The organism is Streptomyces sp. NPDC052040 (assembly GCF_044548405.1).
Classification (GTDB): Bacteria; Actinomycetota; Actinomycetes; order Streptomycetales; family Streptomycetaceae; genus Streptomyces.
On sequence record NZ_JBIUBV010000006.1, the window covers coordinates 230,687 to 342,715 of the forward strand.

The following is a 112,029-nucleotide window of genomic DNA, read 5'->3' on the forward strand; positions in this document are numbered from 1 at the left end:
ATCGACAGCAGGCACACGGCGAGCGCGTAGTACGCAAGGCGCCGGGCCGGACCGGACGGGGGCTGAGGGGGCATGGGGGTCGGCTCCTGGAGGACGGACGGTGTGGTCGTACGGCCTCCAGTGTCCCCCATGCCCGAAAGGCGCTAGACGTCGGTCACCCGCAGCCCGGCGTGGGCCTTGTACCGCCGGTTGACGGAGATCAGGTTGGCCACCAGGGACTCGACCTGGTGGGCGTTGCGCAGCCGCCCCGCGAAGACACCGCGCATTCCGGGGATCCGGCCGGCCAGCGCCTGCACGGTCTCCACGTCGGCGCGCTCCTCGCCGAGCACCATGACGTCGGTGTCGATCCGTTCGATGTCCGGGTCCTCCAGGAGGACGGCGGACAGATGGTGGAAGGCGGCGGTGACGCGGGAGTCCGGCAGCAGCGCGGCGGCCTGCTCGGCGGCGCTGCCCTCCTCGGGCTTGAGCGCGTAGGCGCCCTTCTTGTCGAAGCCGAGCGGGTTGACGCAGTCGACGACGAGTTTGCCGGTCAGCTCCTCGCGCAGCGACGCGAGGAGGGGGCCGTGACCCTCCCACGGCACGGCGACGATCACCAGGTCGCTGCGGCGCGCGGTCTCGGCGTTGTCGGTGCCCTCGATGCCGTGGCCGAGCGCCTCGGCGGCGGCCCGGGCGCGTTCGGCGGCGCGGGAGCCGATGATCACCTTCTGGCCGGCCCGGGCGAGCCGGTAGGCGAGGCCCTTGCCCTGCGGCCCGGTGCCGCCGAGCACGCCGACGACGAGCCCGGAGACGTCGGGAAGGTCCCAGGGGTCCTTGGCGGGGGCCTTGGGTGCACTGTCGCTAGAGGTCATGGGCCGACTCTACGTGCGCCCCGGTGCGCTGCGCCGCTCAGGTGAGGGCCGCCACCGGGATCCGGCGGAAGGTGATCGTCTCGTAGGCGCCGAAGTCGCCCGTCTCGTAGAGCAGTCCGACGGTCGCGGGATCGACGCGGACCAGGTCGGAGTAGGCGGCGGGCAGTCCGTCGACGGGGTACGCGGAGCGCCAGGTGGTGCCCCCGTCGGCGGAGGCGCGCACGGTCATCAGGGCGCGGAAGGCGGGGTCCGCGGGGCCGGAGTAGAGCAGCAGGTCCGGGTCGCGCAGCTGGAGGACGCTGCCCTGGCAGACGGGTGCGGCCAGGCCCGCCTGCGGGCGGAAGGGCTTCACCAGGGTGCGGCCGCCGTCGGCGGAGTGGGCGTCGGCGCGGTTGCCGGGGGACGGGGAGTCGTTGCGGGTGTTGAAGTAGACGCGTCCGTCGGGGAGTTCGGCCGCGGTGGTCTCGTTGACGTTGACATAGCCGTTGGTGTTCTCGTCCAGGTAGCCGAGGTACCAGTGCTCGCCGCGGTCGTCGCTGAGCAGGCAGTGGCCGCTGTTGTACCTGGCCTCGGTGCCGTTGTCGGTTCCGGTGGGCGGCAGGGTGTGGTTGCCGGGGACGAGGACGCGTCCGGTGGTGAGCTGGAGGGCGTGCCCGGGGGTGGTGGCGTACCAGCGCCAGCCGGGTTTCTTCACCTGGGCGGTGATCTCGCGCGGGCCGGACCAGGTCAGCCCGTCGTCGTCGCTGTGCTGCACCCAGACGCGGCGTCCGTCGGCGGCCTTGACCCTGCCGCGCAGGATGGCGTCCTCGGTCGCGCCCGCCGCCGCGCGGACCTGGACGAGCAGGACGCGGCCGGTGTCCAGGACGACGGGCGCGGGGTTTCCGGCCAGTCCGGTCCCGTTGCGGGCGACGGCCTGGAGCGGGCCCCAGCTGCGGCCGCCGTCGGTGGACCGCTTGAGCACGATGTCGATGTGCCCGTGGTCGGCGGCGGAGGCCACCCGCCCCTCGCAGAAGGCGAGCAGGGTGCCGGACCGGGTCGCGACGACGGCGGGGATGCGGTGGCTCGCATAGCCCTCGCGGCCCGCCCGGAAGGGGACGGAGGTCCCGCTCCCGGCGGTCCCGGCGGTCCCGGCGGTCTCGTTGGTCATACGGCTCCTCGGGTACGTCCGCGGTGGGTGCGGCTGCGAGCGTGGCGCGACTCCCGTCGCCGTCCGTCGCCTTCCGGCGCCTCCCTCCGACTCCCGTCGCCGTCCGTCGACTCCGGAACGGCTCTGTGCCCGGATCGGGCGAATGCGGGGTGAACTCCGGGTCACGACTGGCTCGTTGGGGCAGGATCCCGTCCCATGGACGCCGTACGGGTCGCGCTGCTGAGGGATGTGCTCGACGGGACCGAGTGGCTGGACGCCACCCGCCGGTTCGGGGGGACCCTGCGGGGTTCGGTGGTGTCGCAGGGCGGCGGGCTGCTGCTGGTCGGCACGGAGGAGTACGAGCCCTGGCATCTGGCCGCGCATCTGGTCGACGAGGCGGCCTGGTCGGGTACGCCGGAGCTGGCCCCGACGCTGGTACGGCACGCGGCGCGCCCGTCCGACCCGGCTCATCTCGGGGTGGGCCTCGGGCGGCTGTCGGCGGCGCGGCGCGGGGAGACGCTGCTGGTGGTGTCGCCCGACGCGGCGGATGCCGGGCTGCTGGAGCGGGTCCATGACGCGCGCCGGGCCGGGGCGACGGTGCTGGCGCTGGACTCCGGGGACCGCGAGCTGGCGGCCCTGGCCCATGACGTGCTGACGGTGACCGCGGCCATGGACCTCGGCCTGGACACCGTGCAGCACCTGGTGAGCGCGGCGGCCGGGGAGAACGCACCGCTCGCCCCGCGGCGCCGCCGCTTCCGGGACCGGCTGTCCCGCCTGGCCGACCAGCTGACCTCGCCGCCGCCCGCCCGGTGGTGAGCCGGGGAAAATCCGGTTGCCCGGGGCGCACGGTCCGGCCGAGCATGGCCCGTTGTGACCGAAGACCCCTCCCCCACCCCACCCTCCGCACGGAGCACCGCCACCGCCCCACCCCTTGAGGACGCCCCCACCGCCCCCACCGCCCCCACCGCCTCCACCCCGGCCGCGGGGAACGCCTCCCGGCTGCGTGCCCTGCTCCCGGATCTCGCGCCCTGGCGGGCGTCGGCGGACTTCCGCAGGCTCTGGCTGGCGGGGCTGATCACCAACTTCGGCAGCTTTCTGACCTTTGTGGCGCTGCCGGTGCAGCTGAAGGAGCTGACCGGGTCCGCGGCGGCGGTCGGCGCGATCGGTGCCGTGGAGCTGGTGCCGCTGATCGCCTTCGGTCTGTACGGCGGTGCGCTCGCCGACGCCCTGGACAAGCGGAAGCTGATCCTCTACACGGAGGCGGGCCAGGGCCTGCTGGGTGCCGTGCTGCTGGTGAACGCGGTGCTGCCGCGGCCCGGGGTGTGGCCGCTGTATCTGGTCGCGGCCCTGACCTCGGCGCTCACCTCGGTCCAGCGCCCGGCCCTGGACTCCCTGGTGCCGCGCATCGTGGCGCACGAGCATCTGCCCGCCGCCGCCTCGCTGAACTCCCTGCGCTGGACGGTCGGCGGGGTCGCCGGTCCGGCGCTGGCCGGTGTGGTGGTGGCGTACGCGGGCCTGGCCTCGGCATACGCCGTCGACGTACTGACCTTCGCGGTGTCCGTGGCGCTGGTCGTGGGGCTCGCCGCCTCCCCGGCCGCGCATCTGGGGGCGCGGCCCTCGCTGCGGTCGATCGCGGAGGGCGCGCGCTACGCCTGGGGCCGCAAGGAGCTGCTGGGGACGTACGCCGTCGACATCGTGGCGACCTTCTTCGCGATGCCGCTGGCGGTGCTGCCGTTCCTCGCGGACGAGCTGGGCGCCGAGTGGTCGCTCGGGCTGATGTACGCGAGCATCCCGGCCGGTGCCCTGCTGGTGTCGCTCACCAGTGGCTGGACCTCCCGGGTCCACCGGCACGGCCGGATGGTGGTGCTCGCGGCGGCGGGCTGGGGGCTGGCGGTCGCCGTGGCGGGGGTCATGCGCAATGTCTGGCTGGTGCTGCTGCTTCTGATGCTGGCCGGCTGCTGCGACATGATCAGCGGAATCTTCCGGGCCGCGATGTGGAACCAGACGATCCCGGACGAGCTGCGGGGCCGCCTGGCCGGGATCGAACTGCTGTCGTACTCGACCGGCCCCCAGCTGGGCCAGGTCCGCTCGGGCGCGGTGGCGGCCTGGCGGGGCGTGCGGGTGTCGGTCTGGTCGGGCGGTCTGCTGTGCACGGGCGCGGTGGCCCTGCTCGCCCTGTTCCTCCCGGCGCTGCTGGCCTACGACGCCCGCACCGACCCGCACGCGGTACGGCTGCGGGAGCGGCGGGCGGGGGCGGTGGCCTGAGGCCGGGCCGAGGGCGCACCCGGCGCCCCCGCCCACCCGGCCCGCCCGCCCCGGCCGCTCAGTCGCGGTCCGGCTCCCCCGTCGCGGAGGCGTCGTGCCACCGGGGGTCCGTGTCCCACTCCTCGTTGCGCTCGTGCGCGGTCGCCATCGCGTGCTCCGCCTCCCCGCGGGAGGCATACGGCCCGAAACGGTCCTTGGCCGGGCACTCCGGACCTTCCTCCACCTTGTGATGCTCCAGGCAGTAGTACCACTCGCCGGGTTTCCCGGCCGTCCGCTTCTTGAACAGCGCCATTGCCAAGGCTCCTTTCACCAGGGCCCATGTTCCCGCACAGCCGCTGGATAGACTCGCTGGCATGTCTGGCCAGTCGCTGCTCGTACCAGGAGAGCTGTCTCCCACCCGTTCCGTACCCGGAAACATCCGGCGCCCCGAATATGTCGGCAAGCCCGCGCCGACCCCGTACACCGGGCCCGAGGTGCAGACCCCCGAGACCGTCGAGGCGATGCGCACCGCCGGGCGGATCGCGGCGCGGGCGATGGCGGAGGCCGCGAAGCTGATCGCGCCCGGGGTCACCACGGACGAGCTGGACCGGGTCGCGCACACGTATATGTGCGACCACGGCGCCTATCCCTCGACCCTGGGCTACCGGGGCTTCCCCAAGTCTCTGTGCACCTCGGTCAACGAGGTCATCTGCCACGGCATCCCGGACTCCACGGTGCTGCGCGACGGCGACATCGTCAATCTGGACGTGACGGCGTACATCGGCGGCGTCCACGGCGACAACAACGCCACCTATCTCGTCGGTGACGTCGACGAGGAGTCCCGGCTGCTGGTGGAGCGCACCCGGGAGTCGCTCGACCGCGCGATCAAGGCCGTCCGCCCGGGCCGCCAGATCAACGTGATCGGGCGGGTCATCGAGTCGTACGCCAAGCGCTTCGGCTACGGCGTGGTGCGGGACTTCACCGGGCACGGCATCAACTCGTCGTTCCACTCCGGGCTGATCGTCCCGCACTACGACAGCCCGCACGCCACCACCGTGATCCAGCCCGGCATGACCTTCACCATCGAGCCCATGCTCACCCTCGGCACCCATGAGTACGACATGTGGGAGGACGGCTGGACGGTGGTGACGAAGGACCGCAGGCGCACGGCGCAGTTCGAGCACACCCTGGTGGTCACGGACACGGGCGCGGAGATCCTGACCCTGCCCTGAGCCCCGGCCCGCACCGCCCTCGCCGCAACGGGAGCCCGTTCCGCACAGGAACGGGCTCCCGCCGTGTGGAGGGGTCCCGGCTCCGTGGGTACGGTCTTACCGACAGCACGTCGGTAAACGAGGGAGGCCCCATGAACGCGCCGGACCCGTCCCGCACGGCGTTCTCGACGCTCCTGCGCTCCGCGTCGAAGGACCACCACCGCGAGGCCAGCACCTCGGGCTTCATCAGCGGTCTGCTCGGCGGCGCCCTCGGCGTCGAGGCGTACGCCCGGTACACCGAGCAGCTGTGGTTCCTCTACGAGGCGCTGGAGGCCGGGGCCGGGCGGCTGGCCGGGGACCCGGTGGCGGGCCCCTTCGTCCGGCCGGAGCTGTTCCGGCTGGCCGAGCTGGAGCGGGACCTCGCCCATCTGCGCGGACCCGGCTGGCGGTCCGGCCTCGACCCGCTGCCCGAGACCGGGGCGTACGCGGCCCGGGTGCGGGAGTGCGCCGAGCGCTGGCCCGGCGGATATGTGGCCCACCACTACACCCGCTACCTGGGCGATCTGTCCGGCGGCCGGATCATCCGCGACACGGCGGAGCGGACCTGGGGCTTCACCCGGATGGGCGACGGGGTGCGTTTCTATGTGTTCGAGGGGATCCCCAACCCGGTGGCGTTCAAGCGGACGTACCGGACACTGCTGGACGGGATCCGGGCGGACGAGATGGAGAAGCAGCGGGTCGTCGCCGAGTGCCGGCGGGCGTACGCGCTCAACACGGCGGTGCTGGGGGCGCTGGGCGAGGAGTTCCCGCAGAGCGCCTGAGCCCCGGGGCCGGGTCCCTCGACACCCGGCCCCTCAGCACCCGGCCGCTCGGCGCCGGGCACCCGGTGCTCGGCGCTCGGCGCTCGGCGCCGAGCCTCAGCGCTCCAGGGAGACCCGGCCCCCGATCTCCACCCAGTCCTCCGGCTGCGGTGCGGTGAGGATCTGGGAGCCCGCGCCCTGGCGGATGTTCAGGGCGCGGCCGAGCCGGGCGGTGAGCAGCAGGGCCGCGGCGCCCGTCGCCTCGTCCTCGTCGATGCCGTCGTCCCGGCCGGGGAAGGCGCGGGCCCGCACCCGGCCGCCCGCCTCGTCCTCCCAGGCCCAGGCGTAGACCCACTCCCCGGGCGGCGGGACGTCGAGGGCGTCCACCGCGGCGGCCGTCGGGAACTGCCGCAGGGTGCGCGGCGGTGCCCACCGGGGCCGGGCCTCGATCCAGCTGAACTCGCCGTCCAGCCGCACCCCCACCACCCCGGCCGGGGTGGCGAGTTCGGGCACGTCGAGCAGCCAGCCCGTGCCCACACAGGGGTGCCCGGCGAAGGGCAGCCGCAGGGTGGGGGTGTAGATGTCGATCAGGCCGCGCTCGGGGTCGTCGACGAACACGGTCTCGCTGAAGCCGAGCTTCGCGGCGAACGCCTGCCGTTCGGCGCGCCCGGGGACGGCCGAACCGTCGCGGACGACGCCCAGTTCATTGCCGTAGCCGCCGTCCGGGCCGCAGAAGACACGCAGCACGTCGTAGTCAGTCACCCGGGCATTCAAACACCGCCCGGGCGGCGGGGACCGTCCGGGCACGGCCGCCCGCCGCGCGCTCCGGGGAGAGACGGTCCGGCTGCCCCCGCGGCCGCCTGACCCCCTCTTTACCATTCCTTGGGATCCGGATTGAGACGCCGTAATCAAGCCGTATCTGTGATCTTCCGATGGGATCCGAATCACGCACCGGGTGGGTACCGGTGAGGTGAGGCTCAGGTAACTTAGGCAAGCCTCACCCACTCCGCCCGGACTCCTTCCGGCGCGGCTTGTCCTCGTTCGCCCCTTGGAGCATGCATGCGAGCCGTCCGACTCTCCGTTGTCACCGCAGCCGCCGCCGCGGCCGCCCTGACCTCCGTCACGGCCTGCACCGCCAAGAGCGACGCCAAGGGCGGCGACGCGATCCAGGTGACGGCCGCCGACTCCAAGTGCGACACCTCGGCCAAGACCGCACCGGCCGGCCAGGTCACGCTGAACATCGAGAACAAGGGCTCCCGGGCCACCGAGGTCGAGATCCTCTTCCCGGACGACCGGATCGTCTCCGAGAAGGAGAACATCGGCCCGGGCACCAAGTACACGCTGACCGCCGAGATCAAGGCCGGTTCGTACGAGATCGCCTGCCGTCCGGGCATGAAGGGCCTCGGCGTCCGGCAGAAGCTGACCGTCACCGGCGGCGGCTCGGCCGCCGAGCGGAACCCGCAGCTGGACCAGGCGGTCGCCCAGTACCGCGAGTACGCCCAGGAGCAGGCGGACGCCACCGTGCCGCTCGCCGAGACCTTCGCCAAGGCGATCAAGGCCGGGGACCTCGCGGCCGCGCAGAAGGCCTACGCGCCCTCGCGTGTCGGCTGGGAGCGCACCGAGCCGGTCGCCGAGTCCTTCGGTGACATCGACCCCAAGACGGACACCCGCGCCGACGGCCTGGAGAAGGGCCAGAAGTGGACCGGCTGGCACCGGCTGGAGAAGTCCCTCTGGCAGGACAAGAAGATCGGCCCCGCCGAGAAGACCCTCGCGGACCAGCTCGTCAGCGACCTGAAGAACTGGCAGACCCGGGTCGGCAAGGCCGAGATCACCCCCACCTCCATGGCCAACGGCGCCAAGGAGCTGCTGGACGAGGTCGCCACCGGCAAGGTCACCGGTGAGGAGGACCGCTACTCGCACACCGACCTGGTCGACTTCCAGGCCAACGTCGACGGTGCGCAGAAGGCCTACGAGCTGCTGAAGCCGGTCGCCGCCAAGAACGACCAGGCGCTGACCGCCGAACTCGACAAGCAGTTCGCGGCCCTGGACACCCTGCTCGGCAAGTACCGCACGGGCAAGGGCGACGCCGACTTCGTCTCGTACGAGAAGGTCACGGGGGACCAGCGCAAGGGGCTGTCCGACGCGGTGAACGCGCTCGCGGAGCCGCTGTCGAAGCTCGCCGCCGCAGTGGTGAAGTAAAGGACCCGACGCATGACGAACACGGACACGACCCGGGAGACGGCCGACGCGGAGTCCGCCGCCGCCTCCCCCGCCCCCTCCCGCCGCGCCCTGCTCGGCTGGGGCGGGGCGGGCCTCGCGCTCGGCGCCGCCGCGGCCGGGGGCGCGGTGGCCATGACGCGCACCGGTGACGACATGGACCCGACGGCCGCGGACACCGGTGCCGCCGTCGCCTTCCACGGCACCCACCAGGCGGGCATCGCCACGCCCGTCCAGGACCGGCTGCACTTCGCCGCGTTCGACGTGAAGACCGACGACCGTGACGAGTTCGTCCAGATGCTGAAGGACTGGACGGCGGCCGCGCGGCGGATGACCGCGGGCCGGGCGATCGGCGACGGCGCCTACGGCGGTCTGGCCGAGGCCCCGCCGGACGACACCGGTGAGGCCCTGGGCCTCAAGCCGTCCCGGCTGACGCTGACGATCGGCTTCGGCCCGTCGTTCTTCGAGAAGTTCGGGCTGGACAAGCGGCGCCCCGACGCCCTGGTCGACCTGCCCGCGTTCGCGGGCGACGACCTCGAAGCCTCCCGCACCGGCGGCGACCTGTGCATCCAGGCGTGCGCGGACGACCCGCAGGTCGCGGTGCACGCGATCCGCAACCTGGCCCGCATCGGCTTCGGCAAGGTCGCCATCCGGTGGTCCCAGCTCGGCTTCGGCAAGACCTCGTCGACCACCCCGGGTGCCCAGACCCCCCGCAATCTCATGGGATTCAAGGACGGCACCCGCAACATCGCGGGCACCGAGACGGACCGGCTGAAGAAGTTCGTCTGGGTCGGCGACGGCGACGGCGGGCACGACGCGGCCTGGATGACGGGCGGTTCGTATCTCGTCGCCCGGCGCATCCGGATGCACATCGAGCCCTGGGACCGCACCTCGCTCCAGGAGCAGGAGGACGTCTTCGGCCGCGACAAGGGCGAGGGCGCACCCGTGGGCAAGGCGAAGGAGCACGACGCCCCGTTCCTGAAGGCGATGAAGCCCGACGCCCATGTGCGTCTCGCCCACCCCGACTCCAACGGCGGGATCACCATCCTGCGCCGCGGCTACTCCTTCACCGACGGCACGGACGGACTGGGCCGCCTGGACGCGGGCCTGTTCTTCCTCGCCTACCAGCGCGACCCGCGCAAGGGTTTCATCCCGCTCCAGCGCAGGCTGTCGGCGTCGGACGCGCTCAACGAGTACATCCAGCACGTGGGTTCGGCCGTCTTCGCGGTCCCGCCGGGCGTCCGCGACCAGAACGACTGGTGGGGCCGGACCCTGCTGACCGAGGAGGCCTAGCCCGTGTTCTCCAACTACCTGATCGGTCTGCGCGAGGGGCTGGAAGCCAGCCTCGTCGTCTGCATCCTGATCGCCTATCTGGTCAAGACCGGCCGCAGGGACGCCCTGAAGCCCATCTGGACCGGCATCGCGATCGCGGTGACCCTCGCGCTGGGCTTCGGCAGCGTCCTCGAATTCGGCTCCGAGGAGATGACGTTCCAGGCGCAGGAGGCGCTCGGCGGCTCCCTGTCGATCGTCGCGGTCGGCCTGGTGACCTGGATGGTCTTCTGGATGCGGCGCACCGCCCGGCATCTGAAGAAGGAGCTGCACGGCAAGCTGGACGTGGCGCTGCAGCTGGGCACGGGCGCGCTGGTCGCCACCGCGTTCCTGGCCGTGGGCCGGGAGGGCCTGGAGACCGCGCTGTTCGTGTGGGCGTCGGTGCACGCGGCCGGCGACGGCACTCCGCGCCCCCTGATCGGGGTGGCGCTCGGCCTGGCCACGGCGGTCCTGCTGGGCTGGCTGTTCTACCGTGGCGCCCTGAAGATCAACCTCGCCAAGTTCTTCACCTGGACCGGCGGCATGCTGGTCGTCGTCGCCGCGGGCGTGCTCGCCTACGGCTTCCACGACCTCCAGGAGGCCGACTGGCTCCCGGGCCTGACGCACCTCGCCTTCGACATCAGCGATGTCATCCCGCCGGACAGCTGGTACGGCACCCTGCTGAAGGGCGTCTTCAACTTCCAGCCCGACCCGACGGTCCTCCAGCTCACGGTGTGGCTGCTGTATCTGGTGCCCACGCTCGTGATCTTCCTCTCCCCGGCCGGTCTCCCCCTGGGCAGGAGCAGGCAGAGCGCCACTCCTCCCCCGGTGCGCGACCAGGTCTGACGGGACGTCGGCCCGCCCTGGGCGCGGCCGCGGTGCGGGCGGTGGGGGAACCCGCCGCCCGCCGCCCGTCCCGTCCCGGTAGGGTTCGCCTCCGGGAAGGGGAAGGTGAAGGTCACTGATGAGCAGGGATCGCGGGGAGCGCAGCCCTCGAACGTTCCGTAGCCGGGGCCCTCGGCCGGGCCGAACACCCGGCCTCCGTACGCTCCGTGGTCACCGCCGCCTGGCCCTGGCGACGGTCCTGGCCGCCGCCGTCGCCCTGACGGCGAGCGGCTGTGTCGTCGTCCACGGCGAGCGCGTGGTCGTGCCGAACGCGGCCAGGTCCGAGGCCTCCCGGGCGCTGACGGACTTCCTCGATGCCTACAACAAGGCGGACAAGACCTACGACCGCTCCCAGGACGCCGACCGGGTCGCGGGCGCCCTCGCGGACATCGACGCGGGCAAGCTGGCGGCCGGGCACCGCAACAGCCCGGACGGCAATGCCGCCCATGTCCCGCTGACGCTGACCGGCGCCACGTTCACCATCCCGAAGAAGGCGGGCTGGCCCCGCTGGTTCGTCGCCGACGCCCACGCCAACAAGGGCAGCGGAAGCGCCCATTGGCTGCTGGTCTTCACCCGCTCCGGCCCCGACCGGGTGTGGGCGGTGTCGTATCTGACGATTCTCGCGGCGGGCGATGTGCCGGTCTTCGCCAAGGACAAGGACGGCTGGGCCGAGCCCGTGCCCGCGGACGACCCGGCGCTCGCGGTGCCGCCGAACGGGCTGGGGGCGGCGTACGCGTCGTATCTGAAGAGCGGCGGGAACACGTTCGCCCCCGGGCCGCACACCTCCCAGTGGCGGGCCACCCGGCAGGCGGACGCCGCGAAGCCCGGTCTGGCCCGGCAGTATCTCGACCAGCCGCTGACGGGCGGCGCCTACGCCCCGCTGGGGCTGCGCACGGCCGACGGCGGCGCCCTGGTGTTCTTCGCGACGCACCACTTCGAGAAGCAGACCACCGCGCCGGGCGTGAACATCAATATCGGCGATCCGAACGTCAAGGCCCTGCTGACCGGCGAGGTCAAGCAGTCCCTGACCGAGGAGTTCGTCTCCAACCAGGCGGTGCTGGACCCGGCGCGGGGTCAGGTGAAGTTCCTGAGCCGGGTGCAGGGGCTGACGGGCGCGAAGGGCGAGTGAGGGCCTGAGGCGTCCGGGGGCTTGAGCATCCGGGGGCCTGAGCGCCAGGGGGCCCTGCGTCCGTGGCCCTGTGTCCGGGGGCCTGTGTCCGGGGGCTCAGCGTCCGTGCGGTCGGCCCGCGAGCCGGTCCTCGGCGGTGTCCCCGGCGTGGCGGGCGCAGGCGTCCGTCAGATGCTCCAGCAGGCTCAGCGGGTCCGGCAGCGCGTGCTCCGGGCCCCGCACCCACTCGACGGCCAGGGAGCCGGGCAGTTGCGCGGGCGGGAGGAGCACATAGGAGCCCCGGCAGTGCCAGCGCAGGCCGGGGTGCTCGTCCATGGTCTCCGGGCGGCAGTCCAGCGCGCACGGCCACCACTCGTCCTCGTCCTCGGGGGTGCCGCGGGTCAGGGTGAAGAACAGCATGCGCCCGTCGCCGGTCACGGCGACCGGACCGACCTCGGTACCGGAGGCGAGCAGTCCGGCGAGCGCCTCCGCACCGGCCTCCCGGGGGACGTCCAGGACGTCGTGGACCATTCCGGTGGCGGTGATGAAGTTGGCCTGCGGCTCGTTCCGGATCCAGCGCTCGATCTGCGCGCGGTCCGTCGTGGACTGGGTCTGCCAGGCGAAGGAGACGGGGTGCCGGGCGGGCGTGGGACAGCCGATGCGGTCGCAGGAACAGCGGTAGCCCACGGGGTGCGCGGCGGGCGCGAGGGGCAGCCCGGCGGCGGCAGCGGCCAGCAGCATCGGCTCACGGCCGGCGTCTGCGGCGTCCTCCCCGGGGCGGGCGGGACGGCGTCCGCGCAGCCACTGGGAGATCCTGCCCTGCCCGCCCGTGCGGCGGCCGAACCCTGCGCTCATGTATGCCCTCGCCTCACTGCCGTGGTCGGGACGCATGCCCCATGCTCCCACCATCCTGCGCCCCGGGTGACCCGAGCCCGCGTCCGGGGTGGACGGGGGGCGGCCGAGGGCGGGCCGGTTTCAGCGGTCGTCGGCTGATTTATCCCCATGTATCCGGCAGAGGGGGAGACCGACGCGAGTGTCCAGTCGTACAGACATACCTACGACGGGATTCCGGCCCCACGGCGGGGCTCCGGGCGCGCGGCGCGGCTCCGGGCGCGGGCTGCCGCGGGCTACTCCCCCTGCGGCGGGGGCCACGGGGAGCCCCAGTCGGCGTCGCGGGCCGCGCGATAGAGGGCGCCGTGGCGTTTGGTGACCGTGTCGCGGTGCAGGGACTCGTCCGGGCCGCACAGGTCGAGCAGCACCTGGCCCTTGCGGATCTGCGGGCGGCGCACGACCCGGGAGGCGGCCGGGTGCAGCGGGAGGCGGGTCGCCGCGACATAGCTGAACTTCTCGTCCTCGTACGCCAGCGAGCCGCCCTTGACCTGCCGGTGCAGCGAGGAGCGGCTGACCCGGGCCGAGAAGTGGCACCAGTCCTCGCCGGGCACGATGGGGCAGGCGGCGCTGTGCGGGCAGGGCGCGGCGACACGGAATCCCGCGGCGATCAGCCGGTCGCGGGCCTCGATGACCCGGGCGTAGCCGTCCGGGGTGCCGGGTTCCACCACCACGACCGCCTGCGCGGCGGCCGCGGCCGCGTCGACGACCGCCGTCCGGTCGGCCCCGGTCAGCTCCCCGAGGACGTAGGAGACGGTGACGAGATCGGTGCTCTCCAGGGTGAGCGCCGATCCGATACGGGAGCGCTGCCACTCGGCGGCCTTCAGCGCGGGGTTCGCGGCGGCGATCTCCCGGCCCAGGGCGAGCGCGGGCTCCGCCCAGTCGAGCACGGTGACCGGGCGCTCCCCGTCCCAGGTGGCGCTGACGGCCCAGGTGGCCGCTCCGGTGCCGCCGCCGATGTCCGCATGGCTCCCCGGCGTCCAGCCGGGCACGGCCTCGGCGAACTCCGCCAGCGCCGAGGACACCGCCTCGAAGGTCGCGGGCATCCGGTACGCGGCGTACGCGACCACGTCCGAACGGTCCCGCAGCACGGGCGCGTCCGTCGGGGTGCGCCCCCGGTAGTTGGCGATCAGCCGCTCCACGGCCTGCGTGGCCTGTTTGGCGGGCAGACCGTCGAGCAGCCCGGCGAGGGCGGTGCGCAGGGTGTCGGCGGGGAAGACGGGGGCGTTCACCCGCCGATTCTCTCAGGTGCCCCGGACCGCCCCGGCCAGCCGATCCCCCAGTGCCACCCGCACCCGGTGGTCGGGGTCCCGGCGGCGCGGATGGACCGCGTTCGCGAGGAGGACCAGGAAGGTGTCCGTCGCCGGGTCCAGGACCAGGGACGTTCCCGTGAAGCCGGTGTGACCGGCGGCGCCCCGGCCCGCCAGCGCCCCCATGAACCACGGCTGGTCGACCGCGAAGCCCAGGCCCGGCGGGGTCAGCATCAGCTCCACGAGGTCGGGGCCCAGGATCCGCGCGGTCCCGTAGGCGCCGCCGGACAGCAGGGTCCGGCAGAGGACGGCCAGGTCCCGTGCCGTCGAGAACAGGCCCGCGTGCCCGGCCACCCCGCCGAGCGCCCAGGCGTTCTCGTCGTGCACCACCCCGCGCAGCATGCCCCGGTCCGCCTTGGCCCAGGGCCGCCGCTGGTCCTCCGTGGCCGCCGCCTCCGGGCACGGCCCGAAGGCGGTGGCCGTCATCCCGAGCGGACGGGTGATGCCGTCGCGGACCAGCACGTCGAGGGTGCGCCCGGTGACGCGTTCCAGGACGTACTGGAGGAGCAGCAGATTCAGGTCCGAGTAGCGGTGGGTGCCGGGCGCGCCGACCGGTGCCTCCGCGCGCAGCAGGGCGAGCCGGGCCTCGGCGGAGGGGCAGTCGTACAGCGGGAGTTCGGGCCGCAGCCCGGAGGTGTGGGTGAGCAGCTGCCGTACGGTGACGCCGTGCTTCGCCGCCGCGTGGAAGTCCGGCAGATACGCGCCCACCCGCGCGTCGATGCCGAGGGTGCCGCGCTCCAGCTGCTGCATCGCGGCGACCGCGGTGAACAGCTTGGTGAGCGAGGCCAGGTCGAAGGGGGTGTCCACGGTCGCCGGGACCCGCGCCCCGGGCGGCAGCTCGACGCCCCGGTCGCTCTCCTCGTCGTAGGCCGAGTGGCGGACCGCCCAGCCCGCCGCCTCCGCCAGGGCGATGACCGGGCCGCGCCCGGCGACCACCACGGCGCCGGACGCCCAGGGGCGGTCCCCGGCGACGGCGTCGTGGAGGTCCCGTACGGCATGGCGCAGTTCCGCCGGATCGAGCCCTGCCCGCTCCGGGGTGTCGACGCGCAGTCTCGGTGCGCTCAGCTCTCCTCCCCGAGGAGTTCCGCGCCCGCGCGGCTGCGGGCGGTCCAGGGACGGCACAGTGCCATGAAGCAGCCGAGGGCCACCAGCGCGGCCGCCAGTTGGACGACGGCCATCGGGACGGCGGTGTGCTCTCCGGCGATGCCGACGAGCGGCGAGGCCACCGCGCCGACCAGGAAGGAGGTGGAGCCGAGCAGCGCGGAGGCGGAACCGGCGTGGTGCCGGGTGCGCATCAGGGCCAGCGCCTGGGTGTTGGGCAGGGTGAAGCCCATCGCCGACATCAGCACGAAGAGGGCGGCCGCGACCGGCGCCAGCCCGACCTGACCGAGGGCGCCCGTCGCCATCAGCAGCAGGGCCGCCGCGGCGAGGGCGACGACGGTGAGGCCCGCCGCCAGCACCTTGTCGAGGGCGACCCGGCCGACCAGGACCTTGCCGTTGATCTGCCCGGCGACCACCAGACCGACGGAGTTGAGGCCGAACAGCAGGCTGAAGACCTGCGGGGAGGCACCGTAGATCTCCTGGATCACGAACGGGGAGGCGCTGATATAGGCGAAGAGCGCGGCGAAGGCGAAGCCGCCCGCGAGGGTGTAGCCGGTGAAGGCCCGGTCGGCGATCAGGGCCCGCAGGGAGCGCAGGGTCGCGCCCGCTCCCCCGCCGTGCCGTCCGGACGGCGGGAGCGTCTCGGGGAGCCTTGCCCAGACGAGCCCACCGAGCGCGGCCCCGACGACGGTGAGGACGACGAAGACGCCCCGCCAGTCGGTGAAGCGCAGCAGCTGGCCGCCGATCAGCGGCGCCACGATCGGTGCGACTCCGGAGATCAGCATGAGGGTGGAGAAGAACCGGGCCATGGCCGCGCCGTCGTAGAGATCGCGTACGACGGCCCGCGCGATCACGATCCCGGCCGCGCCCGCGAGCCCCTGCACCAGCCGGAACGCCACCAGCGCCGTCACCGAGGGGGCGAGCGCGCAGAGCGCGGTGGCGACGACGTAGACGGCCAGCCCCGCCAGCAGCGGGCGCCGCCGTCCCCACCTGTCGCTCAGGGGGCCGACCACCAGCTGGCCGAGGGCCATGCCCGCGAGGCAGCCGGTGAGGGTGAGCTGCACGGTCGCGGCGGGCGCGTGCAGGGATGTGGTGACCTCCGGCAGGGACGGCAGGTACATGTCCATGGCCAGCGGGGGTGTGGCGGTGAGGCCGCCGAGGAGGAAGGTGACCAGAACGCCGGTGCGGCGGAGCGCGGCCCCGTCCCCGGTGGGGGCCGCTGCGGGGGGTACGGCGGGGGCGGCGGACGGGGGTGTGCCGGGGGCCGTCGCCTCCGCCGCGGGTATGTGACCGGTGTCCGTGCTCTCCGCTCGGTCTGCGGTGCGGTCCTCCGGCTCGTTCCGGTGGTGCGCGGTGCGGCCGCCCTCGGGCATGGGCCCCTCCCTCTTGTCGCGGTCCGCCCCATGGTCTCAGCTCCCGGGGACCGGCAGGAGTGAGCGGAGGGGCTCCGGCGGCGCTTCGGGCCCGGTGGGCACGGCCGAGGAAGGCAACCGTTCAACCTGCACATACGGAGTGAGGACCTCCGCACTCTCCGTGGTCATGGCGGGCTTATGCTCAACACTCCTCCACCAGAGCTTCACAGTTGGAGCAGTGGGGTTCCGGACCACATCCAGGGGGGCGGCAGCCGTTCCGCGGCCGGCAGGGGGTGGACCTCGCGGGGAATCGCGGGGTGCGCACCGGCCACGGAACGGCTGCCCAGTACCGGAGCCCGGGGGCGGATTCGGAGCCGGGGTCCGCGCCCGGAGCGGGGATCCGATCCGGAGCCGGGGTCCGCGCTCCGAGCCGGAGCCGGCCCGCGCCCGGAGCCGGAGCCCGGGTCCGCGCCCGGTGTCAGCGCCGGTGGCGCCCCTCCTCCGCCACGGTCCGCCGACGGCGCCCGCGCAGCGCGTACGCGCCGCCCGCCAGCAGCGCCAGCACGCCCGTGGCCCCGCCGGCCAGCGCCCAGGTCGAGCCGTGGTGCGCCGGGGAGGCGCCCGTCCGCTCCTTCCCCGCCGGGGCGGGGGTCGCCTTGGAGCCGCCCTCGCTGAGCGGTTCCACCAGGGTGCCGACGGGCCGGGCGGCGCGGGCCTGCCCGAAGCCCCAGTCGAGCAGGGCGGCGGTCTCCTCGTAGACGCCGTTGCCGCCCGGCTCGGGGTGCATCACGGTGACCAGCAGGGTGCGGCCCCCGCGGGTGGCGGCTCCCGTGAAGGTGTTGCCCGCGTTGCTGGTGTAGCCGTTCTTGACGCCGATGATCCCCTTGTAGGCGCCCAGCCCCCAGGCGCCGGTCAGCAGCCGGTCGGTGTTCTGGATCTGGAAGGTCTTGCTGCCGCCCGCCGGGAAGTCGGCGGTCCGGGTGGCGCAGTACCCCCGGAAGTCGGGGTTCCGCAGCCCGTGGCGGGCGAACAGCGTGAGGTCGTACGCGGAGGACAGCTGCCCCTTGTGGTCGAAGCCGTCCGGGCTGACCACATGGGTGTCCAGGGCCTGGAGGTCCTCGGCCCTGGCCTGCATCTCCGCGACGGTCCTGGCCAGGCCTCCGTTGAGATGGCTCAGCACATGCACCGCGTCGTTGCCGGAGCGCAGGAAGACGCCCAGCCACAACTGCTGGACCGTGTAGGTGATTCCGGGCTTGATGCCGACCAGGCTGGACCCGGCGGGGACGTCCGCGAGGTCGGCGTCGGTGACCTTGTGGGTGAGGCCGTGGTCGAACTTCCCGAGCACGGTGTCCGCGAACAGCATCTTCAGTGTGGAGGCGGGGGCGAGCCGCTGGTGCGCGTTGTACGAGGCCAGCACCTCCCCGCTCTCGTGGTCGGCGACGATCCAGGAGCGGGCGCTGAGTCTCTTCGGCAGGGCGGCGGCCCCCTGCACCTGGACACCGGGGCCTCTGAGGCGGGCGCCGCCGATGGCCGCGGTATGGCCAGGGCTCGCGGCGGCGGGGGCGGCGGTCAGCGGCGCGGCGGCGGCGAGGCCGAGCACGGCACGTCGGGACAGTCGCGGTGAGAGCGAAGAGGAATCACGCACCCCGGGACCGTACAAAACAGTCGGCGCCGCGGCACAGCGGGGTAACAAAGGGGTGGCAAAGGACGGGTCATGACGGCGTAGAACACCCGGACGGCGGCCCGGACAGCCACTCCCGGAGGCCGCCCGCCACCCGAACGGCACGGTGGACGGGCCCCGGTGGCCGGGGCGGTGGGACGGTGGAACCGCGGACCGTTCCCGCCGACTGGCCCTGGAGTGATCGTGGACTGTATCGACCGACGTGATGTGGGACTGCTGCTGCTCCGGCTGGGCACCGGCGGGCTGCTGGCGGCGCACGGCACCCAGAAGCTGTTCGGCTGGTTCGGCGGCGGCGGCCTCGAGGGCACCGGGCGGTTCATGGAGTCGATCGGCTACTCCCCCGGCAAGGCCAGCGCGGCGGCGGCCGGGCTCACCGAGACGGGCGGGGGCGCCCTGCTGGCACTCGGTCTCGCGACACCGGCGGCGGGCGCGGCGGCGGCCGGTGCGATGGCGGGGGCGGCGGCGGTGCACGTACCGAACGGTTTCTTCGCCCAGGGCGGCGGCTACGAGTACGCGGCCTCCCTCGCCCTCACGGCGGCGGGCCTGGCGGTCGCGGGCCCCGGACGGCTCTCCGCGGACGCGCTGTTCGGCCAGGCCGTGAACCGCGACTGGATGGTCCCGGCGGCGTTCGCGGTGACGGCGGCGGCCACGGCCCTGGTGGTCGGCGCGCGCAGCAGGAGGCTGCGCAGGAGGGCACAGGGCGAACAGGAAGCCCTGTTCGACGCGTAGCCGCCGGACACGCCGCCTGCTCCGCGCCGCCGCCCGTCCGCCACCTGTCCGCCGGTTGTCCGCCGATCGTCCGCCGACGCGCTACGAGCCGAGGGCCGCACCCCCGGCCGCCCCTGACCCGGCGTCCGCCGACCCCGCACCGCCTGACCCGACGTCCGCCGACCCCGCACCGCCGGACCCGGCGGCCACCCCGGCCTCCCGGCGGCCCTCCGCCCCCAGCGAGCGTGCGGTGACCCGTTCCAGATGGGCCGTGAAGACCTCGCGCGCGTCCGGGGTCATCGTGCGCAGCGCCACCAGGGCCGTGATCACGACGTCGCACAGCTCCGCCTGTACGTCGTCCCAGCTGTGCGTCACACCCTTGCGGGGATTGCGGCCCATCGCGCCGATCACCGCCTGCGCGACCTCGCCGACCTCCTCCGACAGTTTCAGCACCCGCAGCAGCAGGCTGTCCGCGCCGTCGGGCGGGCGGCGCGCGTCCAGCCAGGCGTGCAGCAGACCGATCGACTCCCAGGGGCCCGTGGAGATGTTGTGCACGTCCCTGCCCGGCTCGTCCATACCCGCAGCGTGCCATGCGGCGCCCGGGAAAGGGGGCCGAGCCCCTGAAGGATCGTTTCCGCGGAACTTCTCCCCGGCGAACCGGGCGAGGAACGATCGTGAACAGTTGTCAATGCGTCCAAGTGAGCCGTCCCGAGCGGCTGTTGGCAGTCGCTGACTGATAAGATCATTGGACTTTCAGAAGGCTGGTATCGCGTCATGTGCGCGTCACGGGGGACAGTCTCAGGCCCCATCGCGAAGGAGTAGCCGTTGATCCGCCGATAAGGCCCGCGGCCCGCGATACGGGCCGTGGTCGTACGGCCGACAGCTGCTTCCGCGAGGCGACTTGAAGAGAGTCTCATGACGTCACTGATCAAGGATCCACTCCTGTGGCTCCTGTTGGTAGTACTGATCGCTGCGGCCCTCGCAGTGAATCGGGCCCGGAGAACCAACATGGCTCTCCGGAAACAGAACACCGACCTGGGCTCCGTCCGGGACGGCCTCCATCTGGAGACCCAGCGGCTGCACGCCGAGTACGCGGCACTGCGGGCCGACCAGGAGCGCGCCCTCGCGGAGGTGCGCGGCGACGCGGAGGCGGAGACCAAGGACGTACTCAAGTCCTGGATGCGCAGCCTCCAGGTGCTGGCCGACCAGCAGCAGCGCTCCATCAGCGATCTGGCCAGGCTGAAGTACGGCGACGACGCCCAGGTCCTGGCCGACCTGATGACCATCGACCACACCAACAGCCAGTTCGGGCGGCGTGCGCAGGGCATCGCCGCGCTGTGCGGCGGCTGGCTGGGGCGCCGCGAGACCGCCGCGGCGGTGTACGACGTGGCGCGCAGTGCCACCGGGCGCATCAAGCACTTCGACCGGGTGAAGATCCACAGCCGGGTCAGCGTGCATGTCGCGGCCACCGCCGTGGAACCCGTGGCCGTCGTCCTCGCCGAACTGCTCGACAACGCGACCAACTACAGCGCGCCGGGCACCCCCGTCGAGATCAACATCCAGGCCGTTCCCACCGGTATCTGCCTGATCGTCGACGACGCCGGTCTGGGCATCAGCCAGGAGGAGAAGGACCGCGCCGCCGCTCTGCTGAACCCGGGGGCGCCCGTCTCCATCACCAGCCTCGGCAACCCGCCCCGGGTCGGCTTCGCCGTCGCCGGTGTGCTCTCCGAACGGTACGGCTTCAAGGTGTCGGTCGATTCCGTGTCGCCGTACGGCGGTGTGCGCGCGGTCATCCTTCTGCCGGAGAGCCTCTTGACCAACGAAGCCCCCGAACCCGTGGCCGAGACCGGCCTGACCGCCGACGCGGGCCCGGTGGCGGACACCGCGCGGGTGTCCCGGATCCCGGCCGCGGTGCCGATCATCGGAACGACGGCGGGCGGGCTGCCCAAGCGCCGCAGGACCGTCGCGGTGGTCCCCCAGCCGACCGCCGCGGAGCACGAGCCGATGCCGATGCCGATGCCGATGCCGGAGCAGAACAGCGAGGTGACCGCGTCACGCATCGGGGCCTTCGCACGCGGCACACTGCGCGGGCGCGACACGACCACCACGGAAGGAACTCAAGACCAGTGAAGCCCGATCTGTCGTGGGTGCTCGACGACGTGTTGACGGTGAGCGGCGCCCGCCATGCGATTCTTGTCTCCGCCGACGGCCTGCTCCTGGAACGCTCCAGCGGCATCTCCCGGGACGATGCCGAGAAGAACGCCGCCGCGATGAGCTCGATGCAGTCCCTCAGCCGGGCGGTCGCCCCCTTCGTGGCGAGCGGCAAGGGGGTCTGGAAGCAGACGCTGATGGAGTACGACGGCGGCTGGATCTTCCTGATCGCGGCGGGCAGCGGCTCCTACATGGCGGTCTCCGCCGCTCTGGACGTCGACATGGAGCTGATGTCGATCCGGATGCAGCAGCAGGTGAAGGCGCTGGGTGTCGCTCTGAGTACACCGGAGCGCCAGAACGCCGGTGCTGAGGCATGACCATGCCCGGCGAGGAAGCTCCGGTCTCCAGCGAACTCGTCCGCTCCTACGTCATCACCGGCGGCCGTCGGCTGCCCTCCGCCGACGACCTTTCGCTGCACACCCTGGTCACCCTGGCCCCCGACCGCGAGATGCCCCTGGGAGCCGGCCCGGAGGTACGGGCCATCTGGGAGCTGTGCGGCGGAGGCTATCTGGCCGTCGCCGAAGTGGCCGCGCACCTGGGCCTGCCGGTGGGGGTCGCCCGTCTGCTGCTGAGCGACTTAGCCGAACAAGGACACCTGCTGCGCCGCGCCGCGCCGCCCCCCGCCCAGGCCGTCGACAGAGACCTGATCGAGAAGGTGCTGTATGGACTCCAAACCCGTTTCGCCTGAGACCCGTTACGTCTCGGGCGCGGTGACCACCACCGCGAAGATTCTTGTGGTGGGTCACTTCGCCGTGGGCAAGACAACGTTCATCGGCTCGCTGTCCGAGATCGCCCCCCTGCGCACCGAGGAGAAGATGACGCAGGCGTCCACCCATGTGGACGATCTGCGCGGCGCACCCGACAAGCTGACGACCACCGTGGCCCTGGACTTCGGCCGTCTCACCCTCAGCGACGAGGTGGTGCTGTATCTCTTCGGCACGCCCGGTCAGCAGCGGTTCATGCAGCTGTGGGAGGACATGGCCCGGGGGGCCATGGGGGCGCTGATCCTCGTCGACCCGGTCCGGCTGGCCGACTCGTTCCCGGTGATCGAACTGGTCGAGAAGTACGGCCTCGAGTACTCCATCGCGGTCAACAGCTTCACCCCGGCCGACCAGTACCCGGAGGAGGAGATCCGCGAGGCACTCGATCTCCTGCCCGACACCCCCGTGTCGTACTGCGACGCCCGGCGGCGGGACTCGTCCGCCATGGCGCTGATCACCCTCGTCCGGCATCTCCTCACCCGGTCGGTCTGAGCCGCCCCCTCTCGCCCCCACGCCCGGATCACCCCCGCTCCGGGAACTCAAAGGAACACCTCATGGACTTTCAGCCAGCGGCCGCCCGGTCGGACGCGCCCGCGAGATGCCCCATGCACGGCCAGGACTTCGCCGACGACCCCCATGGCGTCTACGACCGGATGCGCGCGGCCGGTCCCGCCGCTCCGGTGGAGCTGGTCCCGGGCGTGGACGCCACCCTGGTCACCGACTACCAGGCGGCACGGACCGTCCTGCAGAACACCACGGACTTCAGCCGGGACCCCCGTCGCTGGAAGGCTCTCAACGAGGGCCGGATAGCCCTGGACAACCCGGTCCTGCCGATGATGGCGTACCGCCCCAACTGCCTGTTCACCGACGGCGCCGTGCACCTGCGGCTGCGCAAGGCCGTCACCGACAGCCTCGACCAGCTGAACATCAACCGGATCCGCCGGGACGTCGAGCCCATCGCGGCCTTCCTGATCGACCAGTTCAGCGAGCGCGGGCGGGCGGACCTCCTCAACGACTACGCCAAGCTCCTTCCGCTGCTGCTGTTCAACCGGCTCTTCGGCTGCCCCGCGGGCATCGGCGACCGGCTCACCAGCGCGATGTCGGCGATCTTCGAAGGCAAGGACGCCCTCAAGGCCAACGAGGAGCTGACCGCCTGCCTGATGGAGCTGATCACGCTCAAGCGGCGGGAGCCCGGTGAGGACGTCACCTCCTGGCTCATCCAGCACCCCGCCGGGCTGAACGACGAGGAACTCAAGGACCAGTTGGTCATGCTGATGGGCGCGGGCGTCGAGCCCGAGCGCAACCTCATCGGCAGCGCCCTGCTCCTGCTGCTGTCGAGCGGTTCCTCGGCCCGCGACGCCGGGATGCTCACCGAGGAGGCGCTCGACCACGTCCTGTGGAACAACCCGCCCATCGCCAACTACGCCACCCACTACCCCGTCCACGACGTGGACCTGGGCGGTGTGCACGTCGAGGCCAACACCCCCCTGATGATCAGCTTCGGGGCGGCCAACAACGATCCCGCGCTGCGCGAGGCCCGCCAGTCCCTGAGCAGGGGGGCGCATCTGGCCTGGGGCGCGGGCCCGCACGCCTGCCCGGCGAAGTCGCCCGCGACCGTGATCGCCCTGACCGCGATCGAGGCGATCCTCAACGCCCTGCCGGACCTCGCCCTGGAGGTCCCGGCGGAGCAACTGCGGTGGCGCCCGGGACCGTTCCACCGCGCCCTGGCCGCCCTGCCGGTCCGGTTCACCCCGACCCCCGGCACCCGGGTGGCCGCCCTGCACGCCCCCACCGGGGCGTCCCACCCGGCGGCGGAGCAGCCCCGGGCGCATGTCCCGGCACCCCGGCAGGAGACCCGGCCGACCCGAAAGGGATTCTGGAGCACATTCCTCGACGTGTTCCGCGTATGACACTCCGTATGTGACAGGGGCAACACTCGGCGGGGCATGGCCGGAGGTCGAGGAGGGGTAGGTACCGCCGGTACCTCATCGGTAACGCCCTGCCAAAGGAGTCCCGCGTGACCGCTGTTGGCGACATAGGTGGCCCCACCCCCGACCGTCGCGCCGTCATCTCCGTCCTCCGGCGTCTCCGCTCCCCAGAGGGGCAGCGCGCCCCGCTCCCCCTCTGGGCGGAGCTGCGCGCGATGGGGGATGTCGTACCCGCCCCCTGGGGCGGGTACTTCGTCACCGGTTTCGAGGCATGCAGCCAGGTCCTGCGCGGCAGGAACTGGCTGGTGCCGGACATCGCCTGGCAGGAGCGGGGGCCCGACCCGGAGCGCTGGGAGTCCCTCGCCACCCGGGAGATGAGCCACGTTCTGTCCCGGCTCAACGCCCCGGCCCACACCTGCCAGCGCCGCGCCCTCGGCAACCTCTTCGACCGCCGGATCCTGGAGCGGATGCAACCCGAGGTCGAGGAGCACGTCCGCCATCTCCTCGACGACCTCGACACCACCCTGCGCGTCCACGGCGAGGCCGACTTCGTCACCATCGTCGGCGAGCAGCTTCCGGTCCGCACCGTCGGCCACTGGCTCGGCATCCCCACCGAGGACCACGCGCACATCCTGGACATCACCCACCGGCAGGTCCACGCCCAGGAACTCCTGCCCACCGGGAGCGAACTGGCCGTCTCCGCCGAGGCGACCCGCCTGCTCCGGACCTACTTCACGGACCTCGTCCGGCAGCGCCGGGCCCGTCCCGGCAACGATGTCGTCTCCGGCTGGATCCGGCACTGGGACGCCGAACTGCCCGGCGACCGGGAGGCCGCGGACCGCCTTCTGTACTACCTCACGATGTTCCTCACCATCGCCTCCCTGGAGACCTCCGCGACCCTGCTCTCCGTCGCCGTCTGGCTCCTCCTGGAGGACCCGGCCCGCTGGGACTGGCTGCGCCGCCACCCGGAGCACATCGACGCCGCCGTGGACGAGGCCCTGCGCTACGACCCGCCCATCCATCTCAACACCCGGATCGCCGCCGACGACACCGTGCTGGCGGGGGTGCCCATCGCCCGGGACTCGATGGTCCACGTCCTGTACGGCGCGGCCAACCACGACCCCCGCCGCAATGAGAACCCCCACGCCTTCGACATCCTCCGCCCGGGCGCCCATCTCACCTTCGGCGGCGGGGCCCACTACTGCCTCGGCGCGGCACTGGCCCGGCTGGAGGCCCGCACCCTGCTCACCCAGATGCTGGACCGGTTCCCCGGCCTGAAGTCCGCGGCCGCCCCCACCTACGCCCCCCGCATGGTCTTCCGGCGGCTGACCTCCCTGAAAGTGACGACATGAGCGCCCTGCCCCCTTCCACAGGCCAGACCCTCACCACACTGCGGACCGAGCGGCGGGGAGCCGTTCTGACCATCGAGCTGAACGGCCCCGGCCAGGGCAACCCGGTCACCGAGACCCTGCTCGACGAACTGCTCGCCGTGCTCGACGCCCAGGACTCCGGCACCCGGGTCATCGTCCTCGCCGCCGCGGGCCCCGACTTCAGCCTCGGCGGCGACCGCGCCGAGTTCGCCGAGCACCTGTCCCAGGACCCGGCGGGCAGCGGCATCCGCGCCTCCGGCGCCAAGGCGCGCCGGGTCTGCGAGGCCCTCACCGCCAACCCGGCCGTCACGATCGCCCGCATCCAGGGCAGGGCCATCGGCGCGGGCCTCGCCCTGGCGCTCGCCTGCGACCTCAGGGTCGGCGCCGACACCGCGACCTTCCGCCTCCCCGAACTCGCCCTCGGCCTCCCCGCCGCCTGGGGCGGCCTGCTGCCGCGCCTGCTGAGCGAGGCGGGCGCGGCCCGCGTCCGCGAACTGGTCCTCACCGCACGCGCGTTCACCGCGGCCGAGGCCCAGTCCCTCTCCATCCTCCAGCAGGTCGTCCCCGAGTCCGGCCTCGACGCCGCGGTGACGGCCTGGTCCAAACCCGTCCTCCGCCGCTCCCCCTCGGCCCTGCGGGTCACCAAACTCCTCCTCAACGCCCACGCCGCCACCACCCGCCTCGCCGACGCCTCGACCCTGGACTCCGAACTGATGGCCGCGGTCCTGGCAGAGGCCGAATACACCCGCACCACGGGCCAACCGGCCTGAACCTCCGCAAGGCCCGGGGCCCGCGACCCCGGCATGATCCAAACGAGAGCCCCTAACCGCGTTCCGCTCCCCCGCCACCCGCCGGTGCGAGCGCGCGGGCGGGACGGGTCTGCTCGTAGGCGTGTCCGGCGCGCAGCAGGGTCCGCTCGCGCAGGGGCCCGGCGAGCAGTTGCATACCGATCGGCAGGCCCGCCGTGTCGTGGCCCACGGGGACGGACAGGGCGGGCGCGCCGGTGATGTTGGCCGGTGCGGAGAGTCGTACGAAGGCGTCGGAGACACTCTCCACCGTGCCGTCGGGCCAGGTGACCGTCTCCTGACCGGCCTTGACGGCGGTCAGGGGAACCGCCGGGGCGGCGATCACGTCGACCTCCTCCCACAGACGGCTCCACTCCTGCCGCATCAGGGTCCGGGCCCGCTGTGCGCGCAGATAGTCCCCGGCGGACATCAGCTCACCGGCCTCCAGGAGGACACGGACGTCCGCCTGGTACAGCTCGGGGACGGTGCGCAGCGAACGCTCGTGGTAGGCGGTCGCCTCCGGCACCATCAGCCCCCACTGGGTGGCCTGGATGTAGCGGGTCATCGGGATGTCGATCTCGACGAGGTGCGCGCCGAGTGCCTCCAGATGTGCGATGGCGTCCCGCACACCCGCTTCCACCTCGGGGTGGACGTGTTCGAAGTAGTAGCCGCGCGGGACGCCGACGCGCAGTCCGGCCAGGCCTGTTGCCTCGGCCCCCGGCCAGTAGTTCTCGGCGTCATGGGTCAGCGAGGCGGGATCGCGCGGGTCGTGTCCGGCCAGGGCGGTGAGCACCAGGGCAGCGTCCTCGACGGTACGGGTGATCGGGCCGACGTGGTCGAGCGACCAGGACAGCGAGGTGACGCCGTGGCGCGGGACAAGACCGTAGGTGGGCTTGAGCCCGACAACTCCGTTGAGTGCGGCGGGCACCCGGATGGATCCGCCGGTGTCGGTGCCCAGGGTGAAGGTCGCGGCACCGGAGGCGACGGCGACGGCGGAGCCCCCGCTGGAGCCGCCCGCGACCCGTCCGCCGTCCCAGGCGTTGCGGGTCTGCGGGGTGGTCAGGCCGTAGGCGAACTCATGGGTGTGCGTCTTGCCGACCAGGATCGCCCCGGCCTCTGAGAGGCGTTGGGCAACCGTGCTGTCAGCCGCGGCGAGGTGCCCGCCGCGGACCCGGGAGCTGGCCGTGGTGGCCATCCCGGCCACGTCGATCAGGTCCTTCAGCCCCATGGGGATGCCGAACAGGGGGCCGGGCCGCAGCCCGGCCTCGAGCCGGGTCCCGGCCTGCCGCGCCGCCCGGCGCGCCTGCTCGGCGGTGAGGGAGGCATAGGCGTGCACCTGCGGATCCACCTGCTCGATGCGCGCGAGCACGGAGTCCACCAGCTCAAGGGGGGACAGCTCCCGGGCCCGAATCGCCCGGGCGGCTTCGGTGAGGGTGAGCTCAAACGGCTGCATCGCGCTTCTCCCCTCCGGTGCGGTAGGCGGAGGCGGGCGGCGTGTCCCCGAAGTCGAGTTCCCGCAGCGTCGCCACGACGGTGTGGATGTGCTGGGCTACGGCGGCGATCTCGGCGTGCCGGTCGGCGTGCAGCGGCAGCCCGGCACGACCGGACCAGCGGCCCGCCTCGGCCGGGGTGAGTGGAGCGATGGACATGGACGGCCCTTTCCTGGTGGTCGGCTGCCTGCCGTCGACACGGGCACGACGGAGTGAGCCCACCAAAAGCAAACGGTTTGCTTTAGGTGACCGTAGACCCCCAGGGGCACCTAAAGCAAACAGGTAGCTTTAAGCGAAGGTGGGACGTACCCCCAGCCCGGCAGTCCAGCCGAGCAACACAGTCCAGCCGAGCAACACAGTCCAGCCGGACCGGACACAGTCCAGTCAGGCGACAAAGGCGGCAAGGAGCTTGTCGGCGAGGCGGTCGAGGTAGTCGGGGCCGGTCGGGGTGCGGACGACCGCGAGCCGCCAGTAGAGCGGGCCCGCGAGGAGGTCGAGGGCGAGTTCGCGGTCCACGTCGGAAGGCAGTTCACCGCGCTCGACCGCCCGCTCCAGCAGACGGGTGGCCTTGCCGCGGCGGGTGTCGCGGACAGCGGCGAAGAGCGCCTGTTGCAGCTCGGGGTTGCGAGCACTCTCGGCGAGCAGGTCGGGGACGATCCGCGAGGGCAGCCGATGGCGCAGCGCGCCATCGAGGTCGGCGAGGAGAGCGAACACATCGCCGCGCAGGGTGCCGCTGTCGACATCCTCGGGCGCGTCCACCGCGGCGGCGGAGACGAGGGCGACGGCCATCTCCAGCTTGGACGGCCAGCGCCGGTAGATGGCGGCCTTGCCCGCCCCGGCCCGCTTGGCGACCGCCTCCAGGGAGAGGCGCGCATAGCCGACCGACGCCAACTCCTCGAAGAAGGCGGCCGAGATCGCCTCGGTCACCGAGTCCTGAAGCACGGGCCCTCCGGGCAACCGACGCTCGGGGGCGGGAGCGGGATTCTGGGGTGCGGACGACTGAGGCATACCCCGAACTTACCACTAGACGGAACGCTGGCGTTCCGCCTAGACGGGGGCGCGTACGTCCGGCCTGGCTGCGCGGGTGAGAGGGGGCCGCCGAGCGCGGTCGGCGCCATCGCCGACCGCGCTCCTACGGACGGGCACCGGGCCGGCGCCCGAGAGACCCTGCTGCGCGCCCCTCCCTGCGCCGGGAGCACCGGATCACCTGACCCACTACGCTCCGGACATGGACGACGAATCGCTCTCCCGGTGGGCCGAGCGCCGCGACGCGCGGATCGGACAACTCCGCGCCGTACCCCTCGTGCCAGGCGACGGCCCGAGGGCATCGCATCTCAACCCCGATGCGCCCCGCGTGATCCAGCGGTGGAACGGCCATGCGTGGGAGCGGCACGGCTTCGCGGCGAACCTCGCGGAAGCAAAAAGCGTCCTGTTTCCGCAGGCCGAGGCTGCCTCCACTCCTGAGGCAGCACCGAAGCTCGGCCCCGGGACCGGCAGGCATCGGAAGCCTCCGGCAGCCTGACAATCAGGGAAGGGTAGGGGCAGACGAGTCGGGCTGTACGCCGGATTTTGTCGCCCGGTTGCCTCGCGGCGGCCGGGGAGACGGCCATCCATCTAGGACCAGCGTTGCCGCTGGCCTCGTGCGGTCTACCCGCGGACTCGGGCGGGCAGCCCTCGAACGTCCGCGCAGAAACACCGGAGTGTTTCCTTTTGACCTTGCTCCGGGTGGGGTTTACCTAGCTGCCCAGGTCACCCTGGGCACTGGTGGTCTCTTACACCACCGTTTCACCCTTACCGAGGACCGAGATCCCCGGCGGTCTGCTTTCTGTGGCACTGTCCCGCGGGTCACCCCGGGTGGCCGTTAGCCACCACCCTGCCCTGTGGAGTCCGGACGTTCCTCGGGAAGGTCCACAAGAACCTCCACGCGGCCGTCCGCCCGGCTCGTCTGCCGTAACGACCATGGTACCGGGCGCCCGCGTCCTCCTGGTGCAGAGGTCCGGAGGTCAGAGGAAGTCCGCCGTCTCGAGGTCGAAGGCGAAGGGCTCCGGGAGGGGAAGCGGTTTGCCGAAGGGGATCGCGCAGTGCTGGCGGTAGTCGCCGTGCTCCGGCTCGCTGAACAGCGTGACCGACGAGGTCTCGCGGTCGACCAGGAGGTAGAGCGGGACGCCGCCGCGGGCGTAGCAGCGTCGCTTGCCCTCGCGGTCGATGCCGGGCTTGGTGGAGGTCACCTCGAGGACCATGGCCACGCCCTCACAGGGCATCCAGGAGTCGGCTCCGCGGAAGATGCGCAGATCCCGGGGAGCGAAGGTGCCGTCGGGGATCACATGGTCCTTGGGGCAGCCACCACCGCCACGCAGTTTCAGGCCCTTGTTCCCGGAGAAGTCCATGTCCGTCCGGGAGCGGCGGACCACCTGCTTCATGATCAGGCTGATGCAGTCCTCGTGGTCCCCGTCCGGCGGCGGGGTCGCAACGATCTCCCCTTCGATCAGTTCGGCCCGGAAGCCCTCCGGGGTGTCGAGGGTCTGGAAGATCTCCAGCAGGCCCTCCGCCGGCGTGAGCGGCTCAGACTGGGACATCGGGGGATCACCTGTCCAAGGGGTCGGGAACCGTTCCCTCGATCGTGGCACAGGGGCGGGGTCAGCGGGTGGTGTCGGGGGCAGGGCGATGGCGGCGGAGGGGCGGGGTGATCGCGGCGGAGTGGAGGTGTCGTACGTCGTAATCTGGCGCGAGGTCTGTTGGTCGTTGTGTTGAGGAGTATTCGTGCTGGTCCTGCTGCCGCCCTCCGAAGGCAAGGCTCCCTCTGGCGGCGGTGCGCCGCTGGAGCTGGGGGCGCTGGCGCTGGGCGGGCTGACCGCCGCGCGGGAGGCCGTGCTCGGGGAGCTGGTGGAGCTGTGCTCGGGGGACGAGGACAAGGCGCGCGAGGTGCTGGGGATCGGCGAGGGGCTGCGCGGGGAGATCGCCAAGAACGCGGGGCTGCGGACGGCGGGGGCGCGGCCCGCCGGGGAGATCTACACCGGGGTGCTCTACGACGCGCTCGACCTCGGCTCGCTGGATGCGGCGGCCGCCCGGCGCGCGGCCAAAGCCCTGCTGGTGTTCTCCGGGCTGTGGGGCGCGGTGCGCGTCACGGACCGCATTCCCTCGTACCGCTGCTCGATGGGGGTGAAGCTGCCCGGCCTGGGTGCGCTCGGCGCGTACTGGCGGGCGCCGATGGCGGACGCCCTGCCGGAGGCGGCGGGTGGCGGGCTGGTCCTGGATCTGCGGTCCTCCGCCTATGCGGCCGCATGGCGGCCGAAGGGCGAGGTGGCCGGGCGGACGGCGACCGTGCGGGTGCTGCACTCCCGGGTGGTGGACGGGGTGGAGAAGCGGTCGGTGGTCAGCCACTTCAACAAGGCGACGAAGGGGCGCATCGTCCGCAGTCTGCTGACGGCGGGTGCCGCCCCGCGGAATCCGGCGAAGCTGGTGGAGGCGCTGCGGGATCTCGGGTACGTGGTGGAGGCGGAGGCTCCGGGCCGGGCGGGGAAGGCCTGGGCGCTGGATGTGGTGGTGAGCGAGATCCACTGAGGGCCGCCCGAGGGGCGGGAGGGGCGTTGCAGGGGGTGCAACGTTCGTTGCGATGGGTGTGGGGGGTGGGCAGGATGAGCGGCATGGTCTCGCTTCCGCCCACGTCGTCACCTGTGCCGTCGTCCGGGGCGTGGTCGCTGCTCGATGTCGCGCCGGTGGTGCCGGTGGTCGTGGTGGAGGACGCCGGGGACGCCGTACCGCTGGTGCGGGCGCTGGTGGCGGGCGGGCTTCCGGCGGTCGAGATCACGCTCAGGACCCCGGCCGCGCGGGCGGCGATCCGGGCGGCGTCGGCCGAGGTGCCGGACGCGGTGGTGGGGGCGGGCACGGTGCTCACCCCGGCGCAGGTCGACGACTGTCTGACGGCCGGGGCGCGCTTTCTGGTCAGCCCGGGGTGGACGGACGCGCTGCTGGCAGCGATGCAGGGATCGGGGCTGCCGTTCCTGCCGGGTGTCTCGACGGCGTCGGAGGTGGTGGCGCTCCTGGAGCAGGGCGTCACGGAGATGAAGTTCTTCCCGGCCCGGGCCGCGGGCGGCACCGCGTATCTGAAGTCGCTGGCCGGGCCGCTCCCCCGGGCGCGTTTCTGTCCTACGGGCGGGATCGGCCCGCTGGACGCCCCGGAGTATCTGGCCCTGCCCAACGTGGGCTGTGTGGGCGGGACATGGATGGTTCCGCCGGACGCGATCGCGGCGCGGGACTGGGCGAGGATCGAGGGGCTGGCGCGGGAGGCGGCGGCGTTGGGGGGCCGGGGTCCGACGGGAGCCCGGCGGTCTCCGGGGCCGTTCAGCGCAGGTGGGACGTGTCGTTGAGGAGGCGGACGGTCGCGTTGCCGTCCGTGTAGTACGCCACCGCGGACAGGGAGGCCGCCGAGAGTTCCATGCGGAACAGCGACTGCGGGGGCGCCCCGAGGGCAAGCCGGACCAGCGTCTTGATCGGGGTGACATGCGAGACGAGCAGGACCGTGCGGCCCGCGTACGCGGTGAGGAGCCGGTCCCGTGCGTCGGCGACCCGGCGGGCTACGGCCGCGAAGCTCTCCCCGCCGCCGGTGGGTTCGGCCTCCGGGTCGTGCAGCCAGGCCTCCATGTCGTCCGGGTACCGCTCCCGGACTTCGCCGAAGGTAAGGCCCTCCCAGGCGCCGAAGTCGGTCTCCCGCAGTCCCTCCTCGACGGCCGTCTCCAGCCCCAGCCGGGCAGCGACAACACCGGCGGTCTCCCGGCAGCGGGCGAGGGGTGACGAGACGACGGCCTGGATCGTCCCGCGCGCGGCCAGCGCGGCGGCGGTCAGTTCCGCCTGGCGGCGGCCGATGCCGGAGAGCGAGGGGTCGCTGCCGCCGCGACCGCCGCTGCCGCTGCCGCTGCCGCTGCCGCTGCCGGAGAACCGCTTGAGCGGGGTGAGGGGTGTCTCGCCGTGCCGCAGCAGGACGAAGGTGGCCGGGGCTCCGAGGTCGGGCGGCGCGGAGGCGACGTTACGGGCGGCCCGTACGTCGTCCGCGGCGGACGCCCCCTTGCCTTCGGGGAGTGCCTTGCCGCCCGGCAGCGCCTCGCCCGCGGGCACCGCCGTACTGCCGGGCACCGCCGTACTGCCGGGCACCGCCGTACTGCCGGGCACCGCCGTACTGCCGGGCGCCGCCGCACCGCCGGGCTCCGTCTCGGCGCCCGACGCTGCCTCGCGGCCCGACGCGGGTGCGGACGCGGGCGGGGTGACCGGGGTCGCCGGGGCGGGCGGAGTGCCCGGAGCGGATGGGACGGCCGGAGCGGCCGGGTCCACGGGTGCCGTCGGAGCAGGCGGGACGGCCGGAGCAGGCGGGACGGCCGGAGCGGACGGGACGGTCGTGGTGTCCGGGGCGGCCGAGGTGTCCGGGGCGGCCGCAGCGGGCCCAGCCGTCGTCCTCGCCTCGGCGGTCGCTTCGGCCAGGGCCGCGCGGGCGCGGGCTGCGCCTGCGGTCGCGTCGCCCGGGGGGCCGTCCGGCTTCGGGGGCCGGGCGGCGGTCGGGGCCCGCTCGGCGGTGGAGCGGCCCGGCTCCCACTGCTCTCCCCGGCTCCCCGCGTCCATCGCCTCGTTGGCGAGCCGGTCGGCGTGCTTGTTCTGCTCGCGCGGGATCCACTCGTAGGTGACCTGCCCGGCCGGGAAGAGCGCGGCGGCCTGCATCGCCAGCGGTTTCATCGCCGGGTGCTTGATCTTCCAGCGGCCCGACATCTGCTCCACGACCAGCTTGGAGTCCATGCGGACGTGCACCCGGGCGTCCGGGTCGAGTTCCCGGGCCGCACGCAGGCCCGCCAGCAGTCCCCGGTACTCGGCGACGTTGTTGGTGGCGGTTCCGATGAACTCGGCGCGCTCCAGGAGGGTTTCACCGGTCACCGCGTCCAGCACCACACTGCCGTAGCCCGCGGGCCCCGGGTTGCCCCGGGAACCGCCGTCGGCCTCGACGATGAACTCCCGCACGCGCAAAGCCCCTTACATGCTGTACAGCCCTTGCAGCCCTTACAGGCCGGACTCGGAGGTGCGCACCAGGATGCGGCGGCAGTTCTCGCAGCGGACCACCGTGTCGGGGGCGGCCGAGCGGATCTCGCTCAGCTCGGTGATCGCCAGCTCCTGGCGGCAGCCCTGGCAGGTGCGCTGGTACAGCTTGGCCGCGCCGATGCCGCCCTGCTGCTCGCGCAGCTTGTCGTAGAGCTTCAACAGGTCCGCGGGCACCGAGCCCGCGACGATCCCGCGCTCCTTCGTCACGGAGGCGGCCTCGCCGTCGATCTCCCCGCAGACCGTGTCCCGGCGCGCGCCCGCCTCGTCGATCTTCGCCTGCACGGACGCGACGCGCCCGGTGAGCTCGGCGACCCGCTCCTGCGCGGACTCCCGGCGCTCCATGACCTCCAGGACCACGTCCTCCAGGTCGCCCTGGCGCTTGGCGAGCGAGACGATCTCGTGCTGGAGGTTCGCCAGGTCCTTGGGGGAGGTGACCGCGCCCGAGTCCAGGCGCTGCTGGTCGCGGGTGGCGCGCTGGCGCACCTGGTCGACGTCCTGCTCCGCCTTGGTCTGCTCCCGGGCGGTGTCGCTCTCCTCGGTCTGCGCGGCCACCAGCAGGTCGCGCAGCTGCGTCAGGTCCTTGGTCAGCGACTCGATCTCGGCGTGCTCGGGCAGGGACTTCCGCTTGTGCGCGAGCTGCTGGAGTCGTACGTCCAGGGCCTGTACGTCGAGAAGTCGGATCTGGTCGGCGGGCGCGGCGTTCAGTTGGGGGCTCCAGGGGTCTTCGTCGGGTTGGTCGCCGCGTGGGCGGTCCAGGGGTCGGTGACCGTCTTGGAGACATGGACGCGCAGGTCCCATCCATGACGGTCGGAGATCTCGTCGAGCTGGGCGGCGGCCAGCTCGCACCAGGGCCACTCGGTGGCCCAGTGCGCCGCGTCGAGCAGCGCGAGAGGACTGTGGGTGCCCGCCGCCATGAACTCCGAGGCCGGGTGGTGGCGCAGGTCGGCGGTGAGGAAGGCGTCGACGCCGGCCGCGCGGACCTCGTCGAAGAGGCTGTCGCCGGAGCCGCCGCTGACGGCGACCGTGCGGACGAGTGCCTCGGGGTCGCCGGCCACCCGGATGCCCTGCGCGGTGGCGGGCAGCCGCTCGGCGGCGCGGGCGGCCAGCTCGCGCAAGGGCACCGGACGGTCCAGCTCGCACACCCGGCCCAGGCCGCGGCGGCCCTCCGGGTCGGTGGGGTCCGGGACCAGGGGGCGGACGACCCTCAGGTCGAGCGCACCGGCGAGGGCGTCGCTGACGCCGGGGTCGGCCTGGTCGGCGTTGGTGTGGGCGACGTGCAGCGCGATGTCGTTCTTGATGAGGGTGTGCACCACACGGCCCTTGAAGGTGGAGGCCGCCACCGTCGTCGTACCGCGCAGATAGAGCGGGTGGTGGGTGACCAGCAGGTCGGCACCCAGCTCCACCGCCTCGTCGGCGATCTCCTGGACGGGGTCGACGGCGAAGAGGACGCGGGACACCTCCTGGCCGGGGTCGCCGACGACGGTGCCGACCGCGTCCCAGGACTCGGCCCGCTCGGCGGGCCACAGGGTCTCCAGCGCGGCGATGACTTCAGACAGACGGGGCACGGGGAAAGGCTACCTGCCCCAGGTCCGTGCCCCGCCGGTCGCGGGTGATTCCCGGCGTCCGGGAGGCCCACGTTCCCGGCATCCAGGAGGCCCGCGGGTGAGGGGGCGGGCGAGGGGACGCGGGGCGGGGGTTGTGCGGGGGCGGGGCGCGCGCCGTCCTGTGCAGCACATCCGCCCCGTTTCCTCCAGCGATTGGCCCCACGGACACCCTTATGTGTGAAGCGCCCGAATTCACAGGTCGCGCCCGTGCGTACGAAAACTAGTTTCGTGGCTGGAGGTGACCGAACGATGACGGCCTGTGCCTTCGAGTCCGCCACGGCGGACGGAAGCGAGTGGGCGACCCGGCCCGGATGCGTGATCACCGCGGACGGGTCCTACGCGGCACGCCTCGCCCACAGGGGCGGGTCCTGGTATCCGGAGCGCTGGACGCTGGACGGCCCCGAGCCGTACGCCGTGCCGCTGCCCGGCAACCAGCCCGAGGAGCCCGGCACCGAGGTGCAGCCGCTGACCGACGGGCGGGTGCTGATCCACCGCCCGGTGGGCGGGCGCCACCTGTTCTCGCTGCTGTATCCGACCGGCCCCGGCACCGGCGAACTGCCGCTGGGCGCGGTGGACGGCTCCCTCGGGGGCGTCCGGCTGCGGCTGCTGCCGCCCGCGCCGACGGGCGACCGCGCCTGTGCGCTCGCGGTCGGCCCCCGGTCCACCACGGTGTGGCTGGTGGCGGGCGGGACCAACGGCCCCGAGCGGCTGGCGGAGCTGCCCGGCCGCTGCTCGGGCGGGGTCTGGCTGGACCGTTCCGGCCGGATGCTGGCCCTGGACCGGGCGCTCGACGACGGCCCCACCAAGACGGTGGTGGTGGATCTGGGGCGGGGCGGTGCGGTGTCGCCGCTGCTCCAGATCACGGACGGGAGCACCGACCGGCTGCTGCTCGCGGATCCGGACAGCGGGCTGCTGCTGATCCGCTCCGACGCGCCCTCGCCGGGCCGGGAGCGGCTGGGCTGGGGCGTGCTGGGAAGCACCCTTCCGGTGCGCTTCCCGGGCTGCCTGGACCTGGACAGCCCGATGACGCCGTTCGCGATCCAGCCGGGGCAGTTGCTCGCTCCGGAGAGCTGTGCGGTGGCGTTCCGGGTCGACGGACCGGCGGGCAGCTGGCTTGCGGTCTGGCGCCCGGCACACCGCCGGGCCCGGCACCTGCCCGCGCCCCAGGGATGGTTGGCGGGGGCGGGGCTGTGGACGCGGGAGGGCGTGCTGCGGCTGCCGTTCGCGACGGGCGCGGTGCGTTGCGGGGTGGCGCGGCTGGAACCGGCCGTCACGGCGTCCGGACCCCCGGCCCGGCAACCGGCCCGGCAACCGGAGCAGGAGCGGGAGCGGGAGCCGGAGCACGGGCAGTGCCGGGAGATGGAGGCGGAGGGGAAGACGGAGAGCGAGGGGGACGCGGAGACGGAGGGGAAGGCCGCGCAGGAGTCGGTCCGCCCGGTGCCCCTGCAACAGGCCCCGCTGCAACAGCCGCCCCCGGTGTCCCCCCGCCCCCGCAAGGTCCCCGCGTCCAGCGGAATCACGCTGCGCCGCACCCTCACCTGGCCCCGCCCAGACACCGCGGCCGCCCCACACCCCGGCATGCCCACCCCACACCACGGCGTGTCCATCCCACAGCCCGGCACGCCCGTCACACACCCCGGCGCACCCGTCACAACGACTCAGCTCCCCCTCACCAGCCCCACGGCCCCCGCACCGGCGGGCACACTCCCCTCACCCCCGGCGCCCTCCGACACGGCGAACATCGCAACCCCCGCCCCTGCTGTCACTGCCGCCCGTTAGACTCGCCCGGCTGTACGAAGGATCATGTTGACGGGGTGAACACTGCTCATGAGCGACACCAGCACCGCATCGCCGCTGTCGGCCGAGGCCCAGGACGACCTGGGGCATGGCAGGCACCGTGGCCCGGTCTCCGCCGAGGACCACGACGCGGCCCCGCACGGTCGGCACCGTAGGCCGTCCGAGCAGTCGGAAGAGACCGGCACCGCCGCCTGAGCGGCACAGGGAGCGCGCACCGGCGGCGCCCACAACGGTGAGTGCGCCGCTACGACGGTGAGCGCGCCGGTCGTCGTACCGGACCCGGCCCCGTTCGTCACCTGACGGACGGGGCTGTTCCGTACCGGCCCCCGGCTCGGGACCTCAGACCCCCCGAGCCGACGGACGAGCCGCGGCGTCCTCCCCCGCGTGGTCCCCGTCGGGCGCCGGGCCGGATTCGAACCGGTCCGCCGCCCTCGTGTGCGCGAGCCCCAGCACCTCGGCGGCCGCGAAGGTCTCGCCCGGGGGCCGCCCGGCGTAGTGCGGGGTGAGCAGCGCGTCGAGTTCGTCGTAGGTGAAGACGTCCTGCCGGGTGTCGAACCGGGCGTGGACCCGGGGGCGTTCGACGATCGCGACCATGCCGCCGTGGACGACGAGGAGCTGGCCGTTGACCGCCGCGGCGGCCGGGGCGGCGAGATAGCCGACAAGCGGGGCGACATGCTCGGGGGCAAGCGGGTCGGGGCCCTCGTCGGGCCGCCCGAGTCCGGCGAAGACGTCCTCGGTCATCCGGGTGCGGGCACGCGGGCAGATCGCGTTCACCGTCACCCCGTACCGGGCGAGGGCGAGGGCGCTGGAGGTGGTCAGCCCGACGATCCCGCCCTTGGCCGCCGCGTAGTTGGGCTGTCCGGCCGAACCCGCGAGGAACGCCTCGGAGGAGGTGTTCACGATCCGCCCGTAGACCGGCCCCCCAGCCGCCTTCGCCCGGGCCCGCCAGTGGGCGGCGGCGAAACGGGTGGTGTTGAAGTGGCCCTTGAGGTGGACCCGGATCACGGAGTCCCACTCCTCCTCGGACATCGAGAAGACCATGCGGTCGCGCAGGATGCCCGCGTTGTTGACCAGGATGTCCAGCGGGCCGAACTGCTCGACCGCGAACTCCACCAACGCTTGGGCCTGTTCATGGTCCGCCACGTCCCCGCAGTGGGCGGCGGCCCGGCCGCCCGCCGCGCGGATCTCGGCGACGACCTCACCGGCGGGCCCGGCGGAGGCCGCGCCGGAACCGTCGCGTCCGGGCTGCCCGTAGTCGTTGACCACGACCGACGCGCCGAGCCGGGCCAGTTCCAGGGCCTCGGCCCGGCCGAGGCCCCGCCCGGCGCCCGTGACGATCGCGGTCCGTCCCTCCAGTGGCCGTGCCATCGCGTCCGTTTCCCTTCGCCGGAGTTCAGATGTCGCCGGGTTCAGATGTCGCCGGAGTAGATTTCGCCGTGGTTCAGACTTCGCCGGGGTTCAGATCTCGATACAGGTGCGCAGGGCCGTGCCGGTCCGCATGTGGTCGAGCGCCTCGTTGATCCCGCTCAGCGGCACCCGGTGGGTGATCAGGCCCTCCAGGTCGATCCGGCCCGCCCGCCAGAGGGCGATGGTCCGCTCGTAGGAGCGCAGGACGTCTCCGCCGCCGTACAGGGAGGGCAGGATCCGCTTCTCGTCGAAGAACAGCTCGAACATGTTGAGCCGCAGGAAGTCGTCGAGCGCGCCCGCGCCGACGACGACCAGGGTGCCGCCGCGCCGGGTGTTCTCGTATGCGGTCCGGGCGGTGGCCGACGTGCCGACGACCTCGAAGACATGGTCGAAGCCCTCGCCCGCGGTCACCTGCTGCCGGGCGTCGGCCAGCCCGTCGGGGGCCACGGCCCGGGTGGCGCCGAACCTCAGGGCGGCCTCGCGGCGGGACGCCACCGGGTCCACGGCCACGATCTCGGCGGCTCCCCTGAGCCGGGCGCCCTGGATCACGGAGATCCCGACGCCTCCGCAGCCGATGACGGCGACCGATGAACCGGCCGCCAGATCGGCGGTGTTGAGGGCGGCGCCGAGGCCGGTGGTCACCCCGCAGCCGATCAGGGCCGCGATGTCGTAGGGGACGTCGTCGGGGATGGGCACCGCGCAGCCCGCGTCGACGACGACCTCCTCGGCGAAGGTGCCGGTACCTGCGAAGCCGAAGACCTCGGGGGAAGCCGAGCCCGCACGGCGGAAGTTGGGGGTGCCCGCGTTCAGGAAACCGGCCAGGCACAGTTCGGTCTGGCCCCGCTTGCAGGCGGGGCAGGCGCCGCAGGAGGGCAGCCAGCACACCAGCACCCGGTCGCCCGGCCGCACATGGGCCACCCCCTCCCCGGCTTCGAGGACCTCACCCGCGCCCTCGTGTCCCGGTACGAAGGGGGCGGGCTGCGGGAGTACGCCGTTCATCGCGGACAGGTCCGAGTGGCACAGCCCGGTGGCGCGCACCCGGATCCTCACCTTGCCGGGACCGAACCCCGCCGCCTCGATGTCGTCGAGCACCTCCAGCTTGTCCCGGCCGATCTCGTGCTGTACGGCTGCGCGCATGGTGCGGCTCCCCTCTCGGTTCGGGTCACGGAAAGACGGATCGGGTAAGGGAAAGGCGGGCCTGGACGGACGCACCGCTCACCCGCACTGGACGACGGTGTCCGCGAGGACGGGCGCGTCGTCCCGTTCGACGGCGCTCACGGCCGCCCGTATCGCGCCGTCCTGCCGCCACATGCGGATGCGCAGGGTCTCGCCGGGATAGGCCACCCCGGCGAAGCGCGTGGCGTAGGACCGCACCCGGGTCACATCGCCGCCGAGCAGGGTGTCGACGACCGCCTTGAGCGTGACGCCGTAGGTGCACAGGCCGTGCAGGATGGGTCGTTCGAATCCGGCGAGCCGGGCGAATTCGGGGTCGGCGTGCAGCGGGTTCCAGTCGCCGGAGAGGCGGTAGAGGAGGGCCTGGTCCTCGCGCAGCGGCCGTTCGACGGTGCTGTCCGGTTCGCCGTGCGGCGGGGCGAGGCGGGCGGAGGGGCCCCGGTCGCCGCCGAAGCCCCCCTCTCCGCGCAGAAAGATCTGGGCGTCGTTGGTCCACAGGGGGCCGTCGGCGTCGGTGACCTCGGTGCGCATCACCAGCACGGCGGCCGTGCCCTTGTCGTAGATCGCGGCGATGCGGCCGGTGGCGGTCGCGGTGCCCGTGGCGGGGACCGGGCGGTGCAGGGTGAGGCTCTGGCCGCCGTGCAGGACGCGTGCGAGGTCGACCTCGATGCCCGGCAGGGACAGTCCGGCGATCACCCCGGGCGCGCCCGCCCCGGCCACGGTTGCGAAGCTCGGCAGGACGTGCAGCCGGGACTCCAGGGTGTAGCGCAGTTCGTCCGGGTCGGTGGCGGGGCTGTGCTTGTCGGGGCGGGCGCCCGCGCCGATGCCGAGGTGGTACAGCTGGACGTCCTTGCGGTCCCAGGTGATCTCACCCGAACGGGGTTCCGCGGCGAGGGCCTTGGCTGCGTCGATGGGCATGGGGCTCCTGACAGAGGCGGAGGGGACCCCGGCGCGGCCGTCCGCACCGTCGGCCGCACCGGGGTCGTCGCGGGGCCGCCCGGAACCCGCCCGTTCTAGAACGCGTTCCAGTACGGCGACCCCCTGTATAGCCCAGGGCTCCGGGCTTGTGAAGACACCTGACACCACGTCAGCTTCGCGGGGTCGCGGTGACATTTGTCCTGCCCGAGTCCGTACAAGCGCATCTGCCGGGAGGGCCCCGGCCGTTCGTAGTGTCGGGGGCATGACGAAGACGACCGGGACACCGCCCGCCGTGTCCTTCACGGGGGCGGTCAGGACCTACGGCGCGCTGCGCGCCGTCGACGGCATCGATCTGGAGATCGGGACCGGCGAGACCGTCGCCCTGCTCGGCCGCAACGGCGCCGGCAAGTCGACGACGATCTCCCTGCTGCTCGGCCTCGGCACACCCGACGCGGGGCGCGTGGAGCTGTTCGGCACCTCGCCCGAACAGGCCGTGCGCGCGGGCCGGGTGGGCGCCATGCTCCAGGAGGGCCGGGCGGTGCCCCGGGTCACCGTCCGCGAGCTGGTGACCTTCGTGGCCGGGCGCTACCCCGACCCGCTGCCCGTCGCGCGGGCGCTGGAGCTGGCCGGGATCACCGAGCTGGCGGGGCGGCGCGTGGACCGGCTCTCGGGGGGCCAGACCCAGCGGGTCCGCTTCGCGGTCGCCCTCGCCGGGAACCCCTCGCTGCTGGTACTGGACGAGCCGACGGCGGCCCTGGACGTGGAGGCCCGGCACGCCTTCTGGGACTCGATGCGCGCCTACGCCCGCGGCGGCCGCACCGTCCTGTTCTCGACGCACTACCTGGAGGAGGCGGACGCCTACGCCGACCGGATCCTGGTGATCGACCGGGGCCGGATCGTGGCGGACGGCACCGGCGAGGAACTGCGGCGGTCCGCGGGCGGCAGCCTGGTCTCGGTCGACCTGGCGGGCCGCGGCTCCGACGGTCTCGACCTGCTGCCCGGGGTGCGGTCGCTGGAGGTCCGCGGGGACCGGGCGCTGCTGCGCACCGACGACTCCGACGCCACCGTCGTCGCCCTGGCCGGCCTGGGCGCGATACGCGGCCTGGAGGTCGCCCCGGCGTCACTGGACGACGCCTTCCTGGCCCTGACGGCACACAGGGACGAACGCGAGCACGGGAACGGGCGCGAGCGCGAGCGCGGACATGGGCGCGGACACGAGGGCGAACACGGGCGCGAGCACAAGCACGAGCACGGCCACAAGGACGAGGACAAGGACGAGAGGGAGACGGTGTGATGGGGGACTATCTGCGGCTGGAGGTGCGCCGGACCCTGCGCGACGTCGGCTTTGTGATCGGCGGGGTCGCGATGCCGGTGATGATGTACCTGCTGTTCACCAACATCGGCGGCGGCAACGGCGACGGCGCCTGGCGCACGGCGTCGATGGTGGGCATGGCGGCCTACGGCGCGGTCGGCTCGGCGCTGAACACCGGCGGCGGGGTGGCGGAGGACCGGGCCGTCGGCTGGCTGCGGCAGCTGAGGGTGACCCCGATGACCCCGCGCCAGGTCGTACTGGGCCGGGCCCTGACCGGCGCGGTGACCGTGCTGCCCGCGATCGTCGCGGTGCTGGCGGCGGGCGGCCTGCTCAACGGGGTGCGGCTGGCCGCCTGGCAGTGGGCCGCGATCGCGCTGCTGCTGTGGCTCGGCTCGGTGCCCTTCACCCTGCTCGGGCTCGGCAACGGCTACCGGATGACCGCGCAGACCACGGGCGTGACGAACATGATCTGCAATCTGGGGCTCGCCGTGCTGGGCGGCCTGTGGTTCCCGGTCTCCCTGTTCCCCGGCTGGCTGCGCACCCTGTCCGCGTACACCCCGACCCACCGCTTCGCCCAGCTCGGCACGGCGGTCGCCGACGGGCACGCCCCGGCGCCCGCGGCGGTCCTGGTGCTGGCCCTCTGGCTGCTGGTGTTCGGTTCGTACGCTGTCCTGTCGTACCGCCGGAGCGCGGCGACCGGCTGAACGGGGAGAGAGATGTCCTGGATGTCCACGATGTCATCAGGGTGGAGCGCCTGGCGCTCGGCGGTGCGGGAGGCGCGGGAGCAGCAGCGGTACTACAAGGAGAACAAGGTGCGCCTGAAGTCCGAGTACCGGGCGGCGCGCGCGTGCGGGAGGATCCCGGACAGCCCGGGCCCCCCGCCCAGCGGCTTCACCCTGCTGCCCTGGCTGCTGCTGGGGATGGGTGCCTTCTCGAACATCTTCCAGAGCAAGACCCCGAACCCGTGGATCGGCGGTCTCGGCCTGCTCGCCTTCAACTCCCTCTATATCTACGTGGCGTTCCGCGCCTTCGTGAAGCAGACCCGCGAGGCCCGCTCCACCCGCCTGGCCCTGGGCCTGATGGCCGTGCTGACCTGCGGGCTCTCCATCGGCTACGGCGGCAGCTGGCTGCTGTTCTTCCCGCTGCTCGGGCTGGCGACGGGCGCGGTGGTGCGCGGCCCCCAGCTGCGCCTCGCGGGCACGGCGGTCGCGGTGCTGGCGGGAGCGGTCAGCGGTGCCCGGGACGGCTGGAACGGACTGAACATCGCCTACGCCACCTGGATCTCGACCATGGTGACGGCCGCGATCCTGTCCCTGTCCGAGGCGGTCCGCGAACTGCGGGCGGCCCGGGAGGAGCTGGCCCGGCGCGCGGTGGAGGAGGAGCGGCTGCGTTTCTCCCGCGATCTGCACGACCTCCTCGGGCACACCCTCTCGGTGATCGTGGTGAAGTCGGAGGCGGCCCGCCGCCTGGCGCGCCGGGACATGGACGCGGCACTGGCCCAGGTGACGGACATCGAGTCGGTGGGCCGCCAGGCGCTCACCGAGATCCGGGAGGCGGTGACGGGCTACCGCGAGGGCAGCCTCGGCACGGAACTGGACCGGGCCCGGTCGGCCCTCACCGCCGCGGGCATCGAGCCCCGGGTGCAGCAGTCGGGGCCGCCGTTGGCACCTGCGACGGAGGCATTGCTCGGCTGGGTGGTGCGGGAGGCGGTGACCAACGCCGTGCGCCACAGCGGTGCCGCGCACTGCGGGATCACCGTGGAGAGCGCCCCCGAGCGGGTCCGGCTCACGGTCGTCGACGACGGGGACGGCACATCCGCGCGGCCCGTACCGGAGGGTGTCGGCGGCACCGGTCTGAAGGGCCTGACGGAACGCCTCGCGGCGGCGGGCGGTTCACTGCGGGCGGGTCCCTCACCGCGCGGCGGCTTCACGGTCACCGCCGAACTCCCCGTGGAGGCCGCGGACCTGCCCCAGCAGCCGCAGCATCCGGGACGGCCACTGCCCACGGCACCTGGCGGCACGGGCTGACCGGGCGGCCCGGCCCGTACCCGCGGCCACCCGCCCGGGCTGCTCATCCGGACCGCCCGTCCGGACGCTCGTCCGGAGAACGTGCCCGTCCGGCCCCCCGCCCGCCCGGTCCTCCCTACGATGGCCCCGTGAACGAGACAACGGGGGACCCCCGGGCGGCGGGCCCGCCCGTCCGGGTGCTGCTGGCCGAGGACCAGGGCATGATGCGCGGGGCGCTCGCCCTGCTGCTCGGCATGGAGGAGGACATCGAGGTCGTGGCGCAGGTCGCGGCGGGCGACGCGATCGTGGACGCCGTACGGGACCACCGCCCCGATGTGGCGCTCCTCGACATCGAACTGCCCGGCATGAGCGGCCTGGACGCGGCGGCCGTGCTGCGGGAGCGGGCCCCGGACTGCCGGGTGCTGATCCTCACCACCTTCGGCCGCCCCGGCTATCTGCGCCGCGCCATGGAGGCGGGCGCCGCAGGGTTCCTTGTGAAGGACGGCCCGGTGGAAGAGCTGGCCGCGGCGATCCGGCGGGTACTGGCCGGGGAGACGGTGATCGACCCGGCGCTCGCCGCGGCGGCCCTGAGCGCCGGGCCCAGTCCGCTGACCGCGCGCGAGCGCGACGTACTGAACGCGTCCGTGGACGGCGCGACCGTCGCCGACATCGCAGGAAAGCTGCACCTCTCCGAGTCCACGGTGCGCAACTACCTCTCCTCCGCCATCGGCAAGACCCGCACCCGCAACCGCATGGAGGCCATGCGGGAGGCCCGCCGCCAGGGCTGGCTGTAGCGGCCCCGGATCACCGCCGAAGCGCACTCCGGGCCGCGGCCGACCCCCGTCCGACCGCGGCCCGGAGTGCGCTAGTTCAACCCGACGGACTTCATCTCCGTCCCCTTCGGTGCCACGCAGACGAACCAGTCGACCGGCGTTCCGGCCGCCGGACGGATCGTGTTGCCGCTGCCGGGGTCGTCGGAGGCCCTCCGGACCACGGTGGACGTGCCGTCCTTCCATGAGCAGGCGACCTGCCGGGCGGTCTTGGCGACCTGGCCCACCACCAGCTGGCCGTCGCGGCCGCCCATGGGCGCCGCGGCGGACTCGAACTCCATGTTCCTCAGCGGGTCCCACCGCCCGACCGTGTCGAACATGATCGTCTCCGGTCGGCCGCCCCCGTAGGTCCAGCGGACGAAGTAGGAGGTCTTGCCGACCCGGCCGTCCCCGCGGACGCTGCCCGTCGACGGCAGTCCCTCCCGTGCCATCGCCGTGGTCTGGTTCTCCGCCTCCTTTCTGTTCCGAGGCGCGTCCCACACCTCCACCGAGACCCGCCACTGCCTGCCGAGGTCCACCCCTCTCGCGAGCGTGGTGACCAGGGGCTTGTCCACCTGGTGGGTGCCCGGCGAGGCAGGCTGTGTCGCCGCGGGCTCGACGCGCTTCCCGTCCGTGCCCGGGTCCCAGGCCATGGCGAGGGTCGCCCCCGTGGCCCCGCAGAACGCCACCGCGGTCGTCGCCGTCAGCGCCCAGCGGCGCGTCCTGCGGCGCCGCCCCCCGCGGACCACCGCCTGGACGGGGACGACGCCCACCTCCACCCGGTCGGCGGCCTCGGCCAGCAGAAAGGCGATGTCCCCGTGCGCCATGCCCCCACGCGCCACACCCCCGTACACAACGTCCCCGTACCCAGCGCCCCCGCATTCCCTGCCGGTCCGGCCGGTCTCGCCGGTCCTGCCGATCTCGCCGGTCCCGCCGGTCCTGCCGATCTCGCCGGTCCCGCCGGTCCTGCCGATCTCGCCGGTCCCGCCGGTCCCGCCGATCCGCGTCTCACGGTCCCCGCTCATCGCTGCCGCCCTCCCTCGGTCACCATCTCCGCCAGTCCGGACACGGCACGGAGCTTTGCGATCCCCTTGGCCGTGTTGCTCTTCACCGCGCCGACCGAGCAGCCCATCGCCTCGGCCGTCTGCGTCTCGGTGAGGTCCTCCCAGTACCGCAGCACCACGGCCTCCCGCTGCCGCGGGGGCAACTGCGCCAGCGCCGTCAGCAGCGCGCCGCGGTCATCGGCCTGCGCGATGCGGTCGCCGGTCTCGGGCACCTCGTGCACCAGCCCCGAGTCGTCCCTCGGTGCGAGGAACTCCTTGAGACGTCTGCGGTGCCTGCGGGCATGCGCGTTGATCATCATGCGGCGCACATAGGCCTCCGGGTCGTCGGCCGCACCGACCCTGCGCCAGGCCACGTAGACCCGTTCGAGCGTGGACTGGACCAGGTCCTCCGCACCGTGCTGCTCCCCCGTGAGCAGAAATGCCGTGCGCATCAGCCGCGACCAGCGGCCGATGACAAAGCTCTGGAACTCGGTGTCCCGAGCCTGTTCCCGATCCCCCATGGGCACCTCCTTGACGTCAAAGGGAGTCCATGAGGCACCCGGATCGTTGCCTCGGCCCAGAGATCTCCCCCGCGGCACGCCCATTCCGGCCCGGAGATCTCTCCGTGGGATGACGGCAGGTCAGATCCTCACGGGTTGGTCAAGGATTCATTAGTGGGCCGAAGCATCGGAATAGTTGCCCATGCATACGAGGTTCACCCGGTGCCTGTACCCGCACTCCGCACGTTTCTCCCCTTCCGGCCTGGAGGCCCCACCTCATGACGCACACGACCGACCAGCCAGCCCGGAGGCCGTCCGGCGCGATCGTGCCGGTGCTCGCCTTCGCGGGCATCGTGGTCGCGGTGATGCAGACGCTGCTGGTCCCCGTCATCAAGGATCTGCCCCAGCTGCTGAGCACCGCGCCCAGCAACGCCACCTGGGTCCTCACCTCCACCCTCCTCTCCGGCGCCGTGGCCACCCCGATCATGGGCCGCCTCGGCGACCTCTACGGCAAGCGGCGGATGCTGCTCGCCAGCCTGGCCGTGATGGTGGTCGGCGCCCTGGTCAGCGCGCTCACCGACGCCCTGCTGCCGATGATCGTCGGCCGTACGCTCCAGGGCTTCGCGATGGGCGCGATACCGCTGGGCATCGGCCTGATGCGGGACATGCTGCCCCGCGAGCGGCTCGGCTCGGCGATGGCCCTGATGAGTTCCTCGATCGGCGTCGGCGGCGGACTCGCGCTGCCCGCGGCCGCCCTGGTCGCCCAGCACGCCGACTGGCACACCCTGTTCTTCGGCGCCGCCGGGCTCGGTGTCCTGGCGATCGTCCTCACCCTGCTCGTGGTGCCGGAGTCCCCGGCCCGCGCCAAGGGCTCCTTCGACCTGCCGGGCGCGCTCGGCCTGTCCGCCGGTCTGGTGCTGCTTCTGCTGCCGATCACCAAGGGCAGCGACTGGGGCTGGTCGTCCGGCACCACGCTCGGCCTGTTCGCCGCGTCCGTCGTGACCCTCGTCCTGTGGGGGCTGTTCGAACTGCGGGTGGCCGCCCCGCTGGTCGACCTGCGCACCACCGCCCGCCGCGAGGTGCTGCTCACCAACCTCGCCTCGATCATGGTCGGTGTCTCCTTCTACGTCGTCTCGCTGGTCCTGCCGCAGCTGCTCCAGCTGCCCGCCGCCACCGGCTACGGCCTCGGCCGGTCGATGGTCGTCGCGGGCCTGTGCGTGGCCCCGCTGGGCCTGACGATGATGTTCACCGCCCCGGTCTACGCCCGCCTGTCCGCCCGCTACGGCCCCAAGGTCACCCTGCTCATCGGCCTGGTGATCATCGCGATCGGCTACGGCGGCGGCCTCGGCCTGATGGACGCCGCCTGGCAGACCGTGGTGACCTCGGTGATCCTCGGCGCGGGCATCGGCCTCGCCTACTCCTCGCTGCCCGCCCTGATCGTCGGCGCGGTCCCGGCCTCGGAGACCGGCGCGGCCAACGGCCTCAACACCCTGATGCGTTCCATCGGCACCTCGGTCTCCAGCGCCGTCATCGGCATGGTGCTCGCCAACACCGCGCAGCATGTGAACGGCATGGCGATCCCGACCATGCACGGCTTCCGGGTCTCGTTCCTGATCGCGACCGGCGCGGTGGCCCTCGGTCTGCTGCTCGCCCTGTTCCTGCCGGGGCAGCGCCCCTCGGCGGCGGTGCAGCTGCGGGCGAGCAGCGAGGAGGACGCCAACCTGGAGCGCGCCGAGGAAGTCCTGCGGGGCTTCCGCGGCCGGGTCCTGGACGCCGGGGGCGCCCCGGTCGCCCGCGCCCGGGTCACGCTGATCGACCGCCGGGGCCGCCAGGCGGGCGCCACGCTCTCCGCGGAGGACGGCAGTTACGCGCTGGCCGTCCCGGCGCAGGGCCCCTACGTGGTGGCCGCCCGGGCCGCGGGCCACGCCCCGCTCGCCTCCTCGGCCACCCACACCGGCGACGACCGCCCGGTGGACCTGGATCTCTCCCTGCCGGGCGAGACCGTCCCGGCCTGACCCGCCCCGCGCCCCGCGCCCCGCACCCCCCGTCGCCCTCGCGGCGGGGGGTGCGGCAGCATGGGGCGCCTACAGGTCCCCGGCGCCGTGCGCGCCGGTCCCGGCCTGCCCGTCCGTACGACCGAAAGGACCCCCATGACCGCGGCGCCGAAGCCCGAGATCCTGGCCGCTTTCGAGGCCGCGAAGGGCTTCATGCCGCTGCGTGAGGGGCTCGCGCTGTATGCGGCGGCCGTCGAGGCGGCGGCGCTCGGGCTGCCGCTGCTGGAGGTCGGCAGCTACTGCGGGCGCTCCACGGTCCTGCTCGCCGACGCGGCGCGCGCCGCGGGGGTGACCGCGCTCACGGTCGACCACCACCGCGGCAGCGAGGAGCAGCAGCCCGGCTGGGACTACCACGACCCGGAGACGGTCGACCCCGAGATCGGCCTGATGGACACCCTGCCCACCTTCCGGCGCACCCTGCACCGGGCGGGCCTGGAGGACCACGTGGTGGCGCTGGTCGGCCGTTCGCCGCAGGTGGCCGCGGTCTGGGGGAGCCCACTCGGCCTGGTCTTCGTCGACGGCGGCCACACCGACGAGCACGCGGGCGCCGACTACGAGGGCTGGGCCCCGCACGTGGCCGAGGGCGGTCTGCTGGTCATCCACGACGTCTTCCCCGAGCCGGAGGACGAGTTCACCGGCCAGGCGCCGTACCGGGTCTACCTCAGGGCCCTCGCGTCCGGCGAGTTCACGGAGGTCTCGGCGACCGACTCGCTGCGCGTCCTGCGGCGAACGCGGGCGGCGGCCGCGGCGCGCCGTTAGGGTCGGGGACATGTCGTACGTGGGACCGGACTTCGATGCCCCCGAACCCCGCCGCACCTGGCGCGGGCCGCTGAGGATCGCGGCCGCCGCGCTGGTTCCGGCCGCGCTGCTCGGCTGGCTGGTCTACGAGGCGGTGGCGGCGACCGGCGGAGGGCCGGCACCCCGCTCGGGGCCGCCCGCCGCCGCACCGGCCGGGGACGGCACGGCGTCCCCGTCCGGCGGTGGAGCGGCCGGTCCCGGCTCGCTCCGCGGCAAGGTCGTCCTCGTCGACCCGGGGCACAACCCGGGCAACTTCCGGCACACCGCCGAGATCAACCGCCCGGTGGACATCGGCTCCCACCACAAGGAGTGCGACACCACCGGCACCGCCACCAACGCCGGTTACACCGAGGCCCGGTTCACCCTGGACGTGGCCCGTCGGCTGCGCGCCCTGCTGGAACGGCAGGGCGCCACGGTGAAGTTCACCCAGGACGGCGACCGCCCCTGGGGGCCCTGTGTGGACGAGCGGGCCCGGATCGGCAACGCGGCGCACGCGGACGCGGCCGTCTCCGTCCACGCGGACGGCGCACCGCAGGGCGACCGCGGCTTCCATGTCATCCTCCCGGCCCCCCTGCACCAGGGCTCCGCGGACACCCGCCCCATCGTGGGTCCCTCGCGCGCGCTGGGCACCCGGATCCGGGACGGCTTCACCCATGCCACCGGCAGCCCGCTCTCCAACTACCAGGGCCACGGCACCGGTCTCGTCGTACGCGGCGATCTCGGCGGCCTCAACCTGTCGACGGTTCCCAAGGTGTTCATCGAGTGCGGCAACATGCGCGACAGTTCCGACGCCGCCCTGCTGACCAACGGCGCGTGGCGGCAGAAGGCGGCGCAGGGGATCTCTGAGGGAATCGTGAGTTTCCTGCACGAGTAGCTCCCGCCCGCGCCAACCGGGCGGACACCCCGACCGGGCGGACGATAGTGTCGTCCCTACGATGCGGGGCCGCCCGCGCGCCACACACCGCGGCCCGAGGGCGATACGGCGACAGCGACGCCTCCACCGACGACGAGACGACAGACGAAGGACCCGAAGTGAATATCCGCTCCCTCACTAGAGGCGACGGCGTGGTGATCGGTGCAGCGGTAGTGCTGTTCATCGCGTCGTTCCTCGATCTCACCGGCTGCGGCAGTGCCAGTGCGATCTGCGCCCAGCTCAACCTTCCCAACGCCTGGGACGACCTCGGGCTCGGGCTCGGCACCTACATGGCCGGGGTGGTCGGGGGCGCGCTGGTCGTGTTCACCCGGCTGCTCCCCGCGCCGCGCAAGGTCGCGGGCCTGGAGCCGGGAGCCTTCGGGACCGCGCTGACCGTCGCCGCCGCCTGGGTGCTGCTGTGGACGCTGATCGACGCCAACGAGGCGGGCGCCGGGCTCGTCCTCGGCTTCTTCGCCGCCCTGGTGATGGCCGCCGCCGCCATCGCCACCCCGCTCGTCCCGGCCCTCCAGACCGCTCTGGTCCCGGCCCCCAAGCCCGCCGCGCCCCAGCCCTACGGCGCGCAGCAGCCCCAGCCGGGCTACGGCTACCCGGGCGCCCAGCAGCAGCCCTACGGCGCCCAGCACCAGCCGACGCAGGCGTACGGCGGGCAGCCGCAGCCCGCGCCCGCCGCGGAGTTCTCGCCGTTCTGGTTCGCCGTGCCGGTGCCGCGCCCGCTCTACGCGGAGGACGGCTCGGCCGCGCCGATCGCCGAACTCGCCCCGGGCACCTGGTATCTGGCGGTCGAGCAGCGCGGCACCGCCCTGGTGGCACAGACCCAGGACGGCCGCCGCGGAGTGCTCCAGGACGCCAGCGGCATCCAGCGCGGCTGAGCCGCCGCCCCGGCCGCAACGGCCCCTCGCCCCTTCCGGGCGGGGGGCCGTCGTCGTAGAGTCGCCTCCCGACAGCACACCTGACGGCTCATCAGTCATGAGTGTCCGGAGGCAGGATGCGGCTGGGACTGGCACTCGGCTACTGGGGGCGCGGCCCCGCGGCGGACCACCTCGCCCTGGCGCAGGAGGCCGAACGGCTCGGCTACGCGTCGGTGTGGACCGCGGAGTCCTGGGGTTCGGACGCCTTCACCCCGCTGACCTGGATCGCCGCGCGGACCTCCCGGATCGGGCTGGGGACGGCGGTGGCCCAGATGGCGGCCCGCTCCCCCACCGCCACCGCGATGCACGCGCTCACCCTGGACCATCTCTCGGGCGGCCGGATGCTGCTCGGTCTCGGTCTGTCGGGGCCGCAGGTCGTCGAGGGCTGGTACGGGCGCCCCTTCCCGGCGTCCCCGCTGACCGCGACCCGGGAGTACGTCGATGTGGTCCGCCAGGTGCTGCGGCGCGAGGCGCCGGTGGTGCTGGAGGGCCGTTTCCACTCCCTGCCCTACCGGGGCGCGGACGGCACCGGGCTCGGAAAGCCGCTGAAGCCGGTCACCCATCCGCTGCGGGCGGGGCTTCCGGTGCTGCTGGGGGCGGAGGGGCCGCGGAATGTGGCGCAGACACTGCGGATCGCCGACGGCTGGCTGCCGCTGTACTGGTCGCCCACCCGCCCGGAGGCGTACGGGGTCTCACCGGCCGCGCTCCACGGGTCCGGCGGGGGCGAGCGCCCCTTCATGGTCGCGCCGATGGCCCGGGTCGCGGTCTGCGACGACGTGGGTGAGGGGCTGCTGCCGGTGAAGGCGATGCTCGCCTTCTACATCGGCGGGATGGGCCACGCGGCACGGAACTTCCACGCCGATCTGATGGCGCGCATGGGGTACGAGGAGGAGGCCCGGCGCATCCAGCGGCTGTTCCTGGCGGGCCGCCGCGAGGAGGCGGTGCGCGCGGTGCCCGACGCGTTCGCGGACGAGATCTCGCTCGTCGGACCGCGCGGACGGATCGCGGAGCGGCTGGAGCTGTGGCGCCGGGGCCCGGTCACGGATCTGCTGGCCGTGTCCCCCGACCCGGGCACCCTGCGCGTCCTGGCCGAGCTGAACTCGTAGCGGAGTCAGTCGACTTGGCGGCCGGGCCGCGGATTCATCCGCGGGCCAGCTGGGGGCCGGAGGGCACCTGGTCCCGCACCGGGACGCCCGAGCTCTTGCCCGCGTCCTTCAACTGCCGGATGACGGTGGTGAAGGTGCCGACGGCGGCACCGACCGCCTTTTCGTCGCCCTTGCGGAGCCTGGCCGGGAGGCCCCCCAGGGAGTCGAGGCCCGCGCTGAGCGGGGCCAGGGCCCGGGCCAGCACGGGGTCGCCCTGGGCGTTGTGCCGGGCGCCCTTGAGCCGGTGGATGGCGAAGGTGCCCGCGACGGCGGCCTGGAGCAGCGCGGCCGAGCGTCCCCGCGCGTCCTTCGCGAACGCGCCCGCCTTCCAGGGCTTCTCGATCCACTCCTGGACCGCCCCCGCCGCGAGCCCCGCGTCCAGCGTGAACCGGGACCTGGCGAGTTGCAGCCGCTCCACCGGGGTGGACGGGGAGGGCGAGGGGACCGTGATGTAGGCCGCCACCTGCCGGGCGGCGCTGCCCCGCCCGCAGGCGACGGCACCGGCGCACACGGTGGTGCTCAGGGCGAGCGCGAGGGCGAGGGTGCGTATCGGCACGGGCACGGGGTCCTCCGGTCGGGCGGGCGACGGCTCCACGGTCAGCCTCGCGCGTCCCGCCGGGCCGCGCCGCCCCGGGGCAGCCGATCGGGTGGTCCCCTTGTCCCGCAAGGGCTGTGCGGTCTTGGCGCGTTTCAATGGGTGGGGACGGGCAATCCGGAGGTCATGTCCCCTCGATATCGCAACGGCGCCAACGGAGCCGGCACGGTCATAGCGGTCGTCGCCGATGTCATGGCCCTCATCCTGGGCCTGTGGATTCTGATGTATCTGCTGGACGCCAACCCGGGCAACGCCCTGGTGGAGTTCGTCCACCACACCGCGCAGTGGCTGGCGGGCTGGTCACGCGACCTGTTCACCTTCGACGAGGCCTGGGCCCGGGTGGTCGCCGGATACGGTCTGGCCGCCGTGGTCTACCTCTTCGTCGGCCACGCCATCGCCAACCGCATCCAGCGCCACTGACCCGCGGTGCCCGGCACCGCCGGGCCCGCAGGTCCTAGTCGCAGCAGTCGGGATCCAGTCCCCGGGGCAGGCGGTCGCCGCCGAAGACCGCGCAGGTCGGCTCGTCGCCGCCGAGCGCCGCCACAGCCAGCAGCAGCGAACCCGCGGTCCAGGCGGTGAGTTCCTGCGGCCAGATCGCCTCGTCCTCGAAGACATAGCCCGTCCAGTACAGGCCCGACTCCGGGTCCCTCAGATGCTGGATGGACTGGAGGATCTCCAGAGCCCGGTCGGACTCGCCCATCGCCCACAGGGCCAGGGCGAGTTCGGCCGACTCGCCCCCGGTCACCCACGGGTTGGGCACCACGCAGCGCACCCCGAGGCCGGGTACCACGAAGCGGTCCCAGTCCCCCTCGATGCGCTCCTTGGCCTCCGCACCGGTCAGGGCGCCGCCGAGGACGGGGTAGTACCAGTCCATCGAGTAGCGGCCCTTGTCGAGGAACCGCTCCGGGTGCCGGCGCAGGGCGTGCCGCAGCGCGCCGACCGCCAACTCCCAGTCCGGCTGCGGCTCCTCGCGCTGCTCGGCGATCGCCAGGGCGCAGCGCAGCGCGTGGTGGACGGAGGAGCTGCCGGTCAGCAGCGCGTCCGCGGTGTCCGTGCCGTCCTCGTCGCGCTTCCAGCCGACCTGCCCGCCGGGCTGCTGGAGTCCGAGTACGAACTCCACGGCGGAGTACACGGTGGGCCACATCCGGTCGAGGAACGTGTCGTCCCCGGTGGCCAGATAGTGGTGCCAGACGCCTACGGCCACATAGGCGACGAAGTTGGTCTCGCGGCCGTGGTCGGTGATGTGCTCCGGGTCGCCGTCGGCGTAGGCCGCGTACCAGGAGCCGTCCTCGTTCTGGTGCCGGGACAGCCAGAGGTAGGCCCGCTCGGCCGCCGTGTGCTCCCCGGCCGCGTCGAGCGCCATGGCGGCCTCGACATGGTCCCAGGGGTCGAGGTGGTGGCCGCGGAACCACGGGATGGCGCCGTCCTCCCGCTGTACGGCGAGGATTCCGCCGACGGTCGCGGCGGCCTGCTCGGCGGTGAGGACCCCGGGCAGGACGAGGTGTTCCGTCCGGGGGGTGGTCACTGGGCGGCCGCCTCGAAGGACTCGGCGGGCCGGGCGTCGCCGGGCAGGTGCGGCTTGGTCGCGTAGGCCACGAAGCTCTTGCCGATCAGCGGGTTCAGGGCCTGTTCGGCGAGCCGGGTGGCGAGCGGCTTCTTCATGATGTCCCAGACGAGGAGCTTGTGGTACGCGCGCACCGGCAGCGCCTTGTCGTTGTCCACGCCGAAGGCGCACTTCAGCCACCAGTAGGGCGAGTGCAGTCCGTGCGCGTGGTGGGTGCCGTACGGCTTCAGGCCCGCCTCCCGCATCTTGGCGAGCAGTTCGTCGGCCCGGTAGATGCGGATGTGGCCGCCCTCCACCTCGTGGTAGGCGTCGGACAGGGCCCAGCAGACCTTCTCGGGGCCGTAGCGCGGCACGGTGATGGCGATCCGGCCGCCCGGCTTGAGCACCCGGACCATCTCCGCCAGGACGCCCTTGTCGTCCGGGATGTGCTCCATGACCTCGGAGATGATCACGACGTCGAAGGAGGCGTCGGGGAAGGGCAGGGCGAGGGCGTCGCCCTCCATGGCGGTCGCGGTGGCTCCCGCGGGGGCCTCACCGGCCTCCTTCATCGCCGCGAACCAGGTGGCAACCTCGCGGATCTCCTCGGCGTTGCGGTCCAGGGCCACCACCTGTGCGCCGCGCCGGTAGCACTCGAAGGCGTGCCGTCCGGCACCGCAGCCGAGGTCCAGGACACGGTCGCCGGGGGCGAGCGGGAACCGGGAGAAGTCGACGGTCAGCACGTGGCCCTGCTTTCGCGGTTGGAATCGACGTCGGTCACTCGTGCGGCGGCCGCCCCGACGGCGGCGGCACCGCCCGCGGCGGCCCGGGCGGCGGACGGCGCCGTCCCTCCGGCCGCGGCCGGGGGCCCGCCCGGGGCGCGCCCGGGGGACGCGAGAGCGCGGGGAGCGGCGGCGATCGCCTCGCGGTACCGCGCCACCGTGCCCTCCGCGGCCCTGGCCCAGGTGAAGCGGCGCAGCACCCGTTCCCGGCCCGCCGCGCCCAGCCGGGCCCGGAGCCGCGGGTCGCCGAGCAGCCGGTTCAGGGCGGCGGCCAGCGCACCCGCGTCACCGGGCGGCACCGCGAGGCAGGTCTCGCGGTCGGGCCCGGCGACCTCCGGTATGGCGCCGCCGGTGGTGGCGACCAGCGGGGTGCCGGTGGCCATCGCCTCGGCCGCGGGCAGCGAGAAGCCCTCGTACAGCGAGGGCACGCAGGCCACTTCGGCCGAGCGGACCAGGTCGACCAGTTCCGCGTCGGAGATGCCCTTGACGAACTCGACGGCGCCGTCGAGCCCGTACCGCTCGATCGCCTGGGCGACCGGGCCGTCCTCGGCGCGCTTGCCGACGACGACGAGATGCGCCCCGGGGTGCTCGGTGCGCACCTTGGCGAGCGCCTCGATCAGGAAGACGAGCCCCTTGAGCGGCACATCCGCGCTGGAGGTGGTCACGATCCGGCCCGGCACCTGCGGCACCGAGGAATCCGGCGAGAAGAGGTCGGTGTCGGCGCCGATGTGCACGACATGGACGCGGTCCGCCTCGACGCGCAGATGGTCCACGATCTCCTGGCGGGAGGTGCCGGACACGGTGAGCACCGAGGGCAGCCGCCGCGCGACCCGCTTCTGCATCCGGGTGAAGGCGTACCAGCGCCGGACGGACGCCCGCCGCCGCCATCCCCCGGCCGCGTCCAGCTCCAACTGCCGGTCCACGGTGATGGGGTGGTGGATCGTGGTGACCAGCGGCGCGCCGACGTCGCCCAGCAGGCCGTAGCCGAGGGTCTGGTTGTCGTGGACCACGTCGAAGTCGCCGCGGCGGGCGCGCAGATGGCGGCGGGCGCGCAGCGAGAAGGTCAGCGGTTCGGGGAAGCCGCCGGTCCACATGGTGCCGACCTCGACGGCGTCGATCCAGTCCCGGAACTCCTCGCGCCGCGGGGTGCGGAAGGGGTCGGGCTGGCGGTACAGGTCGAGGCTGGGGAGTTCCGTGAGGGACAGGCCGTGCAGGTCCTCGCCCTCGTCGAGCACGGGGTAGGGCTGGGCGCCGATGACCTCGACCCGGTGGCCGAGCCGGGCCAGCTCACGGGAGAGGTGCCGGACGTAGACGCCCTGGCCGCCGCAGAACGGGTTTCCCTTGTACGTCAGGAGGGCGATGCGCAGCGGGCGTTCCCCGTCCGCTGCCGAGCCCTCCTGGGGGCCTGCCAGCCTGGCCTCAGCGGTCACTCCCGGCCCCTTCTCCCTGCTATTTCCCGCGAGACTACGACGGGACGGTAACCTAGAACAAGTTTCAGACTTGATCGTTGAAGAGGCTCTGAATCTACCGGCAGGTAAGGGCCGAGTGAGCGGTGGATCAGGTGATTCGCGCCACGGCGCGGAGCCCTGCCGTCCTGTGCGGTCACTCGCCCTCACCGACTGTCACGGAACACGGAACGGGACCCATGCCAGCGGAAGCCAAGGTGCCATCCAGTACCGCGCGACCGGCGGCGCAGCCGGCCTCGCCGCCGCTCACCGAGCGCCAGGAGGCGCGTCGGCGCCGGATCCTGCACGCGAGCGCACAGCTGGCCGGGCGGGGCGGTTTCGACGCGGTGCAGATGCGGGAAGTCGCGGAGTCCTCCCAGGTGGCCCTGGGCACGCTGTACCGCTACTTCCCGTCGAAGGTGCATCTGCTGGTCGCGACCATGCAGGACCAGCTGGAGCAGTTGCACCGCACCCTCGGGAAGAAGCCCCCGGCCGGGCGGACGGCCGCCGAGCGGGTGGCGGAGACCCTGATGCGCGCCTTCCGGGCGTTGCAGCGCGAGCCGCATCTCGCCGACGCCATGGTCCGTGCGCTGACCTTCGCGGACCGCAGTGTCTCGCCGGAGGTGGACCAGGTGTCCCGGCAGACGACGGCGATCATCCTGGACGCGACGGGGATCGCGGATCCGGGTCCCGAGCAGCTGGCCGCGGTGCGGGTGATCGAGCACACCTGGCACTCGGCGCTGATCACCTGGCTGTCCGGCCGGGCGTCGATCGCCCAGGTCAGGATCGACATCGAGACGGTGTGCCGCCTGATCGACCTCACGGAACCGGCGGCATCCGGGGATCCCGGGGCATGAAAATGACCTACGAGACGAGTTCCGACCGTTGTCCGATCTCTCGATCTTCCAACGCCCTGCTCGACCGTCGATGTCGGCCCAAGCGGAAATCAAAACTTCACGCCGAAGTCGGCTACTCCGGTTGAGCACCTTCACTCATCCCGTAGGCACTTTTCAGTGTAATCACCGCTCCTCCGGATGGAAGACCCCAGATCAAGATTCTTTGGGCATTTACGGACAAAGCGCCCCACCCTCTCAGGCCCCTTGATCGTCCGGCGGGAACACCGCCTCCCCGGTCCCGGCCAGCGTGATCGCGATCGCCTCCACCGGGCAGTTCTCCGCCGCGTCGAGGACCGGCTCCCCCGCGTCCGCGTCCGGCGCGACGGGGTGGGACTGCCGGGCGGAGTCGAGGCGGAAGGCGCCGGGGGCCCGGTGCACGCACTGGGTGGACCCGATGCAGAGGGTGCGGTCGACCTCGATGTGCCAGCGGTCGCCCATGCCCTACGCCTCCTCGTACCCGGAGGGCAGATGGACCGTCTGGTACTCCAGGAACTCGTCGTGGCCCTCCGGCCCGAACTCCCTGCCGAGCCCGGAGTTCTTGCGGCCGCCGAAGGGGCCCAGCATGTCGAGGCTGAAGGTGTTCACCGAGTACGAGCCGGTCCGCACCTGCCGGGCGATCCCGATGCCGTGCTCGACGTCCGCGGTCCACACGCTGCCGCTCAGCCCGTAGTCGGAGTCGTTGGCGATCCGCACGGCCTCGCTCTCGTCGCCGTACGGCAGCAGGCAGACGACGGGGCCGAAGATCTCCTCGCGGGCGATGCGCATGCCGTTGCCGACCTCGCCGAAGAGGGTCGGCTCCACATACCAGCCGCGGTCCCGGGACGCGGGCCGTCCCCCGCCCACGAGGAGCTTGGCGCCCTCCTCCTGGCCGGTCCGGATGTAGTCGAGGCTGCGCCGCCGCTGGCGTTCGGTCACCAGCGGGCCGACCTGGGTGGCCGGGTCGAGCGGGTCGCCGACCACCAGGGCGGCCGCGGCGGCGGCGAAGGCGTCGGCGAACTCGTCGTAGCGCGAGCGGGGCAGCAGGATCCGGGTCTGGGCGACACACGCCTGCCCGTTGTTCATCCAGGCGGCCGGGACGATCCCCGCCACGGTGGCCGCGAGGTCCGCGTCGGGCAGCACCACGGCCGCCGACTTGCCGCCCAGTTCCAGGGTCACCCGGGTCAGATTCCGTGCGGCGACCTCCATCACACGCTTCCCGGCCGCCACCGAACCGGTGAAGGACACCCGGTCAACGCCGGGGTGCCCGACGAGGTACTCGCTCACCTCGCGGTCCGCGGGCAGGATCGACAGCACACCGTCCGGCAGCCCGGCCTCGCGGGCGATCTCCCCGAGGACATAGGCGTCGAGGGGGGCCTCGGGCGACGGCTTGAGCACCACCGTGCAGCCCGCGAGCAGCGCGGGCGCGAGCTTGGCGGCGGCGGTGAACTGCGGGACGTTCCACGGCACGACGGCCGCCACCACCCCGACCGGCTCGCGCCGCACCAGGATCTTCCCGAGGACGCCGTTCCGCCGCTCCTCGCGGGGGTGGTCCCGGGCAACGGTGACGGCCGCGTCCCAGACCATCATCGCGCCGAGCGCCTGCGCGAGGACGCTCCAGGAGTACGGGGAGCCGTTCTCGGCGGAGATCAGCCGGGCCAGTTCCTCGTGGCGCGCGGCGATCCCGTCCTTGATCCTGGTCACCACCGCGATCCGCTCGTCGGGCGTCGCCCGGGGCCAGGGCCCTTCGTCGAAGGCGCGGCGAGCGGCGGCGACGGCCCGGTCGACGTCCCCGCGCGAGGCGCCCGGCACCCGCCCGAGGAGTTCCTCGGTGTGCGGGGAGACCACCTCGATGACGTCCTTGCCCAGGGGATCGGTCAACTCCCCGCCGATGAACAGCTGTCCGTGCTCCACGAGATCGGTCATGGCCGACTGCCTCCCCGGACTGTTGCCGATGCCCCATCACCCTGCATGGTCTCGACGTTCCCGACCCTCGCACCTGATGGAGCATCAGATATGGTCGACACCGGCAGTGTTACCAGTTCCCGCCGACGGAGTCCACGGGCGGGGGACGGGTACCGGCGGACGGCGACGGGGGGCACCATGGCGCGGACGGCCGATCACGGCGGGGGCGTACGGTCCCTCCGGGTTCCCATCCCGGACAACCCCCTCGGCCACACCCTGGTCCACGTCGTGGACACCGGCCGCGGCCCGGTGCTGATCGACACGGGCTGGGACGACCCACTCTCCTGGGACGCCCTGACCGAGGGACTGGCCGCCTGCGGCACCACGGTCGCGGAGGTCCACGGGGTGGTGATCACCCATCACCATCCCGACCACCACGGCCTCTCGGGCCGGGTCCGGGAGGCCTCCGGCGCCTGGATCGCGATGCACCCGGCGGACACCGCGGTGGTCCGGAGCGCCCAACGCACGCAACCGGCGCACTGGTTCGGCTTTCTGCGCGCCCGGCTCGCGGCCGCGGGCGCCCCCGAGGAGCATCTCGCACCGCTGCGGGCACCGCGCCCGCTGCCCGGCTTCTCCCCCGCCCTGCCCGACCGCGCGATCGTCCCCGGTGAGCTGCTCGACCTCCCGGGGCGGCGGCTGCGCGCGATCTGGACCCCCGGGCACACGCCCGGTCATGTCTGCCTCCACCTGGAGGAGGAGCACCCGGCCGGGCTCCCGGGCCGGGGCCGCCTGTTCTCCGGGGATCATCTGCTGCCCGGAATCACCCCGCACATCGGCCTGTACGAGGACCCGGACGACACCACCGCGGCCGCCGACCCGCTCGGCGACTACCTGGACTCACTGGAACGCGTCGGCCGCCTCGAGCCCGCCGAGGTGCTCCCGGCCCACCAGCACCCCTTCACCGACGCGCCCGCCCGGGTCCGGGAGCTGCTGGCCCACCACGAGGAGCGGCTGACCGCCCTGCGCGCCCTCCTCAACACCCCGCTGACCCCCTGGGGACTCGCCGAGCGCATGACATGGAACCGCCCCTGGTCGCGGCTCCCCCACGGCTCCCGCACCATCGCGGTCTTCGAGGCGGAGGCCCATCTCCGCCGACTGGTGAAGCTGGGCCGGGCGGAGCCGGTACCGGGGACCGGGCCGGTGGCGTATACGGCCGCGTAGGCCCCGGGCCCGGCGACGCACGCGACCGGCGGCAGGAACCCCCGCGTCCCGCGGCCCACCCCGGACCCCTCGCACCCGCCCCGGAACCCCCGCGTCCTGTTCCCTCCACGGGCCACCGGGGACCCTTCCCACCGGCGGGTACAGTAGCCGGGTCGTCCTCACATCCGTACGAGGGAAAGCCGGTGCGAATCCGGCGCTGACCCGCAACCGTGAGCCTCCCCGGGGGGCGAGCCGGGATGCCGCGTACGGGCCGTGACCGGCTCACGCACCGGCAGCCCGCCGGTGCCCGCACCGTCGAGGTCCACGGAGCCGAGCCGCCCGGGGGAAGTGCCCCGTGCTGCCTGCTCCCGGACGCCAAGGGAGAGGCACCCCCGATCATGATCGTTCGCCGTAGCGCCGCGGTGGTCGCCGCCATAGCCGCCGTAGCCGGGGCACCCGCCACCTCGGCCTTCGCCGCCTCCCCCTCCCCGTCCGCCCCGGCGTCCCACCCGTCCGGGCTCTACGGCACCACCGACCCCACCTACGACGGCGTCTGGCGCCAGTCGCTCGCCCTGCTGGCCCAGCACACGTCCGGGGTGAAGCCCGCCGAAGCCGCGGTGGACTGGCTGACCGGCCAGCAGTGCGCGAACGGCGCGTTCGCCCCCTACCGCGCGCAGCCCACCGCCGCCTGCGACGCCAAGACGCCCGTCGACACCAACAGCACCGCGGCGGCCGTCCAGGCCCTCGCCGCGCTCGGCGGCCACGACGGCGCGACCACAAAGGCGGTGTCCTGGCTGAAGTCCGTGCAGAACAAGGACGGCGGCTGGGGCTACACCGCGGGAGGCGCGAGCGACGCCAACTCCACGTCCGTGGTGATCGGCGCCCTCACGGCGACGGGCGGCCGGCCGCAGGACGTCCGCAAGGGCGGCGGCTCCCCCTACGACGCGCTGCTGAAGCTGGCCCTCCCCTGCGACGGCGACGGGGCGGGCGCCTTCGCCTTCCAGCCCGACAAGAAGGGCGCCCTCACCGCCAACGCGGACGCGACGGCCGCGGCCGTGGCCGGCGCGCTCGGCAAGGGGCTGGCCGGGGAGGCCGCGAAGCCCGCCGGTGCCGCCCCGGCGTGCGCCAAGGCCACCGACCCGCAGGGCGCCGCGCGCAACGGCGCCGCGTACCTCCTCAAGGCCCTGGCCAAGGACCAGCATCTGCTGTCGGCCCTGCCCGGCGCCAAGGACCAGCCCGACTACGGCAACACCGCGGACGCGGTCGTCGCCCTCGCCACGGCCGGCCAGGCCGGGCGCGCGGCGGGCGCCCTGAGCTGGCTGGAGTCCCACGCCGGGCCGTGGGCGCGGCAGAGCGGCCCCGCCGCGTACGCCGAGCTGATCCTCGCCGCGCACGCGGCGGGCGGCGACCCGCGTCACTTCGGCGGCACCGACCTGGTCGCCGCGCTCAACGCGACGGGCCCGGCGCCGCAGGCCGCCGCGCAGGCGGAGAAGTCGAAGAAGAGCGACTCGGACTCCGGTTTCGGTGTCTGGTGGACCGTCGGCGTCTTCCTCGTCGCGGGCATCGGCATCGGCTTCCTGCTCAGCGGCCGCCGCAACCGGCAGCAGCCGTGATCCGCGCCCGCACGGGCGCCCCGTCCTTCACCGCCCGGCCCCTCGCCCTCCCCTTCCTCCTGCTCCTGACGGTGTGCGTACTGCTGGGGAGCGCGGGCGGTGCCCAGGCCGTCGGCTACCGCTACTGGTCCTTCTGGGAGCGCAGCGGCACCCCCTGGACGTACGCCACCGAGGGCCCCTCGACCAGCCGCCCCGCCGACGGTGACGTCCAGGGCTTCCGGTTCGCGGTGAGCGCGGACTCCGCGGATGCCGCAAGGCCCCGCGGCCGCGCGGACTTCGCGGCGATCTGCGCCGGGACGCCCGCGCGCGGCGGCCAGAAGCGCGTGGCCCTGGTCCTCGACTTCGGCACCCCGGCGGACGCCCCCTCCGGTGAGCGTCCGCCCGCCCCGCGCTCGGTCTGCGCCCGGGTGCCCGGGGACGCGACGACCGCGGACGCGCTGGCCGCGGTCGCGGGCCCGCTGCGCTACGACACCAACGCCCTGCTCTGTGCGATAGCGGGCTACCCCGCCAAGGGCTGCGGCGAGCAGGTGGCCTCGGGCCAGGACCACGGCCGGACCGGGGGCAAGGACGACGGCGACCGGGCGGACGGCCCGGCGCACCACGGCCCCTCCGTCGGCGTCTGCACAGGCGTCGCCGTGGTGGCCGTGCTGGGCATCGCGGCGGCGGCCCGGGCGCGCCGCCGCCGGGGCTGACGGTGGCGTCCCGGCCCGGCCGCGGCCGGGGAGCCGTGCACCCGGGCGCCTGGTGGCTGTGGGCCCTGGGCCTGGCCACCGCCGCCACCCGCACCACCAACCCGCTGCTGCTGGCCCTGCTGATCGCGGTGTCGGCGTATGTCGTGGCGGCCCGCCGCACCAGCGCCCCCTGGTCGCGTTCCTACGCCGCCTTCGCCCGGCTCGGCCTCGCCGTGCTCGTCGTCCGGCTGCTGTTCACCGTCGTCCTCGGCTCCCCGATCCCCGGCGCCCACACCCTGTTCACCCTGCCCGAAGTCCCGCTCCCGCACTGGGCGCAGGGCATCCGCCTGGGCGGCCGGGTCACCGCGGAGAGCCTGGTCTTCGCCCTGTACGACGGTCTGCGGCTGGCCACCCTGCTGCTCTGCGTGGGTGCCGCGAACGCCCTCGCCAACCCGGCCCGGCTGCTCAAGGCGCTTCCCGGCGCGCTCTACGAGGCGGGCGTGGCGGTCGTCGTCGCACTCACCTTCGCCCCGCATCTCGTGGCGGACGTACGGCGGCTGCGCGCGGCCCGGCGGCTGCGCGGGCGGCCCGACCGGGGGCTGCGGGGGCTGCTCCAGGTCGGACTGCCGGTGCTGGAGGGCGCGTTGGAGCGTTCGGTGGCGCTCGCCGCCGCGATGGACGCGCGCGGTTTCGGCCGTACCGCCGCGGTACCGCCCGCCGTCCGCCGCACCACCACCGCGCTCACCCTGGGCGGGCTGCTGGGCGTCTGCGCGGGCACCTACGGTCTGCTGACCGCGGAGGGCACCGCCTACGGTCTGCCCGTGCTGCTCGCCGGTCTGGCCGCCGCCCTCGCCGGTCTGCGGCTCGGCGGCCGCCGCTCCCCGCGCACCCGCTACCGCCCCGACGTCTGGGACGCCCGGGCCTGGCTGGTCGCGGGCTCCGGCATCGCCGCGGCCGTCCTGCCCTCCGTCTGGGCCGCCTACGACCCCGCCGCCCTGCACCCCGGTGTCGTCCCCCTGACCGCACCGGCACTGCCGCTGCTGCCCGCGGCGGCGATGCTGCTCGGTCTGCTGCCCGCCGTCGTCACCCCCGCCCCCGAGGAGGCGCCGTGATCCGCTTCGAGCATGTCTCCGTGACCTACGACGGGGCCGCCGAGCCCGCGGTGCGGGACATCGGCTTCGAGGTCCCCGAGGGCGAACTCGCCCTGCTGGTCGGCCCGTCCGGGGTCGGCAAGTCGACCGTGCTCGGCGCGGTGAACGGACTGGTCCCGCACTTCACCGGCGGCACCCTGCGCGGCCGGGTCACGGTGGCCGGACGCGACACCCGGGCGCACCGGCCGCGCGAACTCGCCGATGTGGTGGGCTCGGTGGGGCAGGATCCGCTGTCCCATTTCGTCACGGACACCGTCGAGGACGAACTCGCCTACGGAATGGAGTCGTTGGGGCTCGCCCCGGAGGTGATGCGGCGGCGGGTGGAGGAGACCCTCGATCTGCTCGGACTGACCGGTCTGCGCAACCGGCCGATCGCCACCCTCTCCGGCGGCCAGCGGCAGCGGGTGGCGATCGGCTCGGTGCTCACCCCGCATCCGCGGGTCCTGGTGCTCGACGAGCCGACGTCCGCGCTGGACCCGGCGGCGGCCGAGGAGGTCCTCGCCGTGCTGCAACGGCTGGTCCACGACCTGGGCACCACGGTCCTGCTGGCCGAACACCGCCTGGAGCGGGTGGTGCACTACGCCGACCGGGTCGTCCTGCTGCCCGCCCCCGGCGCCCGCCCGGTGCTCGGCACCCCGGCGGAGGTGATGGCGGTCTCCCCGGTGTACCCGCCGGTGGTGGCCCTCGGCCGCCTGGCCGGCTGGTCCCCGCTCCCCCTGACCATCCGCGACGCCCGCCGCCGCGCGGGGGCCCTGCGCGACCAACTGGCCCCGCGGACCCCCGCGACGAAGCCCCCCGCCCCCACGACCACGGCCGAGGCCCCCGGCCCCGAGGCTCCCACCGCCGTAGTGGAGGGACTGGCGGTCCGCCGCGGCCGGGTCGAGGCCCTGCGCCAGGTCGACCTCACCGTCGGCCCGGGTGAGGCCGTCGCCCTGATGGGACGCAACGGCGCCGGGAAGTCCACCCTGCTCGCCGCGCTGGTCGGGCTCCTCGCACCGGACCGCGGCCGGGTACGGGTCGGCGGCGCCGTACCGCACCGCACCAGGCCGCCCGAACTGGTGCGCCGCGTGGGCCTCGTACCGCAGGAGCCCCGGGACCTGCTCTACGCGGACACGGTGGCCGCCGAGTGCGCGGCGGCCGACCGGGACGCGGGCGCCGCCCCGGGCAGCTGCCGGGCCCTGGTGTCCGACCTGCTGCCGGGCGTCGCCGACGGCACCCACCCCAGGGACCTGTCGGAGGGCCAGCGGCTGGCCCTCGCGCTCGCCGTCGTCCTGACGGCCCGCCCCCCGCTGCTGCTCCTGGACGAGCCCACGCGCGGTCTGGACTACGCGGCGAAGGCCCGTCTGGTGACCGTGCTCCGCGGTCTCGTCGCCGAGGGCCACTCCCTGGTCCTGGCCACCCACGATGTGGAACTCGCCGCCGAACTCGCCCACCGCGTGGTGATCCTCGCGGACGGCGAGGTGGTCGCCGACGGCCCCGCCGCCGAGGTGGTCGTCGCCTCCCCCTCCTTCGCCCCCCAGGTCGCGAAGGTCCTCGCCCCGCAGCCATGGCTCACCGTGGCCCAGGTGAGGGAGGCCCTGTCCGCATGACCCACCCCGAACCGGACCCGCCCACGACCACCCCGACGCCACCACCGGCCGTCCCGGCCCCCGCCGCCGCACCGACCGGCGTGGGGGTGATGCCGGTGGCGCAGGCACGCCCCGTCCGCCTCGGCCCCCGTTCCGTCGTCGCGCTGCTGCTGGTGAGCGCGGTCGGGGTCGCCGGTTTCACCTGGCCCCTGTTCGCCGATCCCGCCTCCGGGCTCGGCGCGCACGCCCAGGACGCCCCCTGGCTCTTCGCCGGTCTGCTGGTGCTGCTCGTCGCCGTCGTGGCGGCCGCGATCTCCGAGTCGGGGCTCGGCCCGAAGGCCGTGGCCATGCTGGGCGTGCTCGCCGCGACCGGCGCCGCGCTGCGGCCGATCGGCGCCGGTACCGCGGGCCTGGAGCCGATGTTCTTCCTCATGGTCCTGAGCGGCCGGGTCCTCGGCCCCGGCTTCGGCTTTGTGCTCGGCAATGTGACGATGTTCGCCTCCGCGCTGCTGACCGGCGGTGTCGGCCCCTGGCTGCCGTTCCAGATGCTGGCCATGGGGTGGTTCACCCTGGGCGCGGGACTGCTGCCGGGCCCCGACCGGTGGCGGGGCCGGGGCGAGGTGGCGCTGCTCGCCGCATACGGTTTCCTCGCGTCGTTCGCCTACGGCACGGTGATGAACCTGGCGGGCTGGCCCTTCATGGGCGCACTGGCCTCGAACATCGCCTACGACCCGCATGCCGGACTCGCCGCCAACCTGGCCCGCTTCCTCGCCTACTGCCTGGCCACCTCCCTGGGCTGGGACCTGGGCCGCGCCGTACTGACGGTCGTCCTGACCTGCTTCCTCGGCCGGACCGTCCTCAAGGCCCTACGCCGGGCAACCCGCCGAGCAGCCTTCGACAGCCCAGTGGCCTTCGACAGCCCGGCCTCCTCCGAAGACCCGGGGTCAGCTTCGGAACGAGCCGGGCCGACGCCGTCGGTTTAGGGCTCCACGGCACCGGTCGACATACTGCCCGCCGCTGCCGGTCACGGTCCCGGCGCTCACTGCTCCCAGGCAGTATCGGACTCTCGTGGACGACTCTCGGCAGTGGCTTGTACACGCTCGTCCACGTGCTTGCCGGTGTCGAGTTCCCTCCAGGCGCGGAACATCATGTTCACCAGGACGACGGCGAAATAAAGAGCTGAGCCAGCGAGGAGTACTGCTGGGCCGCCGAAAGCTCCGACCAGGACCCCGGCGAGCATTCCACCGAAGGGGATACCCGCGTATGCCATGGCGTCCGCGATGCCTCCGACTCGGCCGAGCATGTCTCGGGGGATGCGTTGCAGGACCGCTGCTCCCAGGACGGGGTTGAGGAGGCCTTCTGCGAAACCACTGATCGCGATGACGACGAACACCCAGCTCACGGGTACGTCGAGGCCAAGGATGAGGAACCTGGGGCCGCCAGCGATCAGAAGGGCGCCGAGAAAGACGGCTCGGCGAGGCAGCCGGTGGGCAAACGCGGCGGCTACGGCGCTGCCGACGATCGCGGCAACAGCCAGTATGCCGCCGAGCGATCCCACGAGTTGCGCCCCACGACCGTGGCCCTCGGCCCATACAGGCAGCAGCACAGTGGAGAAGGCGGTGTCCAGCAGTCCGAGCAAGGCGAGCAGAGCTATAGCCGTCATCAGAAGGTGATCTCCGCGCAGAAAGCGGAATCCTTCTGCCATGCTCGCGAGGTATGTGCGCCACCATGCCGGCCCCGGGCTCTGCACATCCGGAGATGATTTACCCACGTCGTTGGCAGGGCGGGGAATCATGAAGGCCACGATCAATGAGCCGACAAGGAAGAGTAGCCCGTTGATGCCTAACGCCGCCTGGGGACCACCCGCTGCCACGAGCCATCCCCCGCCGGTCAGGCCGATGATCGCGGCTCCTTGCTGAATAGTGCCGGAGAAACCGGTTGCGCGGGACAGGGGCACGCGTGCAAGTTCAGCGGCCTCGGGCACCATGGTTTCTTTCGCGAGATCTCCGGGTGCGCGGGCGGCTCCGATGATGGTGACCAGGACCAGGAGCACGGGGAATGACAGCCCGTCGGCCCAGTGCAGCAAGGGTACGGTGCACAGAGCAGAAGCGCTCACGACATCGGCAACCCATGAAGCGCGTCGCGCTCCGACGTGATCGACCACCGAGCCGAGAAGCAATTTGCCCGCGACATAGGGAAGAAGCTGACAGAAACTCACCAGGCCTGTTTGGGCCGCACTTCCCGTGAGGGTCAATACATACCAAGGCAGCGCGACGGCCGAGCTGCGTGATGAGGTGAGTGCCACTGCCAGTGCGGACAGGACGCCGGTCAGGGGGCGAAGGGAGCGGCTCTGTGGGTGCTGACTGATGTCGTCGGTGCCCGTGCTCTTCATCGGGTACCTGCCCGGGACGTCGTGGACTGCCAGGCCCGGAGCATGGCGGGAATGACGGGACTGGGCGAGACACCGACCTCCCGGCCCAGTAGGCGCTCATAGCGTCGAAACCGCATGTGGGCCTCGGCGATCTCGCCTACCCGCAGACAGGCTTCGATCGCGATTCGTCTCGGGGCTTCCCGGAACTCGTGGACTTCGGCCGCGACGTCCCCGACCTCGACGGCCGCGAGGTACGTGCCATGGCGTAACAGGGTCTCCGCCATAGCCTCCAGCGCCTGACCCCGCTGCACGTCCCACTCATTGCGCATCGGCTCAACGCAGGCAACGTCGATGTCACTCAGCAGTGGTCGGCGCAGGACCTGCCAGTCGTCCGGGAGTGGACGTGTGGCGGTTCGTGGCCAGCGTTGTACATCCCGCAGCACTCCGAGAGCGGCGTGGTAGTCCACCTCCACGTCGGAGGCCAGAGCGATGCTCGCGTGTTGCACATCGAGCAGACGCTTCCCCGTTGCCTCGTGCAGCCTGAACACAAGCTGACGGAGCCTGGCCCGTGCTCGCCACTGTGGTGTCTCCGGAAAGAGGTCGCTGGCCAGCCGGTCCCGGCTGAGCGGCTCCTCGTGCGCAGCGACCGCAGCAACGAGTCTCTTTTGCGACGGCCCTAACGGCACGGGAAATCCGCCGTCAAGGCATATGAAGTCGGACAGCATGACGAGCTTGAGCACCCTTTTCTCCCCCATCTCACAACGCATGCAGAACGTGGCATGATGCATCAATTTTCCAGCCACTACAAGACCGTTTGATCAAGGTTGGCCGAAAAGCCACACCCCTGCGGCGCCGACCATGAACACGACCGACCGGCACGTTGTAAATCGGTGAGAAGTAGTTTTGACCTGCGGACATAACGCCCGGCTTACGTCGGCGGGCGCCCAGTGCGACGGCGCCGATACGGTACGGCTCCTAGCGTCTTCTCGTCGGCTCGTTCGGAGCCGGCACCACCAGCTCGCACGCCGTGTGCGAGCCGAACACTCTGGAGGGGACATGAACAACGAGCTGACGGTTCAGCAGGTGGATGGCGAGCTGATCGAGGTCGTCGAGACCGAGGGCGAGACTCTCACGATCCTCGACCGCAACGGCGTGTGCTGACCTCTTTCACGGATCCCGGGGGTGCCGATCTTTTCGGCACCCCCGTTTCCTTCTCTTCGGGCCAAAAGGATGTGGCATGCACAATCGCACCTATCACCCCTCGCCGTTCATGCGCCTTGGAGCGGAGGAGTTCGTCAACGCACGTGGCCAACGAGTCGTTCCGGCAGCTCGCTCCGACAGCACAGCCCTCTTCCTGATCCCGTCCGACGTCGCGCGACTGCTGGGCACGCAGGAAATTGATACGACACGCCTCTCGGATACGACACTCCAGTCACTTGTCCGGCGGGGCCTCATCACCGACGACACGCACGCAACACGCAGCGCGCACTACGAGAAAATGCACATAGCCGCCAACGACAGAAGCACGAGATCATTCACTCTATTTCCCACATCGTATTGCAACATGGGCTGCGAGTACTGTGGTCAGGAACACCGGAAACAGTCGCTGAACACCCGCCACCGGCTGGCCGTCCTCGGCCGGATTCGCAACGTTGCTCAATCCGAGGGGTTGCAACGGATCAACCTGGGCTGGTTCGGCGGCGAGCCGTTGATGGCATACAACACCATCCGGGAGATGAGTAGGCAGATCATCTCTTTCTGCTCGGAAAGTTCCGTCTCATATACAGCGAGTATCGTAACCAACGGAGCGCTGCTCACCGCACGGAAGCTGGATACTCTGGTGAATCAGTGTGCGGTCACGCGATTCAATATCACCATTGACGGGCCGGAAGGTGTTCATGATGCGCACCGCCCCCTCAAGAGCGGCGCGAAGTCCTATCGCCGCCTGACCAGCCTTCTGGCGGAAGCCACGCAGAACCCGGAACTGGATTCGGCGTCATTTGTGTTACGCACCAACATCGACGTCGAAAATTGCGACTACATCGATGAGTACTTGAAGGAGATGGCTGATCTCGGCTTTTCAGGTAAGCGCAATGTCATCTTCCAGCTCGTGCCCATCCATAGCTGGGGAAACGACGTGGAGAAGCGGCGCGTAGGGCGGGATAAATATTTGCGGCGCGAGGTTGAATGGCTCGCCCTCATGCAGCGCCTGGGGCTGCAGACGACTCTGCTTCCCGGAGGCGTCAGGGCAAAGACCTGCAGTGCAGTGGGACCCGGCAGCGAGGTCATCCTCACAGACGGCAATGTGTTTTCCTGCACCGAACAGCCCCTGGTTCCTTCTCTGGAATCTGAAAGTCGACTCGCTCACGTCGATAATCTACAGCTGGGCGATCTGCGGCCAGCGGGTGCCTATGACTCGTGGAACGACTCCGTGGCTTCCGGAGGAATCCCCTGCTCCACTTGCTGGTTGCTGCCGGCTTGCGGGGGGAGCTGCCCGAAACTGTGGGCCGAGGGCGAAGTTCCCTGCCCCAGCATCAAGTTCAATATCACTGACAGGCTCTCCCTTGCCGCAAAGGAGTACGGACTTCAGCCGATCGGCGCCTTCACGCCGGATGGTGACTGACCGATCGCCATGAATCCCACGACAGGAGAGTGATGAAAGTCAAGGCAATCAGCCCCCTGCTGCTGCAGTGCGACCGGGGCAAGATCTATCTCACCTCCCCCAGGATGCCGGGGCGACTCCGCATAAAAAGGCAGGTAGCGGAAATCCTCTTTGCGCTCCAAGAGCCGCAGGACCAGTTAACCATCGGCCATCCCGAACTCTCACACGAACAGACGCAGTCAGTAATACAGACACTTATCTCAGCCGGATACATCCTACCGGCAGATGAAGCGGAGCAGAAGACGCAGACCCCCCACCCATGGGATGTGTGGGGGGCGAACGCATGGAACTTTCACACCCAGCTGAAAGATGCCCCATTTTTGCGAGGCGCCTCCCAGGAGATGGAGGCCTACGAGGCACGCATCACCTCACGCGTGAGACCGCCGAACGTGCGCGAAGAAGACCCTGAAACACCCGTGCTCCTGCTTCCACGTGTACGCTCCGAAATGAACGTCCCATTCCGCTCTGTCCTGGAAAACAGAAGAACGCACCGGCATTTCAAGGAGGATAGGGTAGGGCTTGATGATTTCGCCACCCTGCTCCACTACTCCTTCGCTCCTATGCGCTTCGCGGATTCAGGGGTTATGGGAGTGCAACAGCTGAAGTCCTACGCTTCAGGTGGCGCCAGGCACGAAGCAGAGTTCTACATAGCCGTGTTCAACGTCCACGGCGTCGAAGCAGGAACGTACCGCTACGACACGATCAGGCACGGCCTTGTTCCGGTCGAAGCGGATCTGAGCAGAGCAGCAATGGAGCGCTTCACTTATGATCAGGGATTCTTCACCACCAGTTCTTTCGGAGTGGTCACCACTGCCCTGACCGAACGAATGGCCTGGAAGTACCCGCACCCGCGCGCCTACAAGCTCATGCTTCACAACGTGGGGCATCTCGTTCAGGTTTTCTCCATGACAGCCTCCGCTCTTGGACTTGGCGCTGCTATAACAGGCGGCTTCAGAGATACCGAAGTGGAGAACGCCCTGCGACTGGAAGGGAGCAGCGAATTCCCCACCTTCTTCATGAGCTGTGGAGTTCCGGAATTAACGCCCGAGGGTCAGCCCGCCGTATACCGGGCACCGACACGACCGACGCTCTCCTGACTGCACTGAAGTGTTTCAGTGCGTCTCGGCGGGCCTTGCGATTGCGGCACGAGATCAGGCGACGCGACCTCCGCGCAGGTGCGCTGCACGGCACTGCCCCGGCGCCCGGCCGCCACCGAGGTGCACGGCCGCCCCGGGTGCGGAAGGATCGGCAGGGGCGGTCCCGCGCCCGTTTCGGGCGTTCCCACCCCGGAGCAGTCCGATGGCACAGCGCAGCACGGAGCCTTCGCCGGTTCCCGGCGAACCGGCGACACATCGCACCCCCTGGCCGCACACCCGGGCCGGGGACTGGGGAATCCTGCTCCTCAGAGTGGTCTTCGGACTCTTCCTGGCCGGGCACGGCGCCCAGAAGCTCTTCGGGATCTTCGGGGGCGCGGGCTTCACGGCCACCGGCCAGTACTTCTCCTCCCTCGGCTTCCACCCCGGCAGGCTCTACGCCCTGATCGGCGGCCTCTCCGAACTGCTCGGCGGCCTCGGCTTCGCCCTGGGCCTGCTCACCCCGCTCGCCGCGGCCGCGATGATCGGCGTGATGATCAACGCCATGGCGACCGTCACCGCCGCGCACGGCCTGTGGGTGACGGAGGACGGCGTGGAGTACAACGTCTGCATCGCCGCCGTCGCCCTCGCCGTGGCCGCCCTCGGCCCCGGCCGCTACTCCCTCGACCGCTTCTTCCCCTGGAGCAGAGGCGGCTGGCTCCCCGCGGCCGCAGCCCTGCTCCTCGGCGGCATCGGCGCGGCGATCACCCTGCTCCTGTGAGGGCTCCCACGTGACCGCGGTCACCTACGACGGGAAGCCGCAGCCCCGCCGCCGCGTGGAACTTCTGGTCCGCCCACCACTGGTACTGACAGGGCCCGGCCCCCTGACCGCGAAGGCGGTGACCCCGGCCCGGGGTCACCGCCTTCGGCGTACCTGCCCCCGCCCGCTCATCTACGGCACTCGAACCACACCGTCTTGCCGCCCGCGGCGTGCGGCTCCACACCCCACTTGTCGGCCAGCGCGTCCAGCAGCAGAAGCCCCCGGCCGCCCTCCGCGTCCTCGGGCACGTCCTTCCGGAGCGACGGAAGCCCGTCGAAGCCGTCGGACACCTCGATCCGGACCCCTGCCGCGCGCTGCTGCACCAGGACCGTGCACCGCCGGTCCGGCACATGGCGTACGACATTGGCCACCAGCTCGGTCACCCCCAGCTCGGCGTCGTCGGCCAGCTCCGTCAGCTCCCACTCACGTAGGAACGACCGGACGACACGCCGGATGTGCCGCGCGGAGTGCTCACCCACGGTGAGGCACATGCGGTACTGGGTGGGGTGGGGATCTAACAGGACGGGGGGAATGTAGTCGTTCACGGTACAAGGCTGACCTGGCGACACTACGCTGCGCTACACATGAGAGACAACCGGTGCCGCTGTGGGCCGTGTTGTGCGAGAGGGGGCTCTACGTGACCCATATCAACGTCCTCGACCCAGGCGCCTCACCGCTCGACTACTACGGCTTCGAGCTGCGCCGTCACCGGGAGGCCGCGGGCCTGACCCAGCGTCAACTGGGCGAGATCATCAATTACACGGGCTCGCTGGTCGGCCAGATCGAAACGGCCCGCAAGCTGCCGACCCTGGAGTTCAGCGAACGCGTGGACGCGGCGCTGGGCACGGGCGGGTTATTGTCGCGGCTGGTCCAGCTGGTTCTACGGAGCCAGCTTCCGGCGTGGTTTCAACAGGTTGCGGAGCTGGAGACGCGGGCAATCGAGATCTTCACCTTCCAGATGGGCATGGTCCACGGCCTCTTTCAGACCGAGGCGTATGTACGTGCCACACTCGGCGCGCTCGACCGGACCGACCTCGACGACCGCACCGCCGTACGACTGGCTCGCCAGCGCATCTTCGACAAGAAGGAGCCGCCCGTTCTCTGGATGGTCCTCAGCGAGGCCGCCTTGCGCCAGGAGATTGGCGGCCCGGAAGCCATGTCCGGCCAACTGGCCCGCCTATTGACGTTCGAGGACAACCCCGGGATCAACGTACAGGTGCTGCCGTTTTCAGCCGGAGCACACGCGGGACTGACAGGCTCGTTCACTCTCTATCGCTTCGTGAACGACCCCACCATCGTCTATACCGAGAGCTACGGCAGTGGTCACCCGACCGCCAACCCGCAGACCGTTAAGGACTGTTCACTCCGTTACGATCATCTCCAAGCCGCCGCGCTGTCCCTCAGAGACTCGGCGGAGTTGATCCGGCGCGTGATGGAGGACCGCTATGGAGAGCAAGTGGCGTAAGTCCAGCTACAGCAGCGACCAGGGCGGCAACTGCGTAGAGTGCGCCGCCCTCGGAGGACTGGCCTGGCGCAAGTCCTCGTACAGCAGCGACCAGGGCGGGGAGTGCGTGGAAATCGCAGAAGCCCCCTGTGCCACCGTCGCCGTACGCGACTCCAAGAACCCGGCCGGGCCGGCCCTCTCCCTCGCCCCGTCCTCCTTCTCCGCGTTCGTGGCGTGGGCGGCTAGAGACGCTGGATGATCGTGGCGGTGGCGAGTCCGCCGCCCGCGCACATCGTGATCAGTGCGAACTCCTTGTCCGCACGCTCCAGTTCGTGCAGTGCCGTGGTGATGAGCCGGGCCCCGGTCGCCCCGACCGGGTGCCCGAGCGCAATCGCACCGCCGTTCACGTTGACCTTCTCCAGGTCCTGGTCGAAGACCCGCGCCCAGCTCAGCACCACCGACGCGAACGCCTCGTTGATCTCCACCAGATCGATGTCGCCGAGCGACATTCCCGCCTTGCCCAGCACCGCCTTGGTCGCGTCGATCGGGCCGTCGAGATGGAAGTGCGGGTCCGCGCCCACCAGCGCCTGCGCCACGATCCGCGCCCGGGGGCGCAGCTTCAGGGCGCGCGCCATCCGCTTCGACGCCCACATCAGGGCCGCCGCGCCGTCCGAGATCTGCGAGGAGTTGCCCGCCGTGTGCACGGCCGTCGGCATGACCGGCTTCAGCCCGGCCAGCGCCTCCATCGAGGTGTCGCGCAGGCCCTCGTCCCGGTCGACCAGCCGCCACATGCCCTGACCGGCGTGCTGCTCCTCCTCGGTCGTCGGCACCTGCACCGCGAACGTCTCCCGCTTGAACCGCTCCTCGGACCAGGCGGCCGCCGCGCGCTCCTGCGAGATCAGCCCGAGCGAGTCCACCTGCTCCCGGGTCAGGCCGCGGTGGCGGGCGATCCGTTCGGCCGCCTCGAACTGGTTGGGCAGATCCACGTTCCACTCGTCCGGGAAGGGCCTGCCCGGGCCGTGCTTGGAGCCCGAGCCGAGCGGTACGCGTGACATCGCCTCCACACCGCAGCTGATCCCCACGTCGATGACGCCCGCGGCGACCATGTTGGCCACCATGTGCGCGGCCTGCTGGGAGGAGCCGCACTGGCAGTCGACGGTGGTCGCCGCGGTCTCGTAGGGCAGGCCGACGGTCAGCCAGGCCGTGCGCGCGGGGTTCATGGACTGCTCCCCGGCGTGCGTCACCGTTCCGCCCACGATCTGCTCCACGCAGTCGGCGGGGATGCCGGTGCGGCCCAGCAGTTCGCGGTAGGTCTCGCCCAGGAGATAGGCGGGATGGAGCTGGGCGAGCGCGCCGCCGCGCTTGCCGATGGGGGTGCGCACGGCTTCGACGATCACGGGTTCCGCGGCCATGGGGGGCTCGTCCTCTCCTCGGTCGCCCGCGCGGCGCGGACGTCCCGGCCCACCCACCGCGCAGAACTAGTACGCGTTCTAGTTCTGTGTGCAGTCTGCGGACCGGGCCGGTCGGGCCGCAAGGGTCGTGCACCCCCCGGCTCGCGAACCACCCCCGCTTCCGCCGCAATTGGCCGTGCGGCACCTCTTGCGGCTTGTGGCACCCCTTACTACCTTCACCACATTCCTGATGGGCCGTCAGAATGTGGGGACCCCATGCCCTGTCCCGCGCTGCCCGACGGGTTCGACTTCACCGACCCCGATGTGCTGCACCGCCGTGTGCCCCTGCCGGAGTTCGCCGAGCTGCGCCGCGCGGAGCCGGTCCGCTGGATCCCCCAGCGGCGGGGTACGGCAGGCTTCGCGGACGACGGCTACTGGGCCGTCACCCGGCACGCGGATGTCCGCCATGTCTCCACGCACCCCGAGATCTTCTCCTCGTACCGGAACACCGCGATCATCCGCTTCAACGAGCACATCCGGCGCGAAGCGATCGATGCCCAGCGGCTCATCATGCTCAACATGGACCCGCCGGAGCACACCCGGGTGCGCCGGATCGTGCAGCGCGGCTTCACCCCGCGCGCCATCCGGTCCCTGGAGGAGCGGCTGCGCGCCCGGGCCCGGGCCATCGTGGACCAGGCCGCGGCCCAGGAGGGTTCCTTCGACTTCGTCACCCGGGTGGCGTGCGAACTGCCGCTCCAGGCCATCGCCGAACTGATCGGCGTCCCACAGGAGGACCGGACAAAGATCTTCGACTGGTCGAACAAGATGATCTCCTACGACGACCCGGAGTACGCCATCACGGAGGAGGTCGGCACCCAGTCGGCCGCGGAGATCATCGCCTACTCCATGAACATGGCCGCCGAGCGCAAGCGCTGCCCGGCCGGGGACATCGTGACCACCCTGGTGGCCGCGGAGGACGAGGGCAACCTCGCCACGGACGAGTTCGGCTTCTTCGTGCTGCTGCTCGCCGTCGCGGGCAACGAGACCACCCGCAACGCCATCACGCACGGCATGCATGCCTTCCTCACCCACCCCGAGCAGTGGGACCTCTACCGGCGGGAGCGCCCCTCCACCACCGCGGAGGAGATCGTCCGCTGGGCCACGCCGGTGGTCGCCTTCCAGCGCACCGCGACCCGGGACACCGAACTCGGCGGCCGACGGATAGCCGAGGGCGACCGGGTCGGCCTCTTCTACTCCTCCGCCAACCACGACCCCGAGGTCTTCGACCGCCCGGACGTCTTCGACATCACCCGGGACCCCAACCCCCACCTCGGCTTCGGCGGCGGAGGCCCCCACTTCTGCCTCGGCAAGTCCCTGGCCGTCCTGGAGATCGACCTCATCTTCAACGCCCTGGCCGACACCATGCCGACCCTCCGCGCCGTCACCACCCCCCGCCGCCTCCGCTCGGCCTGGCTCAACGGCGTAAAAGAACTCCAAGTAACCACAGACTGACGCCGTACGGCGCGCATCCCTCCGGCCCCCTTCCGCGTCTTCCAAGAGGCACCGTCTCTCCACCCCCGGCTCTCCTCGAAGACTCGAACGGAAGCGCGCACCCGTGATCCCTGCCGTACTCGTACCGGGCCGGACCGAGGCACCGGAGGGAGACGCCGCTTCCGGGAGACCGTCGCTGCGCCGCCGTGCGGCCCGGCATCGGACACCGCTGATCGCCACCCTCGCCACCCTGCCGCTGTACGCGGTGTGGTGGGCCTTCCTCGCCACCGGCGGAGGGGACCTCGCGGCACAGGAGGCATGGGCGCGGTTCGCCGCCGAGCACGGCGAGTCGGCGTACAACCTCTTCTGGTACGGCGGCATGCACACCGCCAACTACAGCCTGATCTCCCCGTATCTGATGGCCGCCCTCGGCGTGCGTACCGTCACCGTGGTCTCCGGGGTGGCCTCCTCCTGGCTGGCCGCGGTGCTCATCGAGCGCACCGGAGTGCGCAGACCGCTCGGCCCGGCGCTGCTGGCCTCGCTGGCCCTCTGGTGCGATGTCGCCTCCGGCCGCACCACTTTCGCGCTGGGTGTCGCACTCGGGCTGGCAGCCTGCCTCCTGCTGACCGGACGGCAGCGGCTCGCCCCCGCCGCGGCCCTCTCCGCGCTCTCCACCGCGGCCAGCCCGGTGGCCGGGCTCTTCCTGGCCGTGGTGGGCGCGGGCTTCCTGTGCGTACGGGACATGCGGCGGGCCCTGGTGCTGCTGGCGCCCCCGGCCGCCGTGGTCGCGGCCACCACCCTGCTGTTCCCCTTCCGCGGCGAGCAGTTGATGTCCGCGGACCGCATCTGGCAGCCGGCGCTCCTGGGGCTGGCCGTGACGGCCCTGGCGCCGCGGGGCTGGCGGGTCGCCCGCTGGAGCGGGGTCGTCTACGCGGCCGGGACCGTGCTGGCGTATCTGATCCCCTCACCGGTCGGCACGAACGTCGAGCGGCTCGCGGAGCTGTTCGCCCCGGCCGTGCTGCTCGCGGTGCTGCTGGCCGAGCCCCGGCTGCGGGGTGCCCGGCGGGTGGCCCTCGTCGCCGCGCTGGTCCTCTCCGTCACCTGGGTGGGCCGCAAGACCGCGGACGATCTGCGGGTCTCCACCACCGTGCCCGCCTGGGCCGCGGACACCGGCGGGGTGGTGCGCGCCCTGGAGCGGCTGGGCGCGGACCGGACCAGGGTGGAGGCCGTCCCGGCCCGCAACCACCGCGAGGCCACCGCCCTCGCCCCGCACCTGAACCTGGCCCGCGGCTGGAACCGCCAGCTCGACATGGAACGCGGCCGCCTCTTCTACGACGGCACCTTCTCGGCCGCCACCTACCGCCAGTGGCTGGACCGCTGGGCGGTCGGCTTCGTCGTCCTGCCGCTGGGCAGGCCCGACGGCTACGCCGAGGACGAGGCCAGGCTCGTACGCGAACACCGCCCCGACTGGCTGGAGCCGGTGTGGCGGGACGCCCACTGGAGGGTCTACCGCGTCCGGGACGCCGTCCCGCTGGCCACCGCCCCCGCAACGGTCCTCAATACCACCAGCACCACGGTGGACGTACACGTCCCGCACGCGGGCCCGGTCACCGTACGGATCGCCTACTCCCCCTGGCTCCACACCGACACCGGCGCCTGCCTCACCCCGTCCGGAGAATTCACCCGCCTGACGGCCCCCGCCCCGGGCACCTACCGCATCAGCTCGGAGTACGGCTCCACGGGGGAGGACGGCGGCTGCTGAGCGGTCCGGCGCGTGGGTGCGGGGCTCAGCCGCGTTCGACCTCGACGCCGGACTCCTGGAACACGGAGCGGACCGCGTCCGTGTAGTCGCTCCCCAGGGCCTCGCGGGAGGCCGGGAAATCGCGCCAGAGCACCCGCAGCGGGCGGTCGCTGTCTCGGCGCATGGTCCGGAGGCAGTCGTGCAGCGCGTCGAGGTTGGATCCGAAGTAACCGCCCGGGCCGTTGACCGCTTCTCCCACGGCGCAGTACAGGGCGGCCCTGGTGACGATGCCGGAGCCCTCGATCACCGCCGTCTCGACCGGGCTGTACCGGGTCGCCCGGCGGCCGGAGGAGAACCACGCGGTCTGCACGACATGCAGCCAGCTCTTCTGGGCCCCTGCCGGGTACCGCCGCCACTCACCGGCCTCGATCGGCCCGCCTTCGGCCCATCTCCGCCACATCTCCCCCGCCTCGGGGAACTCGCAGACATGGCCGAACAGGGCGTATTCCACGTCCGGTCGGGCATGGGTGGCATCGGTGGAACCGGACGCCTGCCGAAGGACGGCAGCCACCCGCCCGACGTCATACGCCCCGATAGTCTTCCCCTCCCGGCCGACGACCTCGAATTCCGCGCGCTCGGTCTTCCCGGCCTTCGGATCGATCCGGTGCGCTCTCACGAACGTGACCGTCTCCGGCGGCTCCTCGTCGGGGTCCACGAAGAATCCCCGGACGTCCTCCGCGGCGACCAGCACATTCCGCGACTCCTTGTCGACGAGCCGGAACAGCACGCCTTCCGGGTATGGGGAGCTCATTCCATCCAACCGATCGTGTGTCGGGTCCGCCCGGGCACGGACGGGACATGACGGCGCCCGTCGAGCCGCAGCCACCCGGCCGGGGCCGGTGCGGCCGACCGCATTTTATGCGGCTGCGGCTCGACGGGCGTTCCTTCCTTCCCCGACTTACTTGGTCCAGCCCCAGTCAGGGAAATGCGGGGCCGTGAAACGCTGGATCTTCTCGTAGTGGGTCGAGGTCCACCCGATCACCTCGATACCGTTGGGCAGCGTCTTGACCAGGATTCTCTCCCTGTCCGAGCCACCGGGAACCGCGTACTCCTTGGCCCCCTCCCACTTGGGCCATTCCCGCCCCTGGTAGACGTCGTGCGAGACCAGCTCGCCCCGCTTGTAGGAGTCGTAGGCATCCGCGATCTCGTTGGTCATGCCCTTCGGGAGCTTGTCCGACAGGCGGCCGTTGGGACAGCGGTTGTTGTGGACCAGAACCGGGGTGGTGCCCGCCAGCACGTAATACGTGTGCAGTTCGGCGACCGTCAGGTTGTGGACACGCTGATCCGCCGCTGCCCGGTACGTCGCCGCCGCGACCCGGGCGGAGGCGCCCGAGGCCGTCCTCAGCGGCAGGCCGGGCCGGAGATCACCGGCGTCGACCCAGGCCCTGGTGGTGCCCCCGACCCAGAACGGGTGTGCCGTCGTGGCGGTGACCGATCCACGGACTCCTGTCCGCGGTGCCGACACCGTGACGTCGACGAGTTGTTTGGTGCCCTGTCCCGTGATGGTCGCCTGGACGGGTTCCGCCTCGGTGCGCCCCGACCCGGGGTCGGTGGCCAGGACACGGTCGCCGACGCGGACGTCCTCGATGGGCTTGGTGCGGCGGTCGGCCATCAGGACCCGGGTGCCCGGCACGAAGCTGTTCTTCGCACACGGCGTCTTCCTGAGCAGCTTCATCTTGAGCGCGCTCAGGGCCAGGTCCTTCATGCACGAGGTGTCGAACTTGTCCAGGCACTTCTGGATCTCGTCGACTCCCAGGTACCAGGCGACCAGGCGGTCGAGGTAGGTGCTGGTGATGCAGCCCATGCCACCGGCCCCGTCACCGCCGCACACCAGGACGGTGTCGCCCGCCTTGATGTCGCCGTTGAATGCGTGTTCCCTGCGGAACTCGAACAAGCGCTTCTCGAGCGCCGTCCTCAGCTCCGCGTCCGAGATCGGCTTGCTCGGATTCTTCGCCTCCTGCTGCACCTGTGCCTTCAGCTCCGCCACGAGCTTGTCGGCCGCGATCTTCATCGCCTCCGACCGGGCCTGGGCGGCTGCCACGGCGTCCTTGCCCGCCGCCTCGGCGGACTCCCCGGCCTGGTAGGCGGAGATGTTGGCCTGATAGGCGTAGCCATTGGCGAGACTCGCGGAGTGCTGGGCCTGTTCCGCCGAACGGGCGGCCGACTGGGCGTCCTTCTGGGCCGCCGCGGCCGCGTTCCTGGCGGTCCTGGCGGACTCGGCGGCGCGGTCGGCGGACGCAGCCGCGTCGTTCGCCGACTTGTTGGCCTGCGTGGAGTAGTCGGACGCCTGCTTGGCGGACTGGTTCGCCTTGGTCGCCCACTCGGTGGCCTTGGTGGCGTCCTTGCGTGCGGTGGCGGCCACCTTCTGCGCGTCGGCGGCGTCCTTGTGGGCGAGCGCCGCCGACTTGTAGGCGGCCAGCAGCAGAGTGTTGATCTCGGCGATGTGCGCCGCCGCGTTGGCGTCACGCTGCTTCGCCCGGTACAGGCCGACCTGGAGGAAGGGACGCAGCCCGGCGGGCGGCCCGCTGAGCACGGCCTGCGCGGCGGCCTTCACCTCGGGACCGCCCTGCTCCAGGGCCTGCGCGACGGCCACCCGGTCGTCGTCCTCGCGTGCCGTGTACTGGCCGGTGTCCAGGAACGTCTGCACATCGGCGGCGGTGCCGTCCAGCGCCTTGCTGCCCGCGGCCTTCACCCCGGGGCCGCCCTGGGCCATGAGCTGCGCGACGGCGACCCGGTCGTCGTCCTCCTTGCCCGGGTAGGCGCGGGTGCGCAGGAACTCCCGGACCTGGTCGACCGGCTTGTCCAGCACATCCAGTGCGGCCTGCCGCTGGGCGGGCTTGTCACCGGTTTCGGCGATGTGCGCCACGCTCGCCCGGTCGTCCTGCTCCAGGGCGGTGTTCAGGTCCGTGCGCACGAACTCGGCCACATCCGCGTCGGTGCCGGTCACGGCCGTCTCCGCCGCGCTCTGGACCCAGGAGCCGCCGCTGGAGAGCATATTGACGGCCGCCTGTCGGCCCTTCGCCGCCGTGACCTGCGGGTCGGTCGATGCGGCGGCGTCCTGCACCAGTTGCCGGGTCTCGGCGTCCAACTGCTGGATCCGGCCGGCCTCCCACTGGGCCTGGGCCACCTGCGTCTCGTGCTCCCTGTTCGCCTCCTCGGCGGCAAGCACGTCCTCGTCCTGCTGCTCGGCCAGCCGCTCGGCGTCCGCCTTGCGGGCCAGGTCGGCCACGCCTGCCGCCTGGTCCGCCGCGGTCTGCGCGTCGTCGGCGGCCCGAGTCGCCTCGTTGGCCGCCGCCGTGGCGTTCTTGGCCGCGTCCACCGCCTTGCCCGCCTCGGCGGCGGCCTTGTCCGCCGCCGTCGCCGCGGCCTCGGCGTGCGCGGCGGCCGCATTGGCGGCGTTGCGCGACTGCCGTGCCGCCGTCGCGGCCTGGTTGGCGTTGGCCTGCGCGGCGTTGGCCGCCCGCGTGGCCTGGTCGGCCAGCCGCTGGGCCCGGGCCGCCGCCTGCTGTGCCTCGGTGCTCTTGGAACCGGCCTCTCCGGCCCAGCGGCCCGCATCGGCCGCCGCTGCCGCGGCCGCGGCAGCGTTCATTCCGGCGCTGGCCGCATCTCCGGCGGCCTTCGCCGCGTTGTCGGCGGCGATACCGGCCTGGTCGGCGGCGTCCGCAGCCTTCCGGGCCCCGGCGGCGGCCTTGCGCGCGTTCTCCGCCGTCTCCCTGGCCTGCTTGGCCCGGGTGGCGTCACCGGCCGCCGCCGCGGCGGCCGACCTGGCCGAGGACGCGGCGCTGCCCGCGCGGCCCGCGGCGTACGCCGCCTGCGCGGCGGCACTGGCGGCCACCCGGGCGGCCGAGTTCGCCGCCGCGGCGGCCGATACCGCCGTACGGGCCGACTGAGCCGCGCGGTCCGCGGCCGCCGCCGCACGCGAGGCGGCCGCGGCCGCCCTGCCCGCGGAGGACTTCGCCGCCTGTGCCTCCCGCGCCGCGTCCTGTGCCGCCGCCATGGCCTGCTTGGTGGCCGCCGCTGCCTTGGCCGCCTCCTCCTTGGCCTTGTCGGTCAGCTCCTTGGCCTGCTTCTGGGCGTGGTCGGCCAGATCGGCCAGCTGGGAGACCGTCAGCGTCTCCTGGTCCCGGGCGGAGGCGATCTGCCATCCGTCGTCCAGGAATGCCTGAACGTCCTCGGGCGTACCGTCCATCGCCTGCTGTGCGGCCTGCTTGACGTTGGGGCCGCCCGCCGACATCAGGCGCAGCACCTGGATCCGGTTGTCGTCCTCGCGCGGCCGGAACTGGCCCTCCTCGATGAACGCCCGCAGGTCGTCGGGCGTTCCGTCGAGCGCCGTGCCCGCCGCGGCCTTCACGCCCGGGCCGCCGTTGGCCATGATCTGCGCGACCTGAACCCGCAGATCCTCGTCGTAGGGCGCCTCGAAGCCGCTGTTGAGGAAGTCCTTGAGCTGAGCCGCTCCACCGTTCAGCGCGGTGTTGGCCGCCGCCCGCACGCCGGGGCCGCCGATGGCCATGACCTGGGCGACCTGAACCCGCAGGTCCTCCTCCCAGATGACCGGGAGGTCCTGGCCCATGAATATCTGGACGTCCTCGTCCGACCCGGTGAGGGCGGCCGCGGCCGCACGCTGCACGCCCGGGCCGCCGTATCTCCAGGCCTCCAGGACATCCGCCCGGTTGTAGTCCGGCAGGTCGTCAGCAGCTGCCGGTTGTATGTCCATGCCCAGCAGCAGCGCCAGAGCGATCAGCGTGGCCGCTATGCCACGCCGGCCTGGCACCGCCCGGAATCCGGTTGCCAATGTCTCTCCTTCTCCAAGTGTGTGGACCGTTGGTGGTCGCCGTGCCCGTCGGGTCACTTACGTGCGCAGTTCTGCTTCCGCCACTGGAAGAACTGGTCGGCCGTGTTGGTGATGACCCCGTCGACGGCGAAGGACGTCGCGGTCTTCCACTTGGTGTCGCCGTCGACCGTCCAGACGAAGGTCTGGACACCGGCCGCCCGGAGCAGGCGCACCGCTTCGGGGTGGGCCGCGAGGCTGGTGAAGTTCACCGCGTAGGCGGAGAGGGAGAACGCGCGGGCAGTGGCCACGGGATCCGCGTCGAGGGCGTCCCGGAGCAGGGCGACCTTGGTCCGGTACGGGGAGGCCGCCGCGTTCCGCACGATGTCCTCGTCGAAGGACTGGAGCACCGTACGGTCCGTCATCCCGGCCTCGGAGACCAGCCGCAGGGCGTAGTCGACCGACGCCCGGGTCTGCGGGCCCTTGATCTCCAGCAGGAGGCGGACCGAACGGGGCCGGACGGCGGCCAGGGCCTGTTGCAGGGTCGGGACGCGTCCGCCGCCCTTGATCGTGAGCCGGGAGATCTGCTCGGCGGTGAGCTGGTCGACGCGTCCGGTGCCGTTGGTGGTGCGGTCCACGGTCTCGTCGTGCATGATGACCGGCTGGCCGTCCTTGGTGAACTGCACGTCCGTCTCGACGTAGTCGGCGCCGTGGGCGGCCGCCGCCTCGAAGGAGGCGACCGTGTTCTCCGGGGCGAGCCCGGGTGCGCCGCGGTGCCCGATGTCGCGGGTGCCGGAGCAGTCGGCGACCGGGCTCTGCTCGGACACGCGGATGTCGTCCACGGTCGCGGCGGCGTACTCCTGGAAGGTGCCCCGGTAACGCAGCCGTCCGATCTGGAGGGCGCCCTTCGCCTGCCAGGGCGTGGTGAACGAAGCCGCCGTCTGGGGCTTGCCGTTCACCAGGAGCTGGATCTTCTTCGCGGACGCGTCGTACACCCCGGTGAGCTGCGTCCACACCCCGGTCCGCGCCTTCTCCGCGCCGACCGACCGTACGATGCCGGTGTCGTCGGTGTCCTTGATGTGCCGGTTGAACACCCAGCTGTCGTAGTACGTCGAGTAGTAGAGCTGGAAGCCGCTGGCCCGCGTCCCCGCCTGCGACAGGAACGTGTAGTTGGACTTCTTGTCGTCCAGTCGCACCCAGGCCGACACCGAGAACGACTTGGTGGTGTCCAGGAGCGGTCCCGCCGTGGCCGCGAACGCTGTCCTGCCGTTCAGCTGGAGTCCGGTGCGGACCTTGCCCGCGACGCCGAGCCGGGCACCCCCTGCCACCTGGGCCGAGAGTTCCTGCCCCGGGCCGCCGCTCACCCGCGCGGTACCCGCGCGCTCGTCGAGGGAAAAGGCCGCCCGCGGGACGAGGTTCGGCTTGAGGGGGACCGGCGGAGCGGCCGTTGCCGCCCAGCCGTTCGGTGCGGTGGCGCCGAGGATCGCGGCGGAGGCCGTCATCACGACGAGCGGCAGCGCGAATCTGCCACGCAGTTTCATCTGTTGTCCTCAAATGGTCCCGACGGCACACCACATGGACATGGGGCGCCGAAAGAAAGGGAGAGAGAGGGAGTGAGGGAGGGTGAGCGGCTTTCAGGCAGGGGTCGTTGCCGCCGTCGGCACCATGACCCCGGTCGCCGCCCGTGCGGGCATGCCGCGCCGCCCCATCCTCATGCCCCCCGTGATGGTAAGAACTTGACGAACTTTAACCGATGTTCACCGAATTCACAGCTGGTCCACAGTCGGACCCTGCGTGGAGGCGGACTTCTCCCGTTCGCCGCCGGTGTTCTCGTCCGGGGTGCGGCTCCGCGGAAGCCGGATCCCGCCCCGGGGCTCCGTCACCGTCCGCGGGCCCCACAGAAGACGGGTCAGGGCGAAGCCCGCGCCCACCACCGTCGCGCCACCGACGGCGTCCAGCACCCAGTGGTTGCCGGTCGCCACGATCGCCGAGACCGTGAACAGGGGGTGCAGCAGACCGAGGGCCTTCATCCACCACTTGGGGGCCAGGATCGCGATGGTCAGCCCGCACCACAGGGACCAGCCGAAGTGCAGCGAGGGCATCGCCGCGTACTGGTTGGTCAGCGCCGTCAGGGTGCCGTAGTCGGGCTTGGAGAAGTCCTGGACGCCGTGCACGGTGTCGATGATGCCGAGGTGCGGCATCAGCCGCGGCGGGGCCAGCGGGTAGAGCCAGAAGCCGACCAGGGCGAACAGGGTGGCGAAGCCGAGGGCCGAGCGCGCCCACCGGTAGTCGGCCGGGCGGCGCCAGTAGAGCACGGCGAGCACGGTCAGCGGGACGACGAAGTGGAAGGACTCGTAATAGAAGTCGAAGAAGTCGCGCAGCCAGCCGACCTTGACGACGGCGTGGTTGATCCCGTGCTCGATGTCGATGCCGAGGAACCGCTCCAGGGCGAGGACCTGGTTGCCGTGGTGCTCGGCGGTGGCCCGGCCCGCCGAGTTCTCACCGCCGGTCGCCGCGAGCCGGACCTGTGAGTAGGCGGCGTAGGTGACCCGGATCAGCAGCAGCTCCAGCAGCAGGTTGGGACGGGCCAGGACCCGGCGCAGGAACGGCGGCTGCGGGACGCGGCGCGGCCGGGAGGGGGCGGCAGCCGCGTACTCGGTGGGCACGGGGGCCCGGTAGAAGGGGGAGGTGCGGGGCAGGAACGGCACGAAGGCGGCGGCCGCGAGGGCGGCCAGCAGCACCAGGTTGTCGCGCAGCGGCTCGACCAGCGCCATGTTGGGCAGCATCATCTTCGCGGGCAGCGTCATCACCAGGACGACGGCGACCGGCCAGACATAGCGGTCCTTGGCCCGGGTGCCGACCCGGCCGACGACCGCCAGCAGCACCCACAGCAGCTCGTGCTGCCAGCTCGTCGGCGAGACGGCGACCGCCACACAGCCGGTGACGGCCACGGCGAGCAGCAGCTGCCCGTCCCGCGCGTACCGCACCGCGCGGCGCAGTCCGACGACCGCGAGGGCGGCGCCCAGCACGAGGAACAGGCCGATCTCCAGCGGCCCGGCCAGGCCCAGCCGGAGCAGGGCGCCGTGCAGGGACTGGTTGGTGTGGTCGTCGGCCTTGCCGCCGAGTCCGGTACCGGCCACATGGTGCACCCAGTAGGTGTACGAGTCGTGCGGCATCGCGGCCCAGGCCAGCACGGTGCACACGGCGAAGGTGCCCGCGGACCAGACGGCGGCGCGGCGGCGGCCGGTGAACCACAGCAGGGGCGCGAACAGCAGCACGGTCGGCTGGAGCGCCGCACCGACGCCGATCAGCAGCCCCCCGGCCCGTTGCCCGCGCACGGCCAGGCAGCCGAGCAGCACGAGCAGGACCGGGATGATGCTGGTCTGCCCGAGATAGAGGGCGTTGCGCACCGGCAGCGACAGCATCAGCAGGCTGATCGCGACGGGCGCGGCCAGCAGGGAGCTGCGCCGGGTCACCGGCTGGGGCAGGGCGCGGGCGGCGATCAGGCCGAGCGCGACGACCAGGAGCAGGGTGCCGAAGGTCCAGCCCCAGCCGAGGGCCTGCTGAGCGGCCCGGGTGAGGGGCTTGAGGACGAGTCCGGCGAAGGGGGTGCCGGTGAAGTGCGTCGAGTCGTAGAGCGACCCGTTGACGTGCAGGACCCCGTTGGGTCCGACCCAGGTCTCCAGGTCCGTCAGCCGCTCGCCCCGGGGTGCGCCGAGGACGGCCGCCACCTGCCGTACGGCGAGCACCGCGGCGATCAGCCAGAGGCCGGCCCGGGCCGCTCTCAGCCGCGAGGTCTCCTGAGGGGGGCTGCCCGCCCCGTAGGCACCGGCCATCTGCCCGCTGTGCTCCACGTTCGCCACGCCCCGCGGCCTCCCGCCCCGTTTGTCCCGTACGTCCCTTGTGTTCCCCGCGTAGACACCTGTCCGTACCCATGAGGGTCGCAGCACCCCCGTGGAGGGACGCAGGCAACCCCCGCTTCACCTGAGGTCCGCCCGGCTTTCGTCCGGCCGATCCCGGCGAAGGCCCGTGCGGTTCCCCCGGGATACGCGAGATGGGTCACATCCCCGACGGAGACCGGCCACCCATCCACCCGACGTCTTACCTGCATACACCACGTTTATGTACGGCTCGCGGTCGACCCCTCACCCTACGCGACACCGACAGATGCACCTATGGTCGGTTTTGGCCTTGCCTTTCGTGGCAGGAGTCACCCGACCCGCCGTACGCGGCGGGTCTGTCCTTGTCCCCGTCGAAAGGCAGGCGAGCGGAATCTTGCCGACCGTCGCACCCACAGCACCCGTCGCATCCGAGTCACCGGCCCACCCCGGGCCCACCGTCACCGATCCCGAGCTGATCAAACGTGCCGTCAAGGCCGCCGCGCTCGGCAACGCGATGGAGTGGTTCGACTTCGGCGTCTACAGCTACATCGCTGTGACGCTCGGCAAGGTCTTCTTCCCCTCCGGCAACTCCACGGCCCAGCTGCTGTCCACCTTCGGCGCCTTCGCCGCGGCCTTCCTGGTCCGCCCGATCGGCGGCATGGTGTTCGGCCCGCTGGGCGACCGCATCGGGCGCCAGAAGGTGCTCGCCCTCACCATGATCATGATGGCGTGCGGCACCTTCGCGATCGGCCTGATCCCGTCCTACGCGACGATCGGCGTCGGCGCGCCGATCCTGCTGCTGGCGGCCCGCCTGGTCCAGGGCTTCTCCACCGGCGGTGAGTACGCGGGCGCCACCACCTTCATCGCCGAGTACGCGCCGGACAAGAGGCGCGGCTTCTTCGGCAGCTGGCTGGAGTTCGGCACGCTCGCCGGATACATCGGCGGTGCGGGCCTGGTCACCCTGATGACGGCGCTGCTGTCCAGCGACGACCTGCTGACCTGGGGCTGGCGCGTGCCGTTCCTGATCGCGGGCCCGATGGGCATCATCGGCCTGTATCTGCGGATGCGCCTGGAGGAGACCCCGGCCTTCACGGCGGAGGCCGCCAAGTCGGGCAAGGACCACCCCAAGGTGCCGCTGCGCGAGATGATCACCGGCCAGTGGCCGGCGCTGCTGCTGTGCATGGGCCTGGTGCTGGTCTACAACGTCACCGACTACATGCTGCTGTCGTACATGCCGAGCTATCTCACCAGCGAGCTGAAGTACAACGAGACCCACGGTCTGCTGGTCGTGCTCGGTGTGATGGCGCTGATGATGGTGGTGCAGCCGTTCGCGGGCGCGCTGACCGACCGGGTGGGCCGCCGCCCGGTCATCGCCGCTGGCTGCGCGGGCTTCCTCTTCCTGTCCATCCCGGCGCTGCTGCTGATACGCCAGGGCAGCCTGCTCGCGGTCGGGCTCGGCATGGCGGCGCTCGGTCTGCTGCTGGTCTGCTTCACGGCCGCGATGCCCGCGGCGCTCCCGGCGCTCTTCCCGACCCGGGTCCGCTACGGCTCGCTGTCCGTCGGCTTCAACATCTCCGTGTCCCTCTTCGGCGGTACGACGCCGCTGGTGGTGACGGCACTGATCGGCGCGACCGGGAACATGATGATGCCCGCGTACTACATGATGGGCGCGGCCGTGATCGGCGGCGCCGCGGTCTGGTTCATGGCCGAGTCGGCGGGCCGCCCGCTGCCGGGCTCGGCTCCCGCGGTGGAGCGCGCGAACATCTGAGCCCACACGGGGACAGGGCTCGGGTTCTCCCAGGGGCCGTGACCGGCAGCGTGCCGGTCACGGCCCTTCTGCATGCGCCCCCCCGCCCGCTGTCTGCGCCCTGGGCGCCCCGCCGCCGCATGCGCCTCGGAGTCCCGCCGTGGCGGCCCTCCCGCGGCAAGGGGCACGGCGTCCGGAAAATGCCCTGACAGCCCGCCTTGCCCCGGCTATATTCCTTAGCGAGGCTAGTTAGACGGTCTAACCAGTCACGAAAGGGACGGTGCATGAGCACAGCGCAAGAACTCTGGGACGGCGTCGACACGTACTTCACCACGCTTCTCTCCCCCGCCGACGAGGTGCTCGCCGCGGCCCTGCGGGACAGCGAGGCGGCCGGACTCCCGCCCATCAACGTCGCGCCGAACCAGGGCAAGCTGCTCCAGCTCCTCGCCCAGCTCCAGGGGGCGCGCCGCGTCCTGGAGATCGGCACACTCGGCGGATACAGCACGATCTGGCTGGGCCGGGCACTCCCCGCGGACGGCAGACTCGTCACCCTGGAATACGACGCCACCCACGCGGAGGTGGCCCGCGGCAATCTGGCGCGGGCGGGCCTGGACCGGATCGCCGAGGTCCGTGTCGGCCCCGCGCTGGAGTCGCTGCCCAAGCTGGCGGAGGAGCACCCGGACCCGTTCGACCTGGTCTTCATCGACGCGGACAAGGCCAACAACGCGCACTACGTCGAGTGGGCCCTCAAGCTGACCCGCCCGGGCAGCCTGATCGTCCTGGACAATGTGGTGCGCGGCGGCCGGGTCACCGACGGGGGCAGCGACGACCCGGGCGTCCGGGGCACCCGGGCCGCACTCGAACTGATGGCATCCCACCCCAGGTTGTCCGGCACGGCGGTGCAGACGGTGGGCACCAAGGGGCACGACGGCTTCGCGCTGGCACGGGTGCTGGACTGACGACAGCCGCGCCCCCGCGGTCTCCGCCTCAGGGACCGCGGTCTCCGTCTCGTGGAAACGCGGTCTACGTCTCGTGGAAGAACCCCACGTTGACACTGCGTGGCGCGGTGCGGTCCCGGATGACCACTTCGCCCGAACCGCCGCGTGGAAGCGGGACCGTACCGCCGTAGGCCAGGGGCTGCGCGGGCCCTCCCGCCAGGGCCAGCAGCACCTCGGAGGACGGCTCGGCCAGGGAGCCGCGCAGCCAGCTCACCTGCCAGCCACCCTCCGGACCGCACAGGAATTCGAGGTGGACGCGCGAGACGAACAGCCAGTCGTCCGGGGTTGCCAGTCGGCACACGGAGGCGTCCCGGCCCACCCGCAGCACGGTTCCCGGGTCGCTGGGCGCGTCGGCCATCAGCATGCCGGCCGTCGCCCCGGCGTCCGCCCCGGAGACCGAGGCCATGGTGAGTTCGAGCACGTGCGCTCCTCCTGGGTGCGGCACTTCAAGTGTCGTACGGGCAAGGCCGGTTGGCCTTCCGGGGCGGAATGATAATTGGCGCGATCGCCGCGCCGGGTGACGTCCGGCACAATGGAGCCATGACCGAGCGCAAGCCTCCCGGCGTCAGCTTCGAGTCTTTCGTGGACAAACAGATCCGGGACGCCCAGAACCGCGGAGCATTCGCCGACCTCCCCGGTGCGGGGGAACCCTCGCCCTCGGTCACCGACACGGTCTACGACGAACTGTGGTGGATCAAGCGGAAGATGGCCCGCGAGGGGTTCGCCGTCCTGCCGCCGACGCTGGCCCTGCGCAAAGAGGCCGAGGACACCCTGACCGCGGCCATGGCCGCACCCTCCGAGCAGGCGGTCCGGCGGATGCTGGAGGGGCTCAACGCGAAGATCCGCGACATGATGTTCAAGCCGCCGCCCGGCCCGCCGCTGGGCCTCAAGCCGTACGACATCGAGGATGTCGTACGGCAGTGGCGCGAGACCCGGGCGGGCGGCTGAGGAGTTGCTCTCCCGCCGGGTGAAGGGGCGGTCCCGGACCCAGCGGTCCGGAGCCGCCCCTTCCGCAGCCGGTCTCACAGATTGAGCAGCCGCTCCACGGTCACGCGGTAGTCGCGCAGTGCGAGGCGGAGCTGTTCGGTGTCGGCACCGGCGGGTGTCTCGTCGCCCGAGCCCTGGCACGAGGCCTTCAGGGTCCGCCGCCGGGAGGCCACGGCCTCCGAAAGCCGGGCGACGACCTCTTGGGCCACCTGATCGGCCTCCTCGACCGCGTCCCGCGGCTCGTCCACGAATTCGCCGATCGCATGCCGCAGACGCTCCGCGAACCTGTCGCACTCGTCCCGCGGCAGCAGCCGCACCTGACCGGCGGCACCCTCGGCCCCGGCCGCCGTGGCGCCTCCGGTTCCGGCCGCCGCGGCCCTGCCGGGTCCGGCCGCCGCTCCGCCGGGGGCCTCCTTGTACCTCATGCCGGCCTCCGTGCTCCGGCCGGTCTCCGGCGCCATACCGGTGTCCGGCGCCATACCGGTGGTGTGCGGTGTCATACCGGTGTCCGGTCCCGTACCGGCGGCCTCGGGATATGTCTCCCGGGAGCGCATATCGGCTTCCTCCCGGTATCCGACACCCGCGGTCCGTACATCGGAGGCGTCCCGGGGGTCGGTCCCCTCCGAGCCTATGTCCCTCCGACGCGTGGCCCCTTCGGACCGTATGTCGGCCTCTACGCCGTCGGCGTCCCGGCGTTCGGGACGCCCGGGTGGCACCTCGCCCTCGGCCCTGCGTTCGTCGCCCCTGTCCGCCATCGGATCCCTCATCGTCCTCAACTCCCCTTCGCATGCTGCCTGTGCAGGCCCCACGGATGGCGCGCCGGTCCCTGACCGCGCCCGGCGCTGTGCTCCGGAGCCTGCTTCCCGGCCTCGGCCCGCGGTCGGCGCGCGGGGGCGGCGAGGTCCTCGAAGAGCGCGCGCGCCTCCAGCAGTGCCTCCCGCATCTCCTCCGTGTGCGTGCCGCCGTCAGCGGACCCGCCGGTCTGGAACCGGGCCACCTGGTGCAGCCGCCGGTAGCCCTGGACATGACCGGCGTGGTGGACGGACAGCGCGTCGAGCTGCTCCTCGTAGCGACCGCCGTCGGGGAAGCCCACCGCGCCCGCCAGTTCGGCGAGCAGCCGGTCAGCCTCGGCCACGGCATCCGCCGGGGAGTCGACAAACCGCTCCTGGACGGCCGTCCAACGGGCCGTGTAGCGCTCGCGCTCGGCTGCCCCGAGGGGCTGTTCCCGCAGCGAGCCGTACGTGTGCAGCCGTTCGGCGAGTTCCCGTTCGGCGGCCTTGGCGTCACCGTCGTGCCGGGCCACAGCGCGCTCGTACTCGGGCCCGAAGCGGCGCCGCAGCCCCCGCCCGCCCCGCGCACCCCGGACACGCGGGAAGACGGCGGCCGCGCCCGCGACGGCGGCCGCCACAATCACAATCACGATCAAAGCGATGATCAGGCCAGTGGACATGGATGCCTTCCGCTCTCCCGGCCCGGCGGGCCGTCTTCCGCCCGGGTTGCCCGGAGGACGGCCGCCAAACGAGCCGCGCCATTCCCGGCCACCGCGCCGCCCTCGCGGCGGAGACGGGAGAGGCCTGGAGATGCCTGGGGAGGCGGGAGAAGCGCGGAAGGACGCGGAAGGGCGCGGACGCCTAGAGAGGCCGGCCGGGGGTTCTGGTGCCCGTGCCGTCGTGCGGGCGTTCCGCGTCGCAGCCGCACATCTCGGCGTTGAGCTCCCGGACCAGGCTCCGCAGATCGGTCGGGCGGTCCGGGCCCCACCAGTCGCCGAGCAGTTCGGCCAACGACTCCTCGCGCGCCCGGTACAGCCGGTCGGCGACCTCGCGGCCCCGCTCGGTGAGCAGCAGGTCGAGGCCCTCGCGCACCGCGAGCCCCTCCTCCTCCACCTGCCGCGCGGCCTCCAGGATGACGTTCAGCGGGACCGTGCTGCGCTCGGCGAGGACCGCGGGCTCGGCCCAGCCGTACTTCTTGATGCGCAGCAGCAGCCAGCTCGCGCCGGGCAGCAGGTCGTAGCCCGCCCGCTGGGCGATCTTCTGGTAGATCTCGCGCCGCCCCTCCCGCGAACCGAGCACGGACAGCGCCCGGCACACCTCGTCGTACGACGAGCGCTCCACCGGGTTGCTCGCCAGGGTCTCCGTCACGTCCGGCGCCGTCACCGAGCCGCGCAGGCTGTCCTCGCGCAGGAACCAGGCGAGGACGAAGCCGAGCAGGGCGACCGGGGCGGCGTAGAGGAAGACATCGGTGATGGAGGAGGCGAACGCCTGGAGGACGGCGGGCCGCACACCGGGCGGCAGGGCCGCGATGCCACGGGGGTCGGCCTTCAGGGAGTCCGGGGTGATGCCCGCCGGGAGGGGGTGTCCGGCGAGTGCCGTGGACAGTTCGACGCCGAGACGGCTCGCGAAGATCGCGCCGAAGACGGCCACCCCGAAGGAGGCGCCGATGGAGCGGAAGAAGGTGGCACCTGAGGTGGCGACACCCAGGTCCCGGTAGCTGACGGCGTTCTGCACGATCAGGACCAGCACCTGCATGACCAGGCCGAGCCCCAGGCCGAAGACGAAGAAGTAGACGCTCATCTCGGCGGGGCTGGTGTACTCGTTGAGCTGGTGCAGCAGCAGCAGACCGATCATGGTGACCGCGGTGCCCGTCACCGGGAAGACCTTCCAGCGGCCGGTGCGGCTGACGATCTGGCCTGAACCGGTGGACGACAGCAGCATTCCGGCCACCATCGGCAGCATGTGCACCCCGGACAGGGTGGGGCTGATGCCCTGGACGACCTGGAGGAAGGTCGGCAGATAGGTCATCGCGCCGAACATCGCGAAGCCGACGATGAAGCTGATGACGGCGGAGAGGGTGAAGGTGCGCACCCGGAAGAGCTTCAGCGGCAGTACGGGTTCGGCGGCCCGCTGCTCGACGAGGACGAAGGCGACGAGCATCGCCGCGCCGACGACCGCCAGGCCGACGGTCTGCGGTGAGTCCCAGGTCCAGGTGGTGCCGCCGAGCGAGGCGATCAGGACCAGGCAGGTGGCGACGGCGGCGATGAGGAAGGTGCCGAGGTAGTCGATGACATGGCGCTCCGACTTCCTCGGGATGCGCAGCACGGCCGCGATCACAGCGAGGGCGACGATCCCGACCGGCAGATTGACGTAGAACACCCACCGCCAGCTCAGATGCTGGGTGAACAGTCCGCCGAGGAGCGGTCCGAGCACGCTGGTGGTGCCGAAGACGGCACCGAAGAGCCCCTGGTAGCGGCCCCGCTCCCGGGGCGGCACGATATCGCCGACGATCGCCATCGAGAGCACCATGAGCCCGCCGCCGCCCAGCCCCTGCACGGCCCGGAAGGCGATCAGCTCGGGCATGTTCTGCGCCGTGCCGCACAGCGCGGATCCGACCAGGAAAATCACGATCGCGCCCTGGAACAGCTTCTTGCGGCCGAACTGGTCACCGAGCTTGCCCCACAGCGGAGTGGCCGCGGTCGAGGCGAGCAGATAGGCGGTGACCACCCACGACAGATGCTGAAGGCCGCCGAGGTCGCTGACGATGGTGGGCAGCGCGGTGGCCACGATCGTCTGGTCGAGGGCGGCCAGGAACATGCCCAGCAGCAGCGCACCGATGGAGACCAGGACACCGCGGTGGACGATCTCGTCGGGGGGCACGGGGCGCCGCCCGGCGAGCAGGCCGATGGGCCCGCTGCCGGGAATGTCCGCCCCGGCCGCACCCACCGCCTCAGCCGCTCCGGCCGCACCCTCCGCGCCCGTCGCGCCCTTCGCGTCCGCCACCTCCCTGGTCTCGCCCGTCCTGCTCTCCGCGTCGCTGCTCATGAAGGGCCTCCCGTGGACGGTCGTCGACCTCTGCGGACCTCGTCCATCGTGCATCTCCCATCGTGGGCGGTGTGCCCCGTTATGGCCTGTTGAATACCGGTTGGAAGCGGGGCTTCCGGGGGCTACCGGGAGATTGTGTGAGAGAGATCTGCATAATTTCTGGAATTCGTCGGGGAGGGGACCCACGCGTGACCGGATCGAACGAACGGGCCTGCCCGGAGTGCAGAGCACCGCGGCGGCCGGACGGCACTCCATCCTGCGGATGTGCCAGGCGGGCATCCGAGGCGCTGCGGGACGCCCGCACGGCGGAGGCGGCAACGGCGGGGGACTTCGACCCGCTGCTGATTCGGCCGTATGTGGACCTGGGGGGCACACCGCCGCGCCCCGGGCGTCCCACGACGGCCGGGGGGTCCTACGGCCGAACGGCTGCGGGCGGGGCGCGCGGGCGCGGAGACGCGAGCGGGACGCGCGGGGACACGGGCGCGGCGCCCGGGCGCGGGGAAGTGACCGCGCCGGACGGTACATTGCGCCGTCCGGCGGTACCGGGGCGGGGCGCCGGGCCTGCGGACGGGACGACCTCGATGCCGACGGCGTCCGGGACCACCCCGACCACCCCGATACCGACAGCCTTCGGGACTGCTCCGATCCCGGCCTCCGGGACCGCCCCCATTCCGCCGGGCTCCGGGACACCTCGGCCCGGGAGCCCGGCGGACGAGACCGCCCTGCTGCCGCATATGACAGAGGGAGCCGCCCGTCCCGGGACCGCCGCGGCGGGCGGAACAGCGGGCGGGGCGCCGGACGAGACCATGCGGCTGGGTGCCGTACCGGCCGGACCGGAGAAAGCCCCGCGCCCCGGGCCCGTCCCTGGCGGTGGCCCCGGAGCCGGACCCGGCGGCGGCCCCGACGAGACCATGCAGCTCGGCGCCGTACCGGCCGGACCCGCGAGGGGACCGAGGGCCGCACCGGGCGGGACCGCGGACGAGACCATGCGGCTGGGCGCCGTACGGGCCGGCCCCGCCGCACCGGGCTGCCCAGGCAGCCCGACCGGCCCGACCGGCCCGACCGGTCGTAAGCGGCGTACCGTGCTGCTGGCCGCCGGGGGTGCGGTCGCGGCGATGGCGACAGCGGCGGCCCTCACCGGGTGGCTGCTCTCGTACCACGCGCCGCAGCGGGACGACGCGCTGCCCGGTGACGTGCGGGCGAGCGTCCCCGAGGAGTCGTCGCACAGCGCGCCCGCGGCGCCCGAGGCCACACCGCCCGTGTCGGCGTCCGCCACCCGGCCGGTGGCCCCGCCGAGCGCGAGCCCGTCGCCCTCACCCTCGCCGTCGAGCGCGTCACCGACGCCTTCGGCCACCCCGTCCCCGAGCCGCTCGGCGACCGCGCGGCCCACACCCTCCTCCTCGCCGAGCCAGAATCACGGCGGCCAGCAGCTGCGGCCGCAGGTGCTGCGCCCCGGCGACGAGGGCCCCGGGGTGCAGGACCTCCAGTGGCGGCTGCGCAGCCTGAACCTGTATCTCGGACCCGTCGACGGTGAGTACAACGGCCAGGTGGAGTACGCGGTGCGCGTCTATCAGCGCGCCCGCGGGGTCACCCAGGACGCGCCGGGGGTCTACGGACCGGAGACGCGGGCCATGCTGGAGTGGGAGACCGGCGGCGGTTGACGCTTCCGGCCCGCTCAGCCGATGTGCAGCCGGACCGTTGCCTCCGGCAGGGCCTCCACACGCACCTCGGTGAGGTCGCCCACCAGGGCGTCGGGGTGGTGCAGACCGGCCCGGGGGCCGACGCCGACCACCCGCATCCCGGCAGCGCGCCCCGCCGCGATACCGGCACCAGAATCTTCGAAAACGATGCAGTCGCCCGGGTCGACACCCAGCTCGGCGGCCGCCTTGAGGAAGCCCTCGGGGTCCGGCTTGCTCGCGCCCACGCTCTCGGCGGTGATCCGCAGTTCCGGCAGCCGCAGGCCCGCCGCGGTCATCCGCGCGGTGGACAGCGCCACGTCCGCCGAGGTCACCAGGGCGTGCGGCAGTCCGTCGAGGGAGGCAAGGAACGCGGCGGCGCCGGGGACCTCGATCACGCCGTCCAGGTCGGCGGTCTCCTCGGCGAGCATGCGGGCGTTGTCGGCGTGGTTCTGCTCCATGGGGCGGTCGGGGAGCAGGACCGCCATCGAGGCATGGCCCTGGCGGCCGTGCACGACCTTCATGACCTCGTCGCCGTTCAGCCCGTGCCGCTCCGCCCAGCGCCGCCAGCAGCGTTCGACCACGGCATCGGAATTGACGAGGGTGCCGTCCATGTCCAGCAGCAGGGCGCGGGCGGTGAGAACGGTGGCCGTCATCGGCATGGCTCCAAGGCGCTGGGAAGGGGCCGGATACGCCCCGGAGGGACAAGGCGGCCCCGCCCGCCGGTCAGGGGTGGCGGGCGGGAGCCACTTTGTTCCCCCACGGTACAAAATGATGAGCCAGGACGCCAGCGCCCCCCCACCCCCAACCCCCGGCGGGACCACCCAGGACAGGGCCGCCCCGCGGAACCACCCGGAACGGACCGCCCCCGCGGCCCCCGTCACGCCGCCACGGCCTCGAAAAGGCTCCACACCCCGAGCCCGAGCATCAGCAGCGCGGCGATCTTCGTGATCAGCTTCAGCGGCACCCGCTTCATCAGCGCCCTGCCGCCGACGATGCCGAGCCCCGCGACCGCCCACAGGGCGAGGACCGCGCCGAGGCCCACGGAGAGCGGGTCGTCGTAGCGGGCCGCGAGGTTCGCGGTCATGATCTGGGTCAGGTCACCGAACTCGGCGACCAGGATGAGCATGAAGCCCGCCGTGGAGACCTTCCAGAAGGTCTGGTTCTCGGGCCGGCGGATCTCCTCGTCGTCCTCGTCCTTCTTCAGCAGCAGCACGGCGGCGCCACCGAGGAACAGCACGCCGGTGACGGCGTGCACGATCTGCTGCGGCAGCAGGGTCAGCAGACTGCCCGCCGCGACGGCCAGCACGACATGCAGCAGGAAGGCGGCGGCGACACCGGCGAAGACGTACGAGGCGCGGTAGCGGGTGCCGAGGACGAGTCCGGCCAGAGCCGTCTTGTCCGGCAGTTCGGCGAGGAAGACGACGCCGAAGACAAGCGCCAGGACGGTGATGCTGATCAAGATTCCTCAATCGGTCGGGGCCACCCCGCCGAGAGTGCGTGATCTGCGCGGACACCTCGGCACGGCAGCACACGGATCACCCCTGCCATGGGGCACGGGTGTGCACTGCTTGCCGAAGGTCTCGCTGGCCGGTCCTCAACCGAGGATCAGCCTCCGGGCGCCGGCTCAGACGTGCTGAGCAGTGTGTCGACGGTCCGGCGAAGAGCTACTCCCCTTCTGCGCCCTCCATGCTACGCGACCGCCGTACGAGACCCCCGGTCCCGTAAGCCATGTCACACCCCTTGTCGTGTCATGAACGCGTCATTAAGTTCTTACCGCAGGCACACCTTCCGGCCATGTGGCCCCGCGACGGTGTGCTGGATCGAACCTCAACGCCCCCACCCCACATGGGAGTTCACATGACCAGGTTCTACGCGCGTGGACGCCTCAGCGTACTCGCGGCCCTCACCGGACTCATAGCCTCCGTCGGGCTGTTCAACGGTCCGACCGCCTCCGCGGCCCTCCCCACCCCCGTCAGCGGCGCCACCGCCCGCGGCTACCTCGCCTCGCTCACCGTGGCGGCGGAGAACCGCACCGGCTACAGCCGCGACCTGTTCCCGACCTGGATCACCATCAGCGGCACCTGCAACACCCGTGAGTACATCCTCAAGCGCGACGGCTCGAACGTGACCACCAACTCCTCCTGCGCGGCCACCGGCGGCAGTTGGTACTCCCCCTACGACGGCGCGACCTGGACCGCCGCCTCCGATCTCGACATCGACCACCTGGTCCCGCTCGCCGAGGCCTGGGACTCGGGCGCGAGCAAGTGGACGACCGCCCAGCGCCAGGCCTTCGCCAACGACGTCACCCGCCCGCAGCTGCTCGCCGTCACCGACAACGTGAACCAGGCCAAGGGCGACCAGGACCCGGCCACCTGGATGCCGTCCCGGGCCGACTACCGCTGCACCTATGTGCGGGCCTGGGTCCAGGTGAAGTACTACTACAACCTCTCCGTCGACCCGGCCGAGAAGACCGCGCTCCAGAACGACCTGTCCGGCTGCTGACGCCTTGACCGGTACGGACCGGCGGCCCGCATGGGACCGACCGCCGGTCCCCCGCCCCATCCCCTCCCGATCCCCCCCCATCTCCTCCCGATCCCCCCATCCCCTCCCGCCCCCTCCCCTCCCGCCCGGTTCGTTCCGTACCGTACGGGGCGACGAAGGAGGGGATCGCGGTGGCGGAACTGCGCCTGGGACCACTGCTGAGATACGCGGACGGCGAGTCCGCGACGGTCTGGGTGGAGGCGAGCCGGCCGTGCACCGCCGAGGTGCTCTGCGCCTCCGGCGCCCGCGGCACCGCCCGCACCTTCCAGATCGCCGGACACCACTACGCGATCGTGCCGGTGACCGGACTCGCGCCGGGCAGGGCGGAGACGTACGAGGTCCTGCTGGACGGCACCGCCGTATGGCCGCTGCCCGGCTCGCCGTTCCCGCCCTCCGTCCTGCGCACCCCCGACCCGGAGACGGTCCGCGTCACCTTCGGCTCCTGCCGCTGGGCCGCCCCGCCCGCGGGCGGCAAGGACCCGGTCGGCCCCGACGCGCTGGACACGCTGGCGGCCGGGCTCGCCGCCGACCCGGACAGCGAACCGCCCGACGTACTGCTGCTGTTGGGCGACCAGGTGTACGCGGACGAGACCTCCGACGCGATCAGCGACCGGATCGCCGCGCGCCGGGGCCTGGACGACCCCCCGGGCAGCCAGGTCGCCGACTACGAGGAATACACCTGGCTCTACCGGGAGTCATGGCTCGACCCCGAGATCCGCTGGCTGCTGTCCACGGTCCCCAGCCTGATGGTCTTCGACGACCACGACCTCATCGACGACTGGAACACCAGCGCCGCCTGGCTCACCGGAATGCGGGCGACCACCTGGTGGCGCGAGCGGCTGCTCGGCGGCCTGATGGCGTACTGGGTCCACCAGCACCTGGGCAACCTCTCCCCCGCCGAGCTGGCCGCGGACCCGCTCTACGCCGCCGTGTGCGCGACCCCGGACGGCACGGACGTGCTGCGGGCGTACGCGGCCCAGGCGGACACCCACCCCGAAACGGTCCGCTGGAGCCACCGCCGTGACTTCGGCCGCGTCCGGGTGGTGATGGTGGACTCCCGGGCGGCCCGGGTCCTCGACGAGGACGGGCGGGCGATGCTGGATCCGGCGGAGGCGGAGTGGTTCGAGGAGCAGGTGCGCGGTGCGCGCGACGGCTGCGACCACCTTCTGATCGGCACCTCGCTGCCCTGGCTGCTGCCCCGGCTGGTGCACGACGCCGAGACCTGGAACGCCCAGCTGTGCCGGGGCGTTCGCGGCGACCGCTGGGCCCGGTTCGGTGAACGGCTGCGGCAGAAGGCCGATCTGGAGCACTGGTCCGCCTTCCCGGAGTCCTTCAGAGCCCTGGCGGACCTCGTCGCGGAGGCGGCCACCGGGCCGGGGGCACCGGCCGGGGTCTATGTGCTGTCCGGCGATGTGCACCACGGGTACCTCGCGGAGCCCGTGTGGCCGGACCGCTCCCCGGACGCCCGGATCCTCCAGCTGACGTGCTCCCCAGTCCACAACTCCGTACCGCTGTCGATACGGCTCGGCTTCCGTTTCGGCTGGAGCCGACCGGGCCGCGCCCTCGGCCGCCTTCTGCTGCGGCACGGACGGGCCGCACCCCTCGGCTTCGAGTGGCGCCGCCGGGGCGGCCCCTGGTTCGGCAACCAGCTGATGACACTGACCCTGCGCGGACGTTCCGCTTCACTGCGGGTCGTCCGGGCACTCCCGGACGAGACGGGCACGGACGGCACTGGCGCGGACGGGACCGGCACCGGCACCGGCGGAACGGGCGCGGCCCGGCTCGAGACCGTACGGGAGTCGACCCTGACGCCACCGGGGGAGGCATGATGAGGCGCACCGTCCGCTTCCCGCGCCCGGTGCCCCGCCCTGCGCCCCCACATGCCCAGGAGTGACCCTTTGTGGCTTCCGCCGTGCCTGCCTCGACCACGGATGCGCCCCCCGCGTCCCCGGACGCCGCGCCGGTCTCCGTCGCCCTCGTCGGCGCGGGGCCACGCGGCACAAGCGTCCTTGAGCGCCTGTGCGCCTCCGCGACGGAACTGCTCCCGCGGGGTGCGCGGCTGACCGTGCACGTGGTCGATCCGGCGCCCCCGGGCCCGGGCCGCGTCTGGCGCACCGCGCAGCCCCCGGAACTGCTGATGAACACGGTGGCCTGCCAGGTGACGCTGTTCACCGACGAGAGCGTGGAGTGCGCGGGACCCCTCCGCCCCGGACCGAGCCTGTACGAGTGGGCGCAGGAGCAACGGGCGCCCACTACCCGGGAGTTGACGCACCCGGACGGCCCCTCGGACCCGTACCCGGACGGCCGTCCGCACCCGGACCCGGACAGCCGTCCGTCCCCGGGCTTGTCCCCGAACCCGTCCCCGGGCTTGTCCCCGAACCCGTCCCCGGACCTGTCCACGGACCCGGACGGCTACCCGGCCCGCGCCCAGTACGGCCGCTATCTGGAGTGGGTGTTCTCGCGGGTGGTGGACGGCGCCCCGGAGGCGATACGGGTGGAGGTGCACACCGCCCGTGCGATACGCCTGCGGGACGCCCCCGACGGCGGCCAGACGCTCACCCTGTCCACCGGCCGCACCCTCACCGGCCTGTCCGCGGTGGTCCTCGCCCAGGGCCACCTCCCCGTGGTCGCGGATCCCGAGCAGCAGCGGCACACCGCGCACGCGGCCCGGCACGGCCTGCGCCACATCCCCCCGGCCAACCCCGCGGACATCGACCTCACCGTGCTCGCGCCGGGCGAACCGGTGCTGCTGCGCGGACTCGGCCTCAACTTCTTCGACCACATGGCCCTGCTGACCGCAGGGCGCGGCGGCCGCTTCGACCGTGCCCCCGACGGGCGCCTGCGCTACCGTCCGTCGGGCCGCGAGCCCCGGCTCTACGCGGGCTCCCGCCGCGGGATCCCGCATCAGGCGCGCGGCGACAACGAGAAGGGCCCCTACGGCCGCCACACCCCCCTGCTCCTGACCGGCGACACGATCGCCGCCTTCCGCAAGCGCGCCGAAGCCGGGGAGTCACCGGACTTCTCCGCGGAAATATGGCCGTTGGTGGCGAAGGAGGTGGAAACGGTCTATTACGAGGCCCTGCTGGCCCGCCGCGGCACCGGACGGCCCGGCTTCCGGGAACGTTTTCTCGCCGCTCCCCACGGCGGGACGGCCGAGGGGGACCTCCTCGGGGCGTACGGCATCGCCCCCGCGGACCGCTGGGACTGGGACCGTGTGGCACGTCCGCACACGGACCGGACCTTCGCGTCCCCGGCCGAGTGGCGGGGCTGGCTCCTCGGCCATCTCCGCGAGGACGCCGCGCAGGCGGCCCTCGGCAATGTCCGAGGCCCGCTCAAGGCCGCCCTGGACGTGCTGCGCGACCTGCGCAACGAGCTGCGGCTGATCATCGACCACGGCGGCCTGTCCGGCACCTCCCGCCGGGACCAGCTGGACCGCTGGTACACCCCGCTCAACGCCTTTCTGTCGATCGGTCCGCCCCGGCGGCGCATCGAGGAGCTGACCGCCCTGATCGAGGCGGGAGTGCTGGAGGTCCTCGGGCCGCGCCTCACGGTGCGCGCCGAGGACGGCGGCTGGACCGCGCACTCGCCCGAGGTGCCGGGCTCGGCCGTACGCGTCCGCACCCTTCTGGAGGCCCGGCTGCCCGAGCCGGACCTGCGCCGCACCGCCGACCCGCTCCTGGCCGACCTGCTGGGCACCGGCGGATGCCGCCCGCATGCCGTCGGCGGCTACGAAACCGGAGGACTGGATGTGACACCGCGCCCGTATCGCGTGATCGACCGCCGGGGGGCGGCGCACCCGTCCCGCTTCGCCTTCGGGGTGCCCACGGAGGGCGTGCACTGGGTGACCGCGGCGGGGGCCCGGCCCGGTGTGGACTCGGTGACGCTGGCGGACGCGGACGCGGTGGCCCGGGCGGTGCTGCGCGCGGCCGGGGCGGAAGCGGAATCGCGGGCGGGGCGGAGACGGAGCGGCACCCTGGCTGAATGTTGAACTTGCAAGCACTGGTTAGGACGACCTAACCTTGCGGCTCAGTCGGTTTCCGTCCCCCACGCCGGTCCCTGCGCGGACCGCACAGACCGAAGGAGCCCCCCACCATGACCGCACGCCTCAACAGCGCGCAGCCGTACGCGATCGGACTGTTCCGGATCGTGGTCGGCCTGCTCTTCGCCTGCCACGGCGCCGCCTCCCTCTTCGGCGTCCTCGGCGGAGCCCAGGGCACCCACGGCGGGACCGTGCCGACGGGCGCCTGGCCGTTCTGGTACGCCGCCGTGATCCAGCTGGTGGCCGGTCTCCTGGTACTGCTCGGCCTCGGCACCCGCGGCGCCGCCCTTGTCGCGTCCGGCTCGATGGCGTACGCGTACTTCGACGTCCACCAGTCGGCGGCCCTGTGGCCGATACAGAACGGCGGCGAGCCCTCGGCGCTCTACTCCTGGGCCTTCCTGCTGCTGGTGTTCACCGGCTCCGGCGCCTTCGGCCTGGACCGCCTCCTGACCTCCCGCACGGCCACGCCCGCCACCGAGGAGGAGCGCGCCTCGCAGCCGGTGGCGGCCTGACGAATCCGCCCAGGCCGCCCCGCAGGGACCCCCTGCACCCCGCCGTCACTGCCGCCGCGTACGCTGTACGGCTGTCGTTGGGCCGCTCCTGCCGCTCCCCGCGCTGTCGCGGCACGCAGTTGCCTCTGGGGAGTCAAACGGGGGGTTCAGGGTGTTGGAGAGTCTGGGGTCACTGGCAGGCAGTCCATGGATCTACCCGGCGGTGGCCGCGTCGGTCCTGCTGGACGTCTTTCTGCCGCTGCTGCCGAGCGGCGTCCTGGTGATCACGGCGGCGACCGCGGCCGCCGCGGGCTCGGCCGTGGCGCGAGTGCCCGACGTCTTCTGGCTGATGGTGTGCGCCGCGGCGGCCTCGGTCCTCGGCGACCTGGCGGCCTACCGCCTGGCCTGGCGCGGCGGCGCCCGTCTGCATCGCGCGATAGCCCGCTCCCGTCGGCTGTCCGGCGCGCAGGAGCGGCTCGGCGCGGCCCTCGCCCAGGGCGGTGGCGCGCTGGTGATCCTGGCCCGGTTCGCGCCCGCGGGCCGTTCGGTGGTCTCACTCGGCGCGGGCGCCGCACGCCGCCGGGCCCGTGACTTCCTGCCCTGGTCGGCGCTGGCGGGCATCGTCTGGGCCGCGTACAGCGTGGCGCTCGGCTACTTCGGCGGCCAGTGGCTGGGCGCGAGCTGGCTGGCCACGGGCGTGTCGGTGGCGGCCCTCTTCGGCGCGGGCGCGGCCGCGACCTGCCTGGTGCGCCGCCCGGCCACACGCGAGTAACGAGCGGGACCCGGCGGCCCGGACGGCCACTTTGCGGCTACGTCACCCCGGGCGCGCCCTCCCGGGCGCGGCCCCGCACCTCCAGTCCGGCCAGCAACTCCGCGGTGGCCGCGGCGACCGCGTCCACGGCCCGGTCGAAGACCTCACGGTTGTGGGCGGCGGGGGCACGGAAGCCGGACACCTTGCGCACGTACTGGAGCGCGGCGGCCCGGATCTCCTCCTCCGTGGCGTCGTCGGGGATGGCGGGCGGGCGGAGGGTCTTGATACTGCGACACATTCCTCCAGTGTGACGCGGCGCCCGCCCCCGTGACCCGTCAGACCGCGTGGGTCTTGGCCAGCAGCTCCAGGACCTCGGCCGTCGTCCCCGTCTCACCGAGGCGCGGGAAGATCCGCTCGACGCTGCCCCGGTGCGCCTCGGGGTCGGCGTCGGCCATCGCGTCGGTGACGAGCGTGACGTGGTAACCGTGCTCGTACGCGGCGCGGGCCGTGGACTCGACACCGATGCTGGTGGCGATGCCGGTCAGCACGATCTGCGTGACCCCGCGGCGGCGCAGCTGGACATCGAGACCGGTGCCGTGGAAGGCGCCCCAGTTGCGCTTGGTGATGTGGATGTCGCCCGGGTGGCCGGACAGTTCGTCCACGATGACGTCCCAGCCCTCGGGGAGGGCGCGGCCGCCGCGCTGCTGCTCGGTGCGGCCGGGCACGGCGTCGGCGCCGTCGGACGCGAAGGAGACCCGGACCAGGACGACCGGGAGGTCCCGCGCCCGGAAGGCGTCGGCGAGTTCGGCGGAACGGGCCACCACCTCGGGTCCGGAGTGCGGCTGGGTGGGCATGGCCGCGATGCCGTTCTGAAGGTCGATGACGACCAGGGCGGTACGCGGGTCGAGGGTGGTGAGAGCCATGGTTCAGGCCTTTCCGTAAGCAGGGTGAAGGTGTGCGGCAGCCCGGTGGCGGATGCGGTCCACGTAGGGGGCGCCGGAGAACGTCACGGGCGGGTGAGCCGCTCCAGCAGGGCCAGCCCGTCGAGTACGGCCTGCCGCTCGTCCTCGGTGTAACGCTCCTCCAGGGCCCGGGCCAGCCACTGCTGCCGGGCCTGCCGGTCGCCCTCGATGCGTTCGCGCCCGGCGTCGGTGAGGGTGATCAGCTGGCGGCGCCTGTCGTCGGGGTCGGGGCCGCGGCGGATCAGGCCGCGCTGCTCCAGGGCGGCGAGCGTGGCGGCCATCGACTGGGGGCGCACCCCCTCGGCGGACGCCAGGGTGCTCGCGGTGGCGGCACCGCCCTTGCCGACCAGGGTGAGCGCGGACACCTGGGAGGGGGTCAGATCGTCGTCCCCGGCCACCTCCCTGATCCGGCGCCGCAGGCGACCGACCACCACCGCCAGGTCACGGGCTGCGCGAGCGGCGGACTCGGAGAGGCCCTCGGGGTTCTGGTCCATGCCCGCCACCGTAAATCCCACAGGCAAGCCTGTCCAGTTCCACCTGAACAGTTTTACCTGCCGAAAAGCACCGCAGACACCACCCCCGTCCGGTACCACCCCCGTCCGAGTGAACCGGAAGAAGCGGCTCGCCTCACAAAATCGAACAGACGTATCATTGCCGCGTGGCTGCGAGCTATGACTTTCCGAGCGACCTCCTTGCCGGCCAGGAGGAGCTGCACCGGATCCGGGCAGAACTGCTGGCCCTGCTGAAGCGCCTGCCCTGGTCGGTGGAACCGCTGGACGGATTCAGCGACGACAACGGCTGGCGCAAGGTGGAGCGCCCCGCCTCCCCCGGCTGGACCGACGACGAACAGACCCAGGTGGAGAGACTCCGCCACCGAGAGCGGGAACTGGCGGTCTTCGTCTCGGGTCACGACTTCTGGACCGAGGTGACGACGGAGCACAAGGTGACCGCCCGCATGCACCTGAAACACACCCCCGCACCCGAACCCCACTGAGCCGCCCGCCCACGCCCCAACCGGCCCCAACTGAACTGTTGAGCACTACAGTTACTCATGTGCGGCACATCACATCGTGCCGCCGACTGGGCAGTCAGATGGGGACTCAGTTGCCCAGAAGGTGCCATTGGGGGGTACATGCGGAACATAGCCAAGGGCTCGAACGTGACACTGAGAGCCCTCAGCGAGAACGCCGATTCGGTCATCATCAGCCTGGGCTGGGCCAGCTTCACGGGTGAGGGCGACGCCGAGGAACGTGTCACGATCGGATGAGATCGTCCGGCGGACGGTCGGAGCCCGATGCCGCTCGAACCCAGGCCACCGACCGTCCCCCTCTCCCCCGCCGCAACTCCAAGTCCCGTTTCTGACAACGCAGTTGCGTTCTCGGAGTCGTAGTCACGTCCCGGCGGGAGCGGATCTTAGGCTCCGCGAGGGAAGGCGCTGTTCCGCGACACACCCCTCCCGGCCAACCAGCGGACCGGGCTGGCCGTATGCGGCCGTTTTGTGCCACGCTGTCAACACCCAGCCTGGTCTGGTGGGAGGCCCCGCGCCGCCCTTGCTGGTCATCATGATGACCGGGGCGCGGTACGGGTTGTCTCGCTCGACTGTGCGTGGCCCTACGCCGCGCGCTTGATGCCCTCCCTGTCGGGGGCGTGATGGGCTCGACCCCATGAATGGGGGCGGACCATGAACGACTTCACCGTGACCACCGAACAGCATCCCGACCGCACCGTCATCACCGTGGCCGGGGACATCGACCTCCACACCTGCCCCGCTCTCAAGCAGGCCACCGTCACGGGCGGCCCGCAGGACGGGAAGAAGCTGCTCCTGGAACTGTCGGGGGTGCGCTTCATGGACTCCAGCGGCCTGCACCTGCTGCTGCGCCTGCGCGACCGCCTGCACAACGAGGGCAGCAGGCTGGTGATTATCGGACTGCAACACCAGCCGACGCGCCTGCTGCACCTGACCGACACCTACTCCCTGCTCACCGAGGCGGCCTGAACCCACCGCCCGCGGGGCGCCCCACGGGCCGCCCCCGGCCGGTACCGCCCCGCCATCCCGGCCTCGGCACCACCCGAGGCCCGGCCGCGGGCCACAGGGAACGCCCGTGCGAGTCCGAAATCGCGCGAATACGGGCGAATACGGGCGAACAGAGCGCCCGGAGCGGCCACAGGCCCAGGGCACCCGAAGCGCCCAGCCGAGAACGCCCGGAGCACCCGCGACCCACCGAGCCGTGCACCGCACCCGGCTCCCGTCGCCACCCGCTGAGCGCCGCACGCGCCCCCTCTCCGGGCCACCCCCTCCACCCGCCCGGCTCCCAGGCCGTACCCCACCGTTACCCACTTTCGGGTGAGGGCTCCGGCACCGCCGGGGTGGCGTGGACTGGCGCACTTTCCCCACAGCCCAACGCCCACAAGGAATCAGCCACGACCACACCGTCAACCTGGTACATCCTCCATGTAAATGGACAGAGCACCCAACAGTCACAGAAATATGGCCAAGCGGTAACACCGTTCACGTCTCACCCATGTTCCGGGCGCACACCGGACATGGTGTGGATGCGCGGCCAACCGGCCGCCACCCGCACACCGCACACCTCCGGATACGGCTGCCACCGTATGCGAGGTATGCCCGCACCATGCAGGGGGACCTGTGTCTGCTTCAGCCAACAAGACCGCCCGTCGTCTGGCCTCAGCCGCTCTGGCGGCCGGTGCTCTGGTCGGAGCGCTGGCGGTGCCGGCGTCCGCAGCCGACCACCGTGCGCCCCGGTCGGTCGTCGAGATCAGCCGTGTGCAGTACGACTCCCCGGGCTGGGACAACCAGTCCAACCGCTCCCTGAACGCCGAGTGGGTGGCGATCTCCAACACCAGCCGCCACGCCGTCAACCTCGACCACTGGACGCTGTCGAACCGGTACGGCCAGACCTACACCTTCCACCACTACCGCCTGGAGGGCCGCTCCACCGTCCGGGTCCACACGGGTATCGGCCGGGACGGGCGCGCCGACCTGTTCCAGGACCGCCGGAACTACGTGTGGGACAACCACTCCGACGTCGCCGCCCTGCGCAACGACCACGGGCGCCTCGTCGACGCCGTGGCGTGGGGCCGTCCCCTGCACCACCGCTGATCGATCCCCGATAGCGGGGGTGACTCCTGAACACAGCCCCGCACCCGCAGTCCACGGCGCGTCGGCCCTCCCGGGGCCGGCGCGCCGCCCGTTTCCCCAAGGCACCGCGCGGGCGTCGGGGAGACGGACGCAACACCGCGCAGCCGGTCTCCGGCCTGTACGATTGACCAAGTGTTCGAACCGCCTCTGACCAAGGCCGAGTTGAACACACACCGGGGGCCGGAGTCGCTTCCGGCCCAGTGAGCCGCCCATCGCGACGAGGCGGCGGTGGACGCCGCTCGGGGGGAACCACGTGTCCAGCAGCAACAGTCCGCGGGCAAGCGCGCCCACGCGGACGTCACCACGGCTCGGCGGCGGTCCCGCCCCGGCCGGGCCGCCGAACGGCACACCCGCTCCGCCCCGGGCATCGGTCCCGACGACCGCAGGCCACGCACACGACACCGCCTGACACCATCCGCCACCGCCCGGCCCCGCGACGCGCCTCTCTCCCCCCTCAATTCCCCCCATCTCCTTTCCCCTACAACTCTCATACAGCCCAGTGGAGTCTTGCTGTGCACCGAATACGCACGCTGAGTGCGACCGCCGCCGTGCTGTGCGGCCTTGTCCTGACCGGCGCCACCCACTCCGGCACGGCCAACGCGGCCGCACCCGCCCGTCCCGGTGCGGGAAGTCCGGGGGCCGGAAGTCCCGGGGCGGGAGGCCCCTCCGCGCCTCCGCAGAGCACGAGGGGCACGACGGGCAAGGCCGGATCAGGGGCCACCGACCGGTACGACGACCCGGACTGGACGGCCGAGGACGCCATCCGGTTCTGGACCCAGGACCGCATGGACGCGGCGACCGACCCTTCCGGCCGACGCACCGAGCCCAAGGGACATACGGCACTTCGCAGCAGTCCGCACACCCGGCAGACCGGTGTCGTCGGCAAGCACTTCGCCGGCATCAAGTCCGTCGGCGCCCTCTACAGCGGAAACGCTCCCCAGACGCACTCCTGCACGGCCAGCGTGGTCGACAGTCCCGGGCATGATCTGATCCTGACCGCCGGGCACTGCATGAACGCCCACGGCATGTTCGTCCCGCAGTACGACGGCAGGAAGTCCGCCGCCACCCAGCCGTTCGGTGTCTTCCCGGTCCAGGAGTGGTTCCGCGACAGCCACTGGGCGGCGGACAAGAGCGTCAACTCCGACCTGGACTTCGCCTTCGCCCGGGTGGGCACCTACCACGGCAAGAAGGTCCAGGACGTGGTGGGGGCGAACACGGTCGCCCGTACCCCCGGGTTCACCGGCAAGGTCAATGTCATCGGCTACCCGATGGCCGCCTACGACAAGGCGGACCAGGCGGTGAGCTGCCCGGTCGGGACCACCGCGCTGGCGGGGTTCAACCAGATGCGCATCGACTGCGCCGGGATGTGGGGCGGAGTCTCCGGCGGCCCGTGGTTCTCCAAGGTCGACCTCAGCGGTACGGGCACCGGGACGATCGTGGGCAACATCGGCGGCTGGAACGCGGGCGGCCCCGCCGTACCGGCCTCTGATCCGCTGTACAACCGGATCTCCTACAGCCCGGTGTACGGCGACCGCTTCTTCCAGCTCTACGGCGACGCCCAGAGCGGGACCCACACCGATCACGGCCCGTACCAACAGCCCCCGCTGCCCTACTCCCTGGGCACCTGGGACACCTGGCGGAACGCGCGGTTCCTGGTGTCCGGGGACTTCCGGGGCACCGGGCACGGCGACATGATCGCGCTGAGCTCCGACGGCCGGGCCACCCTGTACCTGGGCGACGGCAACGGAGGATTCACCTCCGAGCGGCAGCTGCTGGCCGCCAACAGCACCTGGCCCCATGCGCAGGCCGTCACCGCGGGCGACTTCACCGGCTCGGGCCAGACCGACCTGATGGTGCGCTGGTCCGACGGCGAGGTCACCCTCTACGGCGACATCGGGACCAAGGGGCTGAACACGGCCGGGGTCCGCATGATCGGCCCCAACAGCACCTGGACCCACGCCACCCAGCTGGCGGGCCGCCCCGACGCCGGTCTCGTCGTCCGCTGGTCCGACGGCGAACTGACCCTCTACTCCAAGGTGGCCGCGGGCACCTTCGGCAAGGAGAACACCCTGAAGACGCCCAACCCGGGCTGGCAGGACGCCACCGCCCTCACCACCGGCGACTTCTCCGGCGACGGGAACCCGGACCTGCTGGTCCGCTGGTCCAACGGCGCACTCGACACCTACCCGAAGATCACCACCACCGGCCTGGGCACCGCGACCCACCTCCAGGGCCCCAACGCCTCATGGACCGGCGACATCGCCATGACCGCCGGAAACCTCACCCCCGACGCCCACGCCAACGACCTCGTCACCCGGGGCCCCAACGGCGGCACCACCCTCTACCAGGACACCACCCCCACCAAACTCGGCCCCACCCACACCCTGGTCACCCCGGCCCCCTGACCAGGACATGTGGAAGGCCCCCTTACGTGATCCGTAAGGGGGCCTTCCACATGTCCTGGGACTGGTGGGCGCGGACGGTTTCGAACCGCCGACATCCGCCTTGTAAGGGCGGCGCTCTACCGCTGAGCTACGCGCCCGGACGAGTTGACAGCCTACCTTGCCCTGGGGGATACCCCGCAAACCGTATGCGGAGGCGGGGGGTAGCCCCCGTATGGATCCGGTGGCCCGCCGTATCGTCCCGGCGGTCGCAGCTGCGTACGGTCGTAGTGCATTCGGTTACCGGCCCGTTTCCCCGGGTCGGGACGGGGATCAGGCTTCGGCTCAGGGGGACAGTGCCATGTTTCGTGCGGTGACGCACACAGGACGTACGCGGCGTGCTCGGGCGGTGGCCCTGGCCGCTCTCGCCGTGACGGTGGTCGCGACCGTCGGCGCGTGCGGAAACGACGCGGGGGACGACCCGCACCCCGACCACCGCTCCTTCGCTCTGCGTGGTCATACGCTCACCGTCGACACGGACTACTCGACGGTGGAGATCGTTCCGGCCGATGTGCAGAAGGTCGAGGTCACCCGGTGGTTCCGCGGCACCGTCATGGCGGGCGGGGAGCCCCGGGTGACCTGGGCCATGCGGGACGACCGGCTGGTGCTGCGGCTGAAGTGCTCCGGCCTGTTCGCGAACTGCTCCGCCAAGCACCGGATAGAGGTGCCGCGCAATGTCGCCGTCCAGGTCGAGGACGGCGACGGCAGCGTACGGGCGCAGGGCTTCCGGGAGCCGCTGAGCATCCGTACGGAGGACGGTTCGGTGCGGGTGACCGGTGCCACCGGGCCACTGACGCTGAAGAGCGGTGACGGGTCGGTCCGGGCGACGGGGGTGGGCTCGAAGCAGGTGTCCGCCACCACGCAGGACGGGTCGGTCCATCTGGAGCTGAGTGCCGTCCCCGATCTGGTGCGGTCGAGCAGCCAGGACGGGTCGGTCTCGATATCGGTGCCGCACGACAGGTACCGCGTGACCACGCAGGCCCGGGACGGCTCGGTCCATGTCTCGGTGCCGCGGGATCCGGCCGCCGCCCATGTGATCGACGCGCGGACGTCGGACGGGTCCCTCACGGTGAGCACGGCGGGGTAGCCCGGCTCTGCGGCCCGGGCCGGCCCCCCGCCGGGTCGGCGCAGGAGCCCCGCAGGACCCGGCAGCGGATTTCGGGCGCACCGTGAACCGACCGGCCCGTGTGTTCGTCCTCAACCGGTGGGAGAATGACACCGAGCAGGGCGGATGACAGCACGGGAGAGGCATGTGACGGCCACACCACCACGGGCCACACGACCGCAGCCGTGCACGCCTACCGCGTCCTTGGGGCACCACCGCCCCGCCCCCCTCCGTGATGCCCTGACCCTGATCGCCGTGCCGCTCGTCGCCGTCCTGCTGCTTCCCGGGGCGTTCGCCGGGGGCGGGACACGGCGGTGGTTCGGGGGGCGGGCCGAGGGGATGCGGGCCGAGGCGCAGGCCGCCAAGGACGCGGCGGCGGCCGCGTTCTACGAGCTGGACACCGCCCAGCGGGACCTGCGGATCTCCATCGAGACGATCACCGCGGTCGACG

Annotated in this window: 106 protein-coding genes, 1 tRNA gene, 1 other RNA gene, 1 pseudogene and 1 riboswitch (2 of these 110 only partly in view); of the genes and pseudogenes, 61 read left to right on the plus strand and 48 right to left on the minus strand. The window is 72.4% G+C overall.

Annotated elements, in window-relative coordinates; all coding sequences use genetic code 11:
• The 3 genes from ACIHAA_RS15450 to ACIHAA_RS15460 form a co-directional block, all read right to left on the minus strand.
• On the minus strand, positions 1–74 hold the beginning of the coding sequence (locus ACIHAA_RS15450) for a hypothetical protein (protein ID WP_399817143.1). The gene continues 139 nt to the left of window position 1, outside the view; only the first 74 of its 213 coding nucleotides appear in the window; its start codon is at positions 72–74; the stop codon falls past the left edge of the window.
• 69 nt (positions 75–143) lie between these two features.
• Positions 144–848, minus strand: coding sequence for an NADPH-dependent F420 reductase (npdG, locus tag ACIHAA_RS15455; RefSeq protein ID WP_399817145.1), 705 nt, complete (start codon positions 846–848; stop codon positions 144–146).
• Positions 849–885: 37 nt separating this feature from the next.
• Positions 886–1,995 (minus strand): exo-alpha-sialidase, encoded by a 1,110-nt coding sequence (locus tag ACIHAA_RS15460; protein ID WP_399817147.1) that lies wholly within the window; start codon positions 1,993–1,995, stop codon positions 886–888.
• Between the two features lie 195 nt (positions 1,996–2,190).
• Here ACIHAA_RS15460 and ACIHAA_RS15465 point away from each other — a divergent pair, with 195 nt between their 5' ends.
• Positions 2,191–2,790 (plus strand): hypothetical protein, encoded by a 600-nt coding sequence (locus ACIHAA_RS15465; protein ID WP_399817149.1) that lies wholly within the window; start codon positions 2,191–2,193, stop codon positions 2,788–2,790.
• A gap of 183 nt (positions 2,791–2,973) precedes the next feature.
• Positions 2,974–4,239, plus strand: coding sequence for an MFS transporter (locus tag ACIHAA_RS15470; protein WP_399817426.1), 1,266 nt, complete (start codon positions 2,974–2,976; stop codon positions 4,237–4,239).
• A 58-nt stretch (positions 4,240–4,297) separates the two neighbouring features.
• Here the strand turns inward: ACIHAA_RS15470 and ACIHAA_RS15475 are convergent, their stop codons facing one another.
• A complete protein-coding gene (locus ACIHAA_RS15475; RefSeq protein WP_399817151.1) occupies positions 4,298–4,531 on the minus strand; it encodes a hypothetical protein in 234 nt (77 codons plus the stop codon).
• Positions 4,532–4,592: 61 nt separating this feature from the next.
• Here ACIHAA_RS15475 and map point away from each other — a divergent pair, with 61 nt between their 5' ends.
• The gene (map, locus tag ACIHAA_RS15480; protein ID WP_399817152.1) at positions 4,593–5,450 is read left to right on the plus strand and encodes a type I methionyl aminopeptidase; all 858 of its coding nucleotides are present in this window, start codon (positions 4,593–4,595) and stop codon (positions 5,448–5,450) included.
• Positions 5,451–5,581: 131 nt separating this feature from the next.
• Complete coding sequence (locus ACIHAA_RS15485) at positions 5,582–6,250, plus strand: heme oxygenase (biliverdin-producing) (RefSeq protein ID WP_399817154.1); 669 nt, start codon at positions 5,582–5,584, stop codon at positions 6,248–6,250.
• Between the two features lie 96 nt (positions 6,251–6,346).
• On the opposite strand, the gene ACIHAA_RS15490 is transcribed toward ACIHAA_RS15485, so the two are convergent.
• Positions 6,347–6,991 (minus strand): PhzF family phenazine biosynthesis protein, encoded by a 645-nt coding sequence (locus tag ACIHAA_RS15490; RefSeq protein WP_399817156.1) that lies wholly within the window; start codon positions 6,989–6,991, stop codon positions 6,347–6,349.
• A gap of 297 nt (positions 6,992–7,288) precedes the next feature.
• Here ACIHAA_RS15490 and efeO point away from each other — a divergent pair, with 297 nt between their 5' ends.
• The 4 genes from efeO to ACIHAA_RS15510 all read left to right on the plus strand — a co-directional run bounded on the left by efeO (position 7,289) and on the right by ACIHAA_RS15510 (position 11,768).
• Positions 7,289–8,428, plus strand: a complete 1,140-nt coding sequence (gene efeO / locus ACIHAA_RS15495) for an iron uptake system protein EfeO (RefSeq protein ID WP_399817159.1) — start codon at positions 7,289–7,291, stop codon at positions 8,426–8,428.
• Between the two features lie 12 nt (positions 8,429–8,440).
• Positions 8,441–9,739, plus strand: coding sequence for an iron uptake transporter deferrochelatase/peroxidase subunit (gene efeB / locus ACIHAA_RS15500; protein WP_399817161.1), 1,299 nt, complete (start codon positions 8,441–8,443; stop codon positions 9,737–9,739).
• A gap of 3 nt (positions 9,740–9,742) precedes the next feature.
• Positions 9,743–10,600: an iron uptake transporter permease EfeU gene (gene efeU, locus ACIHAA_RS15505; protein ID WP_399817164.1), complete on the plus strand. Its 858-nt coding sequence runs from the start codon at positions 9,743–9,745 to the stop codon at positions 10,598–10,600.
• Positions 10,601–10,718: 118 nt separating this feature from the next.
• Positions 10,719–11,768, plus strand: coding sequence for a hypothetical protein (locus ACIHAA_RS15510; protein WP_399817165.1), 1,050 nt, complete (start codon positions 10,719–10,721; stop codon positions 11,766–11,768).
• Between the two features lie 96 nt (positions 11,769–11,864).
• Here ACIHAA_RS15510 and ACIHAA_RS15515 read toward each other — a convergent pair whose 3' ends face one another.
• From ACIHAA_RS15515 to ACIHAA_RS15535, 5 genes are all read right to left on the minus strand, one after another.
• On the minus strand, positions 11,865–12,602 hold the full coding sequence (locus ACIHAA_RS15515) for a bifunctional DNA primase/polymerase (RefSeq protein ID WP_399817167.1): 738 nt from the start codon (positions 12,600–12,602) through the stop codon (positions 11,865–11,867).
• Between the two features lie 272 nt (positions 12,603–12,874).
• The gene (locus tag ACIHAA_RS15520; RefSeq protein WP_399817169.1) at positions 12,875–13,867 is read right to left on the minus strand and encodes a small ribosomal subunit Rsm22 family protein; all 993 of its coding nucleotides are present in this window, start codon (positions 13,865–13,867) and stop codon (positions 12,875–12,877) included.
• Positions 13,868–13,879: 12 nt separating this feature from the next.
• Complete coding sequence (locus ACIHAA_RS15525) at positions 13,880–15,067, minus strand: serine hydrolase domain-containing protein (protein WP_399817172.1); 1,188 nt, start codon at positions 15,065–15,067, stop codon at positions 13,880–13,882.
• The gene (locus tag ACIHAA_RS15530) at positions 15,007–16,419 is read right to left on the minus strand and encodes a multidrug effflux MFS transporter (RefSeq protein WP_399817174.1); all 1,413 of its coding nucleotides are present in this window, start codon (positions 16,417–16,419) and stop codon (positions 15,007–15,009) included. The genes ACIHAA_RS15525 and ACIHAA_RS15530 overlap by 61 nt, the downstream gene beginning before the upstream one ends.
• 457 nt (positions 16,420–16,876) lie before the next feature.
• A complete protein-coding gene (locus ACIHAA_RS15535) occupies positions 16,877–18,043 on the minus strand; it encodes a D-alanyl-D-alanine carboxypeptidase family protein (RefSeq protein WP_399817176.1) in 1,167 nt (388 codons plus the stop codon).
• A 219-nt stretch (positions 18,044–18,262) separates the two neighbouring features.
• Here ACIHAA_RS15535 and ACIHAA_RS15540 point away from each other — a divergent pair, with 219 nt between their 5' ends.
• Positions 18,263–18,808 carry a DoxX family membrane protein gene (locus ACIHAA_RS15540; RefSeq protein WP_399817177.1) on the plus strand — a complete coding sequence of 182 codons (546 nt, stop codon included), beginning with the start codon at positions 18,263–18,265 and terminating at the stop codon, positions 18,806–18,808.
• Between the two features lie 210 nt (positions 18,809–19,018).
• On the opposite strand, the pseudogene ACIHAA_RS15545 reads toward ACIHAA_RS15540, so the two are convergent.
• Positions 19,019–19,363 (minus strand): annotated as a pseudogene (locus tag ACIHAA_RS15545) (MazG-like family protein); the annotation flags it as partial.
• Between the two features lie 339 nt (positions 19,364–19,702).
• Between ACIHAA_RS15545 and ACIHAA_RS15550 the strand changes: the two are divergent.
• The 7 genes from ACIHAA_RS15550 to ACIHAA_RS15580 all read left to right on the plus strand — a co-directional run bounded on the left by ACIHAA_RS15550 (position 19,703) and on the right by ACIHAA_RS15580 (position 25,827).
• A complete protein-coding gene (locus ACIHAA_RS15550; protein WP_399817180.1) occupies positions 19,703–20,917 on the plus strand; it encodes an ATP-binding protein in 1,215 nt (404 codons plus the stop codon).
• Positions 20,914–21,315 (plus strand): roadblock/LC7 domain-containing protein, encoded by a 402-nt coding sequence (locus ACIHAA_RS15555; protein ID WP_399817183.1) that lies wholly within the window; start codon positions 20,914–20,916, stop codon positions 21,313–21,315. The genes ACIHAA_RS15550 and ACIHAA_RS15555 overlap by 4 nt, the downstream gene beginning before the upstream one ends.
• Positions 21,312–21,686, plus strand: coding sequence for a DUF742 domain-containing protein (locus ACIHAA_RS15560; RefSeq protein ID WP_399817185.1), 375 nt, complete (start codon positions 21,312–21,314; stop codon positions 21,684–21,686). Before ACIHAA_RS15555 ends, ACIHAA_RS15560 begins: the two co-directional genes overlap by 4 nt.
• Entirely contained in the window at positions 21,661–22,251 is a 591-nt protein-coding gene (locus ACIHAA_RS15565; protein WP_399817187.1) for a GTP-binding protein, read from the plus strand. Before ACIHAA_RS15560 ends, ACIHAA_RS15565 begins: the two co-directional genes overlap by 26 nt.
• Before the next feature lie 113 nt (positions 22,252–22,364).
• A complete protein-coding gene (locus tag ACIHAA_RS15570) occupies positions 22,365–23,669 on the plus strand; it encodes a cytochrome P450 (protein WP_399817428.1) in 1,305 nt (434 codons plus the stop codon).
• A gap of 107 nt (positions 23,670–23,776) precedes the next feature.
• Positions 23,777–25,039, plus strand: a complete 1,263-nt coding sequence (locus ACIHAA_RS15575) for a cytochrome P450 (RefSeq protein WP_399817188.1) — start codon at positions 23,777–23,779, stop codon at positions 25,037–25,039.
• On the plus strand, positions 25,036–25,827 hold the full coding sequence (locus tag ACIHAA_RS15580; protein ID WP_399817190.1) for an enoyl-CoA hydratase/isomerase family protein: 792 nt from the start codon (positions 25,036–25,038) through the stop codon (positions 25,825–25,827). Before ACIHAA_RS15575 ends, ACIHAA_RS15580 begins: the two co-directional genes overlap by 4 nt.
• 52 nt (positions 25,828–25,879) lie before the next feature.
• Here the strand turns inward: ACIHAA_RS15580 and ACIHAA_RS15585 are convergent, their stop codons facing one another.
• The 3 genes from ACIHAA_RS15585 to ACIHAA_RS15595 all read right to left on the minus strand — a co-directional run bounded on the left by ACIHAA_RS15585 (position 25,880) and on the right by ACIHAA_RS15595 (position 28,274).
• Complete coding sequence (locus ACIHAA_RS15585; RefSeq protein WP_399817192.1) at positions 25,880–27,295, minus strand: amidase; 1,416 nt, start codon at positions 27,293–27,295, stop codon at positions 25,880–25,882.
• Positions 27,282–27,491 (minus strand): hypothetical protein, encoded by a 210-nt coding sequence (locus ACIHAA_RS15590; RefSeq protein ID WP_399817194.1) that lies wholly within the window; start codon positions 27,489–27,491, stop codon positions 27,282–27,284. The genes ACIHAA_RS15585 and ACIHAA_RS15590 overlap by 14 nt, the downstream gene beginning before the upstream one ends.
• Before the next feature lie 225 nt (positions 27,492–27,716).
• Positions 27,717–28,274 (minus strand): TetR-like C-terminal domain-containing protein, encoded by a 558-nt coding sequence (locus ACIHAA_RS15595; protein WP_399817196.1) that lies wholly within the window; start codon positions 28,272–28,274, stop codon positions 27,717–27,719.
• Between the two features lie 286 nt (positions 28,275–28,560).
• Here ACIHAA_RS15595 and ACIHAA_RS15600 point away from each other — a divergent pair, with 286 nt between their 5' ends.
• The gene (locus ACIHAA_RS15600; RefSeq protein ID WP_399817198.1) at positions 28,561–28,854 is read left to right on the plus strand and encodes a DUF6087 family protein; all 294 of its coding nucleotides are present in this window, start codon (positions 28,561–28,563) and stop codon (positions 28,852–28,854) included.
• A gap of 20 nt (positions 28,855–28,874) precedes the next feature.
• On the opposite strand, the gene rnpB is transcribed toward ACIHAA_RS15600, so the two are convergent.
• Both rnpB and ACIHAA_RS15610 read right to left on the minus strand, forming a co-directional pair.
• Positions 28,875–29,276, minus strand: an RNA gene (gene rnpB, locus ACIHAA_RS15605) — RNase P RNA component class A.
• 59 nt (positions 29,277–29,335) lie between these two features.
• Complete coding sequence (locus ACIHAA_RS15610) at positions 29,336–29,908, minus strand: Uma2 family endonuclease (RefSeq protein ID WP_399817200.1); 573 nt, start codon at positions 29,906–29,908, stop codon at positions 29,336–29,338.
• A 184-nt stretch (positions 29,909–30,092) separates the two neighbouring features.
• Between ACIHAA_RS15610 and yaaA the strand changes: the two genes are divergently transcribed.
• On the plus strand, positions 30,093–30,893 hold the full coding sequence (yaaA, locus tag ACIHAA_RS15615; protein WP_399817202.1) for a peroxide stress protein YaaA: 801 nt from the start codon (positions 30,093–30,095) through the stop codon (positions 30,891–30,893).
• Positions 30,894–30,976: 83 nt separating this feature from the next.
• The gene (eda, locus tag ACIHAA_RS15620; protein ID WP_399817430.1) at positions 30,977–31,699 is read left to right on the plus strand and encodes a bifunctional 4-hydroxy-2-oxoglutarate aldolase/2-dehydro-3-deoxy-phosphogluconate aldolase; all 723 of its coding nucleotides are present in this window, start codon (positions 30,977–30,979) and stop codon (positions 31,697–31,699) included.
• Here eda and ACIHAA_RS15625 read toward each other — a convergent pair.
• Genes ACIHAA_RS15625 through ACIHAA_RS15635 form a run of 3 tightly spaced genes read right to left on the minus strand, consistent with a single transcriptional unit; the run spans position 31,674 to position 34,975 of the window.
• Positions 31,674–33,332, minus strand: a complete 1,659-nt coding sequence (locus tag ACIHAA_RS15625) for a bifunctional RNase H/acid phosphatase (RefSeq protein ID WP_399817204.1) — start codon at positions 33,330–33,332, stop codon at positions 31,674–31,676. The two genes, eda and ACIHAA_RS15625, sit on opposite strands and share 26 nt — an antisense overlap.
• A 39-nt stretch (positions 33,333–33,371) precedes the next feature.
• Positions 33,372–34,115, minus strand: a complete 744-nt coding sequence (locus ACIHAA_RS15630; protein WP_399817432.1) for a zinc ribbon domain-containing protein — start codon at positions 34,113–34,115, stop codon at positions 33,372–33,374.
• Entirely contained in the window at positions 34,112–34,975 is an 864-nt protein-coding gene (locus ACIHAA_RS15635) for a Nif3-like dinuclear metal center hexameric protein (protein WP_399817206.1), read from the minus strand. The genes ACIHAA_RS15630 and ACIHAA_RS15635 overlap by 4 nt, the downstream gene beginning before the upstream one ends.
• Positions 34,976–35,263: 288 nt before the next feature.
• Between ACIHAA_RS15635 and ACIHAA_RS15640 the strand changes: the two genes are divergently transcribed.
• Together ACIHAA_RS15640 and ACIHAA_RS15645 are read left to right on the plus strand one after the other, a co-directional pair.
• A complete protein-coding gene (locus ACIHAA_RS15640) occupies positions 35,264–36,793 on the plus strand; it encodes a hypothetical protein (RefSeq protein ID WP_399817208.1) in 1,530 nt (509 codons plus the stop codon).
• 48 nt (positions 36,794–36,841) lie between these two features.
• Entirely contained in the window at positions 36,842–37,006 is a 165-nt protein-coding gene (locus ACIHAA_RS15645; RefSeq protein WP_399817210.1) for a hypothetical protein, read from the plus strand.
• 144 nt (positions 37,007–37,150) lie between these two features.
• Here ACIHAA_RS15645 and ACIHAA_RS15650 read toward each other — a convergent pair whose 3' ends face one another.
• From ACIHAA_RS15650 to ACIHAA_RS15660, 3 genes are all read right to left on the minus strand, one after another.
• On the minus strand, positions 37,151–38,179 hold the full coding sequence (locus tag ACIHAA_RS15650; protein ID WP_399817212.1) for a 3-oxoacyl-ACP reductase: 1,029 nt from the start codon (positions 38,177–38,179) through the stop codon (positions 37,151–37,153).
• Positions 38,180–38,269: 90 nt separating this feature from the next.
• Positions 38,270–39,355 carry a Zn-dependent alcohol dehydrogenase gene (locus tag ACIHAA_RS15655; RefSeq protein ID WP_399817214.1) on the minus strand — a complete coding sequence of 362 codons (1,086 nt, stop codon included), beginning with the start codon at positions 39,353–39,355 and terminating at the stop codon, positions 38,270–38,272.
• A gap of 78 nt (positions 39,356–39,433) precedes the next feature.
• Complete coding sequence (locus ACIHAA_RS15660; protein ID WP_399817216.1) at positions 39,434–40,309, minus strand: MaoC/PaaZ C-terminal domain-containing protein; 876 nt, start codon at positions 40,307–40,309, stop codon at positions 39,434–39,436.
• A 262-nt stretch (positions 40,310–40,571) separates the two neighbouring features.
• Between ACIHAA_RS15660 and ACIHAA_RS15665 the strand changes: the two genes are divergently transcribed.
• The 4 genes from ACIHAA_RS15665 to ACIHAA_RS15680 all read left to right on the plus strand — a co-directional run bounded on the left by ACIHAA_RS15665 (position 40,572) and on the right by ACIHAA_RS15680 (position 44,421).
• Positions 40,572–41,603, plus strand: coding sequence for an ATP-binding cassette domain-containing protein (locus tag ACIHAA_RS15665; RefSeq protein WP_399817218.1), 1,032 nt, complete (start codon positions 40,572–40,574; stop codon positions 41,601–41,603).
• Complete coding sequence (locus ACIHAA_RS15670) at positions 41,603–42,325, plus strand: ABC transporter permease (RefSeq protein ID WP_399817220.1); 723 nt, start codon at positions 41,603–41,605, stop codon at positions 42,323–42,325. The genes ACIHAA_RS15665 and ACIHAA_RS15670 overlap by 1 nt, the downstream gene beginning before the upstream one ends.
• Before the next feature lie 12 nt (positions 42,326–42,337).
• Positions 42,338–43,648: a sensor histidine kinase gene (locus ACIHAA_RS15675; RefSeq protein WP_399817222.1), complete on the plus strand. Its 1,311-nt coding sequence runs from the start codon at positions 42,338–42,340 to the stop codon at positions 43,646–43,648.
• Positions 43,649–43,776: 128 nt separating this feature from the next.
• Positions 43,777–44,421 carry a response regulator gene (locus ACIHAA_RS15680; protein ID WP_399817224.1) on the plus strand — a complete coding sequence of 215 codons (645 nt, stop codon included), beginning with the start codon at positions 43,777–43,779 and terminating at the stop codon, positions 44,419–44,421.
• Between the two features lie 71 nt (positions 44,422–44,492).
• Here the strand turns inward: ACIHAA_RS15680 and ACIHAA_RS15685 are convergent, their stop codons facing one another.
• Together ACIHAA_RS15685 and ACIHAA_RS15690 are read right to left on the minus strand one after the other, a co-directional pair.
• Positions 44,493–45,461, minus strand: a complete 969-nt coding sequence (locus ACIHAA_RS15685; protein WP_399817226.1) for a hypothetical protein — start codon at positions 45,459–45,461, stop codon at positions 44,493–44,495.
• Positions 45,458–46,000 carry a SigE family RNA polymerase sigma factor gene (locus ACIHAA_RS15690; protein ID WP_399817228.1) on the minus strand — a complete coding sequence of 181 codons (543 nt, stop codon included), beginning with the start codon at positions 45,998–46,000 and terminating at the stop codon, positions 45,458–45,460. Before ACIHAA_RS15690 ends, ACIHAA_RS15685 begins: the two co-directional genes overlap by 4 nt.
• Positions 46,001–46,257: 257 nt before the next feature.
• On the opposite strand from ACIHAA_RS15690, the gene ACIHAA_RS15695 reads away from it, so the two are divergent.
• From ACIHAA_RS15695 to ACIHAA_RS15715, 5 genes are all read left to right on the plus strand, one after another.
• Positions 46,258–47,994 (plus strand): MFS transporter, encoded by a 1,737-nt coding sequence (locus ACIHAA_RS15695; RefSeq protein WP_399817230.1) that lies wholly within the window; start codon positions 46,258–46,260, stop codon positions 47,992–47,994.
• Between the two features lie 135 nt (positions 47,995–48,129).
• Positions 48,130–48,792, plus strand: a complete 663-nt coding sequence (locus tag ACIHAA_RS15700; RefSeq protein ID WP_399817232.1) for a class I SAM-dependent methyltransferase — start codon at positions 48,130–48,132, stop codon at positions 48,790–48,792.
• Between the two features lie 10 nt (positions 48,793–48,802).
• Complete coding sequence (locus ACIHAA_RS15705; RefSeq protein WP_399817233.1) at positions 48,803–49,705, plus strand: N-acetylmuramoyl-L-alanine amidase; 903 nt, start codon at positions 48,803–48,805, stop codon at positions 49,703–49,705.
• 158 nt (positions 49,706–49,863) lie between these two features.
• Complete coding sequence (locus ACIHAA_RS15710) at positions 49,864–50,634, plus strand: DUF5336 domain-containing protein (RefSeq protein ID WP_399817236.1); 771 nt, start codon at positions 49,864–49,866, stop codon at positions 50,632–50,634.
• 116 nt (positions 50,635–50,750) lie between these two features.
• Positions 50,751–51,779: an LLM class F420-dependent oxidoreductase gene (locus tag ACIHAA_RS15715; RefSeq protein ID WP_399817238.1), complete on the plus strand. Its 1,029-nt coding sequence runs from the start codon at positions 50,751–50,753 to the stop codon at positions 51,777–51,779.
• A gap of 34 nt (positions 51,780–51,813) precedes the next feature.
• On the opposite strand, the gene ACIHAA_RS15720 is transcribed toward ACIHAA_RS15715, so the two are convergent.
• Entirely contained in the window at positions 51,814–52,374 is a 561-nt protein-coding gene (locus tag ACIHAA_RS15720; RefSeq protein WP_399817239.1) for a hypothetical protein, read from the minus strand.
• Positions 52,375–52,539: 165 nt separating this feature from the next.
• Here ACIHAA_RS15720 and ACIHAA_RS15725 point away from each other — a divergent pair, with 165 nt between their 5' ends.
• Positions 52,540–52,833, plus strand: coding sequence for a hypothetical protein (locus ACIHAA_RS15725; RefSeq protein WP_399817241.1), 294 nt, complete (start codon positions 52,540–52,542; stop codon positions 52,831–52,833).
• Between the two features lie 34 nt (positions 52,834–52,867).
• On the opposite strand, the gene ACIHAA_RS15730 is transcribed toward ACIHAA_RS15725, so the two are convergent.
• The 3 genes from ACIHAA_RS15730 to ACIHAA_RS15740 are packed head-to-tail and all read right to left on the minus strand — an operon-like array spanning position 52,868 to position 56,165.
• A complete protein-coding gene (locus ACIHAA_RS15730; protein ID WP_399817243.1) occupies positions 52,868–53,938 on the minus strand; it encodes a prenyltransferase in 1,071 nt (356 codons plus the stop codon).
• Entirely contained in the window at positions 53,935–54,696 is a 762-nt protein-coding gene (locus ACIHAA_RS15735; RefSeq protein ID WP_399817245.1) for a methyltransferase domain-containing protein, read from the minus strand. Before ACIHAA_RS15735 ends, ACIHAA_RS15730 begins: the two co-directional genes overlap by 4 nt.
• On the minus strand, positions 54,690–56,165 hold the full coding sequence (locus ACIHAA_RS15740; RefSeq protein ID WP_399817247.1) for a glycosyltransferase family 4 protein: 1,476 nt from the start codon (positions 56,163–56,165) through the stop codon (positions 54,690–54,692). The genes ACIHAA_RS15735 and ACIHAA_RS15740 overlap by 7 nt, the downstream gene beginning before the upstream one ends.
• Before the next feature lie 215 nt (positions 56,166–56,380).
• On the opposite strand from ACIHAA_RS15740, the gene ACIHAA_RS15745 reads away from it, so the two are divergent.
• Positions 56,381–57,037, plus strand: a complete 657-nt coding sequence (locus ACIHAA_RS15745) for a TetR family transcriptional regulator (protein ID WP_399817249.1) — start codon at positions 56,381–56,383, stop codon at positions 57,035–57,037.
• A gap of 234 nt (positions 57,038–57,271) precedes the next feature.
• Here ACIHAA_RS15745 and ACIHAA_RS15750 read toward each other — a convergent pair whose 3' ends face one another.
• Positions 57,272–57,514: a ferredoxin gene (locus ACIHAA_RS15750; protein ID WP_399817251.1), complete on the minus strand. Its 243-nt coding sequence runs from the start codon at positions 57,512–57,514 to the stop codon at positions 57,272–57,274.
• Positions 57,515–57,517: 3 nt separating this feature from the next.
• The gene (locus ACIHAA_RS15755) at positions 57,518–58,978 is read right to left on the minus strand and encodes an aldehyde dehydrogenase (RefSeq protein ID WP_399817254.1); all 1,461 of its coding nucleotides are present in this window, start codon (positions 58,976–58,978) and stop codon (positions 57,518–57,520) included.
• A 177-nt stretch (positions 58,979–59,155) separates the two neighbouring features.
• Here ACIHAA_RS15755 and ACIHAA_RS15760 point away from each other — a divergent pair, with 177 nt between their 5' ends.
• From ACIHAA_RS15760 to ACIHAA_RS15785, 6 genes are all read left to right on the plus strand, one after another.
• Positions 59,156–60,178 (plus strand): MBL fold metallo-hydrolase, encoded by a 1,023-nt coding sequence (locus ACIHAA_RS15760; RefSeq protein WP_399817256.1) that lies wholly within the window; start codon positions 59,156–59,158, stop codon positions 60,176–60,178.
• Positions 60,179–60,313: 135 nt separating this feature from the next.
• Positions 60,314–60,440: riboswitch (cobalamin riboswitch) on the plus strand.
• A gap of 115 nt (positions 60,441–60,555) precedes the next feature.
• Entirely contained in the window at positions 60,556–61,770 is a 1,215-nt protein-coding gene (locus tag ACIHAA_RS15765; RefSeq protein WP_399817257.1) for a prenyltransferase/squalene oxidase repeat-containing protein, read from the plus strand.
• Positions 61,770–62,462, plus strand: coding sequence for an SCO2322 family protein (locus ACIHAA_RS15770; protein WP_399817434.1), 693 nt, complete (start codon positions 61,770–61,772; stop codon positions 62,460–62,462). The genes ACIHAA_RS15765 and ACIHAA_RS15770 overlap by 1 nt, the downstream gene beginning before the upstream one ends.
• Positions 62,459–63,553, plus strand: a complete 1,095-nt coding sequence (locus ACIHAA_RS15775; protein WP_399817436.1) for an energy-coupling factor transporter transmembrane component T — start codon at positions 62,459–62,461, stop codon at positions 63,551–63,553. The genes ACIHAA_RS15770 and ACIHAA_RS15775 overlap by 4 nt, the downstream gene beginning before the upstream one ends.
• On the plus strand, positions 63,550–65,181 hold the full coding sequence (locus tag ACIHAA_RS15780; protein ID WP_399817258.1) for an ABC transporter ATP-binding protein: 1,632 nt from the start codon (positions 63,550–63,552) through the stop codon (positions 65,179–65,181). The genes ACIHAA_RS15775 and ACIHAA_RS15780 overlap by 4 nt, the downstream gene beginning before the upstream one ends.
• 89 nt (positions 65,182–65,270) lie before the next feature.
• Positions 65,271–66,143, plus strand: coding sequence for an ECF transporter S component (locus tag ACIHAA_RS15785; protein WP_399817439.1), 873 nt, complete (start codon positions 65,271–65,273; stop codon positions 66,141–66,143).
• A 56-nt stretch (positions 66,144–66,199) separates the two neighbouring features.
• Here ACIHAA_RS15785 and ACIHAA_RS15790 read toward each other — a convergent pair whose 3' ends face one another.
• Together ACIHAA_RS15790 and ACIHAA_RS15795 are read right to left on the minus strand one after the other, a co-directional pair.
• Complete coding sequence (locus tag ACIHAA_RS15790; protein WP_399817260.1) at positions 66,200–67,552, minus strand: MFS transporter; 1,353 nt, start codon at positions 67,550–67,552, stop codon at positions 66,200–66,202.
• Entirely contained in the window at positions 67,549–68,271 is a 723-nt protein-coding gene (locus tag ACIHAA_RS15795; protein WP_399817261.1) for a BTAD domain-containing putative transcriptional regulator, read from the minus strand. The genes ACIHAA_RS15790 and ACIHAA_RS15795 overlap by 4 nt, the downstream gene beginning before the upstream one ends.
• A gap of 497 nt (positions 68,272–68,768) precedes the next feature.
• Between ACIHAA_RS15795 and ACIHAA_RS15800 the strand changes: the two genes are divergently transcribed.
• From ACIHAA_RS15800 to ACIHAA_RS15810, 3 genes are all read left to right on the plus strand, one after another.
• Positions 68,769–70,154 carry a radical SAM protein gene (locus ACIHAA_RS15800; protein WP_399817264.1) on the plus strand — a complete coding sequence of 462 codons (1,386 nt, stop codon included), beginning with the start codon at positions 68,769–68,771 and terminating at the stop codon, positions 70,152–70,154.
• Positions 70,155–70,186: 32 nt separating this feature from the next.
• Entirely contained in the window at positions 70,187–71,290 is a 1,104-nt protein-coding gene (locus tag ACIHAA_RS15805; RefSeq protein WP_399817266.1) for a SagB/ThcOx family dehydrogenase, read from the plus strand.
• A gap of 202 nt (positions 71,291–71,492) precedes the next feature.
• Positions 71,493–72,047 carry a DoxX family protein gene (locus tag ACIHAA_RS15810; protein ID WP_399817268.1) on the plus strand — a complete coding sequence of 185 codons (555 nt, stop codon included), beginning with the start codon at positions 71,493–71,495 and terminating at the stop codon, positions 72,045–72,047.
• Between the two features lie 167 nt (positions 72,048–72,214).
• On the opposite strand, the gene ACIHAA_RS15815 is transcribed toward ACIHAA_RS15810, so the two are convergent.
• A complete protein-coding gene (locus tag ACIHAA_RS15815) occupies positions 72,215–72,577 on the minus strand; it encodes an ATP-binding protein (RefSeq protein WP_399817270.1) in 363 nt (120 codons plus the stop codon).
• 146 nt (positions 72,578–72,723) lie between these two features.
• Between ACIHAA_RS15815 and ACIHAA_RS15820 the strand changes: the two genes are divergently transcribed.
• Both ACIHAA_RS15820 and ACIHAA_RS15825 read left to right on the plus strand, forming a co-directional pair.
• The gene (locus ACIHAA_RS15820) at positions 72,724–73,551 is read left to right on the plus strand and encodes a helix-turn-helix domain-containing protein (RefSeq protein ID WP_399817272.1); all 828 of its coding nucleotides are present in this window, start codon (positions 72,724–72,726) and stop codon (positions 73,549–73,551) included.
• A complete protein-coding gene (locus ACIHAA_RS15825; RefSeq protein WP_399817273.1) occupies positions 73,532–73,789 on the plus strand; it encodes a DUF397 domain-containing protein in 258 nt (85 codons plus the stop codon). Before ACIHAA_RS15820 ends, ACIHAA_RS15825 begins: the two co-directional genes overlap by 20 nt.
• Here ACIHAA_RS15825 and ACIHAA_RS15830 read toward each other — a convergent pair.
• A complete protein-coding gene (locus ACIHAA_RS15830) occupies positions 73,773–74,942 on the minus strand; it encodes a steroid 3-ketoacyl-CoA thiolase (RefSeq protein WP_399817275.1) in 1,170 nt (389 codons plus the stop codon). The genes ACIHAA_RS15825 and ACIHAA_RS15830 overlap by 17 nt on opposite strands.
• A 255-nt stretch (positions 74,943–75,197) precedes the next feature.
• Here ACIHAA_RS15830 and ACIHAA_RS15835 point away from each other — a divergent pair, with 255 nt between their 5' ends.
• On the plus strand, positions 75,198–76,433 hold the full coding sequence (locus ACIHAA_RS15835; protein WP_399817277.1) for a cytochrome P450: 1,236 nt from the start codon (positions 75,198–75,200) through the stop codon (positions 76,431–76,433).
• A 103-nt stretch (positions 76,434–76,536) separates the two neighbouring features.
• Entirely contained in the window at positions 76,537–78,174 is a 1,638-nt protein-coding gene (locus ACIHAA_RS15840; protein WP_399817278.1) for a hypothetical protein, read from the plus strand.
• 25 nt (positions 78,175–78,199) lie between these two features.
• On the opposite strand, the gene ACIHAA_RS15845 is transcribed toward ACIHAA_RS15840, so the two are convergent.
• From ACIHAA_RS15845 to ACIHAA_RS15860, 4 genes are all read right to left on the minus strand, one after another.
• On the minus strand, positions 78,200–78,964 hold the full coding sequence (locus tag ACIHAA_RS15845; RefSeq protein WP_399817280.1) for a barstar family protein: 765 nt from the start codon (positions 78,962–78,964) through the stop codon (positions 78,200–78,202).
• 147 nt (positions 78,965–79,111) lie between these two features.
• Positions 79,112–83,005, minus strand: a complete 3,894-nt coding sequence (locus tag ACIHAA_RS15850; RefSeq protein WP_399817282.1) for a polymorphic toxin-type HINT domain-containing protein — start codon at positions 83,003–83,005, stop codon at positions 79,112–79,114.
• A 53-nt stretch (positions 83,006–83,058) separates the two neighbouring features.
• Positions 83,059–84,522: a glycerophosphodiester phosphodiesterase family protein gene (locus ACIHAA_RS15855; protein ID WP_399817284.1), complete on the minus strand. Its 1,464-nt coding sequence runs from the start codon at positions 84,520–84,522 to the stop codon at positions 83,059–83,061.
• Between the two features lie 225 nt (positions 84,523–84,747).
• Complete coding sequence (locus tag ACIHAA_RS15860) at positions 84,748–86,844, minus strand: bifunctional glycosyltransferase 87/phosphatase PAP2 family protein (RefSeq protein WP_399817286.1); 2,097 nt, start codon at positions 86,842–86,844, stop codon at positions 84,748–84,750.
• 412 nt (positions 86,845–87,256) lie between these two features.
• Between ACIHAA_RS15860 and ACIHAA_RS15865 the strand changes: the two genes are divergently transcribed.
• Together ACIHAA_RS15865 and ACIHAA_RS15870 are read left to right on the plus strand one after the other, a co-directional pair.
• Positions 87,257–88,630 (plus strand): MFS transporter, encoded by a 1,374-nt coding sequence (locus ACIHAA_RS15865; RefSeq protein WP_399817289.1) that lies wholly within the window; start codon positions 87,257–87,259, stop codon positions 88,628–88,630.
• Between the two features lie 263 nt (positions 88,631–88,893).
• A complete protein-coding gene (locus ACIHAA_RS15870; protein WP_399817290.1) occupies positions 88,894–89,568 on the plus strand; it encodes an O-methyltransferase in 675 nt (224 codons plus the stop codon).
• A 64-nt stretch (positions 89,569–89,632) separates the two neighbouring features.
• Here ACIHAA_RS15870 and ACIHAA_RS15875 read toward each other — a convergent pair whose 3' ends face one another.
• Positions 89,633–90,028 carry a hypothetical protein gene (locus ACIHAA_RS15875; RefSeq protein WP_399817292.1) on the minus strand — a complete coding sequence of 132 codons (396 nt, stop codon included), beginning with the start codon at positions 90,026–90,028 and terminating at the stop codon, positions 89,633–89,635.
• 119 nt (positions 90,029–90,147) lie between these two features.
• Here ACIHAA_RS15875 and ACIHAA_RS15880 point away from each other — a divergent pair, with 119 nt between their 5' ends.
• Entirely contained in the window at positions 90,148–90,555 is a 408-nt protein-coding gene (locus ACIHAA_RS15880) for a DUF1992 domain-containing protein (RefSeq protein WP_399817294.1), read from the plus strand.
• Positions 90,556–90,629: 74 nt separating this feature from the next.
• On the opposite strand, the gene ACIHAA_RS15885 is transcribed toward ACIHAA_RS15880, so the two are convergent.
• From ACIHAA_RS15885 to ACIHAA_RS15895, 3 genes are all read right to left on the minus strand, one after another.
• On the minus strand, positions 90,630–91,019 hold the full coding sequence (locus ACIHAA_RS15885; RefSeq protein WP_399817296.1) for a hypothetical protein: 390 nt from the start codon (positions 91,017–91,019) through the stop codon (positions 90,630–90,632).
• Positions 91,020–91,366: 347 nt separating this feature from the next.
• Positions 91,367–92,044: a hypothetical protein gene (locus tag ACIHAA_RS15890; RefSeq protein ID WP_399817298.1), complete on the minus strand. Its 678-nt coding sequence runs from the start codon at positions 92,042–92,044 to the stop codon at positions 91,367–91,369.
• A 181-nt stretch (positions 92,045–92,225) separates the two neighbouring features.
• Positions 92,226–94,409, minus strand: a complete 2,184-nt coding sequence (locus ACIHAA_RS15895) for a DHA2 family efflux MFS transporter permease subunit (RefSeq protein WP_399817300.1) — start codon at positions 94,407–94,409, stop codon at positions 92,226–92,228.
• Between the two features lie 734 nt (positions 94,410–95,143).
• Here ACIHAA_RS15895 and ACIHAA_RS15900 point away from each other — a divergent pair.
• Positions 95,144–96,070, plus strand: coding sequence for a peptidoglycan-binding protein (locus ACIHAA_RS15900; protein WP_399817302.1), 927 nt, complete (start codon positions 95,144–95,146; stop codon positions 96,068–96,070).
• A gap of 14 nt (positions 96,071–96,084) precedes the next feature.
• Here the strand turns inward: ACIHAA_RS15900 and ACIHAA_RS15905 are convergent, their stop codons facing one another.
• Together ACIHAA_RS15905 and ACIHAA_RS15910 are read right to left on the minus strand one after the other, a co-directional pair.
• Positions 96,085–96,747: an HAD-IA family hydrolase gene (locus ACIHAA_RS15905; RefSeq protein WP_399817303.1), complete on the minus strand. Its 663-nt coding sequence runs from the start codon at positions 96,745–96,747 to the stop codon at positions 96,085–96,087.
• Positions 96,748–96,965: 218 nt separating this feature from the next.
• On the minus strand, positions 96,966–97,547 hold the full coding sequence (locus ACIHAA_RS15910) for a TMEM165/GDT1 family protein (protein WP_399817305.1): 582 nt from the start codon (positions 97,545–97,547) through the stop codon (positions 96,966–96,968).
• Positions 97,548–97,945: 398 nt separating this feature from the next.
• On the opposite strand from ACIHAA_RS15910, the gene ACIHAA_RS15915 reads away from it, so the two are divergent.
• The 5 genes from ACIHAA_RS15915 (at position 97,946) to ACIHAA_RS15935 (ending at position 103,931) form a co-directional block, all read left to right on the plus strand.
• Positions 97,946–98,590, plus strand: a complete 645-nt coding sequence (locus ACIHAA_RS15915) for an HNH endonuclease family protein (protein WP_399817307.1) — start codon at positions 97,946–97,948, stop codon at positions 98,588–98,590.
• 170 nt (positions 98,591–98,760) lie between these two features.
• Positions 98,761–100,458 carry an alkaline phosphatase D family protein gene (locus tag ACIHAA_RS15920; protein ID WP_399817309.1) on the plus strand — a complete coding sequence of 566 codons (1,698 nt, stop codon included), beginning with the start codon at positions 98,761–98,763 and terminating at the stop codon, positions 100,456–100,458.
• An 83-nt stretch (positions 100,459–100,541) separates the two neighbouring features.
• Positions 100,542–102,617, plus strand: coding sequence for an FAD/NAD(P)-binding protein (locus ACIHAA_RS15925; protein ID WP_399817441.1), 2,076 nt, complete (start codon positions 100,542–100,544; stop codon positions 102,615–102,617).
• Between the two features lie 104 nt (positions 102,618–102,721).
• Entirely contained in the window at positions 102,722–103,180 is a 459-nt protein-coding gene (locus tag ACIHAA_RS15930; RefSeq protein ID WP_399817311.1) for a DoxX family protein, read from the plus strand.
• Between the two features lie 151 nt (positions 103,181–103,331).
• Positions 103,332–103,931, plus strand: coding sequence for a DedA family protein (locus ACIHAA_RS15935; protein ID WP_399817313.1), 600 nt, complete (start codon positions 103,332–103,334; stop codon positions 103,929–103,931).
• Positions 103,932–103,968: 37 nt separating this feature from the next.
• Here ACIHAA_RS15935 and ACIHAA_RS15940 read toward each other — a convergent pair whose 3' ends face one another.
• The 3 genes from ACIHAA_RS15940 to ACIHAA_RS15950 form a co-directional block, all read right to left on the minus strand.
• Positions 103,969–104,208: a DUF2277 domain-containing protein gene (locus ACIHAA_RS15940; RefSeq protein WP_399817315.1), complete on the minus strand. Its 240-nt coding sequence runs from the start codon at positions 104,206–104,208 to the stop codon at positions 103,969–103,971.
• A 37-nt stretch (positions 104,209–104,245) separates the two neighbouring features.
• On the minus strand, positions 104,246–104,833 hold the full coding sequence (locus tag ACIHAA_RS15945) for a hydrolase (protein ID WP_399817317.1): 588 nt from the start codon (positions 104,831–104,833) through the stop codon (positions 104,246–104,248).
• Positions 104,834–104,916: 83 nt separating this feature from the next.
• On the minus strand, positions 104,917–105,366 hold the full coding sequence (locus ACIHAA_RS15950; protein ID WP_399817319.1) for a MarR family winged helix-turn-helix transcriptional regulator: 450 nt from the start codon (positions 105,364–105,366) through the stop codon (positions 104,917–104,919).
• A 164-nt stretch (positions 105,367–105,530) separates the two neighbouring features.
• On the opposite strand from ACIHAA_RS15950, the gene ACIHAA_RS15955 reads away from it, so the two are divergent.
• From ACIHAA_RS15955 to ACIHAA_RS15975, 5 genes are all read left to right on the plus strand, one after another.
• Positions 105,531–105,866 carry a hypothetical protein gene (locus ACIHAA_RS15955; protein WP_399817321.1) on the plus strand — a complete coding sequence of 112 codons (336 nt, stop codon included), beginning with the start codon at positions 105,531–105,533 and terminating at the stop codon, positions 105,864–105,866.
• A 138-nt stretch (positions 105,867–106,004) separates the two neighbouring features.
• Complete coding sequence (locus ACIHAA_RS15960; protein WP_399817323.1) at positions 106,005–106,139, plus strand: hypothetical protein; 135 nt, start codon at positions 106,005–106,007, stop codon at positions 106,137–106,139.
• A 414-nt stretch (positions 106,140–106,553) separates the two neighbouring features.
• The gene (locus tag ACIHAA_RS15965) at positions 106,554–106,868 is read left to right on the plus strand and encodes an STAS domain-containing protein (RefSeq protein ID WP_399817325.1); all 315 of its coding nucleotides are present in this window, start codon (positions 106,554–106,556) and stop codon (positions 106,866–106,868) included.
• A gap of 651 nt (positions 106,869–107,519) precedes the next feature.
• Entirely contained in the window at positions 107,520–107,993 is a 474-nt protein-coding gene (locus ACIHAA_RS15970) for a lamin tail domain-containing protein (RefSeq protein ID WP_399817327.1), read from the plus strand.
• A gap of 551 nt (positions 107,994–108,544) precedes the next feature.
• The gene (locus ACIHAA_RS15975) at positions 108,545–110,437 is read left to right on the plus strand and encodes an FG-GAP-like repeat-containing protein (protein ID WP_399817329.1); all 1,893 of its coding nucleotides are present in this window, start codon (positions 108,545–108,547) and stop codon (positions 110,435–110,437) included.
• 62 nt (positions 110,438–110,499) lie between these two features.
• On the opposite strand, the gene ACIHAA_RS15980 is transcribed toward ACIHAA_RS15975, so the two are convergent.
• A tRNA-Val gene (locus ACIHAA_RS15980) sits at positions 110,500–110,574 on the minus strand.
• A 200-nt stretch (positions 110,575–110,774) separates the two neighbouring features.
• Here ACIHAA_RS15980 and ACIHAA_RS15985 point away from each other — a divergent pair.
• Entirely contained in the window at positions 110,775–111,560 is a 786-nt protein-coding gene (locus ACIHAA_RS15985) for a DUF4097 family beta strand repeat-containing protein (protein WP_399817331.1), read from the plus strand.
• A 165-nt stretch (positions 111,561–111,725) separates the two neighbouring features.
• Positions 111,726–112,029 carry the 5' portion of a hypothetical protein gene (locus ACIHAA_RS15990; protein ID WP_399817443.1) on the plus strand. Its footprint extends 1,091 nt past the window's final position, so the window shows 304 of its 1,395 coding nt (coding positions 1–304); its start codon is at positions 111,726–111,728; the stop codon falls past the right edge of the window.

Coding starts and splice junctions, on each gene's coding strand:
- ACIHAA_RS15570 (WP_399817428.1), top strand. CDS start 22,365: ATGCACGGCCAGGACTTCGCCGACGACCCCCATGGCGTCTACGACCGG.
- ACIHAA_RS15465 (WP_399817149.1), top strand. CDS start 2,191: ATGGACGCCGTACGGGTCGCGCTGCTGAGGGATGTGCTCGACGGGACC.
- ACIHAA_RS15685 (WP_399817226.1), bottom strand. CDS start 45,461: ATGAGCGGGGACCGTGAGACGCGGATCGGCGGGACCGGCGGGACCGGC.
- ACIHAA_RS15950 (WP_399817319.1), bottom strand. CDS start 105,366: ATGGACCAGAACCCCGAGGGCCTCTCCGAGTCCGCCGCTCGCGCAGCC.
- ACIHAA_RS15855 (WP_399817284.1), bottom strand. CDS start 84,522: ATGAAACTGCGTGGCAGATTCGCGCTGCCGCTCGTCGTGATGACGGCC.
- ACIHAA_RS15475 (WP_399817151.1), bottom strand. CDS start 4,531: ATGGCGCTGTTCAAGAAGCGGACGGCCGGGAAACCCGGCGAGTGGTAC.
- ACIHAA_RS15800 (WP_399817264.1), top strand. CDS start 68,769: ATGCACAATCGCACCTATCACCCCTCGCCGTTCATGCGCCTTGGAGCG.
- ACIHAA_RS15915 (WP_399817307.1), top strand. CDS start 97,946: ATGACCAGGTTCTACGCGCGTGGACGCCTCAGCGTACTCGCGGCCCTC.
- ACIHAA_RS15810 (WP_399817268.1), top strand. CDS start 71,493: ATGGCACAGCGCAGCACGGAGCCTTCGCCGGTTCCCGGCGAACCGGCG.
- ACIHAA_RS15715 (WP_399817238.1), top strand. CDS start 50,751: ATGCGGCTGGGACTGGCACTCGGCTACTGGGGGCGCGGCCCCGCGGCG.
- ACIHAA_RS15835 (WP_399817277.1), top strand. CDS start 75,198: ATGCCCTGTCCCGCGCTGCCCGACGGGTTCGACTTCACCGACCCCGAT.
- ACIHAA_RS15825 (WP_399817273.1), top strand. CDS start 73,532: ATGGAGAGCAAGTGGCGTAAGTCCAGCTACAGCAGCGACCAGGGCGGC.
- ACIHAA_RS15790 (WP_399817260.1), bottom strand. CDS start 67,552: ATGAAGAGCACGGGCACCGACGACATCAGTCAGCACCCACAGAGCCGC.
- ACIHAA_RS15900 (WP_399817302.1), top strand. CDS start 95,144: ATGACAGAGGGAGCCGCCCGTCCCGGGACCGCCGCGGCGGGCGGAACA.
- ACIHAA_RS15745 (WP_399817249.1), top strand. CDS start 56,381: ATGCCAGCGGAAGCCAAGGTGCCATCCAGTACCGCGCGACCGGCGGCG.
- ACIHAA_RS15690 (WP_399817228.1), bottom strand. CDS start 46,000: ATGGGGGATCGGGAACAGGCTCGGGACACCGAGTTCCAGAGCTTTGTC.
- eda (WP_399817430.1), top strand. CDS start 30,977: ATGGTCTCGCTTCCGCCCACGTCGTCACCTGTGCCGTCGTCCGGGGCG.
- ACIHAA_RS15700 (WP_399817232.1), top strand. CDS start 48,130: ATGACCGCGGCGCCGAAGCCCGAGATCCTGGCCGCTTTCGAGGCCGCG.
- ACIHAA_RS15460 (WP_399817147.1), bottom strand. CDS start 1,995: ATGACCAACGAGACCGCCGGGACCGCCGGGACCGCCGGGAGCGGGACC.
- ACIHAA_RS15945 (WP_399817317.1), bottom strand. CDS start 104,833: ATGGCTCTCACCACCCTCGACCCGCGTACCGCCCTGGTCGTCATCGAC.
- ACIHAA_RS15580 (WP_399817190.1), top strand. CDS start 25,036: ATGAGCGCCCTGCCCCCTTCCACAGGCCAGACCCTCACCACACTGCGG.
- ACIHAA_RS15670 (WP_399817220.1), top strand. CDS start 41,603: ATGGGGGACTATCTGCGGCTGGAGGTGCGCCGGACCCTGCGCGACGTC.
- ACIHAA_RS15695 (WP_399817230.1), top strand. CDS start 46,258: ATGACGCACACGACCGACCAGCCAGCCCGGAGGCCGTCCGGCGCGATC.
- ACIHAA_RS15985 (WP_399817331.1), top strand. CDS start 110,775: ATGTTTCGTGCGGTGACGCACACAGGACGTACGCGGCGTGCTCGGGCG.
- ACIHAA_RS15940 (WP_399817315.1), bottom strand. CDS start 104,208: ATGTGTCGCAGTATCAAGACCCTCCGCCCGCCCGCCATCCCCGACGAC.
- ACIHAA_RS15895 (WP_399817300.1), bottom strand. CDS start 94,409: ATGAGCAGCGACGCGGAGAGCAGGACGGGCGAGACCAGGGAGGTGGCG.
- ACIHAA_RS15880 (WP_399817294.1), top strand. CDS start 90,148: ATGACCGAGCGCAAGCCTCCCGGCGTCAGCTTCGAGTCTTTCGTGGAC.
- ACIHAA_RS15665 (WP_399817218.1), top strand. CDS start 40,572: ATGACGAAGACGACCGGGACACCGCCCGCCGTGTCCTTCACGGGGGCG.
- ACIHAA_RS15660 (WP_399817216.1), bottom strand. CDS start 40,309: ATGCCCATCGACGCAGCCAAGGCCCTCGCCGCGGAACCCCGTTCGGGT.
- ACIHAA_RS15905 (WP_399817303.1), bottom strand. CDS start 96,747: ATGCCGATGACGGCCACCGTTCTCACCGCCCGCGCCCTGCTGCTGGAC.
- ACIHAA_RS15655 (WP_399817214.1), bottom strand. CDS start 39,355: ATGCGCGCAGCCGTACAGCACGAGATCGGCCGGGACAAGCTGGAGGTG.
- ACIHAA_RS15870 (WP_399817290.1), top strand. CDS start 88,894: ATGAGCACAGCGCAAGAACTCTGGGACGGCGTCGACACGTACTTCACC.
- ACIHAA_RS15785 (WP_399817439.1), top strand. CDS start 65,271: ATGCCGGTGGCGCAGGCACGCCCCGTCCGCCTCGGCCCCCGTTCCGTC.
- ACIHAA_RS15965 (WP_399817325.1), top strand. CDS start 106,554: ATGAACGACTTCACCGTGACCACCGAACAGCATCCCGACCGCACCGTC.
- ACIHAA_RS15510 (WP_399817165.1), top strand. CDS start 10,719: ATGAGCAGGGATCGCGGGGAGCGCAGCCCTCGAACGTTCCGTAGCCGG.
- ACIHAA_RS15830 (WP_399817275.1), bottom strand. CDS start 74,942: ATGGCCGCGGAACCCGTGATCGTCGAAGCCGTGCGCACCCCCATCGGC.
- ACIHAA_RS15890 (WP_399817298.1), bottom strand. CDS start 92,044: ATGTCCACTGGCCTGATCATCGCTTTGATCGTGATTGTGATTGTGGCG.
- ACIHAA_RS15550 (WP_399817180.1), top strand. CDS start 19,703: ATGACGTCACTGATCAAGGATCCACTCCTGTGGCTCCTGTTGGTAGTA.
- ACIHAA_RS15485 (WP_399817154.1), top strand. CDS start 5,582: ATGAACGCGCCGGACCCGTCCCGCACGGCGTTCTCGACGCTCCTGCGC.
- ACIHAA_RS15585 (WP_399817192.1), bottom strand. CDS start 27,295: ATGCAGCCGTTTGAGCTCACCCTCACCGAAGCCGCCCGGGCGATTCGG.
- ACIHAA_RS15765 (WP_399817257.1), top strand. CDS start 60,556: ATGATCGTTCGCCGTAGCGCCGCGGTGGTCGCCGCCATAGCCGCCGTA.
- ACIHAA_RS15675 (WP_399817222.1), top strand. CDS start 42,338: ATGTCCTGGATGTCCACGATGTCATCAGGGTGGAGCGCCTGGCGCTCG.
- ACIHAA_RS15650 (WP_399817212.1), bottom strand. CDS start 38,179: ATGGCACGGCCACTGGAGGGACGGACCGCGATCGTCACGGGCGCCGGG.
- ACIHAA_RS15600 (WP_399817198.1), top strand. CDS start 28,561: ATGGACGACGAATCGCTCTCCCGGTGGGCCGAGCGCCGCGACGCGCGG.
- ACIHAA_RS15590 (WP_399817194.1), bottom strand. CDS start 27,491: ATGTCCATCGCTCCACTCACCCCGGCCGAGGCGGGCCGCTGGTCCGGT.
- ACIHAA_RS15930 (WP_399817311.1), top strand. CDS start 102,722: ATGACCGCACGCCTCAACAGCGCGCAGCCGTACGCGATCGGACTGTTC.
- ACIHAA_RS15805 (WP_399817266.1), top strand. CDS start 70,187: ATGAAAGTCAAGGCAATCAGCCCCCTGCTGCTGCAGTGCGACCGGGGC.
- map (WP_399817152.1), top strand. CDS start 4,593: ATGTCTGGCCAGTCGCTGCTCGTACCAGGAGAGCTGTCTCCCACCCGT.
- ACIHAA_RS15750 (WP_399817251.1), bottom strand. CDS start 57,514: ATGGGCGACCGCTGGCACATCGAGGTCGACCGCACCCTCTGCATCGGG.
- ACIHAA_RS15725 (WP_399817241.1), top strand. CDS start 52,540: ATGTCCCCTCGATATCGCAACGGCGCCAACGGAGCCGGCACGGTCATA.
- ACIHAA_RS15530 (WP_399817174.1), bottom strand. CDS start 16,419: ATGCCCGAGGGCGGCCGCACCGCGCACCACCGGAACGAGCCGGAGGAC.
- ACIHAA_RS15755 (WP_399817254.1), bottom strand. CDS start 58,978: ATGACCGATCTCGTGGAGCACGGACAGCTGTTCATCGGCGGGGAGTTG.
- efeB (WP_399817161.1), top strand. CDS start 8,441: ATGACGAACACGGACACGACCCGGGAGACGGCCGACGCGGAGTCCGCC.
- ACIHAA_RS15640 (WP_399817208.1), top strand. CDS start 35,264: ATGACGGCCTGTGCCTTCGAGTCCGCCACGGCGGACGGAAGCGAGTGG.
- ACIHAA_RS15705 (WP_399817233.1), top strand. CDS start 48,803: ATGTCGTACGTGGGACCGGACTTCGATGCCCCCGAACCCCGCCGCACC.
- ACIHAA_RS15560 (WP_399817185.1), top strand. CDS start 21,312: ATGACCATGCCCGGCGAGGAAGCTCCGGTCTCCAGCGAACTCGTCCGC.
- ACIHAA_RS15885 (WP_399817296.1), bottom strand. CDS start 91,019: ATGAGGTACAAGGAGGCCCCCGGCGGAGCGGCGGCCGGACCCGGCAGG.
- efeO (WP_399817159.1), top strand. CDS start 7,289: ATGCGAGCCGTCCGACTCTCCGTTGTCACCGCAGCCGCCGCCGCGGCC.
- ACIHAA_RS15815 (WP_399817270.1), bottom strand. CDS start 72,577: ATGTGCCTCACCGTGGGTGAGCACTCCGCGCGGCACATCCGGCGTGTC.
- ACIHAA_RS15565 (WP_399817187.1), top strand. CDS start 21,661: ATGGACTCCAAACCCGTTTCGCCTGAGACCCGTTACGTCTCGGGCGCG.
- ACIHAA_RS15760 (WP_399817256.1), top strand. CDS start 59,156: ATGGCGCGGACGGCCGATCACGGCGGGGGCGTACGGTCCCTCCGGGTT.
- ACIHAA_RS15845 (WP_399817280.1), bottom strand. CDS start 78,964: ATGAGCTCCCCATACCCGGAAGGCGTGCTGTTCCGGCTCGTCGACAAG.
- ACIHAA_RS15645 (WP_399817210.1), top strand. CDS start 36,842: ATGAGCGACACCAGCACCGCATCGCCGCTGTCGGCCGAGGCCCAGGAC.
- ACIHAA_RS15960 (WP_399817323.1), top strand. CDS start 106,005: ATGCGGAACATAGCCAAGGGCTCGAACGTGACACTGAGAGCCCTCAGC.
- ACIHAA_RS15515 (WP_399817167.1), bottom strand. CDS start 12,602: ATGAGCGCAGGGTTCGGCCGCCGCACGGGCGGGCAGGGCAGGATCTCC.
- npdG (WP_399817145.1), bottom strand. CDS start 848: ATGACCTCTAGCGACAGTGCACCCAAGGCCCCCGCCAAGGACCCCTGG.
- ACIHAA_RS15610 (WP_399817200.1), bottom strand. CDS start 29,908: ATGTCCCAGTCTGAGCCGCTCACGCCGGCGGAGGGCCTGCTGGAGATC.